Genomic DNA, 115,343 nt, shown 5'->3' with positions numbered 1-115,343 from the left:
TAATTTTGTGCATATAATTCCTCAGGAAAACCAGTGAAGTCATGAATGGTTCTTGGTTTATCCATGGCCGTTACGGCCAATGTTTTGCTAACCCAGTGGGCCGAAATACATAAAATAGCCTGTGGGCTAAGGTTGCTTAACCCCAAATGTTGCCAGGATGTTGTGTGAGAGGAGGGGGTAATAGCCAACATCGGGTTCCCATGACCTATAAAAAAGACGTTATTTTTCAATTTACTACCTCATAATAAGTGAATCAACTTGATTTATTTACAGTACTGTATAAAATAACAGTTACAGGAGGTTTTTATGAGCGCTCAACTCACCGCAAGACAAAAAGAAGTTTTTGATTGGATTTACCAATATCTAGAGACCTCAGGTGTGCCGCCCACACGAGCTGAATTATCTCATGCGATGGGATTTAAATCACCCAACGCCGCCGAGGACCACTTAAAGGCTCTTGCTAAAAAGGGAGTTATTGAGTTAATTCCTGGCTCCTCTAGAGGAATTAGAATTAAAGAGTTAAATCTAGGGATTCCCTTGGTGGGACGTGTGGCCGCGGGATACCCCATTTTGGCTGTAGAAAATATAGAACATCATTACCGCATAGACCCAAATATGTTTAAACCAAAAGCAGACTATTTATTACGTGTTAAGGGTATGAGTATGAAAAATATTGGCATTCTCGATCAAGACTTGTTAGCTGTGAGTCAAATTCAACAGGTCAGAAATGGTGATGTGGTGGTAGCAAGAGTTGACGATGAAGTAACCGTTAAACGATTTAGACAAAATAAAAATATAGTTGAACTCATACCAGAAAATACTGAATTTAATATCATTGAAGTGGACCTTAAAAAACAGTCTTTTAATATTGAAGGTTTAGCTGTAGGTGTTATTAGACAAGGACAACTTTAGAGGAATCAAACATGTATACCCTTACAACACTTATTTATTTCTTAGCCAACAGTGCAGTTAAACTGATGGATATTTTGTTTAATCCTAGCATTGAGTCCGATGATGAAGCCATTCGCTTTTTTAATGCACATCACAACCAGTATTTGATGGCTGGAAGTAGTCATGATTTTAATATTAACTTACTCTTTAAAGAAGTATGTGATTCGTTACTTAAGAAAAAACAATGGCTTATTTTTGTGGTGAAAGAACACCAACAAGCAGATGCCAGTAACCTAATTAATAGGTTGAAAACAACAAGACATCAAATTGTTTCTATTAAATCTAATGAGGCAAAGTGGTGGGCTACAGAACAAGCTTTGGCTAGTCAACATTGCGCTGCGGTGGTTATATTTGATAGTCAGTTTGACAGTCATAATGAAAAGTACCAACAACTCGCACAAGCATTCACAGCAAGTCGACTTATTGTTATTACTGATCCTATCCAAGAAAACCCTAAGATGATATTTAAAAAAGCGGCGTAGTGAGCTCGGTGCTTCTTTATAAAATGGTTATGACTCTTAAATAGTTGGTTTTCTAATGAGTGTTCGTTAACCCGAACGTCTGTACCAGATACTGTCCTTAAAAGTAGTATCTGGTTTTTCTTAATCTTTTTGTATAGTCGTTTCGATGGATCGTTCTGCTTCATCAGGCGATTTGACTGCGAACTCTCTGGTGGCTAACATGAGGTATTCTCGATCGCATAGATTGACCTCGATTATCCTATTAGCGTTATTTTCGTAGCCATAATCTATGCACAGAAATTAAGCCTGTGATTATTTTGTGCTCAGTGACTTCGAAGCAATGGACTAGGAACAGCAAGCTGTATTCCTCCATCCCACAATACCTTGATAGTCAATTTGCCCTCTGAATTCCTTACCTCTCTGACCAAGGATAGAATGGTTAAGTCTGGCAGTTTTAAACTATTTTGACAAAGTCACAACGGGTACGGTGTTAGCGTACCCGTTCTTGATACCGTCCTGAAGGACGGGGTGTTTGACACGCAATCGATTAAGATTGATCTTGTGTAGTTGATGGAGGGTGTCCTGGATTTTGTGTAAACGGAATTCATTAATGTTGCGGCATCCGGTCGTCAAACTGGATAGTAAACCGGTTTAGCGCCGCCTTCCAATCCCGAATGGGCATCGTCCATTTTTTGCTGATGTTTTGGATCGCCAGGTAGAACAGTTTCAGCAGCGCCTCATCAGTCGGAAACGAGCCACGATTCTTGGTGATTTTCCTCAGGCTCATGTTCAGCGATTCAATCGCATTAGTGGTGTAAATCACCCGGCGAATCTCCGGCGGATAGTCAAAGAACGGCGTGATGCGTATCCAGTTGCGCCGCCAGCTTTGGCCAATCGCCGGATAGTCTTTGTCCCACTTTTCCTCAAACGCCGTCAACTGCCGCTCCGCCTCATCCGCCGTGGCCGCGGTGTAAATGGCGCGCAGATCAGCGGCCACCTCTTTGCGCAGTTTCCAACCGACGTAATTCAGGCTGTAGCGCACCATATGTACGATACAAAGCTGAACGGCGGTCTTGGGAAACACGGTTTCAATGGCTTCCGGGAAGCCCTTCAGCCCATCCACGCAGGCGATGAAGATGTCTTGCACACCACGATTCTTCAATTCCGTGACCACCTGTAGCCAGAACTTGGCGCCTTCCGTTTGGGCGATCCAGATACCCAGTAATTCCTTCTCTCCATCGAGCTTGATGCCCAGCGCCAGATAGACTGCTTTAACGCGCACTGCGCCGTTATCCCGCACTTTTACATGAATACAATCCATATAAACAATTGGATACAGCGCATCCAGCGGCCGGGATTGCCACGCTTTGACTTCTTCGATGACGGCATCGGTCACCGCTGAAATCAGACTGGGCGACACCTCTGTGCCATACATTTCTTCCAGATGACCCTGAATCTCACGCACCGTCATGCCACGACCGTACAAGGACAAAATCTTGTCGTCAAAGTCTGTCCAGCGGGTTTGATGTTTGGGGATCAGTTGCGGCTCAAAGCTGCTTTGCCGGTCGCGCGGAATTTCGATAGGCAATTCGCCAAACTCACCTTTGAGCGTCTTGCGGCTGGTGCCATTACGGGCGTTGCCAGCGGTATTGGCGATGGGCTCATGCTTGTCATGCCCAAGGTGGGCTGCCATCTCGGCTTGCAGCGCACGTTCCACGACAGCCTTGGTGAGCTGTTTAAGCAAGCCATGCTCGCCCAGTATATCTTCGGGTTTCTGGTAGCCGGCCAGCAGTTGGTCAATCAAATCAGGCGAGGGGGATTTCTTTGTTACGGTCATGTTCACTTCCTTTTCAAAGTTAGGCAGATTTTCCTGCCAAATGACCGTTTACACAAAATTTCTTACACCCTCAGTTGATGGTTGTTTTATTGTTTCTACTTGTATTAAGGGCATTGATGTTGAATTACTGTGTGTTGCCTTAACCCTTCTCACAGGAGGTCGTTTTTCTACTGGAGCAACTACAGCATTCATCTCATCCCTAGGTTTAGTCTCTACAAAAATTAATCCAGCTTTCTCTGCGATATCAACTTGTAAGCGAATAGTGTCTTCTACTGAGATTCGAATACTGCTTGGTGCTGGAGGCTCGACTTCCGTAGGAGCTAATTGTTTCACTTCATTAGACTGAGTCGGTGACTCTATACTCTCTAACATCACTTCGTTGGTCATAGTGCTTTCAGCGTTATTAGACTGTGTCAGTAGCTCAGTACTCTCTGATACCACTTCGTTGATCACAGTACTTGGGGCGCTAAACAATGAGGTTTCTATCACAGGTTCAGCTATGTCATGGCTAGGTACCACATCAGCTACCTCAACTTCATGGGATGATGCCACGACAAGGTTAGGTTCATCACCACGCTCAAAGGTTGGGGTAATAGCCCCATTAAAGCGTCTACTATTACCTGATCGTTCTCTTCTGTTATTTCTTCTATTCCGTCTTGGCTTATTAGCTGCCTCTTTGACCTCGGCTGTTGTATTTTCTGTTTCAACAATAGGAGAAATGACTTCAGTGATTTCATTAAGCGGTGCTGTCACCACTTCATCTTCAGTTCGATGGGTGCGTCTTCTACTATTTTGATTTCTATTTTGACCTGCTAAGCCTTCAGTTGCTTGTGGTTGGCGACGTGTTTTTGGCGCTATATCTTTGTCTTGCGAATCATCCTTTAGCAGATTTTTTTCTTGAGAAGGTGCTTTATTATTTCGGTTGTTTCTTCTACGACGATCGTTTTGACGGTATTCGCCGTTGGATTCGCGTGTGCTCTTTTTAAGTAGTGGTTCTGGCTCTTCTACTTTCACTGGTTTAAACCAGCTAATAATAGTTGAGAAGAAGGATTGTTTTTTCTCAACGGATACATTTTGACGCACAGGTGTTGATTCAGCAGGAGCGGGTTGAGGGGGGGTGACTCCCTTTACCGCTGCTTCGATCTTAATTATTTTATTACCCGCTTGCGCTACATTTTTTTGATCTTGATCCGCTTCGGGTTCTTCCGCCAGTTGGTAACTGGGCTCCGATAAATCCATGTGATTGGCTTCATCATGCCTAATGCGAACGATATTATAGTTAGGTGTTTCTAAATGGGTATTAGGAATCAATACCACATGTACTTTAAGTCTTGATTCAATAGAAAAGACATCCGCCCGTTTTTCATTGAGTAAGAAGGTGGCCACATCCACTGGAACTTGAGCACGAATAATAGCCGTATTGTCCTTCATGGCCTCTTCTTGCAGTATGCGTAAAATATGAAGAGCTGAGGACTCGGTGTCTCTGATGAATCCTGTACCATGACATCTTGGACAGGTGGTATGACTACTCTCTCCAAGTGAAGGTTGTAAACGTTGACGGGAGAGTTCTAATAGACCAAACCTTGAAATTTTACCGGTTTGCACGCGGGCACGGTCATAATGCAACGCTTCCCTTAGTCGGTTTTCCACTTCACGTTGATTTCGCGGATTTTCCATATCGATGAAGTCAATGACTACTAGCCCACCTAAGTCTCTTAGACGTAGCTGTCTAGCAATTTCGTCTGCGGCTTCTAGGTTGGTGTTAAAAGCAGTGGTTTCAATATCACCACCACGTGTGGATCTAGCTGAGTTGACATCTATTGATACCAAAGCTTCTGTGTGATCAATAACAATAGCCCCACCGGAGGGTAAGTTAACCTCACGACGGTAAGCGGTTTCTATCTGATGCTCAATCTGGAAGCGAGAGAATAAGGGAACATCATCTTTGTAGAGTTTAACTTTATTGACGTTAGAGGGCATCACATGGCTCATGAACTGCCTTGCTTGCTCGTAGATACTTTCGGTATCAATCAGTATTTCACCAATATCAGGTTGAAATAAATCACGTATTGCCCTGATGACAAGGCTACCTTCTTGATAAATCAAAAAAGCACCTTTTTGAGACGTTGAAGCTGACTCTATGGCTTGCCACAAATGAGAGAGATAGTTTAAGTCCCACTGCAGCTCTTCTACGGATCTTCCTATCCCGGCGGTTCTAGCAATAAGTGACATCCCGGTAGGAATGTTTAGTTGATTTAATACATCCTTTAATTCTGCGCGCTCATCCCCCTCCACGCGTCTTGATACTCCGCCACCTTTTGGGTTATTAGGCATTAATACTAGGTAGCGTCCTGCAAGACTGATATAGGAGGTGAGAGCGGCCCCTTTATTACCACGCTCATCTTTATCTACCTGTACGATTAACTCTTGACCTTCCTTAAGTAAGGAGGCAATTTTACTACGTGAAAAATCACCCTCATCGTTTTGTAGGTAATTGCGGGCGATTTCCTTGAAAGGAAGAAAACCATGACGCTCTGCGCCATAATCCACGAACACAGCTTCTAGGGAGGGTTCAACGCGGGTGATAACTGCCTTATAAATATTGCTTTTTCGCTGTTCTCTACCAGCGTGTTCAATATCCAGATCAATTAGTTTTTGACCATCAACAATAGCTACTCTCAACTCTTCTGAGTGGGTAGCGTTAAATAACATTCTTTTCATACTAACTCCCGCGCGCAAGGCCAGGGAGGACAAAACCTAATCAACCAATATAGAGTAGTGTGGTTAGCTCGTAAATCCCTTCATCATGTAATAGTAAGGTGATGTCATAAGTTGTTGTCTTTTTTGCCGATCCTTCGAACAACCGAAGGACTATAAATTCTCTGTATTACTTGCACGCTAAACAAATCAATCACTACTTATGGGTGAGTGAGATTAACCTTAAAAAATAAATTATTTGATATCAAATGACTTAGCAATGATAATGTCATACATACATCATTGTTTATTTATATTTTCCATCTTTTTTATTTAGTTATCAAACTATCTTCATAAGACTGTTTGATAACAATAAGTTGTATTATAAGTTAAATGCACGCCTTAAGCAAAAATTCAGTTGAACTTTTTACCGCCGACGAAACGGTGGCCAATCAAAGAATTGATAATTTTTTGATCAGTCACCTAAAAGGTGTTCCTAAGAGTCATATCTATCGAATTATTCGTAGTGGAGAGGTACGGGTAAATTCAGGACGAATCGATCAAACTTATCGCTTACAAATAAACGATAAAATCCGTATCCCTCCTGTAAAAATTATAAAAAATATTGTTACAAATCATCATATTAAAAAGGATAGTTTGTCTAAATTATCAGTAATATATGAGGATGACTATGCTTTGGTTATTAATAAACCTTCCGGCTTGGCCGTTCATGGTGGCAGTGGAATTAGCCTGGGATTAATAGAGCAATTAAGATTACAGCGCCCTGATCAAAAGTTTTTAGAATTAGTTCATCGTCTTGATCGTGATACTTCAGGGGTCATCATTTTAGCTAAAAAAAGATCATTTTTAACAGGTGCTCATGAGTTAATCCGTCACGGAATGATGACAAAACACTATTTGACCTTTGTTAAGGGAGTTACTCAACCCCAACAAACCATCCGTTTATCTCTTTTGAAGTCTGAAAATACCCATGGTGAGAGGCAAGTGAGAGTTAACCCTGAGGGGCAAGAGGCGGTAACTAAGATACAAACCTTAGAGCACTTTAGTGAAGGTAGTTTTTTAAAGGTGAACTTGATCACTGGAAGAACTCATCAAATCAGGGTACATTTATCCCACATTGGCCATCCCTTGGCGGGTGATGATAAATACGGGGAGTTTAAATGGAACAGAGAATTACAGCAGAAATGGCAGTTAAAACGTTTATTTTTACACGCCACCTCCCTGTCTTTTATTCATCCAATTACTCATGAAAAAGTATTTTTTGAGGCGCCCTTGGCTGAGGATTTACAACGTTTTATTAATCAACTTAATGTAGCAAGATGATGACAACAATTAAATTAGTAGTTTTTGATTGGGATGGAACGCTACTAGATTCTACATTACATATTGCCAACTGTATCCAGAGAACCTGTCACTCCCTTCAATTACCCATCCCGGACAGCGAGAGAGCTAAATTTGTTATTGGTTTAGGCTTAATAGAATCCATCCGATATGTGGTTCCTACCCTAAAATCTTCACAGGTTCCTGAATTTATTGAGGTATTTCGATCATACTATCTCCCCAGTGAACCCCAATTATCATTGTTTTCTGGTGCCAGAGAATTGCTAGATCTGTTAAATCAACGTCATAAGATTTTAGCTGTTGCAACAGGTAAACCCCGACAAGGACTAGATCGATCTCTACTAAACAATCAACTTGAAGGGGTTTTTTCTTTCACCCGCTGTGCCGATGAGTCAAGGGCTAAGCCCCATCCTGAAATGTTGGAATATTTAATGGACAGGGCAGGAGTCTACCCCCATGAAACTCTAATGGTGGGTGATACCACCCATGATTTACAAATGGCTCACTATGCAAAAGCCCATGCTATCGCCGTATCCTATGGCGCCCATTCAGTAAACTTATTAAAGAAAGAACCTCATATTTTTATGGCTCAATCCTTGATTGAGCTCAATCATTGGTTTAGTGCGAGCCTTTAGCCACTACCGGCACCACCAAAGCCCCTTCATAAATGGAATCAGAAGGATTCAATACCACAAGATCCCCCCGATTTAAACCAGAAGTAATTTCAAGTTCGGTACCAAAGTCATCGCCAACGGTCACTTTTACTAAATGAACATGATGCGTTTGATCCACAATAGCCAATTGTTGACCCGCGGCATTGGCAATGAGTGAGCTGGAACTCACTATTAAGGCAGGGTAATTAATATGGACTGGTATATGGGCTTCTGCATAGCCACCAGTTGGTAGTTGGTGATTAATATTAGGTACTTGTATTTCGGTTAATAGTGTTTTGGATGATTCATCAAGGGCCCCTGCATTGCGTACAATATTACCCATAACATGTTTACCCATAGCCTCAGGCAAAGTAATGCTCACTTGGGCGCCATCATGAATGAAAGCGGCTTGTTTTTGCGCTACCGTAACAAATAAACGTAAAGTATCTGTGGCTGAAATTTTAAATAGCTCGCCGTTATTGCCAGTCATACTAGGGGAGACCAATTGTCCTTTTTCTACATTTCTAAAGGTAATCAAACCACTGAAGGGGGCACGTATTTGTTCAAAGGCTTGAAGTTTTTGTAGGCGATTAACGTCCGCTTGATCTGCACTCACCTCAGCTTCCCGAGCAAGTTTAGTGGCTAACTGTTCATCCACTAATTGTTTTGAGACATATTGTTTGTCTAATAATTGAGCGTAACGAGTATAAGTTGTGTTAGCAATCTGGTAATTGGCTTTAGCTTGCGCTAGGATAGCTTTAGCATGAGCCAATTGCTGGTCTACATCAGGACTGTCCACCACAGCTAGTAAATCACCTTCTTTTACCTTGGCACCAATATCGACTAACCAATTGGTTACATAGCCTGTGGCCTGTGCATAAATATTGGTTTCTCTGAAGGGTTGCAGTGTGCCAGGCAAAACAATTTCTTGGTCAGGTTTTTCATCCTTAGCAGGAGCCACTAACACAGAGGCTGCAGCCATCACTTTGGCTCGGGGTTTACTGTGAAAAAGGCCAAAACGATTAATAAGCGCTATCACTATTAATAGCAAAAACACCATCGCAACTACTAAAATCGGTTGACTTGCTTTAAATAAACGTTTGAATAAGCGAGCGATGAAATGATTAATCATAAAAACCTATATCCTTAAATAACTTCATGATGCATCGTGGCATTATTAAACTGATAACCACGTTTGATCATGGTAGATTTAATCCAAGTGAAAACCACTGGAACAAACACCAATGTAGAGAGAGTCGCGATCAGTAAGCCGCCAATCACCGCCCTACCAAGTGGGGCGTTTTGTTCTCCTCCTTCGCCAAGCCCTAACGCCATGGGTATCATGCCAATTAACATGGCCGAGGCGGTCATTAAAACAGGGCGCAGACGAGTAAAGCCAGCTTCAATGGCGGCTTCTAGAGGAGTAATTCCAGTACGTAACCGATCGTTAGCAAAAGTCACCACTAAAATACTATTAGCAGTGGCCACTCCTAAACTCATAATGGCTCCCATTAATGCTGGAACACTAAAAGAAGTATTAGTAGTGAAGAGTATCCAAATAACCCCACAAATAGCCCCTGGCAGAGCAGTGATAATGATGAATGGGTCCATCCATGACTGAAAATTCACGACCATTAAAAAGTACACCACCATGGCTGCGACGATAATACCAATACCCAACCTGATATAGGCTTGGTTCATGCTATCAACCTGTCCTCTCATAACAAGTCTCGTTCCAGGAGGGAGGGTGGGAATCGTTTGATTGATAATAGCAGTGATTTTTGTGGACACCGACCCCAGATCCTGATCTTCTACATTAGCGTAAATATCAAATACGGGTTGAATATCATAATGACTAATGACCAGTGGTGATTCGCTTCGGTTAAAGCTGGCTACATTGGAGAGTGGCTCATAACTGCTGTTACCCACTCCCGGTAAATTAATACTCATTAACTGATTAAGATTGGCAATCTTGGCTTGCGGTGTTTGTACAGCAATGGGATAGCCCACCCCAGATTTAGGGTCAGGCCAGAGATTATAAGTAATGGTGGAGCTTGAGCTCAAGCCAATTAATACATTGTTGGCCACATCACGCTCTGTCAAGCCTAAATCTGCTGCTCTGTTTCGGTCAACCACCACATTAATTTGTGGGGCATTGCGAACTTGGAAACGATGAACATCGGCAGCACCCGGGATCTTGGCAATTTTTTGTTGTAATTGGTCAGCGATGGCAGGGATGCTGGGGTTGAATCCTGCTATTTGTAAGTCAATTGGGGCGGGTACACCAAAGTTGAGAATTTGGCTTACGATATCAGCAGGCTGAAAGAAAAAGGTAACACCGGGGAACGCGGCCGGTAAAATTCGCCTTAATTCCCTCACGTAATCAGGCGTCGTTGTTTGATGATCTGGTTTTAAGGAAATTAAAATCTCGCCATCATTTGAACTGATGGTCGGGGTATCGGTAAAGGCCAGATTAACAGACTGAGGTATCCCTATATTATCTAAGATGAGGTTTAAATCTGCTGCAGAGATGGACTCTTTGATTGTTTTCTCCACGTTAGCATAGACTCGTTCGGTTTCCTCAAGTCGAAGACCCGCAGGGGCATTAACATGGATACGTATTTGCCCAGCATCGACCACAGGAAAAAAATCGCGACCGATAAAAGGTAATACAATGAGGGTGGCGACAACGATAAAGGCGCTGGTTACTAAGACGTTTTTCTTGTGGTGCAAACATAACTTTAGAAATTGAATATAATGATTTCTTAGTTTTTCAAAATACCGTTCAAAAGCTTGATGAATAGGGGAGTCATGGGGGCCACCCAACTCGTTGGGTAGTAAATATTTGACCATCACCGGTACCAGTGTTCTGGATAATACCCAAGAGGCTAACATGGCATACACCACAGCCAGTGCCAATGGAGTAAAAAGGTATTTGGCTGGGCCATTTAAGAATACCACTGAGACAAACACCACACAAATAGACAGTGTTGATACCAGTGTGGGAACAAATATCTGAGAGGCGCCGAGTAAAATGGTGTCCTCAACGGATAAGCCTAATTCCGCGTTACGATGAATGTTTTCTATTTCTACAGTGGCATCATCCACTAAAATCCCCACTGCCAAAGCCAAGCCGCCAAGGGTCATAATATTTAACGTTTCACCAGTTAAATAAAGAATAATCAGAGACGTAAAAATCGATAAAGGAATGGAGACCACTACAATAAAAGTACTACGTAAACTCCCTAAGAACAGTAGGATCATGCCAGCGGTTAATAAGGCGGCGGTTAGACCTTCCACTAAAACACTTTTAATAGCCGCTTTGACAAATATCGATTGATCAAATAATTCTTCAATATGAATATCGGGGTATTGTTTTTTTAGACCAGGAATGAGCTCCTTAATACCGTTGACCACATCGAGGGTTGAGGCTTGTCCAGTTTTAAGAATGGTTAACAATGCTCCTCGTTCTCCGTTAGAGCGAACAATGTTGGTTTGCACCCCAAAGCCATCTCTAACATGAGCTACATCACGAATGTAGATCCAGTTGCCATTCACCTTCTTAATAGGCAAGTTATTCATGGACTCAATATTGGTGGGATTCATGTTCATGGCCACCACATAATCGGTAGCGCCAATTTTAGCATCACCGGTAGGCAGACTTAAGTTCTGATTGTTAAGAGTATTGTTAACATCATTGGCTGTAATACCCTTAGCCATCATTGCTGCAGGGTCAAGATCAACTTGGATTTGTCTAGGTTTTCCCCCATAGGGCAAGGGTAAGCGTGTACCCTTCACCGGAGCGATAGCGGTACGTACTCTATAAATACCAAAATCATAGAGTTGCGATTCATTTAACTTGTTACTGGAGAGAGCAAGTTGCAACACGGGGACACTTGAGGCTTCATAACGCAAAATCAAGGGAGGGACCGTGCCTTGGGGCATGCGTCTGATGATGGTTTGCGAAATTGAGACCACCTGAGCCACAGCCTCTGCAATTTTGACATTTGGCTGAAAGAAAATTTTAATAGAATTCACTCCATTTAAGGTTTGTGATTCTATTGAACGCACATCATTGACCCCAGCTGATAATGAGTATTCGCTGAAGGTGGTAATGTATTTTTCCATTTGCTTGGGTGGCAAACCACTGTAAGTCCAAATAACACTGACCACTGGGATATCGATATTCGGGAAAATATCCGTTGGGGTTTTTTTAATGGCAGTGGTACCTAGAATCACAATAAGGATTGCTAGAACAACAAAGGTATAAGGGCGTTTTAATGCTAATCTAACTATCCACATAATATTTATCTAATTAGTAACCTTACTATCTTATCATTGTGCTAGAAATAGATAAATAGCTGGTGATTTTTCTAATACCATTGGTGTTAAGCGCCACTGCCTGATGGTTTTAGTTTGAGTAGTTTGTCCCTTCGCCGTTACATTAAAAGAAACCGTTAATAAAGTCTCAACATGTAGAACTGATAGTAGGGTGTTAAACATAACTTGATTGCGGTAAGGAGTTTCAATAAATATTTGCGTTTCTGAATGCTGTTTTGAGCGTTTTTCCATTAATTGTAGCTGTTGTCTTTTCTCATCTTCTTTGACTGGTAAATAACCACTGAAACAGAAGCGTTGACCATTTAGTCCGCTTGCCATCAATGAGAGGATGATAGAGGAGGGCCCAACGAGAGGCACCACGGTTATGTTTTTTTTCTGAGCGAGGGCCACGAGTTTAGCTCCTGGATCCGCCACAGCAGGGCAACCGGCATCAGACATTAGTCCAATTGAGTGTGATTGACTCAGGGGTGAGAGCATTAACTCTAATTCTTTTTCATCAGTATCCTGACTTAGTTCTGAGATCAATAGTGACGATATGGGTTTCTCAAGATTTAACCCCTTCAGATGTTTTCTGGCTACTTTTGCATTTTCCACAACAAAATAATTGAGCTCTTTCATGACTAAAAGCGTCGCCTGAGGCAAGGTGGTCAATTGTGGATCCTCAGAGACAGGGACTGGGATCAGATATAAAGTCGGCATATTATTCATAAAATTCAATAGGTTAATAAATATTATTGGGTGTGAACAAAAGCTATTGTGTTAGTCATAATAGGGGATTATCTTTAATATAAGAAATACTTTTAATTTATATAACTTTTTCTTTTACATTAGGGTGTGAACTGTGAAACAATGAATCAAACAATAAAAAAATCATGCATCTATTTTTGGAGGATAATCATTATGTTAGAAACACTCACAGCCATTGTTTTCATTAGCGCTATTGTCTTTGTTGCCATGACCGGTAAACGTAGTGAAGATGAAAAAACTGATACAAATACGAGCACGAACACTACTGATGTTAAAAAATAAGTCAAAGTAGCTCAACACCACATTGAATCAAAAACTCTACAGTTTTAATTAGGGGAAGTCCGATAAGAGCACTCGGGTCATCGCTTTTGACCCACTCAACTAAAGCGATACCGAGTGACTCTATTTTTCCGCTTCCTGCGCAATCAAAGGGTTTATCTTTTTCTAGATAGGTATGAATCATTTTGTCCGTAAGGTGTTTATATTTGACGCGGGTTTCCACTACCGAACTAAATTCTATCGATTGACTTAGACAGACTACCGCCAAACCACTGTAAAAAACCATCTCCTTGCCACTGGCGTTCGTTAACTGATTTACAGCATTACTATAATTGCCAGGTTTATTAATAAGCTGGCCAGCCAAATCAGCACATTGATCGGATCCAATGATCACTGACTGTGGGAATTGCTGAGCTACAGCCCTGGCTTTTTCAATGGACAATCGATGGGCAAGATCTCTGGCTGACTCACCACTACTAGGTGTCTCATCAATAAAAGGTGAAACACACTCAAAAGAAAGGTGTAAACGTTCGAGCAATTGTTTTCTGTACGGAGAAGATGAGGCTAAAATTAATGACATAGTCACCTGTTTTGTTTAGTTTGTAGTGGCATAAGTCTTTGACAATATAAGGTTCTTTGGTTAAAATGGAAGGCTTATGTTTATTGATTATACCTTTGACCCAACACGCTACGCTCTTCTTCAAGAAGAGCATGAGGGGCAATGTGTGCCGGAGGATTTACCTAGTCTTAAGGGTTATCTTAACAGCTATCACGGCAGTGTTGATTATAAAGTAAAAGGTCTGATGAATGACAACAATGTTCCTGTTTTAGAGGTGGAGGTGAAGGGTTTTTTGGACCTCATTTGCCAGCGATGTTTAGGGGGCTTACCCACTGAACTCAACGCTAAAACGAGACTTGAATTGGTTAAAGATGAGCAATATCTTCCTGAGGTGGAAAATGAGATTGCAGGGGTTGATGTTATTGTGGCACCACAATCTCTATCTTTGCTGCAGTTAGTGGAAGAAGAGTTATTGTTGGCTTTACCTGTTACGACGCTTCATGATTCTGAAAAATGTCACCACCTAGAGTCAGGGGCTGAGAAGACTAACAAAACCAACCCGTTTCAGGTGTTAAATCAGCTGAAAAAGTAAAAATTATTTTTTAGGAGCATACAACATGGCAGTTCAGCAAAACAAAAAATCTCCCTCTAAACGAGGCATGCATCGCTCGCATGATTTTTTAACAGGTCCCGCTTTGGCCACTGAGCCTACCACAGGTGAAGTGCATCTTCGCCATCATATTAGCCCCAATGGCTTTTATCGCGGTAAAAAAGTTGTTAAGACGAAAAACCAGTAATTCCTCTGACCAGCACTGATTGATCTATGACCGTTACGGTTGCCGTGGATGTAATGGGTGGTGATATAGGGATTGATGTCACCATTCCTGCCGCACTTGATCTTCTCGCGTTAGATTCTGAGGTCAACCTAATACTGGTTGGCTCTCAGGATTTAATCGAACAAAAACTAAAACGCTTACGTTTTCAGTTTTCTCCAAGACTCTTAATTCAGCATGCATCTGAAGTTGTCAGTATGGATGAGGCGCCGGCTCTCGTCTTAAAGAAGAAAAAAGATTCTTCTATGAGAGTGGCTATTAATTTAGTGAAAGAAGGAAGAGCCCACGCTTGTGTTAGTGCTGGCAATACGGGAGCGCTAATGGCTACGGCTCGCTTCGTTCTGAAAATGATGCCTGGTATAGAGCGTCCCGCCATTGCTACTAAAATGCCTTCCATTAAAGGGCATGTCTACGTTTTAGACTTAGGGGCTAATGTTGATTGTGATGCTGAGCATTTACAACAGTTTGGCATAATGGGTTCTACCCTATGTTCTGCTATTGAGGGAATAGAGCGTCCCACGGTAGGTTTACTTAACATTGGTCATGAAGCTATTAAGGGCGGTGAAGTAATTAAACATGCAGCGCAGTTGCTTGCTATATCGCCCATTAATTTCTACGGTAATATCGAAGGTGATGATATTTTTCGTGGTACCGTTAATGTGGTGGTATGCGACGGTTTTGTTGGCAATGTTGTATTAAAAACCTCTGAAGGGTTAGCTTGGATGCTAAGTCAGATGATTAAAAATGAATTTAAGAAAAATATCTTTACCCGATTAGCAGCCATTATTGCCATGCCGGTATTAAATAGTTTTAGAAAAAAAGTAGATCATCGACGCTATAATGGTGCCAGTTTGTTGGGTTTAAGAGGTCTTGTTGTAAAAAGCCATGGCGGTGCAGACGCTTATGCGTTTAGAAATGCACTCCAGTATGCCGTTTCAGAGTATAGAAACAATATTATTGAACGCATTGAAGCTACTATTAATTCAATTCAATTACCCAAACATCCTTAATGACAATATTTTCAAAAATTGTGGGAGTAGGAAGCTACTTACCCGAAACTATTTTATCAAATGCTGAACTCGAACATCGAGTTGAAACCAGTGATGAATGGATAAGAACAAGAACAGGCATTGAAAGTCGGCACGTTCATGGACCTAAGGAAACTACCAGTGATATGGCTTTTCATGCGGCGCAAAAAGCCTTAGCTGTAGCGCGTTTGTCTGCCCAGGATATCGATTTAATTATTGTCGCTACCACCACGCCAGATATGGTTTTTCCCAGTACAGCCTGTCTTTTACAACAAAAGCTTGGGGGCACTCATGGGGCTGCTTTTGATATTCAAGCCGTATGTACTGGTTTTGTTTACGCATTGTCAGTGGCTGATCAATTCATTAAATCGGGTCAAGCCACTAACGTCTTAGTGGTAGGTGCTGAGACGTTTACTAATTTACTTGATTGGCAAGATCGTAATACTTGTGTGTTGTTTGGTGATGGGGCTGGAGCGGTGGTGCTAACAGGGAGTGATACGGCAGGAATTTTATCAACGCATTTACATGCGGATGGTCGACATGCTGCCATGCTCTGTGTGCCAGGTCATGTTATGAATGGGGAAACCAGTGGCAATCCTACCGTCAAAATGGACGGTGGTGCTGTCTTTAAATTCGCCGTGAAAGTGTTAGCGCAAGTATCGCAAGAAGCCCTTAATGCGCACAACATGAGTATCGAACAAATTGATTGGCTCATTCCGCACCAAGCTAATATTCGCATTATTGAGGCCACGGCTGAGAAGCTGAAGTTACCCATGTCTAAGGTAATTGTCACCGTCCAACGCCATGGAAATACTTCGGCAGCATCTATTCCATTGGCCCTTGATGAAGGGATTCGTGAGGGTAAAATCAAACCAGGAGATACCTGTCTATTGGTTGGCGTGGGTGGAGGATTCACATGGGGATCTGCCCTGTTTAAACTTTAGGAGAAGTTAAGTAATGGCTTATGCGTTTATTTTTCCAGGACAAGGTTCTCAATCCGTGGGCATGATGAATGGCTTCGCTGAGTTAAGTATCGCTAAGGACACTTTCCTTGAAGCAAGTGACGTGCTAGGAAAAGATTTTTGGTCAATGGTTACAACGGGTACAGAGGAAACGCTTGCGCAAACTGTGAATACCCAACCTTTAATGTTAACGGCTGGCATAGCCGCCTACCGAACTTGGTTACACTTGGGTGGTACGCATCCCACAGCTTTGGCAGGGCATAGCTTAGGTGAATTGACTGCCTTGGTAGCGGGGGGCGCACTCAGTTTTAATGATGCATTAATAGTGACCGAGACACGCGCTAAGGCAATGCAAGAAGCTGTACCAGTTGGCGTAGGTGCGATGGCGGCTATTCTTGGCGTTGATGACACTGTGGTGGAGGAGATTTGCACTCTAGCTAAGGAGCAAGATGTGCTGGAACCGGCTAACTTTAATTCTCCCGGTCAGGTGGTTATTGCTGGGCACCGCTCTGCTATCGAGCGTGCTGTGAAGATGGCCAAAGAAAAAGGGGCGAAGAGAGCGGTGATCCTAGCCATGAGTGTTCCGTCTCATTGTTCGTTGCTGACTGAGGCCTCTGAAAAACTCTCTCATATCTTGGATACCATTACTGTTAGCGTTCCAACAATTCCTCTCTATCATAATGTTCATGCAGGACCCAGTCACTCACCCCAAGAAATCAAAACAGCACTGATAACGCAAATGTATTCTCCTGTACGATGGGTATCTTGCATCCAAGCTATGGCGAACCTCGGTATCACTACATTTTATGAATGTGGACCAGGTAAGGTTTTAGCGCCTCTTGTAAAACGTATCGATAGTCAGTTAACGGGGATAGCTTTAAATGACTGCAATGTAATGAAAAATGCTATTGAGGGGAATTAATCATGACACAAGTACAGCATATTGCCTTAGTAACGGGTGCTAGTCGAGGAATTGGCCGAGCCATTATGTTGCAGTTAGCAAAAAATGGGATCACTGTGGTGGGTACTTCTACAACAGATGCAGGAGCTAACCAAATTTCCGAGCTATTAAAAGAACACTCTCTATCAGGTTGCGGAATGGTACTTGATGTCAGAGAAGCTCCTGCTATTTTAGAATTAATTGAGACCATCAAACATCGCTTTGGTGCCGTATCTATCTTGGTGAATAACGCCGGGATCACCAAGGATATGCTCTCTATGCGGATGCGTGATGAGGATTGGCAAGATGTCATTGATACGAATCTTAGCGCAACATTTAGACTCGCACGGGCGGTGATGAGGGATATGATGAAGGCTCGCTTTGGCCGTATTATTAATATTGGCTCCGTCGTGGGTGCCACAGGTAACCCAGGGCAGGCGAATTATGCTGCCGCTAAAGCGGGTTTAATTGGGATGAGTAAATCTCTAGCCAGAGAATTGGGTAGTCGTGGTATTACGGTGAACTGTGTGGCACCGGGGTTTATCGAAACCGATATGACCCATGTTCTAGATGACTCACAACAAAAGGCTCTGTTGTCTGCTATCCCCTTGGGTAAGCTTGGTAAACCGGAGGATGTGGCCCATGCCGTGGCTTTTTTAGCTTCTCCAGAAGCCAATTACATCACGGGTGCCACCATTCATGTGAACGGTGGGATGGCAATGGATTAAATTGGTTATGCTAGATTGAAGATGTTCTGATAAAATAACGTTGTTTTTGTTACACCCTAGAAAAAAAGGATTAAACCCATGTCAAATATTGAACAGCGAGTCAAAAAAATTGTTTCTGAGCAACTTGGAGTGAAGGAGGAAGATGTTCAAAACAATTCTTCTTTTGTTGATGATTTAGGCGCTGACTCGCTTGATACAGTGGAATTAGTAATGGCTCTTGAAGAAGAGTTTGAGTGCGAGATTCCTGATGAAGAAGCAGAGAAAATCACCACAGTTCAACAAGCAATTGATTACGTTAATAGCCATCTAAAAGCGTAATAGGCAGTTAGATTTCTGGAGCAAAACTATTGTTTTGCTCCATTATCTTAAGGAATAACTCAATATGACGCATCGTCGAGTCGTTGTAACAGGACTTGGAATTGTCTCTCCAGTGGGTAATACAGTCACTGAATCATGGGAAAATCTGACAGCAGGACGTTCAGGTATCCAAACCATTAGTAAATTTGATGCATCACAAATGCCCTGTCAAATTGCCGGCGAAGTGCGTGGTTTAGATGTAAATCACTATTTAAATCCTAAGGAAGTAAGACGGATGGATACCTTTATCCATTTCGGTCTCATTGCGGCAATGCAAGCCATTGAAGATGCTGGGTTGTCTGCTCATCCTGTGGATGCAGAAAGACAGGGGGTTTGTATTGGTTCGGGCATCGGTGGATTACCTATGATTACCGATACCCACACCGCTTACCTTGAGGGAGGAGTAAGAAGAATTTCACCCTTTTTTATTCCTGGCAGTATTATCAACATGATTTCTGGCAATCTGTCCATTATGTATGGTTTAAAGGGACCTAATTTGTCTTTAGTAACGGCCTGCACCACGGGTAACCATAGTATTGGCGATGCGGCTCGCTTGATTGAGTATGGCGATGCCGATGTAATGATTGCAGGAGGGGCCGAGGCGGCTATCAATGAGCTGGGTATTGGGGGGTTTTGTGCTGCCCGAGCGTTGAGCACCAGAAACGATTCTCCCACCACAGCCTCGCGTCCTTGGGATATGGAACGTGATGGCTTTGTCATGGGTGAGGGGGCCGGTGTACTGGTGTTAGAGGAACTCGAACATGCTAAGGCGCGCGGTGCTAAAATTTACTGTGAGTTAATCGGTTATGGAATGAGTGCAGACGCACACCATATCACAGCACCGCCAGAGGATGGTGATGGTGCCAGACGAAGCATGGTGAATGCCATGAAAAATGCCAAAATTAACCCCGATCAAGTGGATTATATTAATGCCCATGGTACCTCAACACCCTTAGGTGATTTAGGTGAAACCACCGCCGTAAAGCGGGCTTTTGGTGAGCATGCAAAACAAATAGCTGTCAGTTCCACCAAAAGTATGACTGGGCACCTCTTAGGTGCTGCAGGGGGGATTGAAGCCGTTTTTGCTGTACTCTCCATTTATTATAATACGGTTCCACCCACTATCAATCTAGATCACCCAAGTCCTGAGTGTGATCTGGATTATGTACCACATACTGCAAGGCAGATGACAGTTAACACAGTCTTGTCAAACTCCTTTGGTTTTGGCGGTACAAACGGTACCTTAATATTTCAGAGATTTAAATAGACACCATAAAAAACGATCATGAAACGCTTCTTTAGCTGGGTCGTTTTTTTGGTTTTATTTCTATTTATTGGGCTCTCATACTCTCTTTTTATTCCTCTTCAACTCACCGTAGAAAACAGTATTTATGAGCTAAAATCGGGTTATAGTTTAAGAACTATTGCCAAAGACCTAGCACAAAAAAAAATTATTAGAGAACCCTACTCCTTTATTTTAATGGGGAAGTTACTGGGCATTCAAAGTCATATCAAAGCGGGCAGTTATGAATTTAGAAATGGCATGTCTGCCTATGAATTATTAACTAAAATCGCTCATGGGGATGCTATCGACTATGAAGTGAAAATTATTGATGGTATGAATTTTTCTCAGCTAAAGAAAGAGTTAGCTCAGAACCCAAATCTTAGTCATCAAATGGATCACTTAACAACAGAAGTGGTCCTCCAACAATTGGCAGGGAATAACTCTTCTCTCGAAGGGGTATTTTATCCGGATACCTATTTTTTTAATCGTGGTGATTCGGATATACAAGTTCTTAAACGCGCAAAAAACAATATGGATTCTCATTTGCGTCAACTCTGGCAAAATAGGGAGCAAGATCCGCTCATCCATACTCCCTATGAGGCATTAATATTGGCGTCTTTAGTTGAGAAAGAAAGTGCTGTGGTCTCTGAGCAACCCCTCATAGCCGCAGTATTTTTAAATCGCCTTAAAATTGGCATGCGTTTACAAACCGACCCCACAGTAATTTTTGGTTTAGGAAGTCGCTATAGCGGTAAGCTTCATCATCAAGATTTAAAAATTGATAACGTTTATAATACCTATACTCGACATGGGTTACCTCCCACGCCAATAGCCTATCCCAGTAAAACAGCGTTGCAGGCGGTGCTTCATCCGGCTCATACAGATGACTTATATTTTGTGGCCAAAGGAGATGGCGCCCATTATTTTTCTAAAACTCTTGCACAACATAATCAAGCCGTCTTAAAGTATCAACACCATCCATCACAGTAGTTTACAGAGAATGACACAACAAGCACGATTTATTACCCTTGAGGGCATTGATGGCGCCGGCAAAAGTAGCCATATTAATAGCATCAAACATTGGATTACACAGCGGGGCGTTGATCTCGTGACCACCCGTGAGCCTGGTGGGACACCCTTTGGTGAATACTTACGAAGCTTGGTGTTACATGAAAAAATGGATGTGATGAGTGAGACATTGATCATGTTTGCAGCGCGCAATGAGCATATCAAACAGGTTATTGAGCCGGCACTAAAAGCTGGTAAATGGGTGCTGAGTGATCGTTTTACTGATGCAAGCTTTGCTTATCAAGGGGGAGGGCGACAAATACCCTGGGACGTATTAAACACATTGACTCAATGGGTGGAAGCCAGGGTCCCGGATTTAACCCTTTTATTTGACCTAGATCCTGCTATCGCAAGACAAAGAGTGAGTCAGGTAAGTCCGCAGCCCGACCGATTCGAGCAGGAGCAAGCCCACTTTTTTAATCGTGTGCGGGAGGCTTATCTACAAAGAGCCCGTGACTACCCCGAGAGAATTGTTGTGGTGAATTCTGCTATTGAGTTAAGTCAATTAAATGCCTGCGTCATGGCTATACTCAACGAGAGATTATGGTGACCTTAGCCTGGCACGTCAAACCTTTAACAGAATTATTAAGCCACCGAGGACATTTTCCTCACTCCTTACTGATCCATGGACCACAGGGTATTGGTAAGGTGGAATTCTCTTATTCACTGGTTCAATCGTTGCTCTGCCTCGCACCGGTTAATCACCTAAGTTGCCAACAGTGCGTCGCTTGCCATTGGGTAGCACAAAGACAGCATCCGGATCTCATGATACTGAACATTGAGGGTAATGTTACCCTGGAGGAGGACGCTGCTGAGGACAAAGCAAAGGACAAAAAAAGTACGACTATCAATGTCGATGCTGTCAGAGATCTCGGTCCTTTTTTAACGGTGGGGGCCCAACGCAATGGTTACAAGATTGTGTTGATTGAGCAAGCTGATGCCCTAAATATAAATGCTGCCAATGCTCTATTAAAAGCGCTTGAAGAACCGCCGCCTAATGTACTGTTCGTTTTGGTGGCGGATCAGTTAAAAAGACTCTTACCCACTATACTGAGTCGTTGCCAAAAACTTGCATTAAGGGCGCCTAATGCAAAGGAATCCTGTGAGTATTTAAAGATTCCAGAGTTGGAAGCACTATCTTTATTGGCAGTCTATGGGACACCACTTAATAGCAAAAGAGCCTTAGAGCAAGGAGTAGAAAAACTCAGACACTCTTATCTTACGCTGTTAACGACTCCTCAGGTTCAATTAACGGAGTTATCTGTATTGGCACAAAAAATCCCCTTAGAGTATTGGCTTGATTGGACTCATAAGTGGTGTAATGACTTAATCAGTCAGTATTTTTTACAAAAAAGATTTTTTCATATTGATGTTGCTGTTAATCTACCCACTGTTGAGAAAGTGATAATTTTTGATTTATTGGCTTGGGAAAAACAGTTAAAACAGGCTAAGCGATCTCTGCGCCATCCCTTGGTACCTAAATTATTGATTGAGTCATTGCTAATTCCTTGGTTGTCCCTGAATCGATCACTGTATTTAAACCCTTGAGTTGTTATTATGTATATTGATTCTCATTGTCATCTTAATTTTCCTGAACTCAACAATCGTATTGATCACATTAAAGAGGCCATGCTTCTTGCCAAGGTGAGCAAAGCGCTGTGTATTTCTGTCAATCTTGAGACCTTTCAGGAGGTCATTGCAGTGGCTATGCTTCATGATGACTGGTATGCCACAGTTGGCGTCCACCCTGATTACCAAGAGGTGGAAGAACCTACGGTGGCAGGTTTAGTGACATTGGCGCAACATAAAAAAGTCATTGGTATTGGCGAAACGGGCTTGGATTATTTTCGCTTAGAGGGTGACCTTGAATGGCAGCGAGAGCGCTTTCGGGTGCATATTCGTGCAGCGCGTGAGTGTCAAAAACCCTTAATTATTCATACTCGACATGCCCCAGAGGATACTCTTAAAATTATGAAGCAAGAGTACGCCGCTCAAGTAGGGGGTATTTTGCATTGCTTTACAGAGTCTTTAGAAGTCGCTGAGCAAGCCATAGAGATGGGTTTTTATATTTCCATTTCAGGCATTGTGACCTTTAAAAATGCGCAAAATCTTAAAGATACGGTCATCGCCCTACCCATGGAGCGCTTGCTCATTGAAACCGATTCCCCTTATTTGGCGCCTGCTCCTTACCGTGGGAAAACCAATGAACCGGCCTATGTGGTGGAGGTGGCCAAGGAGATTGCAAGATTAAAAGGGATCAGCCTAGAGTCTGTGGCCGAGCAAACTAGCCAAAATTTTTTGACTTTATTTAATCTTAAATAGTTGCTACAATTTAGTTCGTACACGAACTAATTACTCTGGGAGTTGTTATGATAGAAAAATATACCAAGACGGCGGTAATTTTGCACTGGCTGATAGCCGTATTCATTGTCGTTGCCTTTCCTTTAGGTCTTTACATGTCTGATTTATCCTTGTCTCCTTTAAAGTTAAAGCTTTATGCCTACCACAAATGGATTGGCATCACCGTATTAGGTTTATTTTTTCTGCGCATTCTATGGCGGTTGACTCATCGGCCCCCAGCGCTACCTGATCGATTACAGGTCTGGGAAAAAAGACTCTCGCACAGCGTTCATGGAATAATTTATTTGCTGTTGTTGTTGGTGCCGCTAACGGGTTGGCTCCATAGCTCTGCCGCTGGGGTCAGTGTCGTGTATTTAAACCTGATTCATTTACCTAATCTCGTGGCAAAAAATAAAGAACTCTCAAATACGTTGAAAGAGATTCATGAAACCCTAAATTGGGTGTTAGTGAGTTTCGTGGCTTTACATATCTTGGGGGCCATTAAGCATCAATGGCGGGACAAAGTAAACCTTCTTTCCAGAATGACATTTTAAGGAATTCCACCATGAAAAAATCGCTGATCAAATCATTATTATGTTGTTTGCTCTGGTGCCTAGGAGCTTCGATAGTGAATGCTGAAGTCATCTCAACACAGAGTAAATTGTTATTCACCATTCAACAGGAAGGCTCTCCTGTACAAGGAGCCTTTAAAAAACTGCAGGGACAAATACACTTTGATGACAGTCAACCTCAGAATAGTCATGCCCACATCATAGTGGATCTTTCAAGTATTGATTTTGCTTCCACTGAAACGGAGGATGAAGCCAAAGGAAAAAACTGGTTTAATGTGGCTTTGTTTCCCGTGGCTGAGTTTAATTCTTCTAATATTACTAAAACCCAAGATCAACATTATTCGGTTGAAGGGGTTTTAACTATCAAAAACATTCAAAAAACCATTAAAATACCTATAGCATTGTCCCATCAGGGATCACTCTTGGTGGCCGATGGTCAATTTGTGTTGTCCCGTGGATCATTCCTGATTGGGCAGGGTGTTTGGGCGGATCCCGATACGGTGGCAGATGCCGTTATTGTCCAATTTCATGTGGTATTTACCAACTAACAGGATGCATTGATTATGAGTACAGTATCTTTTATTGGCCTTGGCGTAATGGGCTATCCCATGGCTGGACATTTACATCAAAAAGGTCATCAAGTGACCGTTTATAATCGCTCAAGCCAAAAGGCACAGGACTGGTTAAAACAGTTTCCTCAAGGAAAAATAGCCTATACTCCTCAAGAGGCTGCTGCACAATCGGACTTTGTTTTAATGTGCGTGGGTAATGACCAAGATATAAGAAGTGTGGTGTATGGTGAGGAGGGGATTTTGGCAGGCTTAAGGGCGGGCAGTCTTTTGATTGACCACACCACCGCCTCCGCTGACATTGCCCACGAAATCAGTGCAGCGTGCGCTCTCCAACAGGCTGCATTTATTGATGCCCCCGTATCAGGCGGCCAAGTGGGTGCGGAAAAAGGTCAGTTAACAGTGATGTGTGGAGGGGATGAGCATCAGTTTAAGCTGGCTCAGCCCATCTTGCAGTGCTTTGCCAAGGCTGTCACCCTGATGGGTGGTCATGGCATGGGTCAATTAACAAAAATGGTGAATCAAATTTGTATCGCAGGAATAGTTCAAGGTTTATCCGAAGCCCTGCATTTTTCACAGCAGGCGGGTCTTGATGGTCATTTAGTATTAGAGGTTATCTCAAAGGGGGCCGCCCAGTCTTGGCAAATGGAAAACCGCGGTAAAACCATGCTTGAAGACAAATTTGATTTTGGTTTTGCCGTGGACTGGATGCGTAAGGATTTAAATTTGGTTCTCGATGAGGCACGAAAAAATGGTTCCACTTTACCCTTAACAGCATTGATTGACCAATTTTATGCTGATGTACAACAACTAGGTGGTGGACGATGGGATACATCCAGTTTGATTCGTCGTTTATCAAAGAGTTAGTCATTATTTTAAGGCGATAAATCATGGCGTTATCAATATCAAGACGAGATTTCTTCAAGCTAGTGGCAGTGGCCGGGGGTGGTTTTGCTATCGGATTAAACCATGATGCCTTAGCCGATACTCAGCACAACACTTTTACCCCCAGCCCGTGGGTAAAAATCGAACCCACTGGTTTAATCACGATTTTAGTGGATAAATCGGAGATGGGGCAGGGAGTGAATACTGCTCTCCCCATGTTGCTGGCGGAGGAGATGGATGCTGATTGGCAAAAAATTAGAGTTGTGTTTGCGCCCTCAGACCCTATTTACGCTCACCCATGGTTTCATACCCAAGCTACCGGTGGTTCAACGTCAGTAAGAGCCATGTGGATGCCACTTCGTCAAGCCGGCGCTGCGGCTCGTGAAATACTGCGTCAGGCGGCGGCTAAAAAATGGCAAGTGTCGGTGGATTCCGTACACATTAAAAATGGTATTGCACATTCCGGTTTTCATCGCGCTACCTTTGGTGATCTCGCTAACATTGCGAGTACTTTGCCCGCTCCATCCGAGGTTAAACTTAAAACGCCGGAACAATTTAATTTTATTGGCCAATCTATCCCACGGGTGGATAATCTTGCCAAATCCACCGGTAGAGCGCGTTTTGGTATGGATATACAATTGCCTGGTATGTTAATTGCTGGGGTTATCAGAGCTCCTCATCCAGGTGCTAAGGTAGTGTCTTTTGATGCTGATAAAGCGCTTAAAATCAAAGGGGTTCATTATGTATTGAAAGTAAGTTCTCCGGTCAGTGAAGGGGTGGCGGTGTTAGCGAATAACACCTGGATCGCCTTTGAAGCCAGAAAGGCGGTCACGGTTCAATGGGATAAAGCCGTTGATAGCGGGTTCAATAGTGATGCATTACTGGAGAAAATGAAACGCCTGGTGGCTGGTGGCGAGCAGACTCTCACTGCAGTTGATCGGCAACAGTCAACGGATAATTTAACGGCGAGCAATAAGATTACTTCAACCTATTATGCTCCCTTTCTCGCCCACGCACCTATGGAGCCTCTTAACTGTACCGCTTGGGTTCAACATGATCAAGTGGAAGTCTGGGTCGGTACGCAAGCCCAAGGACCTAATCAACAAATGATCAGTCAGTTAACAGGTATGCCCACCCAACAGGTGCATGTTTATACGCAGTATTTGGGTGGTGGATTTGGTCGACGTTTTGCTCCTGATTTTGTGATGGAAGCCGTGGTATTATCTAAGCAGATTTTGACACCAGTTAAAGTGGTCTATGATCGCACCGATGATCTGACCCAATACTATTATCGCCCCGCAGCCCTATGTCAGTTGGAGGGAGCCATTGATCACAATGGACAGATCACTCACCTTCGGGCGATCACGGCCACTGATTCCATTGCCCAAGGCACGGGGTTTGAAAAAGCCTTGATTAAAGGGGGGGTAGACCAAACCTCCGTGGAAGGATTACATGATATCCCCTATACTATTCCAAACTTTAAAGTGGAGTGGGCTAACTTAAATTCTGGGGTCAGAACTTGGTTCTGGCGTTCGGTGGGGCACTCACAAAACTCATTTTTTAGTGAGTGCTTCATGGATGAATTAGCCCATCTTGCACAAGTCGATCCGTTGGAGTTTAGGCTTAAGCATTTGGCTAACCATTCTAGGCACTACGCCGTTTTACAATTACTACAAGATAAATCTAACTGGCATAGTACTCTTGAGAGCGGTCACGCTCGGGGAGTGGCTATCGTGGAATCCTTCGGCAGTGTCGTCGCGCAAATGGTGGAGATCTCTTTAGTGGATAATACCCCCAAGCTCCACCGGGTGGTTATTGCCGCTGATGTGGGTACGGTGGTTAATCCTGATACCGTTAAAGCCCAATTAGAAGGGGCTATGGTGTTTGGTTTATCTGCAGCACTCTATGGTGAGGTGAAGTTTAAGGATGGCCATCCACAGGTCAATAACTTTAGCGATTACCCTGTTGTGCGACTCATTGAAGTGCCGCCGGTTGAGGTTTATTTGATTAGCACCCATGACCATCCAGGAGGAGTGGGGGAGCCTGGTACGCCGCCTATTGCTCCTGCTTTATGTAATGCGTTATTTGTGTTGACCCAAAAACGTCATTATCAATTGCCCATTGTTGTTAACGCTTGAAATGCCCATGAGAAAAACTATTCTTGACTTGCAAGAGATGGCCCAGAAGGGTGAAAAAATTGCTATGCTCACTTGTTATGACTCAAGTTTTGCTCGTCTGTTAGAAGAGCAAGGCGTTGATGCGTTATTGATTGGTGACTCCTTAGGTATGGTGGTGCAAGGCCATGATTCACCAATTCCAGTGGCTTTAGAGGATATTGTCTACCATACTGAGTGTGTGTACCGCGGGTCACGCAGTGCCTTTATTCTTGCAGATATGCCCTTTGGCACTACAGGAGTCAACCCTGAGGACACCTTTAAGAATGCGGTGCAACTCATTCAAGCTGGGGCTCAGATGGTTAAAATTGAGGGTGGCGCCATGATGTGTGAAACCATTGAGTTTTTAGTGGCTCGCGGTATCCCGGTCTGCGCTCATATCGGGTTAACTCCGCAATCGGTCAATCAGTTAGGGGGCTTTAAAGTTCAAGGCCGTGCTGTGGGCCAGGCTCAGCAATTATTGCGCTCTGCCAAAATGCTAGAGCAAGCTGGGGCCTCGTTATTATTGATAGAGGCGGTACCACAACTTCTTGCCGATCAGCTTTGTGAGCAAGTGAGTATTCCTACCATTGGAATCGGAGCTAGCGCTAAATGCAGTGGTCAAGTGTTAGTTATTTATGACATGTTGGGCTTGGGGGGATATATTCCCCCACGCTTTGTTAAGGCCTTTATCAAGGAAACAGGTTCTATTGCTGAGGCAGTAAAACTCTATGTTAAAGAGGTAAAGTCCTCTCTTTTTCCAGCCGATGAGCATTGCTATAAATAATATGTCCTATAAAAAAGTTATCTTTTTTTTGCTGCTGATATTATGGAACCATACGGTTCATGCACAGAACAGTCTTAGCTTAACTCTTGAGGAAGCCATGGCTATGGCCGTGGCCAATCACACACAAAGCCAAATGGCTCGTTCCCTGATTGACGAGTCTATGGCTAATCAGCGGTTACAACAGGCACAATTATTACCTAACTTGTCTTTGTCTGCTTATCAACTACGAGAGAGTGTCAACTTAAGAGCTCAAGGTTTTAATCTACAGGGATTTCCCGTACTAATCGGCCCTTTTAATAGCTTTGCGAGCAGTGTCAATTTATCACAAAAGGTATTTGACTTAAGTCTATGGAATAATTTAAAAGCCTCGCAATGGATCACTCAAGAAACAGAACTCAAGGCACAATCCACCTTTCAGCAGGTAGCAGCTAATGCCGCCTATGCCTATATTAACTTGCTGCGCGCACGCGCGGAATTAAAAACCGCCGAAGCTAATTATCATTTGGCTGAGGAGTTAGAGACCTTGAGCACTGATCAAAAAAAGCAAGGGATTAGTACAGGTGTTGACGTGGTGCGTGCACAAACACAAACCACACAATATCAATATGATTTAAGAGCAATGGAATCCTTGGTGGATGACAGTCAGACTAAATTAAAGCGAGCGCTGGGCATAGATCTTGATACGCCCATTATTCAAACAGAAACATTAACGACACTAAACACCCCCATCCCAGACTTGGCAGAATCGATCCTTGATGCTAAACAATCAAGGCCTGAACTATTGGCAAGTAAGGCCTTAATGAGTGCCAGAGAGAGTGTTTTGCAGGCGAAAAAGGACGCATTTCTGCCCTCCGTTGAAGTACGTGGAGCGGTAGGTCCCTCGGGGGTCACCCCAGTGATTAATGACTATCATGTATACAGTGTGGGGGTTTTTCTGTCCATGCCCTTGTGGAATGGAGGCGCTACCCAGGCTGAGGAAAACATTGCTTTTAGTGAGTTACATCAAGCAAAACTACAACTCGCAGACATCGAAGCACAGGTGGATGAAGATGTGAGAATTGCTTACAACGCCCTGAGAACCACCCATGATGAAGTGATTCACGCTCAAAAAAATCTGCAACTGGCCACCACTTTAATGAACCAGTCTGGTGACCGTTATCGAAACGGTGTCGCCGATAACCTGGAAGTAGTAAACGCACAAACCACAATCGCCCAAGCCCGCTCACAATTGGATAATGCCTTGGCGAGTGAGCATATTGCATGGATTAACTTTGATCTTGCGCGCGGAAAAATTCGTTATTCTGAGCATGACACAGGACAGTCAAATCATGAGTGAAGTAGACAATACTGCAACCCCACCCCTACCTTTATATAAACAAAAACAGTTTAAAAAGTTAGTCTTTTGGCTCACTGCTATTATTTTTATTACTTTATTGATTGCGTGGCTGTATACCCACAATCGTGAGTCCACTGACGATGCTTTTATTGATGCCAATATTGTGCAAATCTCACCTCATGTGAGTGGATATGTGTCACAGGTGAACGTTAATGACAATCAATGGGTAAAACAGGGAGAGGTTCTGGCACTCATTGATCCGCGTGATTATCAAATACAGGTTGATTTAGCTCAAGCCGCATTAGATGCCGCTGTGGCTCGCCATGGGGCATCAGTGCATGATGTCTCACTCACCCAAGAGACCACCCACGCTGTGGTAAGCCAAGCTGTTAGTAATTTATATGCCGCCCAAGCGCAAGCCCAACAAGCACAGTCCTTGGTGGCGGCAGCCCTAGCACAAGCGAGACTTGCGCAAACAGATTTACAGCGCTACCAGACTCTCTTTGGCAAGGATGAAGTTTCAAAGCAAAAGCTTGATCAAGTGGCGGCGAGTGAAGTCTCTGCCAGGGCTAATTTGGAGGCGCAAAAGAAAGCGTCTCTCGCTGCACAAGCTCAAGTGGCAGTGGCCCAAGCAAAATTAAAAGAGGCCCAGAGTGCACCCAAACAAATTGCAGTCAAGGTAGATCAGGCTAAGGGGGGAGCCGCCAGTGTGGAGGAAGCCTTAGCCAATTTAAAAGCTGCCCAGCTCAATCTCTCTTATACGAGACTGGTGTCCCCGGTGACAGGACATATTGTGCGAAAGAATTTATCCTTGGGACAGTTGTTAGCCCCTGGCTCTGCCGTGTTGGGAATTGTTTATGGTTCTCCTTGGGTGGTGGCGAATTTTAAGGAAACCCAGCTCACTTCCATGCACAGGGGACAGCGGGTTGAAGTGAAAGTGGATGCCTTTCCTCATCTTGTGTTGCATGCTCATGTGGACAGTATTCAAAATGGGACGGGTTCACGCTTTAGTTTACTGCCACCAGAAAATGCCACAGGTAACTATGTGAAGATTGTGCAACGTGTTCCCGTTAAAATTGTTTTTGATGAATCATCAGATATATTGAATCGCCTGTTGCCTGGTATGTCCGTCACCCCGGTTGTGTATTTGAATGACCAGTAACACGGTACCAGGTAATTCCCCCGGTTCCTCCATAAACCCTTGGTTGGTGGCAGTTACTGTGGCATTGACGACGTTTATGGAAGTGCTGGATATCTCCATTGCTAATGTCTCCTTGCGTCATATTGCCGGAGACCTGGCGGCTGGGCAAGATGAGTCCACTTGGATACTCACCTCTTATTTGGTGGCTAATGCCATTATTCTTCCGATGAGTGGTTGGATCTCTAATTTAATGGGAAGACGGCGCTTTTACCTCATTTGTGTGGCCTTGTTTACAGTGAGCTCCCTCCTGTGTGGACTCGCACCCAATTTATTTGCCTTAATCTTTTTTAGAACGCTACAGGGTATTGGTGGGGGAGGGTTGCAACCTTCTTCACAAGCAATTTTATCAGACACCTTTCCTCCTCATCAACGAGGTATGGCCTTTGCCGTCTATGGTATTACCACGGTAATGGCTCCAGCCATTGGCCCCACGGTGGGCGGCTGGATTACTGATACGTTTACCTGGCGTTGGATATTCTTAATTAATGTACCCATTGGCATTATTTCCTTTTATTTAACGCGTTTGTGGGTGTATGATCCCCCCCATTTTACTGAACGGCGTAAAGCCCTGCTCGCCAGTACTTTCAAAATAGATGGCTTAGGTTTTGTTTTAATGGCATTGGGTTTTGGCTGTCTACAAATTGTTCTTGATAAGGGGGAACAAGAGGATTGGTTTGGTTCTCACTTTATTGTTCTGCTCACGGTGATTTCCGTGGTGTCACTGATCATATTACCCTTTTGGGAATTACGTCATAAAAATCCCATGATGGATTTCACTTTGCTGAAGGAAAGAAATTTTTTTATTAGTAATATATTGATCTTTATGTTGGGTTTTGTGCTGTTCTCTAGCACATTACTCTTACCCCTGTTTGTTCAAATCTTAATGGGCTATTCAGCCACCGACGCGGGATTGTTACTCTCTCCGGGTGGGGTCGCAGTGTTATTATTTATGCCGCTTATCGGTTACTTAATAAATAAAACCGATGTCAGAAAGCTTATTATGGTGGGATTGATATTAAATATTTTCTCGTTATGGATGTTTTCTCTCTTAACGATGCAAACCGATTATACGACCATGGCTATGCTGCGAATTGTTCAAGGGATTGGTTTGGGCTTTTTATTTGTCCCCATTAATACGGCAGCCTTTGCTGATATCCCACTGGTCAAAAGTAGTAGTGCTTCAGCGATGATTAATTTGTCAAGAAATTTAGGTGGCAGTTTTGGTATTGCCTTAGTGCAAACTTGGCTCAGTGAAGGCAGTCAGCGCCATTTAAATTATTTAGTGGGTCATCTGGATCCTTACCGCACACTCTATCAAGACCAAGTGAAACAATTAGAGTTGCTGATTCACCATTATGGACTAATGCCCTTTGATTTAAATCAAACGGCTAATGCCATAGTGTATAATTTTACTTACCAACAGGCACAGTTATTAGCCTTTATGGATAATTTTAAATTGCTTGGCATATTATTTCTGATAATGATTCCAGCGGTAATTTTTCTAAAAAAACGCGATCACTCTAAACAATAGCACTAATGCCTGGCAGGGTTAATTGTTTAGTGACTGGATGAATAACCGATATCAAGGATGCTTTGGGGTATCCTTTTCTATGGGCAATCGCGCTCTTGGGCATGATCCTAGACCGGTATGTACTTTAACGTAGCTCAAGGGTGCGCCTTGGGTACAATGGCCATAGAGCTTTCTTGATAAAGAGACAGAGTATTAATGCCGAGTTTCTCAAAGGGTAAACCCACAATATAAAGAAGGGGGATCCCTTCGAAGCCTTCGACGCTGATAACTTGTTGAATTTTATTAGCCCCAGTACCAAGACACCAGAACAAGTGGCCATATTGACCCGCGAGGGTTGCCCCCATAGCGTGCAAACCAAGGCCATCTTAACCCACAAGAGGGTTATCAGACCGTGGAACCCCCTTACCGCAGGACCATTCGCTTTACAACTTTCGGTGCCATCACTCAGCGTGGCAGGGTTCCATCGGTGTTTATTAATGGAGTACATTGCGGTGGCGCTGAGGACTTGGCGAATTTGTAAAACACCAAGGTCACTTAAAACTGTTGAAGAGATTCTCCAATTACCTTTCTATTACCCAGTGGCGGAGGAAGGTCTACGAACTGCCTTGCATGATGCACAAGGGAAAATAGAGGACGCTATTATCGAGTTAGCGGCAGCTTAAGCCGTTTATTAATACCTGAATCTTTTTCTAATGCTTAGGTCAGCAGGATAGGGCAGTTTTTTGACTAAAGTGGCGAGAGCTCCTTAAGTTCTTCCTCAGTATAGAGTCTCGAGCGAGTAATAAAACGCTTACCCGTAGGGCGCTCAAGGGAAAACATTCCGCCATTGCCGGATATGGCATCAATAATTAAATGGGTATGCTGCCAATACAGAAACTGACTGCGATGCATGTAAAAAGGGATGCCACCTATGTCCCCTAACTTAATGTCAGAGTCCCCCACCAAAAATTCCTTGGTTGGAAAAATCATCGGTGCACTGCCATCACAGCAGCCTCCGGATTGATGAAACAAGAGATCTGGACCATGTACTTTCTTTAAGTCTTCAATCACTGCTAAAGCTGCCTCAGTGACTGAGACGCGAGTAACAGTCATCATTTTCCCTCCTCTTACAAAATGTCAGGAGGGCTTGAGCCCTTCCTGACGGAGTATTAGTCTTAGAAAAACCCTAAGGCGTTCGGTGAGTAGGACACTAAGAGATTTTTAGTTTGTTGATAGTGATCCAGCATCATTTTATGATTTTCTCGTCCAATACCTGATTGTTTATAGCCACCAAAGGCCGCATGGGCAGGGTAGAGATGGTAGCAGTTGGTCCACACGCGACCTGCTTTGATGGCGCGACCCATTCTAAAGGCGGTACTCCCATTGCGGCTCCATACCCCAGCGCCCAACCCGTAAAGCGTATCGTTGGCAATGTGTAGGGCTTCAGCCTCATCTTTAAAGGTGGTCACGGATAATACAGGACCAAATATTTCCTCTTGGAATAGACGCATTTTATTGTGTCCCTTAAAGACCGTAGGCTGCACATAAAAACCCTGCGCTAAATCCCCGGTATGGCGTTGTTGTTCGCCACCGATTAAACACTGCGCGCCCTCAGTTTTACCCAGCTCAATATAGGATAGGATTTTCTCAAGTTGTTCACTGGAGGCTTGGGCACCGATCATGGTGGAAGGATCCAAAGGGTTACCCATTTTAATGGCTCCAACACGAGCAACGGCCCGTTCCATAAATTTATCATAAATAGACTCTTGAATTAAAGCTCGGGAGGGACAGGTACAGACTTCGCCTTGATTCAAGGCGAACATGGCGAATCCCTCTAAACATTTATCAAAAAAGGCATCGTCCTGATCCATCACATCAGCAAAGAAAACATTGGGGCTTTTGCCGCCTAATTCCAAGGTCACGGGAATCAGATTTTGTGAAGCATATTGCATGATCAATCGCCCCGTGGTGGTTTCTCCAGTGAAAGCGATTTTAGCAATCCGAGGGCTGGAGGCCAGGGGTTTACCGGCTTCCAAACCAAAGCCGTTGATCACATTAAGTACCCCGGGTGGTAATAGATCGGCTATCAATTCCATCACCACCAACAATGAGGCAGGAGTTTGTTCTGCAGGTTTTAGCACTACGCAGTTCCCGGCTGCAAGAGCTGGAGCTAGCTTCCAGGCGGCCATTAGAATCGGAAAATTCCAAGGGATAATTTGTCCCACCACGCCGAGGGGTTCTTTGTAATGATAGGCATACGTTTCATGATCAATTTCTGAAATACCGCCTTCTTCACTTCTGATACAGCTGGCAAAATAACGAAAATGGTCAATGGTTAAGGGAATATCTGCCGCCATGGTTTCACGAATTGGTTTCCCGTTGTCTAAGGTCTCGGCGGTGGCAATGGTTTTAAGATTGGCTTCAATGCGATCGGCTATTTTTAAGAGGATATTAGCGCGATCCGTAGTGGAGGTCTTCCCCCAAGCATCCTTGGCCGCATGAGCTGCATCCAGAGCTAAATCCACGTCCTTCTGGTTAGATCTTGGAATGTCACACAAATGTTGATTGGTAATGGGCGTGATATTTGAAAAATACTGACCCTCTACTGGTGGAACCCATTTCCCACCAATAAAGTTTTCATAACGAGTTTTAAAAGGATTCTCTACCGTAATACCATTGATTGAAATATGCGACATACTTACTCTCCTGGTTGATAAATAACAGTATTTATAATGACTTATAATTATTTGATTATTCTTTTTTTTACTTATTTTGTATCATACATTGAGTTAAACTTAGAAATTATAAAAAATTATTACATAATGCTATGACACAACATAAAATCGCCGTAATTGCTGGAGATGGTATTGGCCAAGAGGTCATGCCTGAGGGACTTAAGGCGGTCACTAAAGCTGCCCAATTACATCAGATAGATATTCAATTTATTCCTTTTGATTGGGCGTGCCAAGAGTATTGGGTGCGCCATGGAAAAATGATGCCGGATAATTGGAAAGAGCAACTAGAAGGAATTGACGCCATTTATTTTGGCGCCGTGGGATGGCCCAGTGTGGTGCCAGATCATGTTTCTTTGTGGGGTTCGCTGATACAATTTAGGCGAGAGTTTGATCAATATATTAACTTAAGACCAGTGCGTCTCATGCCAGGCATTACCCCCCCACTCTCTGGGAAAAAGCCCGGCGACATTGACTTTTGGGTGGTACGAGAAAATACCGAAGGTGAATACTCCGCCGTTGGGGGCGTGATGTTTCCGAATACTGAGCGCGAGGTGGTGGTGCAAGAGTCTGTTTTTTCTCGACATGGCGTGGACCGTGTGCTGAAATTCGCCTTTGAGTTGGCGCAAAAAACTCCCAAAAAACATTTAACCTCTGCGACCAAATCCAATGGCATTGCAATTAGCATGCCCTATTGGGATCAACGCTGTGAGGTCATGGCACAAAACTATCCAGACATCTGTTGGGATAAATATCATATTGATATTTTGGCGGCGCGCTTTGTGTTAAGTCCTGAGCGTTTTAATGTGGTGGTGGCATCTAATTTGTTTGGCGACATTCTCTCAGATTTAGGTCCTGCCTGTACTGGTACCATTGGCATAGCCCCCTCCGCGAGCTTAAACCCTGAACGACGATTTCCTTCTTTATTTGAGCCTGTACATGGTTCGGCTCCTGATATCTTTGGTCAGGGTATTGCCAACCCGGTGGCAATGATCTGGTCAGGGGCTCTGATGTTGGACTTTTTGGGAACCGAGCCACGCTATCGAAGAGCACACGATGCCATAATCAAAGCTATGGAAAAGGTGCTGTTAAACGGACCAAAAACTCCTGATCTTAAGGGAGAGGCTTCCACCCAGCAGATGGGAGAGGCCATTGCTGAGGTTATCCGGTAATCAACTGATTTTAATAAAGAGTAATTCAAATGAATTTAGTTATCCGAAAAATCGCGGTGCTTGGCGCTGGCGTCATGGGGGCACAAATTGCGGCCCATTGTAGTAACTTAAATATCGAAGTTCTATTATTTGATCTCACCAGTGACGCTGCCTCAAATAAAAGCGAGATCACACAGAAGGCGATTCAACATTTACAGACGATAAAACCCTCTCCCTTGGGCGATAAGGGGGTGGGGCAAAGTATTGCGGCCCTTAACTATGATGAGCATCTGCATCGTCTAAGGGAGTGCGACCTCATTATTGAGGCCATTGGTGAGAAACTAGAGTGGAAAAAAAGCCTTTATCACAGAATCGCCCCTCATCTTGCACCACACGCTATTTTAGCTTCCAATACCTCAGGATTGTCGATCACGTTATTATCGCAGCAGTTACCGCCAGAGTGTGCCCTACGTTTTTGTGGTATTCACTTTTTTAACCCACCCCGTTACATGGATCTGGTGGAGCTGATTCCCACGAATCTAACAGATCCAGTTCTAATGGATGCCCTAGAGTGCTTCATTACCAGCACCTTGGGTAAATCTGTGATTCGTGCGAAGGATACCCCCAATTTTATTGCTAACCGCATTGGTGTGGCTAATGTCTTATTTACACTCATTGAAGCAGAGCGTTATCAATTGCCCATTGATGTGGTGGATGATATCACTGGGAAAAAACTGGGACGTGCGAGCTCAGCTACCTACCGAACTGCCGATGTAGTGGGTTTGGACACCTTAATGCATGTGGTAAAAACACTTCAGGATTATCTTCCAAATGACCCCTTTTACCCGCATTTTGCTACCCCTAAAGTCATAGAACAGCTGATTCAAAAAGGCTCACTTGGTTCTAAAACAGGGGCAGGGTTTTATAAAAAAGAAGGGAAAGCAATTTTTAAACTCGACAGCAAGTGTATGAATTATGTGAATAGTGGTGAACAAGCAAACGAGGCCACGCAACGTTTACTTAAACAGCCCTGGGCCCAGCGCTTAATTCTTGCGCGATACAGTGATGACCCACAAGGTCAATTTATTTGGGCTATTTATCGAGATTTGTTTCATTATTGTGCTCTTCATTTAGAGGACATTGCAGAGTCCGCGAGAGACATTGATTTTGCTCTACGCTGGGGTTTTGGTTGGCAAGAGGGACCCTTTGAGATTTGGCAACAGGCTGGTTGGCAAACCATAGCAAAGTGGATTCAAGAGGACATTGAGCAAGGAAATGCTTTGTCTCAGGCGCCATTACCCTCCTGGGTCTTTGATGGCAGAGAGGGAGTTCATCACGCCAAGGAGTCCTGGAGTGCCAGTTTACAACGCAATCTACCCTACAGCCAATTAGCCGTTTATCAACGGCAGTATTTTCGTGAGAGGGTGTTAGCCAATAAAAATGAGGTAAAAGAGGCTGGCGATACGGTATTTGAAACTGATCAATTGCGTGCCTGGACTCTTGACTCAAGTATTCTGATTGCCAGTTTAAAAACCAAGATGCATACCTTTAACACTATGGCTCTAGAGTCTCTTTACCGTGCCGTCACCGTGGCAGAAAAGCATTACAAGGGACTTGTTATCTGGTCAGCAGAGGCACCTTTTTCTGCGGGGGGAGACCTGAAGGGTTTTCTTGAAGTCTATGCCAATTTAGGGGCAGAGGGCTTAATGCGAGAGGAGGATATCTTTCAAAAAACCATGCTCTCCTTGCGCTATAGTGCTATTCCAACCGTAGCGGCTGTTCGGGGTTATGCTCTTGGGGGGGGCTGTGAAACTTTCCTTCATGTGGATAGACGTGTACTTCATTTTGAGACTAACGTTGGCTTGGTTGAGGTGAAAGTGGGGTTGTTGCCAGGGGCAGGGGGCTTGACGTGTTTAGCGAGATTATGTGGCCAGCGCGCTATGGAACTTGATAACCCACGCGAAGCGCTCCCTCTATTACAGCGTTTTTATCAACAGGTGATGTTCTCGCACATCACCAATAGTGCGCGAGAGGCTTTTCAATTAGGTTACTGCCAGACGGGAGATGTGGTGGTACCAAACGCCAATGAACTCCTTTTTGTGGCCATAGAAAATGCTAAAACCATGGCAGATAGTTGCTATCGTCCACCAATGAAGAAAAGCTTTCCGGCTATGGGTCAGGACGGTTTAGCTACCTTAAGACAGAGTCTTATTAAGTGGCAACAAGGAGCTCTTATTTCAGAGCATGATATGCTCATCGGTGAAGCGATCGCTCAAGTATTATGTGGTGGGAACGTGGATACGGGCACTCTCATTAATGAGGATTGGTGTCTAAAGTTAGAAAGGGAGCATTTTGTGACATTGATGGGCTATGAAAAAACCCGTGAACGAGTCCAAGGGATGCTGGATACTGGGAAGCCATTAAAAAACTAATATGAAAAACGACGTTTTTATTGTTGCAGCAAAACGCTCCCCCGTGGGGCGGGCACCAACAGGACAATTAAGTCATGTGCGCGCCGATGAGTTGGTTAGTCAAGTGACCAAAGGGTTACTGCAAAGCATAAAACCCATGGATTATTCCGCCATTAATGATTTCATATTGGGCTGCGCTATGCCCGAGGGAGAACAGGGGCTTAATCTTGCCAGGGTTGTGGCACTGATGAGTGGATTACCCACTACTGTCGCAGGCATGACAGTAAACCGTTTTTGCGCTTCGGGCTTGAGTGCCATTGAGTTTGCTTATCAAAGAATTGCCCTAGGTGAAGCGGATCTCATGTTAGCAGGCGGCGTGGAGAGTATGAGCCGTATTCCTATGGGTGGGTTTCGCTCAACACTTAATGCCAGTTTTTTACTTGATTCAGTGGGTCAATCCTTGGCCCTTGGTATGGGTCAAACGGCAGAAAACTTAGCACAGCAATGGCACATTAGCCGTGAGGAACAAGATGCCTATGCGCTGCTTTCCCATCAAAGAGCCTTGGCCGCTCAAAGGGCTAACTACTTTACCGAGGAAACTATCCCCATCTCTGTTCACTATGGTGAGGCGGATCTGTTACACCTAGTCCACAAAAGCCGTGAATCTGTGATGATGCAGGATGAATGTCCTCGCCCAGAGACGAGTCAGGCCTCTTTGTCTAAGTTAAAACCAGTTTTTTCAGTGAAGGGCAGTGTCACCGCGGGCAACAGTAGCCCCTTATCCGATGGAGCAGCGATGCTATTACTGGCTAGCGAAAAGGCCATTAAAGAGCAGCAATTAACGCCTATGGCAAGAGTTGTTGGTTTTCACACCACAGGGGTTCCGCCACATATCATGGGGATTGGTCCTGTGGAAGCGGTACCACCCCTTTTGCGACGCCACGGGATTAACAGCCAGGAATTGGACTGGATTGAGTTAAATGAAGCCTTTGCAGCCCAAGTGCTGGCGGTTCAAAAAACCTGCGCCTTCAATCCTGATCGGCTGAATCCGCTAGGCAGTGCCATCGCCTTGGGGCACCCCTTAGGCGCTACAGGTGCCATCAGAACCACTACCTTAGTTCATGGTCTACAACGAACAGGTGGACGTTATGGTATGGTAACCCTGTGTGTGGGGATGGGACAGGGCATCGCAGCTGTGTTTGAAAAAGTATAGGTTTGTGGATTTTAGAGAGAGTGAGTTATTTATGAAAATTTTAGTACCTGTGAAGCGTGTTTTGGATTACAACATTAAACCCAGGACCAAATCTGATGGTTCCGGTGTTGAGTTAACGGGTTTGAAAATGTCCATGAATCCCTTTGATGAAATTGCCCTTGAGGAAGCGATTCGACTAAAGGAAAAGGGGCTCGCCAGTGAAGTGGTGGCGGTGAGTTGTGGACAATCAAGCGCGCAAGACACCTTGAGAACCGCTCTGGCTCTTGGTGCAGATCGCGCCATTTTAGTGGAGCATGATACCGATCTTGAACCCCTTACTGTGGCCAAGTGTTTAATGAAGTTGATGGACAAGGAACAACCGCGTTTAGTAATTTGTGGCAAGCAAGCCATTGATGATGATTCTAATCAAACGGGGCAAATGCTGGCGGCGTTGTTAAACTGGCCACAGGCAACTTTTGCGTCGCAGGTGGTGATAGATCATGACCGTCTTGAGGTGACCCGAGAAATTGATGGTGGTTTAGAGACTCTGTCTTTGAATCTGCCTGCCGTGGTGACTGCGGACTTACGTCTTAACGATCCGCGTTTTGCAACGCTTCCCAATATCATGAAAGCCAAAAAAAAGCCGCTTGAGATCATCAGTGCCATCAGTTTAGGCGTTGATTTAAGGGTGCAGGGGATTTTGTTGAGAGTTAGAGAGCCTGATTCACGCATTGCAGGGGTTCGAGTTGACAATGTTGATAGCTTAATTGAAAAGTTAAGAAATGAAGCAAAAGTGATTGCTTAAGGATAAACATGACCACGTTAATTATTGCAGAATTAGAAAAACAGCATCTGAAAGAGTCTGTGAGACAACTCATTAGTGCCGCCAACAAGATAGAGGGAGATAAACATCTTTTGATTATGGGTAATGGGCTGAGTCTCGCCTCAGAGGAAGCGCAACGCTTACCCCACATCAGTAAAATTATTCTCGCAGAGAGTGAAGCTTTATCCACGGACAGTGCGGAGAATTTAGCGGAAGTGGTTATCTCTATTGCAGAGCGCTACAGCCATATTCTCGCTCCAGCTTCGGTCTTTGGTAAGAACTTTTTACCTCGGGTAGCGGCTCGTTTAGATACCATTCAACTCTCCGATGTGATGGCTATTACTGACAATCATCATTTTAGTCGCCCCATTTATGCTGGGAGTTTGATCGCCGACATGAGGGTAGATCAAAAAATTATTCCTATGACCCTGCGCATTAGTGCTTTTGAAGCGGTGGAGGGCAATAATCATGATCCCGTGGAAGTTGAGCAACTCACTCTACCTACTTTGCCTAATTTGAGTCAGCGGGTCAATATTACCCTTCATGAATCCACTCGCCCGCAATTAGATAGCGCTAAAACGGTAATATCTGGGGGCAGGGGGTTGGGGAGTCAAGAGAACTTTCATTCACTGTTAGAACCCTTAGCCGATAAACTCAATGCGGCCGTGGGGGCTTCCCGGGCGGCTGTGGATCTGGGCTACGCCCCTAATGATTACCAAGTGGGGCAAACGGGGAAGATTATTGCGCCTAATCTTTATATTGCAGTAGGTATATCTGGGGCCATCCAGCATTTAGCTGGCATGAAAAACGCAAAATGTATCGTGGCTATTAATAAAGATCCTGATGCACCTATCCACTTGGTGTCAGACTATAGCTTAGTGGGAGATTTAAATGAATTGATTCCGGAGTTAACCAGTAAGCTTTAGTCAAAAACGCCCTAGAATGGGCGTTTTTTTGGTTCTTTAGACTGACTGAAGGGGGATTTTGACGCCTGTACGTTTCACGGCATTCTTTTCATCCACATAAACCAATTGAGGTTCATGGCTATCGATCTCAGTTTCATCAAACTGAGCATAGGTGGCAATAATGAGAATATCCCCCACCTGTGCTTTTCTTGCTGCAGCACCATTGACGGAAATCATGCCAGTGCCACGTTCCCCTCGGATGGCGTAGGTGGTGAAACGATCACCATTATTCACATTATAAATATCGATTTGTTGGTATTCGCGAATATCCGCGGCATCCAATAAATCCTCATCAATCGCGCAAGATCCCTCATAGCCTAATTCAGATTGGGTCACGGTGACTCGATGTAATTTGGCTTTTAGCATTGTGCGTTGCATGCATTCTCTCCAAGAATTGATGACTATACTCTTATTATACTACCAAACTTATTTTGCAATGCAACAAGTCTTTTTAAAGCATTATAATTTTAGCTTATACTAAATCTAAAGTGGTAAACAGGCTTGTTTGGCTGGAGTGATGCACCGCAAATCTGCTAAAATCATCTTTTTATTAACGACCTTAATTGGGCTCAACTGATGAAATCCTCTATTTTATACCCTGCTGAGCAGGAAGAGTTAATTCGTCATGTGGAACTTTCTCTTAAAGAGGATCTCGGAGAGGGAGACTTGACGGTTCAATTAATCGAGCCTCGACAAACAGCCCAGGCATCAATTATTACTCGTGAAGAAGCCATTATTTGCGGTCAAGAGTGGGTCAATCAAGTATTTTATCGCTGCGTTCCTGAGGTCGAACTTAACTGGCATGTTCATGAGGGGGAGAGGGTTTTACCTAATCAACTTATTTTGTCTGTTGCGGGCAATGCCAGAGGGTTACTCAGCGCTGAAAGAACAGCCCTCAACTATTTACAAACTTTATCTGCCGTAGCCAGTAAAACTGGGTATTACGTGAAGGCGGTTAAGGACTATTCCTGCGCCATTGTGGATACCAGAAAAACCATTCCAGGCTTACGTTTAGCGCAAAAGTATGCGGTGCGTGTGGGGGGTGGAGTGAATCATCGGATGGGGCTATATGATGCTTTTTTAATTAAAGAAAACCATATTCTTGCCGCTGGATCCATTAAAGAGGCCTATTCGAGAGCGACACATTTAGCTCATGCTCCGCAGTGGATTGAGGTAGAGGTGGAAAGTTTAGCAGAGTTAGAGGAAGCTCTCCAAGCAGGCGTTGAGATGGTCTTATTGGATAATATGGATATTAACTCCATTTCCCAAGCAGTGACGATGGCGAAGGGCTTGGCTTCCCTTGAGATTTCAGGTGGGGTAAATGAGGAAAATGTTCGAACCTATGCTGCTACCGGTGTTCAAAGAATTTCCGTTGGTACTTTAACTAAGGATATTAAGGCAATCGATTTTTCTATGAGATTCAAGTAAATGGATAAACAATTTAAAGTTGATTATTACAATCCTGTACAAGTGAGTACTGATCATGCCTGGGCAAAAGTCCTTGATGAACCCAATCAAGCGCGACGTCAATGGTTGATTGAGCACATTAAAAAAATCCTTAAAGAGGAAAACATTCTTCTTGTGGCCCATTACTATGTTCATCCGGACTTACAGGATTTAGCCATTGAGTCTGGCGGAATTGTCGCGGACTCTCTTGAGATGGCTCGCTTTGGTAAAAATAGTACAGCCCAGACATTAGTTGTGGCGGGCGTTAAATTTATGGGAGAAACAGCGAAGATCCTCTCCCCTGAAAAAACCATTCTGATGCCAGATTTAGAGGCCAACTGCTCATTGGATTTGGGTTGTTCCGTGGACAGTTTTAGGGAGGCAGCAAGTCAGTATCCTGATCATGTAAAGGTGGTTTATGCCAATACCAGTGCTGCGGTGAAAGCCTACTCTGATTGGGTGGTTACCTCGAGTTGTGCGGTGGATATTGTTAAACATTTACGTGATCTGGGAAAATCCATTTTTTGGGCACCGGATAAACATCTTGGTCACTTTATTCAAAAGGAGACAGGAGCCGATATGGTTCTCTGGCAAGGCTCTTGTATTGTGCATGATGAATTTAAGGGCTATGAACTCGCTGAGCTTAAAAAAGAGCGCCCCCGGGCCAAGGTATTGGTTCACCCAGAATCCCCTAGCTCTGTGATCGCCTTAGCGGATGTGGTGGGTTCTACCTCAGCTATTCTAAAAGCAGCTCGAGAGTTAGTTGCAGACGAATTTATTGTGGCTACCGACAACGGTATGATGCATCAATTGCGATTACAAAACCCCACTAAGGTGTTTATTGAAGCCCCCACCTCGGGCCAAAGCGCCACCTGTAAAAGCTGCGCCCACTGTCCTTGGATGGCTATGAATGGTCTTGAAAATCTCTACCAGTGTTTACTTGATAAACTGGGTGAAATTAGTGTTGATCAAGCCTATTTGGAAAGGGCAAAAGTTCCTATTCAACGAATGCTAGATTTCACTAGTCGTGCGCCAAGCCCTGTCACACACTTGGTTCCTGGTATTGGCGCAGCTTAAGATTTATTGTGGCGTTAAGATGGTAGGCGTAGCTTTAGGTAAGAGTCCTGGATAGTCACGACTGAAATGCAATCCACGACTCTCACGACGCAGTTGTGCCGACTGTACTATCAGACTTGATACTTGCACTAAATTTCTGAGCTCTAACAAATCACGGCTAACGTGAAAGTTTACATAAAACTCTTTGATTTCCTCATTGAGTAAATGCAATCGGTGTTGTGCCCGCTCCAGTCTTTTATCGGTTCTTACAATGCCTACATAGTCCCACATAAAACGGCGTAGCTCATCCCAGTTGTGTGAAATCACCACTTCCTCATCAGCATCGGTTACTTGACTCGCATCCCAAGTTGGCAGATCCTCTGGCACCTTGCCAGGGTTGGATTGAATATATTGACTGGCGGCATTGGCAATCACTAAACATTCAAGCAAAGAGTTGCTGGCCAGACGATTTGCTCCATGTAAACCAGTGTAAGCGGTTTCACCCACGGCATAGAGGTTTTGTAGATCAGTACGCCCAGAAAGATCGGTCATGAGGCCACCACAAGTGTAGTGGGCAGCTGGTACCACCGGCAGCGCTTCCTCTGCCATATCAATTCCAAAGGATAAACAACGCTCATAAATGGTAGGGAAGTGATTAACAATGAAATCCTTACCCTTATGTCTGATATCTAAATAAACGCAGTCAAGGCCATGTTTTTTCATTTCATAGTCAATGGCTCTCGCCACAATATCCCGCGGAGCAAGTTCAGCTCTTGGATCATGATGGGGCATAAAACGCTCACCATTGGGCAGAAGCAACAAACCTCCTTCTCCTCGAACCGCCTCACTAATTAAAAAAGATTTTGCATGGGGATGATATAAACAGGTGGGATGAAATTGAATAAACTCCATATTGGCCACTCGACATCCTGCTCGCCAGCCCGCCGCAATGCCGTCACCGGTGGAGGTGTCTGGATTGGTGGTATAGAGATATACTTTGCCTGCCCCACCGGTGGCTAATATGGTGTGGGCCGCGGAAAATGTTTCTACTTCTCCTGTTAATTCATTAAAAGCATAAATACCCAAGCATCGTTGACCGTCTAGTTTTAGTTTACGGCTAGTGATTAAATCTACCAACATATGATGATCAAATAGCGTTATATTTGAATGATCTTTAAGTTGTGGGTAAAGACGGTTTTGAACTGCAGCACCAGTTGCATCGGCTGCATGAACAATACGCCGATGGCTATGACCTCCCTCACGGGTTAAATGAAGATGACCTTGTTCCTCAGTAAAAGGTACCCCTAACCGAGAGAGCCAATTAATGGCATTGGGCGCATGTTCAACGATAAATTTTGTGGCTTCAAGATCACATAACCCAGCACCAGCTTCTAGGGTATCTTGTACGTGGGATTCAAAACTATCTCCTTCACCCATAACAGCGGCAATGCCACCTTGTGCCCAATGACTAGCACCATCCTCCAAATCACGTTTGGTAATAACCGCCACGCGGTGGTTGTCAGCTAACTTAAGGGCTGCGGTGGCTCCAGCGAGGCCACTGCCTACAATTACCACATCAAAACTTTTCAACATTTTATGGTCTATCTCTGTACTCATCAATAAGTTTCCTAGTTTAGGGAGATTGTTCACTTATCACAAGCGCTTTAAAGTCATAATGCGATCAACTATTCCCCAAAATACATATAGATGATATCGAAGGCTTGTGATAACTTAAAGCAACCAAATTATTCCATTAATGATATGGCAAATCTCTCACCTCACCTTCTTCTGGTTGAAGACGATAATATTTGGCAAGAAGCCGTTAGGCTAACTATGGTTAATCAAGGTTGGAATGTTATCTGTTGTTCTGACTCTGTTACCAGTAAAAATATCCTCAATAATCAAAAAATTGATTTATGTTTAATTGATCTTGATTTGGGAAAATGTATCGATGGTTTTACTATTGTGGATACAATTAAACAGTCATCGCCCCATTCGCAAGTCATTATTCTCTCTGGTATTGATAATGATCAGAATAAAATTAAAGGCTTGGAGCTGGGCGTCCAGGATTATTTAACCAAACCCATTAGCTTGAAAGAGCTGGTCCTTAGACTTAACCGCTGGTTACGACAATCTAACTTAACCGTAAAAATAAAAGAGTGCCACAACAGTATTTGTTTTAATGAGTTCAGCTTTTACAAAGATAATTTCGTCTTATTTTATCAACAGCAATTAATTCATCTGACTACTAACGAACGATTATTGCTCTTTCATTTCTTAACCAAACCAGAGGGTAAGTTGAAGAGAGAAATTATCAGTATAGAAATTCTTAAAAAAGCGTGGTCCCCCACTGACCGAGCAGTGGATATGCTGATTAGTAGTCTTCGGCAAAAACTCAATAGTTATTCAAATCAAATAGTAATTAAATCTATTAGGGGGGTAGGGTATCAATTGATCATTGCGTGAGAGGTTTACTTAACTAAAGACTGTTTCTTTTAATACTCTTTGCAGATATTGACCATAACCATTCTTACTCATGCTATACGCAATTTTTTCGAGTTCTTCTGCACTAATTAATCCTCGACGAAAGGCGATCTCCTCCGGACAGGCAATTTTTAAACCCTGGCGTTTTTCAATGGTTTCTATATACTGCGAGGCTTCAAGTAAGGACTCATGAGTACCGGTGTCAAGCCAGGCAAAGCCACGGCCCATCAATTCCACATGGAGCTCCTGTTGGGTGAGATAAAGTGAGTTTAAATCTGTGATTTCAAGTTCTCCACGGGGGGAAGGTTGTAATTGCGCCGCCATATCACATACTTGATGATCATAAAAATAGAGTCCCGTCACCGCGTAGGAAGATTTGGGCTGTTTTGGTTTCTCCTCTAAACCAATCACTTTCCCCTCCTTATTAAAGTCTGCTACCCCATAGCGCTCAGGGTCTGATACGGGGTAAGCAAAAACCGTGGCTCCAGTCACTCGTTGATTAGCGTTTTCTAGTATTTTAGAAAAATCATGGCCATAAAAAATATTGTCGCCCAAGACGAGAGCACTGGGATCATTATTTAAAAAATGTTTACCAATGATAAAAGCTTGAGCTAGGCCGTCGGGAGAGGGTTGAATGGCATAGGAGAGTTGAATGCCCCACTGTCGGCCATCACCTAATAACTCTTTAAAACGGGGAGTATCATGCGGTGTACTGATAATTAGAATATCAGTAATTCCAGCCAACATGAGGGTTGATAAGGGATAATAAATCATTGGCTTATCATAAACAGGCAATAATTGCTTGGAGATTGCTCGGGTCACGGGGTACAAACGGGTACCAGAGCCACCCGCTAAAACGATGCCTTTTCTCATACAGATACCCTGCTTTGATAGTTGGTTTCCAGCCATTGACGGTATTGGCCGTTTAAAATATTGTTCACCCATGCTTCATGGTCTAAATACCAAAGAATGGTTTTTTTAATACCACTCTCAAAGCTTTCACGCGGACGCCACAGCAATTCATTCATGATTTTTTGTGCATTAATAGCATAACGACGGTCATGGCCAGGTCGGTCTTTCACAAAGGTAATGAGAGAAGAGTAGGGGGTTGAAGCGGGTTTTAGTTGATTTAATTGTGTGCAAATGACTTCTACCAGTTCAAGATTGGTTTTTTCATTTAATCCCCCAATATTATAGGTTTCTCCAATACGTCCTTTATCCAGTACACTCATGATGGCAAGACAATGATCTTCTACGTATAGCCAATCACGCACATTCATGCCGTCGCCATAAATAGGTAAAGGTTTTCCCTTTAGAGCATGGGAGATCATTAAAGGAATAAGCTTTTCTGGAAATTGATAGGGACCGTAATTATTCGAGCAATTAGTAGTTAGAACAGGTAAGCCATAGGTATGGTGCCATGCTCTCACTAAGTGATCAGAAGCAGCTTTACTTGCAGAATAAGGACTATTAGGTTGGTAAGCGGTGGTTTCTGAAAAAGGCGGATCAGTAGGAGACAATGAGCCAAACACTTCATCGGTTGAAACATGCAAAAAGCGAAAAAGATTCTTTCGATCTTGATCTAATGTCTCAAAATAAGCACGGGTTTCCTCTAATAAATGAAAGGTTGCCACAATATTAGTTTGTATAAACTCAGAGGGGCCATGTATTGAGCGATCCACATGGGACTCTGCAGCAAAGTTAATAATGGCACGAGGTTGATGCTGTTGGAGTAAGTGACGTACCAGATTTCTGTCACCCATATCGCCATGGATGAAGGAGTAATTGGGGTGAGCGTTAATGGACAGTAGATTATTTAAATTACCAGCGTAGGTTAATTTATCTAAATTCAGAATAGGTTCATTTTTTTCTTTAAGCCATGAGAGAATAAAATTGGAACCAATAAAACCTGCGCCACCTGTAACAATAATCATAAAGTTAAACTCGTTGTTCAATTAGCTATAAAAGTAATATGAAAGTATATCTCGAAGACCTGTTTTTTAGGTGAGTAATTTCTTTATTCTAGAGTTTGGGTTTAATATAAACATGCGTATAATTTATATTATGTAAAGTTAAATAGACATATATTTTGCAAAATAAAATTGGTTGTTTATTCACAATAATGTGGACACACTTTTACATGGACTGTTACGCATTGAAACCATATGGGACACATACTTTTACATAATCAGAAGAAATTTTTGTATCTATAGCTAATCAAAAAAAAGTAATATTAAGGAAAAATAAAAGGCAAAAATCATGCAAAGGAAAATAAAAAACTCAACGTGGTTGTTGACTCTCTCATCACTTGTGTTAGTGAATTGTGGCGGTGGTTCTGGAAATGTGACATTCTGCGGGTACGATGCTTTTGGTAATCCTTACTATTGTTCTGTTCCCAATACCACTAACAATAATCCTACTCCTGTTGCCTCGACGCTAACTTTTCAATTAACACCGGCATTTACCCAAATAGCAACCACACCTTTTAGTTATACTGTAAATGCCACAGATGGTAATGGTAATAATTTTAGTTACACCTACAGTAGTGTTCCTCAAGCCGGCACCACACAGTTTAACAACCAATCAGCCATCTCCGCCGTTGTGACCACCACCCTGACAGAAAATGGCAGCAGCTTAAACCTCTTTAATAATCAAGCCACAAATACTTTGACTCGTTATTTTAATCCAACCACTTATAGTTTACTTGGGACTGCTGGCCTTTATCCTGGAAGCTTCTCTACGGTCACAAGTACCACATCTCTGCCAGCCACAGGTTTGGTTGGCTTTACCAGTAATTACATTACGGCTAATTTATTTAACAATTCGCAACAAACTATCTCTGATGGTACCTTAGCAGAGACTTTCAGTATTAATGCTAATACTGTCAGTACTGCCCTACTCTGTTATAACGACACTCCTACTCTCACCACGCAAGGCACTACCGATGGTTTAACCAACTATAATCAAAACATTTGCTTCAACATTAATTCTTCTGGACAGTTACAAGGAATGCAAGTCACTATTCCTATTAATGGCGTTCCTTTAACTTTTTATTAACAAGAGAGCGTGTCTTTCCTATGAAATACACGCTCTAATAGTTTAATTATATTAAAAAATTTTTTTTCAAAGTTTTTAAGTCATCAATTTGCAGCAATATAAGGCAGAGAAATAAGGTTCTCTGCTAGGCAGGAGACTTTGTAATTCAAAGATCCTGCCTCAGGCCGAGGACATTTACTTAACTACTTTCATCCATGGCGACTTGCAGGATTGTACCGTTGGGTAGTATTGGTTATTGTCTGGACAATAATATTGATATTGTTGTTGGGGCGCCGTATTTCTAACGGGGGCTGGCGGAGGTGGCATATTAGTATTACTAGCAGGAGCAGCGATGGGTGTCAAAGGAGCATTCAGTCCTGAATTACCAGCGAGTCTTGTGACTCGGGTGGCTCCGCCACCACCTAATATCTGTACTCGTTCACCTACTTTAAATGCTTCATCAGCCCCTTGGGTCACAGCAATCACGTACCCACTGTCTAAGCGCACGGTAACTTCAACACCGTCTTTAGTTTCAACGTTGTTTTCAACGCTATTACCGGCTACTGCACCGGCTAATGCCCCTAATACAGTTGCGGCGGCGTTACCATTCCCACCGCCTACAGTACTACCAAGTGCAGCTCCTGCTACCCCGCCACCTAAGACACCAACGATACCAGGCTGATCGGATTGGATACGAACGTTTCTAACGCTCTCCACCGTTCCTAACCGTACTGATTGCTCACCTCTCACCTGCGAGGTGGTATAGTCGCCACCGCCTACTCCAGGGCCAGCACATCCGGCTAACAGGAAGGCTACTGGAGCAACGATTACAAGAGACCGTGTAAATAAATTCATATAACCTCCAACGATGTTCTATTATTCAAGTATTATTTCATATCTTTAGAGATATGCCAGCGAAACTGGTTCCAGATTAACAGTGTTTTACATATTTATACATGATTCTTAAGGATAGCAGTTATGGCTCAGTACGTATTTACCATGAATCGAGTTGGCAAAATTGTGCCACCCAAAAGACAAATTTTAAAGGATGTTTCTTTAAGCTTTTTTCCGGGTGCTAAAATTGGCGTCTTAGGTCTTAATGGCTCTGGTAAGTCCACTTTGCTGAAAATTATGGCCGGGTTAGATAAGGAAATAGAGGGTGAAGCCACTCCTATGCCTGATATTTCTATTGGTTATCTCTCTCAAGAGCCACAAATTGACCCAGAACTCACCGTAAGACAAGCCGTTGAAGAGGGTTTAGGCGAAGTGATTACCGCTAAAGCCCTACTTGAAAAAGTCTATGCAGCCTATGCCGAGCCAGATGCGGATTTTGATCACCTAGCGCAAGAGCAAGCAAGGCTGGAGGCCATATTAAGTGCTTCGGACGGTCATAGTGCAGAACTTCAAATGGAAGTGGCCGCTGACGCTCTACGACTTCCTCCTTGGGAGGCTAAAATCGGCCACTTATCAGGAGGTGAAAAACGTCGCGTTGCCCTGTGTCGCTTGCTTATTTCAAGACCTGATATGTTATTGTTAGATGAACCCACCAACCATTTGGATGCCGAGAGCGTAGACTGGCTTGAACAGTTTTTACACCGCTTTTCAGGTACCGTGGTGGCCGTCACCCACGATCGTTATTTTCTAGACAATGCGGCTGAATGGATTTTAGAACTCGACCGCGGTCAGGGTATTCCTTGGAAAGGTAATTACAGCAGTTGGTTAGAACAAAAAGAAGACCGCCTCAAGCAAGAGGATGCTCAGGAATCTGCTCGCCAAAAAGCCATTCAAAAAGAATTAGCCTGGGTAAGACAAAACCCCAAAGGTCGACAAGCTAAATCTAAAGCCCGGATCGCTCGCTTTGATGAATTGAGTTCACAGGAATACCAAAAACGCAATGAAACTCAAGAAATCTTTATTCCAGTAGGCGAAAGGTTAGGCGATCAAGTTATTGAATTTAAAAACGTCAGCAAATCCTTCGATAAGAAATTGCTTATTGATAATGTCAGTTTCTCGATCCCCGCCGGAGCCATTGTGGGGGTCATCGGTCCCAATGGAGCTGGTAAATCCACTCTCTTTAAGATGATCACGGGTCTTGAGAAACCGGATAGTGGCGAGATTGTTTTAGGGGCCACGGTGAATCTTGCCTATGTGGATCAATCACGCGATATTTTGGATAACAAAAAAACCGTCTGGGAAGAGGTCTCTGGAGGAGCGGATATTCTCACCGTAGGACGCTATGAAACACCCTCCCGAGCTTATATAGGACGCTTTAATTTCAAAGGTGGCGACCAGCAAAAAATGGTAGGTAATCTCTCAGGTGGCGAGCGCGGGCGTTTACATATGGCCAAGACCTTAATTCAAGGGGGTAATGTTTTACTGCTGGATGAACCCTCTAATGACCTTGACATAGAAACCCTACGTGCATTAGAGGATGCTTTGTTAGAGTTTGCTGGCTCAGTGATTGTCATCTCTCACGATCGCTGGTTTTTAGATCGTATTGCTACTCATATTTTGGCTTTTGAAGGGGATTCGCAGGTGGTATTTTTTGCGGGTAACTATCATGAATATGAGGAAGACAAGAGAAGACGTTTAGGTGAGGAAGGGGCGAAACCTAAACGTATCCGCTACAAACCTTTAATGGGTTAGTCAACAGGATAAGCCCCCTTGAATATCACTTGAGGGGCTCTTCTTGTAAAAGTCGAATAAGTTCTTCCGTGGAAATGCTACTCACTTCTCCAGCCCCCTCTAACAGACTATCTGCTAGGTTTCTTTTGCGCTCATGCAAGGCCACAATTTTTTCTTCAATGGTATCCTTGGTCACCAAACGATAAATGGTAACAGGCCTAGTTTGTCCCATGCGATGTGCACGGTCCGAGGCTTGATCCTCTACGGCCGGATTCCACCAAGGGTCCATGTGAATTACATAGTCAGCGGCGGTTAAATTAAGGCCTACCCCACCTGCTTTTAAACTAATAAGAAACACGTCTCCCTCCCCTTCCTGAAAAGCTTTTACGCGCTTAACACGGTCTTGAACGGAGGTACTGCCATCTAAATACAGGTAACTAACCCCCTTCTCTTCCATGGCTTGTTTTATAAGACTTAAGAAATCCACAAACTGGCTAAAAATGAGGGCACGGTGACCACTGTCTTTTAATTCTTCAATAATTTCCACCAAGGCATTGATTTTGACTGATTGCCAGGATAATTGAGGAAGAATTAAAGCACCATGACAACAGGCCCTTCTTAACTTCATAATGCCAGCCAGTACCCGAATACGGTTAGGATGGTCATCATTGGTGGGGGTTGCTTTTTCAAGAGCTTCTTGTCTCACTGCCTCATACATTGAGCGCTCTTCCGGTGATAGATCAAGGGTAATAGTCACCTCAGTACGTGGGGGTAGTTCTGAGAGAACCTGAGATTTGGTTCTTCTTAAAATAAAGGGTTGAATCAAGCGTCGCAAGCGCTCACGGGCTTCTGAATCGTTATTTTTTTCAATAGGAATGGCAAAGCGATCATTAAAGGAGTCGTGAGATCCCAATAAACCAGGGTTAATAAATCGAAATAAATTCCACAGCTCGCCCAAATGATTCTCTATGGGGGTTCCCGTGGTAATTAAACGAAAATGAGCGTTTAACTTCATCGCTGCCTGGGAGCGTTTAGTCCCCGAGTTTTTAATGGCTTGCGCTTCATCTAATACCACCGTAGACCATCTTTTTTGCGCTAAACTCTCTCCCTCTTGCTGAAATAAGGTATAGCTCATGATAATAAGATCTCCTGGCCCTGCCTCAAGATAAAATTTATCTTTAGAGCTTGTGCCAAGCCATCGAATATTCAGTGATGGAGCAAATCTCTGGGCTTCACTGAGCCAGTTGCCACATACTGAGGTGGGGGCAATAACTAGAGCCGGTCCATCACTGGCTCGATGTAACAGTAGTGTCAGAGTTTGCAGTGTTTTACCTAACCCCATGTCATCAGCCAAGCAGGCCCCAGAACCTGCCTTGGCATGGCGAGCTAGCCACTCAAAGCCAACCAACTGATAATCTCTTAATTCGGCTTGGAGGGAGTCTGGCAAAACAGGATACCATTGTGTCAGGCTATCCCTTTGCTCTAATAGGTGACGCCAACCGGTATCGGTTTGTGTGCTTTCAGTTAGATTAACCACCTTGGATAACTCAGTGGCCGCTAGCGCATGAATACGAATTTCATGGGTATCTTTTTCCGATAAACCATCTAAATCCTTGACGCGCTTTAATAACTGTTCGCTGAGTGCAATATACTGTCCGTTTTTAAGTGGTACAAAGCGGCTCTCTTGCACCGCAGAGGCTTGAAGTAAGTCTTTGAGTTCAATCACATTATCTTGATCGATGACTAATTGGCCATTTACCCCAAGCCAATCTCCTTGAGAGGTCACACTTAAAGAAAGCTGGGAGGCGTCCGCTTCCCCTGAAATTTTAATTGTTTCACCCTCAGGCCAGCGCAATTGTACGCGCTCTCCAAATTCCTTCAAGGTAATCAGCAGTTCACAGGCGGCTGACACGTGAGGCGTGGTTCCGGTGAAGAGTGTTTCATCCACCTCTTTTAGCCAAGGACGACACTGTTTAAACACCTCTTCGGCAGCATCCACTTCTTGCGATAAATTACGCTTAATCTGAAATTTATCACCCTCTGTACTGTGGTGACTGTCTATATACTCAAGACCTAACCCTGGTGTGAATATAGTTCCTTTTTCACCATCAGGCATCACTATTAATTCAACATTAAGACCAGTTGCTGCTGGTGATAAAAGAATATAAAGTTGAAAGTGATCAGCTTGAATGCTGATATTCCCTTTACCAATTTGAGAGCGGACAACCAACTTATTAGACAGTGAGTCAAGAATGAGTTTAACTCGCTCCTCCATACTTAAAGGAACAACTAAACCATTTTGATCAATTATATTTAATAGCTTTTCATGATCAGGATGCGCTTCAATAATTCGTAAACGATTTTTGGTTTCACGGATTAATTTAAAGCGCTCACCTTCACTAAAAGTCGGAGTAATTTGAATGCAAATGTGTTGGTTATCAAGAGACACATTTATTTCAGGATAACTTTTAACTAATGTAACTTGTTCATTACTCTTATTACTCCAAAAAAGCAGAGGATGACCCACCAGTAAAGATAAGGCCGGCAGAAAATCTAGCTTTTTATTTGTACTTTTTGCATTATTTTCTGCCACACGAATCATCGCAATCACTGCGCGATCTTGTTCTGATAGACCATCAATCTCCTGTTGTACAGTGAGTAATCGATTAATGGATACAGCACGACTAGTGCCCCACGCACCACTCCCCACCCTCTTTTGTTCTCGAGCTTCAAGGAGGCAGCGTGCACCATTATCTTGATAAGTTAAGTGCCAAATAAAACGGCTGGATTTGATTTGGCTTGAGATATTGGTAAAGTCAGAACCAAATTTTTCTAAGGCACTTAACGCCCTCTCCCACATGGGTTGACGACGTACTGCATTCAACAAGCTTTTGGTTCCTAATTCATAATGAAGTTTATGTCCTTTATCATTATGAATTTCAGAATCCATATTCCCTAGCAGCGTATTGGCCTCCGCAGCCACCCATCGGTAACCGTTCTTTTCTGCTTTTAGGGCTAATTCTCTTATCCTGTCTCTATCAATGACATCAGTGGAGCCGTCTATCCACCAAAGCTCCAAGGAATGAAATAACAATCCCAAAGAATCACGCTCAGAGATATCAACTCGTTCATCCACTTTCCTGGCGACTAGGGTAGAGCTGGCCCGAGCTGTACGACCTAAGGCCGCATAGACGGAGAGCATAGAAGAACCCGTCTTCATAACTGAGCCGATATGGGCGGTAGCTTTTTCAACTTTTTTTGGGTCTGAGGAGGTAATCAGGGAGATGACGTAAGATGCACCAGAGAGTCCTGCCATGCCAAGTTTTCTGAGATCAATCCCTTTTTTGGCCTCTTTTAAATAACTGTCAAAAATGAGCTGCGCATGAGTGAAGTCACCCTTTAAAACCCCTGCTAGTCCCTCAATGGGAGTGGGTAATTCAGGAGATTTTTTTGATTTAGAGAGCGCCACCGCCTCATCAATATGACCTCTAAGAACCATGGGCTCGCAGAGCACCGCGGCAAACCAAGCCCGCTGCTCCTCTTTTGCCAATTTTGCCCTGTCTCTCAGCCAGGCGAGTGGTGCCACGCAGTTTTCTAGTCGATTGACACGAATCGCCAGAATAGTCGCTGCAATAGTTAATGAAATATCATTGGGTAGGGAATCGAAAAGATCTGCGTCAAAGGGATTATCGAAAATATTCAGATAAGGGTTGCGATTACGCCATTCATTTGAAAAATAACTTTGTATGGTTTGTGCTAATTTAGAGAAATCTTCATACTTTTCAGCGTATAAAGCCAACCTCAGGTCTCTGACCCCCTCACTAAAGTGTCGAACAAAATAACCATATTTATAGTCTGCTATCTTAAATACCATCTTGATGGTGGTAAAGTAAGTGGCTTTATCGGGATATTTTTTTAAATAACGGAGAACTTTTTCAGCGCAGACCATCTCACAATAGAGCTTACTTGACTGGACTTGAATGTATCCAACCTTAATCAAGGTATCAATATCCTGCTGAAAAGTCTCGTTGTCGATAACAACAGGTGCTTGTTCAAGGATGTGAAATTGATTAAGGCATTGTAATAGCTGAGATTTGCTGATCTGCAAGTAAGCTAAGGAGAGTAATTGTAAGATAACCAACTGCTGAGCTGAGATAGCCAAATCTTTGGCAAGGTCTTGATGTATAGGTTTTGTTTGTAATGAATTAGTCATTATTTAAAATAAGTCTTTAATTATAATAGTTTTATTTATTTATAATAATAATAATCAATTATTTTACGATTGATTGGTCATAAAAGCAAAGTAAAAAAATAAAATATTTTCTTATTTTTACATTATAAATAAAGGAGTTAGCTAGAAATCTTCCTCTATCATCGGTATGATGAGCCTATTGTTTGCCACCAAACTATTTTTTATGGATAAATGAATTGTCTACAGCAATAGAAATAGAAGATCTGCATTTTCATTACGGTCAGCGCAAAGTTCTGCAAGGAATCAGCTTAGTGATTCCTGAGGGCAAAGTTAGTGCCATATTGGGTAATAGCGGTTGCGGTAAAACCACCCTATTAAAAATCATTGGTGGGCAATTAAAGCCTCTTAAAGGGGCGGTGAGATTTAATGGGCGCGTGGTCCATGAAATGAGTGACAGCGAACTCTACGCCATGCGTAGAGAAATGGGTATGATGTTTCAACAAGGTGGTTTGTTCAGTGATTTAACGGTTTTTGAAAATATTGCCTTTGCCTTAAGAGAACATACCCGTTTGCCTGAGAAAATGATTCGTGATTTAGTGTACATGAAGCTTGAAGCTGTGGGACTTAGAGGCGCTAAGGATCTTTTCCCGGCGGAGCTGTCAGGTGGAATGAACCGCCGCGTGTGTCTTGCTAGGGCCATAGCCATGGACCCTACTGTGGCCATTTATGATGAACCCTTTGCCGGGCTCGACCCCATCTCTTTGAATGCTGTGGCCAAACTAGTTCGTCATCTTAATGATAGTACTGGAATTACCTCAATTGTAGTGACCTATGATGTGAGCGAAACCCTTAAAGTTGTAGATTATATTTATCTCATTAGCGAAGGGAGACTGGTGGCGATGGGAGACCCGCAGAGCATGGTCAACTCCTCTAATCCTTACGCACATCAATTCATCAATGCCGAAGCTGATGGTCCGGTTCCTTTTCAGGTAACCAAAACCACCTTAGAAGACGACTTTCGCTTGCAGACAATTAATCATTAAGGCTTGATATGAAACTTATTCAATACGTTAGATCGTTATCTATCCAAAAGAAAATTATCCTGTTTTGTCTTGGTGGTGTCGCCCTTTGGGGGTATTTTCACCATAAAAGTCATTTGGCTAAAGAGGCGGCACAGCAGCACACCCGCCCTATTCCACCCGTGGTGATCGCTAAAACCAAACAAGCGGACTTTCCTGTTTGGGTAACAGGGCTTGGCACAGTCACTCCCGTTTACAATGTGACTGTTCGCTCCCGTGTGGATGGGGCGATCGTTAAAATATACTTTAAGGAAGGTGAATTAGTTAAAGAAGGTGACCCCATCGTAGATATTGATCCCCGCCCCTACCAAGTACAGTTAGAGCAGGCTCAAGGACAATTGGAGCATGATGAGGCACTTCTTAATAATGCGAAATTAGACTTTAAACGCTACACCGTACTCTCTGCAAAAGGAGCGATCCCCCGCCAACAACTGGATACGCAAAAATATCTCGTGGTTCAATACGAGGGCACTGTTCTAACCGATAAATCACAGGTGGATAACGCTAAACTTCAGTTAATCTACAGCCATATCACAGCCCCTGTCTCCGGACGTCTGGGTTTACGTTTGGTGGACTTGGGGAACATTGTTCATGCAGCAGACACTAACGGTATAGTAGCTTTGACGCAATTGGATCCCATTACAGTGATTTTTCCATTGCCTCAAGATATTATTCCTAAGTTAATGTTACGACTCAAATCGCAACAAAAAATACCCGTACAAATATGGAACAGAAACAATACCCAATTCATTACTGAAGGGTCTCTCATTACCGTAGATAACCTCGTTGATACCACCACAGGTATGGTAAAACTGCGCGCCAACTTTGATAACCAAGAGTTTAAACTCTTTCCTAATCAATTCGTTAACGCCAGAATATTAATAGAAACTATTACCAATGCCTTAATTATCCCTGCAGCCGCCATTCAACAGGGTAGCAGTGGTCCTTATGTTTATATTTATCATCCAGATAAGCATACGGTCTCAGTTCAACAGGTAATTGTTGGCCCCTCCAATGATAGAGAAACGGTGGTAGATTCTGGCTTAAAACAAGGTGATATTGTTATCAAAGACGGTATAGATAACTTAAGAGATGGTGCCCAGGTGAAGGTTGCAAACTCTCTTTAACCATTAAGATTAACCATCTAGGATCAAGAGAGCATGAATTTCTCTAAGGTTTTTATTGAACGACCCGTGGCCACTAGCTTATTGATGCTAGCCATCTTGATCACCGGCATCACAGCGTGGCGATTTTTACCTTTGTCAGCTCTGCCTGAAGTGGATTACCCAACCATTCAGGTGGTCACTTTATATCCTGGCGCAGGACCCGAGGTAACTACGTCCACGATTACGGCCCCCCTGGAGAGACAACTAGGGCAAATGTCAGGGCTCACACAAATGCGCTCAACCAGCAGCGGTGGCGCCTCGGTTATTACCCTACAGTTTTCCTTAAACACCAATATTGACGTGGATGAACAGCAAGTCCAAGAGGCCATCAATGCTGCTACTACATTTCTACCCACCGACTTACCCATGCCCCCTATTTATAACAAGGTAAATCCCGCAGACGCTCCTATTTTAACGCTGGCGGTTACGGCCAAAGACATGCGTCTTAGGGAATTACAGGATTGGGTGGAAACTCGGGTTGCGCAAAAAATATCCCAAATTTCTGGCGTTGGCATGGTGAGTATTGCAGGGGGACAGAGGCCAGCTGTGAGGGTGCAAGTAAATCCTGTGTCGCTGGCCAATATGAAATTAAATCTTGAGGATATTCGCACGGCCATTATTACAAATAATATGAGAATCGCTAAGGGAGGTTTTGATGGCCCAGAACGCTCCATTAGCATTGATGCGAATGACCAACTGCACAGTGCAAGCGACTATGCAAAATTAATCGTTGGTTATCAAAATGCTAATCCCATTCGTTTAGAGGATGTAGCTACTATCATTGATGGCACGGAAAATGATCAACTGGCAGGATGGATGAATAAAACTCCCGCCATCATACTAAATATCCAAAAGCAACCCGGCGCTAATGTGATTAATGTGGTCAATGACATTAAGGAAATCTTGCCCGGCATTAAAGAATCTATGCCCAGTTCCATGGACATGAGGGTGATTACCGATCGCACCACTACCATTCGCGCCTCAGTGGAGGATATTCAATTTGAATTATTACTGGCCATCTGCTTAGTGGTGATGGTCATCTTTTTATTTTTACGTAGTATATCTGGCACGCTGATTCCGAGTATTGCAGTTCCTCTGTCTTTAATTGGGACTATTGGTGTTATGTATTTGATTCACTTTAGCATCAATAACTTAACTCTGATGGCTTTTACCATTGCCACCGGTTTTGTGGTCGATGATGCCATCGTGATGATTGAAAACATTACACGGTTTATTGAGCAAGGAGAGCCACCCTATCAAGCGGCTATCAAAGGTGCCAAGCAAATTGGCTTCACCATTATTTCATTAACCGTATCTTTAGTGGCGGTATTAATTCCTTTGTTATTCATGCACGATGTGATCGGTCGCTTGTTTAAGGAGTTTGCCATTACTCTCGCTATCGCCATTGTTATTTCTGCTTTCGTATCGCTCACTCTCACACCCATGATGAGTGCCCGGCTACTGGGTAAGAAAAATGATAATTTGGAATATTGGCCGCTTATTCAACAATTTCATCGTTGGCAAGACTTTATGGTGAAAAAATATGATCAAGCGCTGAAGTATGTTTTTCAGCACCAGAAAGAGACTTTATGGTTAGCTTTAGCTACTTTAGCGCTCACAGTGGTGTTGTATTTATTAATTCCTAAAGGATTTTTCCCAACACAAGACACAGGCATTATCCAGGGCATTACCGAAGCGCCGCAAAATGTATCTTTTACGAATATGCAGTCGCGGCAACGTATGGCCATTGACACCCTACTCAAGGATCCTGATGTGGAAGATTTGAGTTCATTTATTGGCGTTGATGGTATTAATACCACCCTTAATACGGGACGATTGCTGATTAATCTCAAACCTTTAAATAAACGACAACATCACGAATCCGCGTCTGTGATCATCAATCGTTTGAATAAAGAACTATTAAATGTCCCTGATATCAAGGTCTATTTTCAGCCCATTCAAGACATCACTATTGAAGACAATGTTAGTCGCACTCAATATCAATTTACTTTAAGTAGTCCCAAACAATCTGACATTGATGAATGGACACCAAAGTTAACCGATCAGCTACAACAGCTCCCCGAATTACAGGACGTGGCTTCCGACATTCAGAATCAGGGTTTACAAAATTTCGTAGAAATTAACCGTGATACGGCTTCGCGCTTAGGGGTGAGTGTGGCTAACATTGACAACTCCTTGTACGATGCTTATGGCCAGAGAATGGTATCCACTATATTCACTGAATCAAATTTATACAGAGTTATACTAGAAACCGATCCTGCCTTCAGAAAAAATCCTGATCAATTAAGCGATCTCTATATATCAGGACTCAATAACGTACAGGTACCTTTGATTTCCTTGGTGAAAACCACTGTGAAACCCAGTCATTTATCCGTCAATCATTTAGGGCAGTTTCCTGCTACTACTATTTCTTTTAACGTGAAGACAGGGTATTCACTTGGTGAAGCAGTGAATGCCATACAAGATGCTGAAACTAAAATTCATATACCAGGCAGCATTGAAACCCATTTTCAAGGGGCTGCAAAAGCCTTTAAATCTTCGCTGTCAAGTACCCTGTGGTTAATTTTTGCGGCCATCGTTACCATGTACATAGTCTTAGGTGTTTTATATGAAAGCTATATCCATCCCATCACTATTTTATCGACACTACCCTCCGCTGGCGTGGGCGCCTTACTCGCTCTCTACATCTCTGGCAATGATTTAGGTATTCTTGGCATTATTGGCATTATTTTATTAATCGGTATCGTTAAGAAAAACGCCATCATGATGATTGACTTTGCTTTGGATGCCGAGCGCCATCAAGGAAAAACTGCGCAGGAAGCTATTCATCAAGCCTGTTTACTTCGTTTTCGTCCGATTTTAATGACCACCTTAAGTGCCTTATTCGCTGCTATTCCCTTAATGCTTGGCACGGGAGTAGGCTCCGAGTTAAGGCAACCCCTGGGTTTGGCTATGGTGGGGGGCTTGTTAGTGAGTCAACTTTTAACGCTTTTCACTACCCCTGTGATTTATTTAACGCTTGATCGGTTGTTTGTTAAAAAACAAGCATCATGAATATCACTAAATTATTTATATTGCGGCCCGTCGCCACCACCCTGCTCACTGCCGCCATCGCTTTAGCAGGTATTGTGGCCTTTGTATTATTGCCTGTCGCTCCTTTGCCGCAAGTGGATTTCCCAGCAATCTTTGTTCAAGTGGCATTGCCTGGTGCCAATCCAGACACCATGGCCTCTACCATAGCTACTCCTCTTGAAAAAACCTTGAGTCAAATATCAGGGGTTGCAGAAGTGACCTCAAGCAGTACCTCAGGCTCCACTAATATCTCCCTGTTGTTTGACTTAGATCGAGATATTAATGGTGCCGCAAGAGATGTGATGGCAGCGATTAATGCCGCGCGTACTAATCTGCCGACGGGTTTACCCAATAATCCTATTTATAAAAAATTTAATGCAGCCGATGCGCCGATACTGATTCTTTCTATGACTTCAGAAACCTTAACCGCCGGAGCTGTTTACGATGCGGCATCCACTATTGTGGCCCAGAAATTATCACAGGTAGATGGCGTTGGCCAAGTGACGATTGGTGGGAGTTCACTGCCTGCTGTGCGAATAGAATTAAATCCGCCGTCTCTTAATCGTTACGGAATCAGTATTGAATCGGTTCGGTCAGCTATTAATGCCAATAATGTGTTTCGACCTAAGGGTTTTTTTGCTAATAATCGTTATCATTGGCAAATTAGAGATAACGATCAAGTTATGAGTGCCGCACAATACCGTGATTTAATCATCACGTATAAAAATGGCAATCCAGTTCGTTTATCCGATGTGGCTACGGTTATTGACGATGTGGAAGACAGTCGACATTTGGGTATTGCTGATGGTCACAGAGCTATTATTGTGATTGTCAGCCGACAACCTAATGCTAATATCATTGATACGGTTCAACATATCAAGGATGCCATGCCGCAAATACAAGCATCCATTCCGCCCGCCGTTAACCTTAAAATCGTGATGGACAGAACTCCTACCATTAAAGGATCACTCTTTGATGTGGAGATAACGCTATTGATTTCCACATTATTGGTGGTCCTCGTGGTTTATGTTTTTTTGCGCGAAGGCAATGCCACCTTTATTCCGAGTATTGTTGTTCCAGTGTCTATTTTAGGTACCTTTGGCGTGATGTTCTTATTGGGTTACAGTTTAAATAATTTATCTTTAATGGCATTAACCATTTCAACGGGTTTTGTGGTGGATGATGCTATCGTCATTCTTGAGAATATCTCACGCTATATAGAGCAAGGCTTAAAGCCTATTGACGCAGCCACTCGGGGCGCTAAAGAGGTGACCTTTACTGTCATCTCAATCAGTATTTCTCTCGTTGCTGTATTTGTTCCTTTATTATTAATGGGTGGACTTGTGGGACGTATCTTTCGTGAGTTTTCCGTGGTGCTGTCAGTAGCCATTTTGGTGTCACTGGTCATATCCCTCACTACAACGCCCATGTTGTGTGCCAGAATTTTAAAAAAACCAGTCAATACCCCTCTTAAAGAGGTCAGTAAACTCAAACAATGGTTAGAGAAAATCGATCATTTAGGTCTTTATTATTCACGCTCTCTCAGCTGGGCCTTAAAAAGAAAAAGATGGGTGTTGTTATCCTTATTTCTGGTGATTGGTTTGAATTTTTATCTCTTCACGGTGGTACCTAAAGGGTTTTTTCCGCAGCAGGACACAGGAAGAATTATTGGCCGAGTTCAGGCTGATCAAGATATTTCCTTTCAGGCCATGCGCGATAAGATGATTCAATTAATTAATATTTGCAAAGCAGATCCTGAAACCCAAAACGTCATTGGTTTTACCGGGGGAGAAGCGCGCAATGCGGCCAATGTATTTATTATTTTGAAACCTAAGTCAGAAAGACATTTGAGTGCCGATGAAGTGATTGCCCGTCTCAGAAAAAAATTAGTTGCCGTATCAGGGGCAACACTTTATTTACAAGCTATTCAGGATTTTCGTTTTGGTGGTAGAACGGGTAATGCTCAATACCAATATACTCTTGAGGGCAGCACCCTAACGGAACTCAGATTTTGGGCGCCTAAAATTAAAAATGCCTTATCAAAATTGCCCACCTTAGCAGATGTGAACACAGACCAAGAGGATAAAGGGATAGAGCAATGGTTGGATATTGATCGAGATACTGCTTCCAAATTGGGGGTTAACACCTTTGCCATCGATCAAACCTTAAACGATCTATACGGACAAAGGATTATTAGTACTATTTACCATCCCCTCAACCAGTATCGAGTGGTTATGGAAGCTGCTCCAGAATATCTAAATGGTCCCTCTATTCTTCAAGAAACCTACGTGACTGGACGAAACGGCGCTATTATTCCTTTGTCGGCTTTTGTTAGCTTTAGAAGAACCAATACTCCTTTGACTGTTTCCCACCAAGGAGACCTTCCTGCCACCACCATTACTTTTAACTTACCCAAGGGTGTTTCCCTAGGTCAGGCAACTCAAGCAATTAACGATACGTTCATTAAGCTTGGTGTGCCCTCCACAGTGCGTGGAGGGTTTCAGGGAACAGCTAAGGTATTTATTGGTTCCTTATCTAATGAGCCAATCCTAATCCTTGTGGCTTTAATTACGGTCTATATCGTGTTAGGAATTTTGTATGAAAGCTTAGTACACCCTTTTACCATTTTATCCACCCTCCCCTCAGCGGGTGTGGGAGCCTTGCTGGGGCTTGAAATCACTGGTCTGCAATTTGATTTAATTGGTCTGATCGGTGTTATTCTGCTCATCGGTATTGTGAAAAAGAACGCCATTATTATGATTGACTTTGCTCTTCAGGCCGAGAGGCTTGGGAAAAGCGCGGAGGAGGCAGTGATAGAGGCTTGTAACATGCGTTTTAGACCCATCATTATGACCACCCTAGCAGCCATGTTAGGGGCGATTCCCTTGGCCATAGGTTTTGGCGATGGCGGAGAGTTGCGTCGCCCTCTGGGCGTAGCTATTGTAGGAGGATTAACTGTCAGTCAAATATTAACTCTGTATACGACCCCAGTTGTTTATATTTATTTAGATAGATTAAGACAATATGGATTTTTTGGACTTTTAAAAAGTAAGAGAGTGGCCTCATGATGAAGCAAAGCATTGGTTTGATTACACTGATGAGCATGGTGACTGCCTTAACAGGTTGCGCGGTGGGTCCTGATTATGTGAAACCAGATGCCTCTAATCCATCGAGTTTCACTATACCAAAGGGATGGAAAGTGGCAGAGCCCAACGACAATAATATTCCCAGTAATTGGTGGCAACTCTTCCACGATAAAACCCTTGATGAATTAGAAACTCAGGTGGAGCACAGTAATCAGTCACTGCTTCAACAGTTTGCCGCTTTACGGCAAGCACGTGCCTTGGTGACCGCTGACACCGCTCCGCTTTTTCCGAGTTTCACCTTGAATGAGACCACTAACCGTAATCGTTTTTCGAGTGGAGCCTTTAGCTTTGGTCCAGGAAGGATTTTTGATAGCCATTCCTTAAATATGCAATCGAGCTGGGAGCTTGATATATGGGGGGGTATTAGACGACAAATTGAAGCGGATGTAGCCTCCATGCAATCCTCCGCAAGCCAAGTGGCAGCAACCCGATTAAGCTTACAAAGTCAGTTAGCCGCTGACTACTTTCAACTGCGTGCTGATGATACAGAGGAATCGTTGTTACAGGACACTATTACCGTTTATGAACAATATATAGAGCTCACTAAAAATCGTTTTGATGAGGGGGTGGCGGCCCAAACTGATTTGATTCAAGCTCAGACGCAGCTTAAAACTGCGCAAACACAAATGATTGACCTAGGAGTTCAGCGCTCACAATTAGAGCATGCCATAGCTGTATTAGTGGGTCGAGCCCCCTCAGAGCTGAAAATAAACAAAGTGAATCTCACAGACTTTAACTTAACCATTCCCGTTACAGTTCCGTCCGTGCTCCTTGAAAGACGTCCTGATGTATCTGTGGCAGAGAGAAGTGCTGCAGCAGCTAGCGCTAAAATAGGGGTGGCTAAGGCGGCGTTTTTCCCGACTTTTAATCTGACAAGTAACATTGGTTACCAAAGTAATATTTATAACAATTTAATTGGTCCTGCTAATTATGGTTGGGGAATTAGTCCTAGTGTCAGCTTACCTATTTTCGATGGCGGACAACGATTGGGTGGGTATCGTGAAGCCGTGGCCCAATATGATCAGGCGGTGGCTAACTATCGGCAAGTGGTACTCACAGCTTTTCAAAACGTAGAAGATAATTTGAGTGCTACAGCCATTCTCACCCGAGAGATATCTGTTCAGAACGAGGCGGTGGAGTTGTCTAAGAAGAATTTAGAGTTAACCCGTAGCCAGTATATTGCCGGAACAGTCAACTATTTAAATGTGATCACCGCACAAGCCACTCTCTTAACCAGTCAGATTAACGCCATTCAAATTAAAAGTAGACAATTTGTGGCTGGAGTACAATTAGTGGTCGCCCTAGGTGGCGGTTGGGATAAGTCTCAAGAACCCGAGTTATCAAAAAAATAATCTATGCAAGATATGAAAACACTGCCCTACTTTAATCTCTACCATCATGGTTTTTTTAGAACCTCAGTGGCCACCCCTCGGGTTTTTTTAGCGGACCCGGCTGCTAATGCAAAAGAGATTATTCGTCTCATTCAAGAGGCCTGTACTCAGCAGGTGGGATTAATCGTTTTTCCCGAATTAGGTATTACAGGTTACAGCTGTGATGATTTATTTCATCAACACACACTAATTAGCTCAGCACTGCAACAGTTGCAGTATGTTATTCGAGAAACATCCCACTTACCCATCATGTCTATTGTGGGTTTACCCTTCCAACACCATAATAAATTATTTAATTGTGCGGCGTTAATAGGCCAAGGTAAATTGATGGGACTCGTCCCTAAAACCTATATTCCTAATAACCGCGAGTTTTATGAAGCCCGATATTTTTCTGCGGCCGATCCTGATGTGGTGGAATATATATCAGTGCTAGGAGAAGAAGTCCCCTTCGGTAGTAAAATCATTTTTTCTGCTATCAATTGTCCAGAACTAAAAATTGCCATAGAGATTTGTGAGGATCTTTGGGTTCCTATTCCCCCCTCCTCCTATGCAGCTCTCGCAGGAGCCACAGTGATTGCTAATTTGTCTGCCTCCAATGCTTCTATTGGAAAGGCGGACTACCGACGACAATTGGTCTCTAATCTTGCGGCCAGAACCCTTAGTGCTTATTTATACAGCTCCGCTGGGATCGGGGAGTCGACCACTGATCTTGCCTGGGATGGTCATGGCATCATTTGTGATTATGGGCAAATTATTAAAGAATCTACTCGTTACTATTTAGAGTCACAATTAATCGTTGCTGATATTGATTTACAACGCTTAACGCAAGAGAGAATTCGGCAGAATACCTTTGCTCAGTGCCAAGAGTTAAATGCGATTGAGTTGGACAAGTTTAATGAAGTTAGTTTCTCTCTTGCGCTTCATGAGGACAGTGTGATTGCTCTTGATCATCCGCCCCTGCGCTTTCCCTATGTTCCACATACTGCGAAGGATAGAGCTCAGCGTTGCCAGGAAGTTTTTGAAATACAAGTGCAAGGATTGATTTCACGAATCCGCTTTACCGGACTCACTCATCTTGTGATTGGGGTTTCAGGGGGACTGGATTCAACCCATGCGCTTCTGGTGGCTGTGACCGCCATGGATCGACTAACGCTGTCCCGAAGCTCTATTTATGCTTATGGCTTAACGGGATTTGCTACCAGTGATCGTTCAATAGAGTTTTTTAATACGCTGACAGAGCATTTGGGTGTCACGAGAGAAATCGTTGATATTAGACCAAGCTGTATGCAAATGCTCAAAGATTTGGGGCACCCCTTTGCAGAGGGACAGCCTGTTTTTGACATTACCTTTGAAAATGTCCAAGCGGGTGAGCGCTCTAATCATTTGTTTCGAATTGCTAACATGAAGCAGGCAATGGTGGTGGGTACCAGTGATTTGAGTGAGCTAGCTCTTGGCTGGGCCACCTATGGTGTGGGAGATCACATGGCTCACTATCATGTCAACGCCAGCGTACCCAAATCACTGATGCAACATCTTGTAGTATGGTGGGCCGAAAACTACGCTCATACTGAAGAGTTAAGCAATACATTAAACCATATTGTGCACAGCGAGATTTCACCAGAACTTATTCCAGCTCAGCACAGTGGTCAAGTACAATCCACTGAACAGGTGATCGGTCCTTATGAAATACAGGATTTTCATTTATATTATTTAACGCGCTTTGGGTTTTCTCCGGAACGGGTAGCTTTCATGGCTTGGTGTGCATGGCATGATGTGGATCAGGGTTTATGGCCAGAAATTACGTTATTTCACAAGAACGTTTATGATATTGCCACCATTAAGCACTGGCTTACCATTTTTGTAAAACGCTTCTTTGAACAGAGCCAGTATAAACGAAGTTGTATTGCTAATGCACCCAAGGTAGGCTCTGGTGGGTCACTCTCACCCAGAGGCGATTGGCGGGCTCCCAGTGACAGTAAAGCTACCCTATGGTTAGAAAAAATTAATCTTATTCCCGATCATTGATAAACATGGCTAATCAACTTTTTTTTGTTTTTCAGGGTCATCAACTGTTGGTGACAGAGAGTGAAACGGATCCGTCCTTACCTGACAGTCAACTCCTCGCGGAGTGTAAGCCCTTTATGCTACGTCAACATAGGGTACTGGACTCTCAGCACCTTAGCTGTTATGCCTTGGAAGTGAATGAGTCCTATATACCAGCCATGGGTTACCGTTTCATAGGACTCAGAAGTTTATTCGGGCTCCTTAATGAGGAGCTGATTGCTCTCATTGGTAAGGGATTACAAATCATTGATTGGGACAGAACTCATCGCTACTGCCCCACCTGTGCTACTGAAAACACCCATCATGAGCATGAATTAGCAAAAGTATGCCCCAACTGTCACTATCGCTCCTATCCGCGTATCTCCCCTGTGGTGATGGGATTAATTGTGCGTGATCAGGAGATTTTATTGGCACGCAGCCCTCATTTTGCGCCAGGCATGTATAGTGCCATTGCGGGCTTTTGTGAGGTGGGAGAGAGTCTTGAAATGGCTCTTCATCGAGAGATAAAAGAGGAAGTCAATGTGGTGGTGGACCAAGTGGAATACTTTACCAGCCAATCCTGGCCTTTCCCTCATTCACTCATGGTGGCTTTTACCTGTCGTTATGTGTCAGGAACAATTGTGCCCCAACCTCAGGAAATTGAGGACGCAAAGTGGTTTAGTATAGACGCGCTCCCTCTGTTACCCCACCCGGTGAGTATTGCCCGTAAATTAATTAATCAGACAGTGAACACTATTAAAGCCCGTCATCATGCCCTTTATTGAGGATCTTTGTGCCATGTTTTCTGCTCATCAAGTAATCTTAGATGAGAGTGCTAAACAATCCTATGAGACAGACTGGCGAGGCCGCTATAGTGGATCCGCTCTCGCCGTGGTATTGCCAAATAGCCTTGAGGAAGTCTCTACACTGGTTAAACTCTGTCATCAATATCAACTAAGTATAGTTCCTCAATCGGGCAACACGAGCCTTTGCGGTGCCTCGGTGCCCATTAGTACAATCCCCTCAATTATTGTGAATCTTTCAAGGTTAAACCGTATTAGAGAAATTGATTTAGAGAACAATACAATCACCGTGGAAAGTGGAGTGATCTTAGAAAATCTCGCCTTGCTTGCCCAACAACACCAGCGCTTCTTTCCTTTGTCCATGGCTTCCGAGGGGAGTGCTCAGGTGGGTGGCATCATTTCCACTAATGCGGGAGGCAGCGCGGTGATTCGCTATGGCAATATGCGCTCCCTGGTCATGGGGCTGGAGGTGGTATTGGCGAGCGGGGACGTATGGACCGCTTTAAATGGTCTGAGAAAAGACAATTCAGGTTACGATTTAAAACAACTTTTTATAGGTGCCGAGGGGACGCTGGGGCTTATTACGGCGGCCACTTTAAAGCTAATGCCCTTGCCTCACACACGTGAGGTCTATTGGCTCACAGCCGATAGTTTATCTTCAGCAGTGAGCACCTTGTCTTTTTTAAAAAATCATGTAGGCGAGAATATTAGCGCCTTTGAAATCATGTCTAGTGAATGCTTACATTTGGTGGGTAAACACTTTCCAACACTGCCTATTCCAGCATACCAAGAAAACCAATGGGCGATTTTAGTGGAACTGGAATTCTTTCATCACACCACAGCCCATGAAAACATTTTTATGCATTGTATAGACAACAACTTAATTAGTAATGTGGTGGTAGCGCTCAATCAACAACAAATCATGCAATGTTGGGCGGTACGTGAACATATTCCCTTAGCAGAAAAGACTGAGGGCTTTAGCATCAAACATGACATCAGTTTACCCATTAGCGCCATATCTGAGTTTGTGGACAGAGCCATCGCACAAGTCAGAGCGTTAATCCCAGGGGTGATCACCGTATGTTTTGGTCATCTTGGCGATGGTAATTTGCATTTTAATTTCACCAATCCCAGCACCATGAAAAAAGAGACTTTTCTCTCCTTAAGCTCAGCCATAAATGATTTAGTCTACGACCTCGTTTATGAATACCGTGGTAGTTTGAGTGCTGAGCATGGCATTGGACAACTTAAAATCAAGGATTTAATCAAGTACAAGAGTCCCCTTGAGATGAAATTAATGCGCACCATTAAAACTGCCTTAGACCCTCTCAATCTCATGAACCCAGGAAAACTTCTTAGCCAACAGTAATGTTCACAACAACATAAAGTCTTTAATGGCTTTAATTTCGTCACGACACTTTGCTGCCTTCTCAAATTCTAAGTTTTTGGCGGCATTTAACATTTGTTTTTCAAGGTCTTTTAAACGCTGGTTAAGTTCTTTATCATTTAGGGAATCCAAGTGTTGTTTTTGTTTGATCTCTTCATAGAGGGAGCTTGCCACCTCAGGATCATAAATACCCTCAATAATATCCTTAATTTTTTTGGTAACGCCTTTGGGTGTAATACCGTGTTTCGTATTAAAGGCAATTTGCAATTCTCGACGGCGATGAGTTTCATCCATGGCTTTTTTCATGGAATCCGTGATTCGGTCGGCATATAAAATTGCTGTACCGTTTAGGTGGCGCGCCGCGCGTCCGATGGTTTGAATTAAGGACCGCTCAGACCTTAAAAACCCCTCTTTGTCAGCATCTAAAATAGCCACTAAGGATACTTCGGGAATATCCAAACCCTCACGCAGTAGGTTAATTCCCACCAACACATCAAACAAACCTTTTCTTAAATCACGGATAATTTCTACCCTTTCAACGGTATCCACATCTGAGTGAAGGTACCTAACTTTAATGGTGTTCTCCTCAAGATATTCTGTTAAATCCTCCGCCATTCTTTTGGTTAAGGTGGTGACTAATACTCTCTCCCCAATCATAATGCGCTCTTTAATTTCCGAGAGTAAATCATCCACTTGATGGGTGGCGGGTTTTACCACAATCTGTGGATCCACTAAGCCGGTTGGCCGTACCAGTTGCTCTATCACCTGCCCAGTGTGCTCCGCTTCATAACGCGCTGGGGTTGCGGAGATGAATACTGTTTGCGGCATCAGTTTCTCAAATTCATCAAAACGCAGGGGACGGTTATCAAGGGCTGAGGGCAGTCTAAAACCATAATTAACCAGGTTCTCTTTTCTAGATCGGTCTCCCTTATACATGGCCCCCACTTGAGGAACAGTGACATGGGATTCATCTAAAAACATCAAGGTGTCTTTAGGAAGATACTCAATTAATGTGGGCGGGGCATCCCCTGGGGGTCGTCTGGAGAAATGACGGGAGTAGTTCTCAATTCCCTTACAAAAACCAATTTCATTCAGGAGTTCCAAATCATAGCGAGTGCGTTGCTCGATGCGTTGCAATTCCACCAATTTATGATCTCGTGCAAATTCCTCCATGCGACTGGATAACTCCACTTTGATAGATTCAATGGCTTTGAGTACCGTATCCCTTGGTGTGACATAGTGACTTGATGGGTAAATGGTAAAGCGTCCCAAACGCTGAACTGTTTTACCTGTTAAGGGATCAAAGAGCATCAAAGATTCCACTTCGTCATCAAATAATGTGACCCTCAAGGCCAACTCACTGCTCTCTGCAGGAAAAATATCTAGTACATCTCCCCTCACCCTAAAGATACCGCGCTTAAACTCCAGCTCATTACGGGTATATTGCATGATGGTGAGTTGTTGAATAATAGTTCGTTGATCAAGTCTTTCATGTTCTTTAATGTGCAGGATCATCTGATGATAATCCCCTAAGTCTCCAATACCGTAGATAGCGGACACTGTAGCGACTATAATGCAATCACGTCGTTCCAATAAGGACTTGGTAGCAGATAAACGCATCTGCTCAATGTGTTCATTAATACTGGAGTCCTTCTCAATATACAAGTCGCGAGCAGGAACATAGGCCTCTGGCTGATAGTAATCATAGTAGGAAACAAAATATTCCACAGCGTTATCTGGAAAAAACTCCCTTAATTCGGAGTAAAGTTGGGCCGCTAGGGTTTTATTGGGAGCCATGACAAAGGCTGGGCGACCGGTTCTTGCAATCACGTTGGCCATGGTAAAAGTTTTCCCCGAGCCTGTGACACCTAACAGGGTTTGAAACTGTAACCCGTCCTGGATCCCTTCTATGATTTTATCGATGGCCTTAGGTTGATCCCCCGCAGGCTCAAAGGGGGAATGGAGATGATAGGGACTATTGGGGAAAGTATGAATCACTGCTAAAATATCCGATTAAATAACGTTTAATCATATCATTAAGGATCATGATGTCGAATAACTTACTTGCAAACATAGAAATGGCCCCTAAGGACCCTATTTTGGGGATTACTGAAGCGTTTAATGCGGACAAAAACCCCCATAAAGTGAATCTTGGCGTGGGAGTTTATACCGATGAAAACGGTAAAGTCCCTCTTTTAGAATGTGTGAAGCAGGCGGAAACGCTGATTCATAGTCAACAACTCCCTCGGGGTTACCAACCTATCGAGGGAATGGCTCTTTACAACAAGGAAGTTCAAGCACTGGTTTTCGGCAGTGATTCTGAGGCCATACAAGAAGAAAGGATTGTGAGCGCGCAAGCCTTAGGGGGTACTGGAGGCTTGAAACTCGGCGCTGATTTTCTGCAACGATTCCATAGCCAAGCTGAAGTATTAATTTCAGACCCCAGCTGGGAAAATCACCGTGCTTTATTTGAGTCAGCAGGCTTTAAGGTAAATACTTATCCCTACTACGATGCTAAAAGTCATGGCGTTAACTTTAGCGGCATGATTGAAAAACTGAATGCCTGCGCACAGGGTACCATTATTGTTCTTCATGCCTGTTGTCATAACCCAAGTGGCGTGGATCTAACCGATGATCAGTGGCACACCATTATTGATATAGTCAAAGCTAAAAATCTAGTCCCTTTTCTTGATTTAGCCTATCAAGGTTTTTCTAAATCTATTGATGAAGATGGTCTGGTAATTAAAAAATTTGTAGCAGCTGGCCTAGTGACTTTTGTATCCAATTCATTTTCGAAATCCTTTTCCCTTTACGGAGAAAGAATCGGGGCATTCCATATTGCCTGTCAGTCTAAAGAAGAGGCTGGTAGAGTGTTATCGCAACTAAAGAGAGTGATTAGAACCAACTACTCTAATCCTCCAGCCCATGGTGCTCAAATCGTTGCCACAGTTCTTGGTAACGCAGAGCTCCGAGCGCTCTGGGAGAAGGAATTAGGCGCAATGCGTAACCGTATTAAGGAAATGCGCGTGCTCTTTGTGAATCAACTCAAAGAGAGTTTGCCGCAACATGACTTTAGTTTTGTGGCTCAACAAAATGGTATGTTTTCCTTTTCAGGTCTCACTAAAGAACAGGTACACCAACTAAGGGATAATTACTCCGTTTATGCAGTGGACAGTGGCCGCATTTGTGTTGCAGCGCTAAATAAAAATAATATGAATGCAGTGATTGCTGCCATTACTGGCATTTTAAAATAATATATTCCTATACTCTCCTCACCAAGAAATAACTCTCATCTTGGTGAGATTGTTTTCTAACATTACTGTAGATAAGGTTTTATTTAACAAAATAGTATTCAAATACCTTAAAAATATTGACCAAACACTCTCCTGTGTTTAGAATAACGAATTCTTATCCCTGATAGCTCAGTCGGTAGAGCGACGGACTGTTAATCCGCAGGTCCCTGGTTCGAGTCCAGGTCGGGGAGCCAGAACACACGTATTAGAGAATCTAGGCTCTTTCGGCTCTTGGCCTATCTCCCATTTAAGAGGGCAGTTTTAATCATGCTCAAACAACCTTAACACGTTCTTTACCAAGTCACTGATGAAGATAATAGCCTTTTAAATCCCCTTCACTACGACCACGAACCACATCACAGATCCGATGCTTTCTCAGATCGCAAAGCGTGGTGGCAAAGCCTTCTTTCTTACTAAAGAAATGTTCATCAATACCCAGTACTCATGGACAGACTTTGGATAGTAGTTCTCTATGCTGTAGTAGGTAGTGACTTTGATACCAACCCTCTATAACGTGCTAAGCGTTTGTATTTCACATCTAATAATACGGACTAATAACCACTAACTTTTACTATAGAAAAACCAAGGCAATTTAGCATAAGATTGTTCTTGGGCACTTTAATCTCCTTTTTTATCGCAAAATCAAGGATTTAGTTTAGGCTGATTCAATTAAAGTGCCCCTTTGTTTGGTATAGAGCCTAAATTCTTCACTTTTATAGTTTGTGAACTATTCGGCCCTTAGGCCGGAGTAGTTTATTGACTGGTTGTTACCACGGCGGCAGTGGCAGCTGTGCTATTTGATTGCAAAAGCGTTGACGGAGTTGCGGTACTTGTAGTGGTGCTACCGCTTCCTCCACCACACCCAATCAAGCCTAAAATTAGTGATACTGCAATTAGATAAGCTTTCATTTCTACCCCCTTATTGCATTTGACATACACCACTAAATGGATCGGAAGTTCCTTGAATTAAAATGGTGTTGCCACTGTTCACGGGTAATATGTTAAAAATCAAAGTATGGTTACCAGATCCAGATGTAAAAGACATAGTGTAGGAACCCGTAATATTGGAGTTCGATGTGACTGTAATAGCTTTTGTACCATAAGATTGAGTAGGTGTAGCAACTCCACTACTGAAGGAAAGATCCATTGAACTATAAGTAATCGTATTTGTAGAGAAATTAATAAGTGCTAGAACATTATAAGTTGAGCTACTAGCACCAGGTGCAATGGGTGGCGTTGCTATCATGCCGCAGGTACCTGATAAAGCTGCTGAGGCATTAAAGGAAAGAACAAGAGTAATTAGGGCTAAGGTAACGTAACCAGTAAGAAAAGTGTAAAGTTTGTTCATATGTCCCCCTATTAGTAAGAGCTACAATATAAATCAGGAAATTACAACTACTTTTTCATAGTGATACTTTAATTCTTGAAAAGCAATAGCTTTCTTACAAAACATTACAGAAAGCCATATATTTGTATTAAATAAAGTATAATTAAGTTATTAATTGATAAAAAAGTCTAATCTCCCTTAAATTCCAAACAATCCATGATTATCCTCAACGATGTAACGCTTCACCGCGGTCATAAAACTCTTTTAGACCGAGCTAGTGTGACCCTTAATCCTGGCGAAAAGGTAGGACTTGTGGGTCGCAATGGAACGGGTAAATCCACCCTCTTTGCCTTGTTGAATGGAAGTTTGCATGAGGATGGGGGAACGTATCAGATTCCGCAACATTGGCGTCGCGCTGAGGTGGCTCAGAATATGCCTGAGACTGACGTGGGGGCCACACAATTTGTGATTGAGGGTGATACCACACTCATGGCCGCAAGAGAGGAGGTTCTTCAAGCGGAGATAAGTGGTGATGGTGAGCGTATGGGGAACGCCTATGCTGCTTTGTATGAGTTAGGAGAGAGTGATGCAAAGGCACGCGCCCAAACATTGATTTTAGGATTAGGTTTTCAATTGGCTGAGTTAGATAATCCTGTTAACAGTTTCTCAGGAGGTTGGCGTATGCGCTTACAACTTGCGCGAGCGCTGATGTGTCCCTCTGATTTATTGTTACTGGATGAACCCACCAACCATTTGGATCTCGATGCGCTAGTTTGGTTAGAATCCTGGCTAACTCGTTACGCCGGCACCATGCTGGTTATCAGCCACGATCGCGACTTCCTGGAGGCTGTCACCAAGGTCACCGTTCATCTTGAACATTGCAAACTCACTCGCTACGGTGGCAGCTATGGTTTCTTTGAAAAACAACGGGCTGAGCGAATGCTGTTGGAGCAGAATGCTTATGAAAAACAACAGGATAAAGTGGCTCACTTGCAAAAGTTTATTGCCCGTTTTAAGGCTAAAGCTAGCAAGGCCAAACAAGCGCAAAGTCGGGTCAAGGCATTAGCCCGTATGGAAATGTTAGCTCCCCTTCTCTCTGACGCAGAATTTATCTTTGAGTTTGAGGAACCCAAACATTTACCTAACCCTATGCTAACCCTATCTAATGGATCCTTAGGCTATCCAAACAGCAGGCAAATTATTCTTAATAAGGTTGATTTTTCTGTACTTGCGGGCCAGAGAATCGGCATACTGGGGGCTAACGGCCAGGGTAAATCCACCTTAGTGAAGACCATTGCAGGGGCTATCCCTCCTCTCTCAGGAGAATTACAACAAGGAAGAGGTTTGCGAATTGGTTATTTTGCCCAACAGGAAATGGATTTACTGGACGCAAAGGCCAATCCCCTTGAGCATTTTAACCGGATGCTAAAGGAAATTAAGGCTAATGGAACACTGGATGGACAAAACACCCGAGAACAGGATTTAAAAAACTATTTAGGCCAGTTTCATTTTGGTGGGGATCGATTGATGCAACCTGTTGGTACCATGAGCGGCGGGGAGAAAGCACGTCTCGTGTTAAGTATGATTGTTTGGCAACGCCCCAACTTATTACTTCTTGATGAGCCCACTAACCACTTGGATTTAGTGACCCGTGAAGCCTTATCCATGGCCCTCAATAAATTTGAGGGAACCGTGATGCTGGTGAGTCATGATCGAGCCCTGTTGCGTGAAGTCTGCGACGAATTTTGGTTAGTTCATGACGGCTCTCTTGCACCTTTTGATGGCGACTTAGAGGATTATCAACGCTATCTCATGGATCTTTCTCGACGTGTTCGGGCACAAGCGTCCACTCGAACCTCCATCGCTGTAACGGACACTAAGCAAACCAACACCCTAAGTCAAGCTGTCATTGAGAAATTAAATCAACAAATCGCATCACTGGAGCAACAAAGAGATCAATTACTCCATGAGATGGCACAATGCTCTGAGCATGAACAGCTAGCTCTGCAACAGGAACAACTGAGTAAGCTTCAACAAGAATTATCACAAGCGGAAAACGAGTGGCTGGTGTTGAGCGCGTAAAGAAACATTTGTTTAAACACTGCTGTCGATCTTGTAGCAGAGGGACACAAATCAACCCGTCATCACTTGAATTGTAGATCAGTTAATCGCAGATCTATAATAAATTTGTGTCAATAAATCCCACTGAACGTGGGATTTATTTTCACTAGACAAAGATTACTTCGCCATCGAGTCTTTATTCATCTCATCTTTTTTCATATGGTCTTTTTTCATATGGTCTTTTTTCATATGGCCTTTTTTCATATGTTCTTTTTTCATATGGTCTTTTTTCATCCCATCTTTGGACATAGAATCTTTTTTCATGTTGTCCTTAGACATATCCTCAGAAAAAACTGGCATAGCTACAGCAAACGCTAACAATGTTACTAATACAGCAGATAATTTCTTCATGTAAAACTCCTTATGGATAGTTAAATGCACTTCAGTGCTCTTATTGAGGAAATAGGTATTAACTTCCTCCAAACCAGTTGTAACCTTGGTCTTCCCAATAACCGCCGGGGTTAACGTTAGTAACAAATATTTCTTTAATATATTTAGGATTCTTATAGCCAAGCTTGGTGGGTATTCTAAGTTTTAGGGGGTAGCCATATTTAGCTGGTAGGACCTGATCGGCAAAGGTCAGTGTGAGCAAGGTTTGGGGATGCATAGCTGTAGGCATATCAATGCTAGTGTAGTAATCGTCATGACAACGAAAACCAACAAAGCTTGCCTGAGTGTCAGCACCAATACGTTGCAAAAAGTCACTGAATCGCACCCCACCCCATTTACCGATAGCACTCCAACCTTCCACACAGATATGGCGTGTGATTTGGGTGGTTTGAGGCATGGCGTTAAGTTCTACCAATGACCAGTCTTTTTTATCCTTTATCAAGCCTGATACCTTGAGCTTAAAATTATCGGGATCAGGTCGAATTTCATCCTCATCATAATAAGCATTAAAAGGGAAAGGTTTAGTAATCATTTCTTCGCTGTAGGTGGGTGCCAGCTTATTGGGGTCAAATAACCAGCCTTGTACTCGGTCGTTAAAGCGAGACATGACTTCAAGTGCTTGTTCAATGTTGTCTTCGTTAGTTAGTGTACAGCCAGTTAGCAGGGTAATAGCGCCAAGACTTAACAGGTTTTTTCCAAACAACCGTCTAGTGGGAAGATCCAATCCTTTGTATACATCCTTAATGATGTCCTGATGATTGGGGAGCATTATCTTTTTCTTATCAACCATGCTATCTCCCCCGAATCATAATTATTAAAGTCTTCGGCACCAAAGCCACCATCACTAAATGCACCACAATAAAAAACGTGGCAAAGGCCATTGCACAAAAGTGAACAATTCGGGCGTTATCAAAACCACCCATGAGTTCTCTTAAAAGGGGAAACTGTACTGATTTCCAAATGGTTAAGCCAGATAGGACTAACACTAAGATATCTAATATAATAAATAAATAAGCTAAGCGTTGAATAGTGTTGTACTGACTCAAGTCTTCATGAGATAAATGGCCTTTTAAGGTTGCCAGCAAATCTTGCACTAACTTCTGGAAACTTAAGGGGAAGAATTTGTCCCTCATTCTGCCCGTCAGGAAATTAAAACCCAGATATCCCAAGCCATTGATAACCAACAGCCACATGAAAGCAAAGTGCCATAACAGCGCCCCACCCAGCCAATTACCTAGAGTTAACGCCGCGGGAATGGTGAACTCAAATATGGGTGAAGCATTATAAATTTTAAGTCCAGTCATGACCATAATGACCACGGCTATTGCATTTAGCCAATGCGTCACACGGACGAACAAAGGAGTGATAATAGTTTGTCTTTGTTTTTTCATTTTGTTACTATAGAGTACGGTGGAATACTAATAATCCCAATAAATATACAATTCATCCCAATGGATCAACTTTCTATCCTGCTGAAGCACTTTGATATTAAAACCAGGGTATTTGCTCACGGTACCCTGTGCAGCGAGGCCAATTTTGACATGGTGCAAGGCATGGGTCATATTCATATCTTTAAAAAAGCCCAGTTAGAAATTGTGATTAAAGATAGAGAACCGCTACTCATCACTGAGCCCTCTGTTATTTTTTTCCCTAAACCCACTTCCCATTCGTTAAAACCATTTAATAATGAGAAGGTAAAGTTGATTTGTGCGACCTTTTCATCGGGTAGTCCTATTCATAATCCCTTAATTATGGGGCTTCCTGAGGTCTTGATCACTCCTATTTCACAATTGTGTGACTTTGAGACAATCTTTGATTTGCTGTACCAAGAGAGATTGCATGAGGAAAGTGGTAAAGACCAGGCTATCGCTCATTTAATGGACTACTTGATGGTCAGAATATACCGCTTTGCTATCCAAGAAAAGCTGATTAGTTCAACTGCCGTGATGGGTTTAGCAGACCCTAAAATCTACAAAGCCATCATGGCTATTCATCAATATCCCGGACGCGAGTGGTGTCTTGAGACGCTAGCCAGTGAAGCGGGTATGTCTCGTACCCGATTTGCTGAATTTTTTAAACAAAAAGTGGGGATGGCCCCGATTAACTATTTAACCGAACTGCGCATCCATCTTGCCATGAAGCGTCTTGTACAAGGTAAGTCAATTAAATCACTCTATGATGAACTGGGGTATTCTTCCACCTCTTCCTTCTCAAGAGCCTTTCTACTAAAAACGGGTATGAGCCCAAAAAAGTGGTTGGATAATCACCGCCATGTAACAACGGATTAATTGTCAACGTTCAATAAAAAATCCTAAGCTCGCTCAATAACTCATTCACTCCATCACTGATAATTGAACCACTTGGTGTTTTACCGATATCTCAACATGGCCACTCATGAGCTTGGTAAAACTTTGCATAAATGCCTAATCACCGTCAACTAAAACAGTAAGTTTTATATTCTGTATAGAGTTATGCCAATTAATCATCTTACCTCGATCGGCATAAGCTGAGAAATCATTAATCATATGAATACTAGCTCTAACTGGGATATCCCCATTAAAATCATTGGGATATCAACTAAAAATTTCCGTATTTGTGATGGCCATAGGTGAATCTTAATATAATTACACAGTGGACGGCAGTCTGATTTAATAGTAATGAACTGCTTGAGTTCTTTTTAAAGCAAAAGTTGGAATAATGACATTACCACCGTGCTGTAACGTTTTAAATCATCAATCCCAATAAAGTGATTAGGGTTGGTACAAGAGCAGACTTGAATAGTTCCTTTGCAAGAATTCTGTGATGGACAAAATAAGGCTTTAAGAATTTACCTGCAATAGGGTTAGGAGCATTAGCAATGAGAGTTAGGCCACCACCGGCGATTGCTCCCTTAACCAAAGCTAGTTTAAAGTTTTCTGGGGGATTAGGGAGCAGTGTCCCAAGGTAGGTGAGCGCGGCATTATCTGTAACCGCGGTAATGAGAGCTGAGCCCACATACACTTGATAGTATTTCATTGACGAGATGATTGGGCTAAGCCATCCGCTCTGTTTAGATTCAATCACGATTAAACTCGCTAAAAACAATCCTACTAAGGCGGATTCTTTAAGAAGTAATGGTGTTTGATGAATGGAAAAAAATTGTGTGAAAGCAATAAAGAGAACTAATAATCCTAAAAAGATTAACGGTGAATGACTAAACACCATAATTACTACTATAAAGAGAATATGAGTCAGTACAATGAATGGGTTCACCGCACGAGCTGTTAAGGAAAATGAATACTTAATCTGATCGATTTCCTTAAAAAATAATCCTAACCCCACTAAGGTATTAAGACAAACAATAAATAGAATATTGAGAGCAAAATGAGAGAACATAAAAGACAAATTCCATTGCCAAGCTTCAGCCACCATTAAAATAGGTGGTGCGGCAAAGGGAGTGAGGGCCCCACCTATTGAAATATTAACCAATAATATTGCTAAGATGGCGTATTTGAGTTTTTCTGAGTGAATTTTTGAAAAAATCGTTTGTTTTAATAATAGTACAGCCACCGTCATGGCAGCGGGCTCGGTGATAAAGGAGCCCAGTAGTGGCAGTACCGTTAAGGTTATACAAAAAATCGTGATAGCAGGCTTAAAAGGAAGTTTTTTTACAGCGCCAATGAGGAAATTCTCAATAACAATTAAAATGGGCTGTGTGCCAGCCACTGTCATAATAGCAATGATGAAAAGTGCCTCAGTAAAATGTAGTGATTCAATATAGTCAATTAAGCTCGAAGTACCTTCTTTAAAAAAAATAATACAACACAATATGACGGCCCATAGAGGGAAAATTATTTCAATTTCTGTGAGAGCGTGGAGTAGTCTTTTTTGTCGAGGAAAGAACTTCTCTAAGAGAAGAAAATAAGAAGCCAATAGGCTATGTAAGAGGGTGAGTACTAAAACCGTCAGGTAAAGCCAATTAGATGAATTCATATTTCTAAAATTGTTAATGATATGAGAAATCAGCATGTAATGAAATTCTGGGTCATTGGATTAAAAAACTCTTGGGTGGAGAAATAGATTAGAATAAATGCATCATCTCAATTAGTTATAAAAAATAGGTACTCGTTTAAACTTGACCTGACCGAACACTGGTAAAAGGTGGGATGACTCGGTTTGATACCATTATCGAACCTTTATTGAATGCAGCGCCTGAGCGAAAAGGGGCTAGGCTATGAATAGTGTTCAACAAAACCATTAAAAAAACAAGCTTAGCTTGTTGAATGTACCTGCTGAACGGGGTAATGGATTACGTGACAACAAAAGTAACAGGCTTCTTAAGATGATGGAGTATTGAGGCCTTGATTAATGCCAATTGTAAAAAAGCCTCATTTAAGGAATCGCGTTGAGAAAGCTGAGGCCTCTGAAATGACTTTTGCTTTCTCGCTTCTCGCTGTTAGCGTATGGTATGCCTCCCGTGAACTGTGTCAAGGAGAAGTCTTTATTTCTTCATCAGTGGTCAGGTCAGTATGGTGACGACATGATAGGGGCCACTCTATAACAAACAGCTAAGCCCATTAGAACAACATGCGGCGCAAATTGATGAGATATTCATACCAGCCACAGTTCAAACTCTGAAGGAAAAGCCAGATGAGGAGGTACCCATAGTACAGAACCAGCTTGGGGAAGTATTTGTTTACTAATAGCTCTAGGTACGGAATCTTGCGCTACAGTTGAACCCCGTGATTGATGTGGGGATTATCAAACCCCCTCTCACCAAAGTTTTTCAAAGTCCGCTGCAGACAAAATGATAAACGCACTGAAGCGATTTCAGCTGATGTAAATTATTGGCTGAGTTATAACCGTCACGTTAGAATAAAAGTGCCTTAAATAACGCGATTTAAACTGACAGTAAACGCTTTAAATCAGGTAACGGTTAGGTCTATTGGCGAGTTTAGTATAATTAAGTACTCACTAAGCAGGATACACACCCGTTGAGAGATAACGATCTCCTCTGTCACAAACAATATGGACAATGGTAGCTCCCTCCACTTGTTTGGAAATCTGGAGAGCGGCCCAGCAACCGCCACCGGAAGAAACCCCAGCAAAAATACCCTCCTTCTCGGCTAAATCACGCATAGTACTCTCAGCATCTTGCTGACTCACTTCAAGAATCTGATCCACTCTAGTTTCATCAAAGATTTTAGGTAAATAGGCTTGCGGCCATTTTCTGATACCCGGTACATTAGCTCCCTCTGCGGGATGAACGCCAATAATTTGTATGTGAGGATTTTTTTCTTTTAAATAGCGCGATACTCCCATGATAGTGCCAGTGGTGCCCATGGTCGCCACGAAGTGCGTGACTCTGCCCGCTGTGGCCTGCCAAATTTCAGGACCTGTGGTGTGATAGTGAGCCAGAGGATTATCGGGGTTGTTGAATTGATCTAGAATACGCCCCTCCCCTCTTTCAGCCATGGTATTAGCCAAATCCCGCGCTCCTTCCATCCCACTTTCCTTGGACACTAAAATAATTTCGGCGCCATAGGCCTTCATGCTCTGTCGACGTTCGATACTCAAATGCTCGGGCATGATCAAAATCATTCGATAACCCCGTATGGAGGCTGCCAGAGCAAGCGCGATTCCAGTATTGCCACTGGTGGCCTCAATTAAAGTGTCTCCAGGCTTTATCTCGCCCCGCAATTCTGCGCCTAATATCATAGACAAGGCCGGACGATCCTTAACAGAACCTGCGGGGTTATTGCCCTCAAGTTTTGCTAACAGTTGATTAGTGGTGTGACCTTGTAAATGTTTTAAGGGCACTAAGGGGGTATCACCAATACATTGCTCAATGGTTTTGATCATTGTTTTAGTCTTTAATTAAAGCGCCACGACGGGTGGCTACATAATGGGCTGCTCCCTCGTTTACATCTAAAAACTCTTGGTGATAGCCCGCGGCTCTCAGGCTTGTAATATTCGCTTCAGTAAAGCTTTGATATTTGCCCTTTAGTGCCTCGGGAAACGGTATATATTGGATGAAGTTTCTGTCACACATTTCAGTTAAGGTGATTTCATCTTCCCCTTCAGTAGCACGAATAGCGTTTAAGGTAGCCACTGCCATATCATTAAACGTACGGCTGACGCCAGTACCAACATTAAAAATACCTGATACCTCAGGATGCTCAAGGAACCAGAGGTTCACTTTTACCACATCTTCAATGGAGATAAAATCACGACGTTGTTCGCCATTCGCGTATCCATCACAACCTTCAAAGAGCTTAATAAATCCCTGTTCCACATACTGGTTATAAAAATGATAAGCAACAGAAGCCATGCGCCCCTTGTGCTGTTCACGCGGTCCATAAACATTAAAATATCGTAACCCTACACAAGGCGCTGTTAAGCCGGTTTGTTGGACGTGACTTCTAAAATATTGATCAAAGGCGAGTTTTGAATAACCGTACACATTTAAGGGTGCTTCACAGGAGGGGTCTTCTTTAAAGGTGGTGTTACCACCGTAAACAGCAGCGGAGGAGGCATAAATCAAGGGGATTTCACGTTCTTGACAATACTGAAAAAGCTTGGTGGTATATCTAAAATTATTATCCATCATATAGCGACCGTTGTGCTCCATGGTGTCAGAACAAGCGCCTTGATGAAGTACTGCTCGCACATTGCGCTGCAGTGAATCTGACTCAATGAGCTGAATAAATTCACGCTTATCTAAATAGTCAGCAATGACGCAATCCGTTAAATTAAAAAACTTATCAGCTCGCTCAAGATTATCCACCGCCAAAATATGGGTGATGCCATGTTCATTTAAGGTCTTGATAATATTTGAACCGATTAATCCTGCAGCCCCTGTCACAATAATCACAATAAAATGTCCTTACAATGTTTGAGAAACAACCTGACATAACTCATCGGCACTGACCACAGCCGTACCCAGTTTACCCACCACCACACCTGCTGCAAGATTAGCTAATTTTACGGCATCTTGCATATCATAGCCCGCAGCCATGGCTACTCCCAATGTGGCAATTACAGTATCTCCTGCGCCAGAGACATCATAGACCTCTTTAGCCTGGGTGGGCTCATGAAAAATTTGCTCATCTTGATAAAGCGTCATGCCTTCCTCTGAGCGTGTTACGAGTAACGCTGTTAAGGCAAGTTTATTTTTTAATTGTTGTGCTTTTTGAGTGAGTTCAGCCTCATTCGCCCAGGATCCTGACACTTCTTTAAACTCAGAACGATTAGGAGTGAGCAGACTCGCTCCGCGATAGCCCGCATAATCATCGCCCTTTGGATCCACTAAAACAGGCATGCCTCGCTGATTGCATAGGGCAATCATGCTCTCAATGTGTTTCAGCCCCCCCTTACCATAATCCGACAGAATCACCAGATCCATCTGATCTAATAAATTCGTAAAGTCGGTTAATTTAGCTAACAGTGTTTCATCTCTGGGGGGCGTCTCAAAATCAATACGCAGCAATTGTTGCTGACGACCAATCACCCGCAGTTTCACTGTGGTGTCAATGTTCCCATCACGATGAAGTTTGGTATTCACTCCCTCAAGGCGTAAGAGTTCTTGTAAACGCGTTCCAGCTTCATCGTCTCCTGTCACCGATAACAAAGTGCAATGAGCCCCTAAGGCCTTAACTCCCCTCGCCACATTGGCAGCGCCACCCGGGCGCTCTTCACTCTTACTCACCAATACCACGGGAACTGGTGCCTCAGGGGAGATACGACTCACTTCACCAAACCAATAGCGGTCTAGCATCACATCACCCACCACTAAAATTCTTGGGCGTGAAAAACGGTTTTTCAGATGATTTATATCAATCATTATAAGCGTCCAATGCCTGAGTAATGAAGCCCTGCTGCCCTCACCTGTTGCGGATCATAAATATTACGACCATCAAAAATATAAGGCTGCTTGAGTAGGCGTTTTATTTCAATAAAATCAGGACTTCTGAACTCTTTCCACTCCGTGAGAATCAGTAAGGCATCCGCATTATTTAAGGCCTCCTCTGGCGAGTGACTAAAGGCGACGCGAGGTTCGTGGGAGTAAAGATGGGTCGCCTCACTAATAGCTACAGGGTCATAGGCCGCCACGCTCGCCCCCAATTCAATGAGACCATCAATCACCACCCTGGAAGGAGCTTCACGCATGTCATCGGTGTTTGGTTTAAAGGCTAAACCCCATAGTGCAAAATGTCTACCGGTGAGATCTGTGCCAAAAACAGTGGTGATTTTTTCCAATAACACTGTTTTTTGTCGAGCATTCACTGCTTCAACGGCGTTGAGGATTTTTAAATCTAAGGTACTTTCACTGGCGGTTTTCATGAGGGCTTTCACATCCTTCGGAAAACATGACCCGCCGTAGCCAATGCCTGGATATAAAAATTGATAACCAATTCTGGGATCAGATCCGATGCCTTGACGCACCCGTTCAATATCTGCCCCCAAGCGCTCGGCAAGAAGTGCCAACTCATTCATAAAGGAAATTCGTGTGGCCAGCATGGCGTTGGCCGCGTACTTGGTGAGCTCTGCTGATTTTACATCCATCAGTATCAAACGTTCATGGTTGCGCTGAAAAGGAGCGTACAGGTTCCGCATGACTTCAATGGCATGGGCATCCTCAGCGCCCACCACAATCCTATCAGGGCGCATAAAATCCTCAATGGCGGCTCCCTCCTTTAAAAACTCAGGGTTAGACACCACACTAAAGGGGATATTGACCCCACGCCTCGTTAACTCCTCTATTATGGCCCGCTTTACTTTATCAGCCGTACCTACCGGTACCGTGGATTTATCTACGATCACTTTGGAATGATGCATATACTGGCCAATATTATGCGCGGCGGCTAATACATGTTTTAAATCAGCAGATCCATCTTCATCGGGGGGAGTTCCCACGGCAATGAATTGTACTTCACCATAATCCACGCTCTCATTCACATTAGTAGTGAAATTCAGTCGGCCCGCTGCCACATTGCGTTTGACCATCTCCTCTAAGCCAGGCTCATAAATTGGAATACCACCATTTTTAAGAGTCGTAATTTTTTCAGGGTTTAAATCGAGACACAATACATGGTTGCCCACGTCAGCCAAGCAAGCTCCGCTGACTAAGCCCACATAACCTGTTCCAATGATTGAGATGCGCATAATTTTAAAGTGTGTTTAAGGTTGAGTAAATGGATTGTAATGTCAGAATAGGATCTTTACTCTGGGTAATGGGCCGACCAATTACCAAATAGTTAGAACCCAATTGAATGGCGTCCTTGGGTGTGACAACTCGTACTTGATCGTCTTGGGCACTGGCATCTAAGCGGATACCTGGCGTTACCAATAAAAACTCCCGACCCAATTGAGCTCTTAACAGTGAAGCCTCCCGAGCTGAACACACCACCCCGTCTAGCCCTGACCTTTGTGTTAAGGTCGCTAAGCGTAATACCTGCTGCTCCAAGGATTCTTTCATGCCAAGTTGCAGTAAATCCTCCTGCGACAGACTGGTTAACACTGTCACAGCAATGAGTTTTGGTCGTGAAGTTGAATAGCTTTCGAGACTATTGAGGGCTTTTTCCATCATGGTAACACCACCCGAGGCGTGTACATTGATCATCCACACCCCTAAATCCGCCGCTGCCCGGCAGGCAGCTGCCACGGTATTGGGGATATCATGAAATTTTAAATCCAAAAAGACATCAAAACCTAAGTTCACTATTTTTTTAACAAACCCAGGACCTGCGAGGGTAAAGAGCTCCTTCCCCACTTTTAAGCGGCATAGGGTGGGGTCGCACTGGGCCACAAAATTGAGCGCGTCACTCTCTTTGGCGTAATCCAAAGCAACTATGATCGATTTTTGGTGATTAGAATTACTGGTCATTACATGCTCAATTTGGTGTGTGATTGATTGTCACTGTCACTGTCACTGTTTCGCTTAGGAGGATAAGTATCCCATCCAGCGCAGGCAGGACAATGCCAGAAATAAGTTTTTGCCTTAAAGCCACAGGTGTGACATTGATAGTAAGAGGTTTTAACATTGTGCTGATGCACTAAGTCTCTGATTAACTGCAAATCTGATCTCAACTCTGGGGCCACTGTCACTAACTGGGCTTCCAGGTATTTGTCTAGGGAACCCAAGGAGGGATTACGAGTAAACTCTTCCTTAATACTCTGATAGGCCACTTCTCCACCACGGCTCTCAAGTAAGCTTTTAAATAAGGTAGACAGTAAATCCAGAGTCGGAAAACGCTCCACCCAACCGCGCAGTAACAGAATAGCTTCATCTAATCGATTTAACTGCTTCATGGTTTCCATGAAGGAATCCGCAATAAGGAATAAGTAATCAGGGGATTGCTGTTCAATGTACAACCAGTATTCCACTGCTTTCTCAAACTCTCCATTTTGCTTAGCCCATTGACCTTGAATAATATAGGCACGCACGCATTTTTTATTCCAAAGAAGAGCTTCTTCTAATTGCTTTTTAGCAGCCTCGAAATTAGAGCGGCTATATTCTATTAAAGCTAATTCACAATAAAAGTGGGCAATCTCTTTACTGCCCATATCACTGTTGTTCCCACCCAGTTCTTGTGCGGTATCAATGGCCTTTAACCATTCTTTTTCTGTGACATATATATCTAACAAGGAGCGAATAGCGACATCGCTTAAGGCAGTTTTTTTGAGTTCAATAAACAAAGCTTCCGCCCGATCATAGAAGCCTGCTTTTAAATAGTCCTCAGCGAGTTCATGCAATGCTTGTGTTGTTTGTTGTGGCGTCAAGTCAGAGCGATCCAGCAGACTTTGATGCATTTTAGTGGCTCGATCTACCTCGCCCCGACGGCGAAACAAGCCCCCTAGAGCAAACTGCAATTCCACACTTTGTTGATCCGTTTGCGCCACCTCGATAAAGGACTCAATGGCCTTATCGGTTTGCTCGTTTAACAGAAAATTTAAACCCTTAAAATAAGAGGCTGGTAGCGCCCTCGACTCTGACAGTAAATGTCTAATATCTACTCTAGCGGCTAGCCATCCTAAACCAAAAAAAACAGGAATAACCAATAGCCAATATGCTTGAAAATCCATCATAATTAATTTAATGCCATTAAAGTTCAAACCACATCAATATGCGCTGCGGTGGATACATCACGAAGGGGTTTGGGTTGACTGGCTAATTCCATGGATTTTTCTAATTGATTAAACTCACGGCGTAAATGTTGCAACTCGCGGCGTTGTTTGAATAAACTTCCTGTGGCAACTAATAATCCCACACTTACCCCCACAATAAAGAAAATCAGCAGAAAGACAATAAGGGGTTCATGCCACTGATAATTAAGGAAGTATTTCAGCGTTACCGGTTCCACATTTTTAACCGCAAAACCCAATAGTAAAATGAAGACTACAATGCGGACAATCCACTTAATATAGAACATGATGTTTTCCCTATTTTTCTCTATTTTAAAATAAAAACGGGTGTTTAACACCCGTTTTTATTTTGCTTTAGAGACTTTTCCCATCACTCTTAGAGAAGTCCACTCGGTCACGGAGCTCCTTGCCAGGTTTAAAGTGAGGCACGTGCTTTTCTGGCACCAACACTTTTTCTCCTGTTTTAGGATTTCTGCCCTGTCTGGGTGGTCGATGGTTCAATCCAAAACTACCAAAACCACGAATTTCAATCCGCTCCCCTGCAACCAAAGATTGACTCATGGCATCTAGGATCGTCTTAACGGCCAATTCAGTATCCTTTGTCACCAATTGGCTGTATTTCAAAGACAACAGATCTATTAACTCAGATTTAGTCATGTTAAGGATTAACCCTCTGAGGATTGGTTTTCAAGTTTGGCTTTCAACAAAGCTCCCAAACTGGTGGTTCCGGCATTAGCAGGATTATCAGCGGTCACACGTTGCATAGCGGCACTCTCATCCACAGCATCCTTAGCTTTGATCGACAAATTAATGTTTCTATTTTTGCGATCTACATTAAGAATGACGGCTTCAACAGCATCCCCTTCACTGAAATGTGCTTTAGCATCTTCCACTCGCTCACGGGAAATTTCAGAGGCACGCAAATATCCTTCGATATCATCACCTAAATCAATCACCACACCCTTAGCATCCACTGACTTTACAGTTCCTTTAACAATCGCACCCTTATCATTGACGGCAGTGAAATTAGAGAAAGGATCGCCTGAGAGCTGTTTAACGCCGAGAGAGATTCTTTCTCTCTCTACGTCGATAGCGAGAATAATAGCTTCTACTTCATCACCCTTCTTGTAGTTGTGCACAGCCTCTTCGCCTGTTTGACTCCAGGATAAATCAGATAAGTGAACTAAACCATCAATACCACCGGGCAAGCCAATGAACACGCCAAAGTCTGTAATGGACTTAATTTGACCTTTAACATGGTCATTCTTGTTGTGGGTGGCAGCAAACTCTTCCCAAGGATTGGTACGGCATTGTTTCATACCAAGTGAAATGCGACGACGTTCTTCATCAATTTCAAGAATCATCACTTCCACTTCATCACCTAATTGAACCACTTTTGAGGGATGAACATTTTTGTTGGTCCAGTCCATTTCAGATACGTGAACTAAACCTTCAATACCTGGTTCGATTTCAACAAAGGCACCGTAGTCAGTGAGATTGGTGACTTTACCAAATAAGCGGGTTTTCTCAGGATAACGACGTGCTAAGCCGACCCATGGATCATCACCTAATTGTTTGAGGCCCAAGGATACGCGGTTTTTATCTTGATCATATTTTAAGACTTTGGCTTCCACCTCATCGCCTACATTAAGTACTTCTGAGGGATGTTTAACACGACGCCAGGCTAAGTCGGTAATGTGTAGCAAACCATCAATTCCACCTAAATCAACGAATGCACCGTAATCGGTGATGTTTTTAACTACACCTTTCACTACAGAACCCTCTTTTAGATTCTCAAGAAGATTCTCACGATCAGCACCTTGGGAAGCTTCCATTACCGCGCGACGGGAAACTACCACGTTATTGCGTTTGCGATCGAGTTTGATCACTTTGAATTCCATCTCCTTGCCTTCAAAGGGAGAGGTATCTTTAATTGGGCGCACATCCACTAAGGAGCCCGGTAAAAAGGCTCTGATGCCATTAACCATCACGGTGAGACCACCCTTCACCTTGCCGCTGACCATACCGGTCACTAAGGTGCCCTTGGTCATGGCGTCGTCCAAATCAAGCCAAGCGGCTAGACGTTTGGCCTTTTCACGGGAGAGTTTAGTGGAACCATAGCCGTCTTCTAGTGTGTCAATGGCTACTTTAACGAAGTCACCTACAACAACTTCCAAAGCACCACGATCATCTTTGAATTCTTCTATGGGAATTAAACTTTCTGATTTCAAACCTGCATTAACAATAACAAAATTGCCGTCAATGCCGACCACTTCAGCGGTGATCACTTCACCGATGCGCATTTCCTGATGGGAGAGACTTTCCTCAAACAAGCTTGCGAAACTTTCAGTTGTAGAGGTTTGTAGATGGGTTGTATTCATGAAAAACAATTACCTATTTTATATCACCCGCCGCGTAACGGGGTCAGTTAAATAAAACAGTTGATAGATATATATTACAACAACTCACCACGCGCTGAGTTGTTCCAGCTCATCAACTGCTTCCAAAAAAATCACTGAATACTGTCATGGAACCAGTGCAATACCTGACTCACCGATTCTTCAATACTTAGTGCAGTGGTATCAAGATAGTGGGCATCTGCCAATTGAATGAGAGGTGACTCTGTCCTCGTCTGATCGCGCCGATCACGCTCAATAATATCCTGCAAAAGGTTCATTATGTTAGCAGATATTCCCTTATTGATCAACTGGTTATATCGTCTCTGGGCTCTAACCTCCGGGCTCGCCGTCAAATAAACCTTGAGTATGGCCTCTGGAAACACCACAGAACCCATATCGCGGCCATCGGCTACGAGTCCAGGCGGTCGACAAAACCCCCGCTGTAGAGACAGTAATGCTTCACGTACCAATTTTAAGGAAGCTACTTTTGAAGCCAATTGTCCACACTCTTCACTGCGAATAGCTTCGGAGACCAAGTGGTTATCAACATATACCTCATGGTGTTTAAATTCAATAAACAGGGATTGAAGCATGGCGTTTAGGCGAGATTCCTCTAACTCACTAATACCCCGTTGTTTAGCGCAATAGGCTGTAATGCGGTAGAGCGCGCCGCTATCAAGATAATAAAAGCCAAGCTGTTCTGCTACAGCTTTAGCCACAGTCCCCTTGCCGGAGGCTGAAGGTCCGTCGATCGCTATAACCGCAATCATGTGAGACGAATATTAAGGCCTGCGGCTTTGGCTAATTCATCAAAGCCGGGAAAGGAAGTCGCCACATTTTGACAATCTACAATGGTGATCTCTCCTTGCGCCCGCAAAGCTGCCATAGCGAAGCTCATAGCAATTCTGTGGTCTCCATGACTCTGAATGACGCCACCATGATACATCCCCCCCTCAATAACCATGCCGTCCATGGTTGGCATAGCGTTGACGCCTAGTGCCAGTAATCCATCGGCCATCACCTGAATACGGTCGCTCTCCTTCACTCTTAACTCCTTGGCGCCGGACAATAGGGTGGTGCCGGTGGCATTGGCTGCTGCAATAAAAATTGCGGGGAACTCATCAATAGCTAAACTCACCAATCTCTCTGGAATATAAATCCCCTTTAATGGCGCGTATTTCACCCGAATATCCGCCACTCTCTCCCCACCCACGCTGGATTCATTCTCAAAAGTTAAATCAGCACCCATTAAGCGCAATATTTCAATGACGCCAGATCGAGTTGGATTAATGCCCACGTGCCTAAGAAGGAGATTAGAGCCAGGTGCGATACTAGCCCCCACCATAAAAAAGGTGGCTGAGGAAATATCTCCGGGAACATGGATGGTGGTAGCTTTTAATTGGGCGCTACCCTCCACAGAAATACTTTTTCCATTAACCACAGGAGGACAGCCAAAGGCTTCTAACATTTTTTCTGTATGATCACGGGTGATCTCAGGCTCAATCACCGTGGTCACTCCCCTGGCATAAAGACCTGCTAAAAGTATAGCGGACTTCACCTGGGCACTCGCCATGGGCAGTGTGTAGTCAATAGCCTGTAACGATGAGCTGGCATGGATCCTCAAAGGAGGCCGGCCCTCACTCTCGGTGTCAATATTGGCGCCCATCAGGCTTAAGGGATTAGCCACCCTTGCCATGGGTCTTTTTAATAGAGTTTCATCACCCGTTAAGGTGACGGCGAAGTCTTGCCCCGCTAAAAGCCCAGCGAGGAGTCTCATGGTGGTACCGGAGTTACCGCAATCAATCACCTCTTTGGGAGGTTTTAAACCATATTTCCCTACTCCATGAATGACCACTTTGCCATCTATAGGACCCTCTATAGGAACGCCCATGGCCCTAAAAGCATTCATGGTGGACAGAGCATCCTCGCCCTCTAAAAAACCATTAACATAGGTGGTGCCCTCGGCGATGGCTCCGAACATGATGCTGCGATGGGAGATGGATTTATCCCCAGGAACCTCTATCTCGCCCGTTAATACACCACCTGGTAATACATGATAAGTAATACTCATAACACTCTCATAATACGGTTAATCAGACCAGTCGCGCCGTGCATCTCGGGCGATTTTAAAAAAATTTTCAATGGCTTCACCATCTTGAGATTCAAGTGAATCTTGAAAATAGCGCAGTAAATCTTGATAGCGCAATAATTCCAACAATAATGTCTCTCTGTTAGCGAGCGCAATATCCTTCCACATCTCTGGACTGCTCCCCGCGATTCGGGTGAAATCTCGAAAGCCACTTGCGGCAAAATGAAAAAAAGTTTCCGCATCAATGCGCGTAGCAATATCATAAACCAAGGTGTAACTCAGAATATGTGGCAAGTGGCTCACCACCCCAAACACACTGTCATGGCGATTGACCGTCATCAATTCGATACGGGCTCCACAGGCCTGCCAGCAACGACGAATAATCTCGAAGGGCAGTGGATCCGTAAAGTCTGTCTCCACCATAACCACGGATTTTTGATTAAATAAATCTTTGCGTGCCGCTCTCACCCCACTGTTCTCGGCTCCAGCAATGGGGTGCACTGGCACAAAACGATTAACAGCTGCACCTAAGATTTTTTTAGCCACCTCAATGACATTCCCCTTGGTGCTACCCACATCAGTAATAATGGCGGTGGCACTAATCACTTTGGCTATTTCACTTAATACCGTTTCCATTTGCCCCACGGGAACAGCCAGTTGAATCACATCAGCTTCTTTTACCGCCGCAGCAAGGGAGTGCACTGCACTATCAATGACCCCAAGCTGCTTTGCAGCCGCCAGATTCACCTCGTCTTTATCGTAACCCACAATGGTGATATCTCGGGAGGCTTCACGCATTGCAAGAGCAAAGGATCCACCAATTAAGCCAACACCAATAATGGCGATTCGGCGCGGATGAGTTTGATAGGGATCGGCCATAAACTAGGGCTTAATAATGGTGCTTAGTTGATCAATAAAAAATTGGTTTTCAGAGGCCAAGCCTACGGATACTCTTAAGAAAGTTGGCAATTGGTAGTTAGCAACGGGTCTCACAATCACACCACGGTTGAGTAATTGCTGATATATCTCAAGAGCCCCATGGCCCACCTCAATGGCTAAAAAATTACCCCTTGAGGGTAAATACCTTAAGCCTAATTCCGTACAGGCACTCTCTAATTGCCGTAAACCTGCTGTATTTAATTCTTTAGTTTTATGTAAAAACTCTTGATCATGTAAAGCTGCTTCCGCCGCCACCAAAGCCAATTGGTTCACATTAAAGGGTTGGCGTACACGGTTCATCAAGGCGATCACATCAGAGTGAGCAAAGCCACAGCCCACCCGCAACCCTGCGAGCCCATAGGCCTTAGAAAACGATCGAGTAATGATCAAGTTATCAAATTCTCTTAACCAAGATATCGCATCATAGGTTAAATCATTATCTAAATACTCCGTGTACGCTTCATCCAATACCACGAGTATTTGGCTTGGCACTGCCTTGAGAAATGCCTTGATCTGCTCACCATGAATAAAATGCCCCGTGGGATTATTGGGGTTGGCCACAAATATCACCCGCGTTTTAGCCGTTATGGCAGAGAGCATGGCTGCTAAATCATGACCATATTCCTTAGCTGGTACAACGATACCCTTAGCGCCTGTCGCTTGGGTCACTAGAGGATAGACAGCAAAGGCGTATTGTGAATAGATAGCCTCAGTGTCGTGCGACAAAAACGCTCGGGCAACCAGCTCTAACACATCATTAGAGCCGTTACCGAGCACAATATTGTTTAACTCTACTGCGTTCAGTTGGGCCAAAGCACTCTTTAATTCAAAGCCATTGCCATCAGGATAGAGTGCTAAATCCTTTAGCGCTGTTTGAATAGCTGCTAGCGCTAAAGGACTCGGGCCCAAGGGGTTTTCATTGGAAGCGAGCTTAATAATGGTTGATAAACCCAATTCTCGTTGTAATTCGCTCATGGGTTTACCAGGCTGATAAGGAGCAATGGTTTTAATGTATTGAGCTGAAAGTTCACATAAATCAATCATATGGGGGCCACCGGATAAGAACCTAACACACGGCAAACTAATGCCTTCTCTTTTATTTCCTCTAAGGCAAGCTTAACAAGAGGGTCTTCACAATGCCCCATGAGATCTATAAAAAATACATATTCCCACAGCTTTGTTTGGGCAGGTCGAGACTCTAGGCGAGTCATACTGACACCATGTTGAGCTAAGGGGGTTAACAACTCATGAATGGCCCCAGGGCGGTTTTTTGCCACCAACAGGAGGGAAGTTTTGTCATGCCCTGAGGGCGTTGATTGATGGTTACCCATTACAAAAAAACGTGTGGTGTTATTGCCACTGTCCTCAATGTTGTGGGCGAGTATATCTAAATCATAGAGCGTTGCGGCAATATCCCCTGCAATGGCCGCAGCATGAGTTTTCTCTCTCACCATCTTAGCCGCCTCAGCGTTGCTCGCCACTGGAATGAGGGATACCTTGGGCAAATGAGCGGCAAGCCATGCTCGGCACTGAGCTTGAGATTGGGGATGGGAGTATACTTCTTGAATATCAGTTAAAGGTACTCCCCTTGGCGCCATCAATTGATGGTGAATTCTGAGTGCCACTTCTCCACATACATGAACAGGCATTTCCACCAGTAAATCCAGGGTTCGGCCCACGGCGCCTTCTATAGAATTCTCAATGGGTACAATCGCAAAATCTGTTCTTTGGGTCACCACACTCTGGAACACATCATCTAAAGATAAATTCTCTTCACGCAAGGCAGCGTGACCAAAATGTTTTAATAGAGCAGCCTCTGAATAAGTACCCTGGGGTCCTAAATAGGCTACCCTCACTGGACGCTCATGGGCGAGACAGGCCGACATTAATTCCCGAAATATAAACAATATGGCATCGTCGGAGAGAGGACCAGGGTTTAGCTCTTTTAGTCGTCGAAGTACCTGTGCTTCTCTTTCAGGACGATAGAGCACCCCTTCCTTTAATTGACCAATTTGGCCAGCCAACTGTGCCCGCTCACTGATGAGATTGAGAATATGAGTGTCAATGGCATCAATGTGTTGCCGTAATGCTGCTAAACTTTGTTGTGTCAAATTAACCATAACGCCGCTCAAAATCCGTCATAAAGTTAACCAGTGCTTGTACCCCCTCTAGGGGCATAGCGTTATAAATAGAAGCCCGCATGCCACCCACTACACGGTGACCTCTGAGTTGCTTGAGTCCGGCTCGATCAGCTTCTTTTAGGAACACCTCGTCGAGGGAGGGCTCACGCAGATGAAAAGGAATATTCATTAAAGAGCGATCTTGTGCTTTCACCGAATTTCGGTAGAGTTCACTCTGATCCAAAAAATCATACAGCAAATGAGCTTTTTGAGCATTTCTTAGTGCCATTTGCTGGAGTCCACCATTTTTTTTAATCCATTTAAACACGAGCCCCGCCACCCAAATAGTAAAAGTTGGCGGTGTGTTCAGCATAGAGTGAGCGTGAAACTGACTATGATAATCCATTAAAAAAGGGGTGCCTGGGGCGGCCGGTTTTAATAAATCGTCGCGGATTAACACAAGACTTAACCCCGCTGGACCAATGTTTTTTTGAGCTCCTGCATAAACCATCCCAAACTTGCTGATATCCATGGGGCGAGACAAGAAATGGGAGGACATATCCACCACCAAAGGGACGTTACCCACCTCAGGCGTCCAAAAAAACTCTACGCCATCAATGGTTTCGTTGGAGCAGTAATGCACATAGGCCGCCTTAGGGTTTAATCGCCACTCCCCCATCTCTGGCAAGGCACTAAAATGATCAGAGCGATTGGAGGCGGCAATATTCACGTTGCAATAGCGTCGTCCCTCCTCAATGGCCCGGTAGGACCAATAACCTGTTTCTATGTAATCAGCATAGGGGTTGCCTTGCAGTAGATTTAAGGGAATCATGTCCCAGTGGGCGCTTGCTCCCTCTTGGCAAAAAATAATGCGATAGTGGTCCGGCAGCGCTAACAGCTCCCTTAAGTCCAGTTCCGTTTCGTTTAGAATGTGAGCGAACTCAGGGCTTCGGTGACTTAACTCCATGACCCCCATGCCCGTACCCTGCCAATCTAATAATTGCTCTTGTACTGTCTCCATTACTGTTGTGGGAAGCGTTGCCGGGCCTGCAGAAAAATTAAAAGCACGCATTACCTTTACTCCTGCGTGGTTGATTCGTCTGTGTTCGCTTGACCGGCCTCTTCAGGACCCTCTAGCGTCCCCCCCTCCAACTCATCCGTATCTAACAGGCTGCCGTCAATGGGGCTCAAGGACACCAGAGTCTCACCCTTATCCAAAGCAATCAAGGTCACCCCTTGAGTGGCTCGACTCATCTCACGAATTTCCTCCACCCGCGTTCTGATTAATACGCCACCACTTGTGATCAACATTAACTCGTCACTGGTATTAACGAGGGCGGCACTGACCACTGAGCCATTGCGCTCTGAGGTGTGGATACTGATCATGCCCTGTCCACCGCGTCCATGGCGCGTAAATTCAGCGATAGGGGTTCGTTTACCAAAGCCGTTTGCCGTAGCGGTCAATACGGTTTGTTCTTCATTCTTCGCCACCAGCATAGAGATTACTCTCTGATTGGGGCTCAAGCGCATGCCACGTACACCGCGAGCGGTTCTGCCCATGGCACGGACATCATTTTCATTAAAACGAATGGCTTTACCATCGTCAGAGAAGAGCATTACATCATGCTCGCCATTAGTGATGGCAGCGCCCACCAAATAATCATTCTCATCTAAATCTACAGCGATAATACCCGCTGAACGAGGACGCGAGAAATCGGTAAGCGGAGTTTTTTTCACGGTGCCAAAGGCGGTGGCCATTAATACAAAGTGCTCTTCATCAAATACTTTGACGGGCAGGAGTGCATTGATTTTTTCACCGGCTTCAATGTGTAGGAGGTTATTAACAGGTTTGCCACGACTCGTGCGACTACCTACAGGCACATTAAATACTCGCAGCCAATGAACTCGACCTAAACTCGTGAAACACAGAACATGGTCATGGGTATTGGCTACAAAGAGTCGATCAATAAAGTCGTCTTCCTTGGTGGCCGCAGCCTGCTTGCCTCGCCCCCCTCTTTTTTGCGCCTTGTAGTCATTAATGGGCTGCGCTTTGATGTAGCCATCATGAGAGAGGGTGACCACCATTTCCTCTGGAGTGATCAAGTCTTCCATGTCAATGTCTTCAGTATTCACCACAATTTCACTGCGTCTTGTATCGCCAAAGCTCTCTTTAATTTTAATGAGCTCATCACTAATGATTTGAGTAATGCGCTGTGAGTTAGCCAAAATATCCAATAGGTCAATGATTTTATCCATTACCTCACGATACTCATCAATAATTTTTTCTTGCTCTAAGCCTGTTAAACGTTGCAGTTGCATCTCTAAAATAGCCACCGCCTGGGTGTCAGATAAACGGTATTTATCCTTCACAAGCCCCACCTCACTGGACAGCCCAAGAGGGCGGGAAGCGTTTTCTGGCGCCCGCTCGATCATCTCTTTGACAAGTTGCGAGGGCCACAGCTTCTCCATCAAAGCTTCTTTGGCAATTTGCCGGTTGGCAGAAGCCTTGATGAGTGCAATGATTTCATCTACATTAGATAGGGCTACCGCAAGGCCTTCAAGAATATGAGCTCGCTCACGGGCTTTACCGAGTTCAAAAACCGTACGCCTCGTAATGACCTCGCGACGGTGTCTTAAGAAAGCATCTAAAAATTCTTTTAAATTTAGAAGCTTTGGCTGATTATCCACCAAGGCTACCATGTTCATACCAAAGGATTCTTGCAGCTGCGTAAGTTTATAGAGGTTATTTAAAATTACCTCTGGCATTTCTCCACGCTTGAGTTCTATCACAACCCTCATGCCAGACTTATCTGACTCATCACGCAGGTCAGAGATACCCTCAATGCGCTTTTCACGAACGAGTTCGGCAATTTTAATAATGAGATTGGCTTTGTTTACCTGGTAGGGTAACTCATCCACAATAATAGCTTGGCGCCCTACTCCTTTATCCATCTCCTCAATATGGGTGCGTGAGCGCATGAGGACCCGGCCGCGACCCGTCAAATACCCCTGCCGCACTGATGCGGTACCATAGATAATGCCTCTTGTAGGAAAATCCGGCGCTGGCATAATATCAATTAATGACTCGATGGCAATTTCAGGATCTTTCAATAGGGCAAGACAGGCCTCAATCACTTCATTGAGATTGTGCGGCGGAATGTTAGTGGCCATGCCCACGGCAATACCTGAGGAACCATTTACTAAGAGATTAGGAAAGCGCGCCGGTAGTATAAGAGGTTCTTTTTCAGAGCCATCATAGTTGGGCCCAAAATCTACCGTATTTTTATCAATATCCGCTAACAGTTCATGGGTGATTTTAGCCATTCGAATTTCGGTGTAACGCATGGCCGCAGGGTTATCCCCATCCACAGAACCAAAGTTACCCTGACCGTCAACCAATGGATAACGCAGTGAAAAGTCCTGTGCCATTCGCACAATGGCATCATAGACAGCGGTATCACCATGAGGGTGATACTTACCGATGACATCCCCCACAATACGCGCAGATTTTTTATAGGGTTTATTAAAGTCGTTGGATAATTCATGCATGGCAAACAAGACCCGTCGATGAACAGGTTTCAAACCATCTCTCACATCAGGCAATGCACGCCCCACGATCACGCTCATGGCGTATTCCAAATAGGAACGACGCATCTCGTCTTCTAGACTAACCGGCAATGTTTCTTTCGCAAATGAGGACATAAGACTTACACTACTTTTTTATAATTGAGATAACCTCTTATTTTATCACAAATCGAACCGCTAAGACTCTTCCATGCGTGCGCAAAATTCACTCTATACGCCACAATTAATCTATAATAGAGAGGTTACTTAACAGGAGTTTATTATGAAAAACGTAAAACACATTCTCGCCTTTTCTACTTTAATTAGCATAATTACTGTGTTGATGACCACCATCAGTGCCAATGCGAGCGATGATCTGGCCTTTCCAGCACATCTAGAATCAACCTATGGCTCCGTAGTAACTGACAACTTTCATCACTGCGTGGGTCTTGGTGCCGGTGAAATGGCATCACAGAACAAGTGTTCTTCCGCCATTACCCCTCCAGTAGCCATGGAAACACCAAAACCCATGGCCGAACCTAAGCCTCAATATCATGCACCGATGGCCAAAGCACAGCCTGATATTACCTTGTCAGCCGATGCCCTCTTTGATTTTGACAAGTCGGTATTAAAGCCACAAGGTAAAGCAGCCATTGATCGTGAGTTAACTAAGATTAAAGATCACCATCACTCTTTGGACACCATCAAAACAATTAAAATAGTAGGCTATACAGATAGCGTTGGCAGCAAACAATACAACCTAAAACTGTCCTTAAGACGCGCTGAGGCAGTTAAATCTTACTTGGTAAAAAATGGCCTAGCTGCTGAGATGATTCAGGTCAGTGGTTTAGGAATGGCAGACCCTGTGGATACAAACTCCACCAAAGCAGGCCGTGCTAAAAACCGTCGTGCTGAAATTTACATTACATACAGGTAAATCAACACCATGTCAGTGAATATCGATCCTACTGAATTACAAAAATTCAGTGCTCTCGCCCACCGTTGGTGGGATCCCATGAGTGAATTCAAACCGCTGCATGCCATTAATCCATTGCGTCTTAAATGGATTAATGCTCTTGCTCCTTTAGCTCACCAAGAAGTGTGTGATGTAGGCTGTGGAGGTGGGATATTGGCTGAATCTATGGCCAGTTTAGGAGCTCAGGTCACGGGTATCGATTTAGCTGAAAAGTCTCTGTCTGTGGCCACTCTCCATGGTTTGGAAAGTGGCATTCACGTTAATTATCAGTTGCTTGATGCCGAGGCGCTCGTTAAAACTCATGCCGAACAATTTGATGTGGTGACTTGCATGGAAATGTTAGAACACGTTCCCCATCCACGTAGCACGGTTGAAGCTTGTGCTAATCTCGTCAAACGGGGCGGTCATGTTTTCTTCTCCACCCTTAACCGCAATCCCAAGTCTTACCTTTTTGCTATTTTAGGGGCTGAGTATATTTTAAAACTCTTGCCCAAGGGCACTCATGACTACGCTAAATTCATCAAACCCTCAGAGTTAGCGCAATTTGCCAGAGCAGCAGGTCTTGAGGTAAGAGAATATATAGGCCTCACCTATAATCCTTTGACACAGATTTACTCAAACACTCCAAATATCAGTGTCAATTATGCCGTGCACTGCGTTAAACCGTGATCAAAGGAGTCTTGTTTGATTTAGACGGCACACTGGCCGATACCGCGCCAGATTTGGCACATGCTTTAAACGTATTACTGGAGCAGTATGGTAATGCACCATTACCCTTAGATCAGTTAAGACCTAGAGCTTCACAAGGGGCAAGGGGATTAATTGAAGAAGGCTTTAAGATCAGTATCAATGATCCATTTTTTGAGGAATTGAAAGAGCAGTTTTATACTCTTTATCAAAATAATCTCTGTTCGCAGACCAGGCTCTTTATTGGTGTGCCTGAGTTATTGGATTACTTGGACCTTCACCACATTCCTTGGGGCATTGTCACCAATAAATTTAAACGTTTTACAGATCCGTTGGTTTCTCTGTTGGGCCTCACACATAGATCAGGATGCATTGTGAGTGGAGATAGCTATGCCCGAGCTAAACCCTTTCCTGACCCGCTCCTTGGTGCATCAGAAGAGTTACAACTCATTCCGGAAGAGTTGGTGTATGTGGGTGATGATGAACGTGATATGATCGCAGCCCAAGCTGCGGGCATGGCAGGAATTATTGCACGCTACGGCTACTTGGGCTCAGACAAAGCACCTGAATTATGGCCGCACCAAGCCATCATCGAACATCCCGAAGAACTCATTCGGTTTATACATTATTTACAGTAGAGAATTATGATAAAAACCCCTGAATTATTAGCTCCCGTGGGCTCCCTTGATATGCTTGAAACGGCCTTTAGATATGGCGCTGACGCCATCTACGCCGGACAGCCTCGTTACAGCCTAAGAGTACGTAATAACAGCTTCGGTAAGTTAGAGAATTTGGCAAAAGGTATTCAAAGAGCTCATGAACTCAATAAGAAGTTTTATTTAGTGAGCAACATTCTGCCTCACAATGCTAAGATCAAAACCTATATTGAAGACATCACCCCAGTCATTGAGATGAAGCCCGATGCGCTCATTATGGCTGATCCTGGCATGATTATGATGATTCGTGAAACCTGGCCTGATATGCCCGTTCACCTCTCCGTACAGGCTAATACCTTAAATTATGCGGCGGTTAAATTTTGGCATACTATGGGTATTAGTCGCATTATTCTCTCGCGCGAGTTATCGATTGATGAGATTGAAGAGATTCGGCAAGAGTGCCCTGAAATGGAATTGGAGGTATTTATTCATGGCGCACTATGCATTGCCTACTCGGGGCGCTGTTTACTATCCGGTTACTTTAACCATCGTGATCCCAATCAGGGAACCTGTACCAACTCTTGCCGTTGGGATTATAAGGTGCATAACGCCAAGGAGGGTGATGAGGGCGATGTGTTCCTCTTAGAAGAAGCCAATCGACCTGGACAACTAATGCCCATCGAAGAGGATGAACACGGCACGTACATTCTTAACTCCAAGGACTTACGAGCTATTGAACACGTGGAACGATTAGCTAAAATCGGTGTGGACTCTCTTAAAATAGAAGGCAGAACCAAGTCTCCTTACTACGTGGCGCGTACCTGTCAGTCCTATCGTCAAGCAATTGATGATGCCGTGGCTGGACGAGAGTTAGATCCTACTCTATTAAGCTCTCTCGAGGGGCTCGCTAACCGAGGCTATACCAATGGTTTTTATGAGCGCCACCCTGATCAAGAAACACAAAACTACCTACGTGGTCACTCAGAATCTAATCGCAACTTATATGTTGGTGATATTGTGGGTTATGATGAAAAGGGCTGGGCTAAGGTAATGGTCAAAAACCGCTTTTCAGTGGGCGATAAAATAGAGATAGTGGATCCCAAAGGTAACCAGAGTTATACCATTTCTTCCATGCGCAACTTATCAGGAGAAGAGACTGTGGTGGCTCCTGGTAGTGGCCACACGGTGTTCATCCCTTTGCCCTCTGGCTTAGAGAATTGCTTCGTGGCAAGGTTCGTTTAGTTACTTTTTAAGCGCGCAGGTTTTAATGCCGAGTAGCTGATAAAGTCCGCACCAGCCTAGTAAACCCGTTAGCATAGTCGGTAGTCCCAGCCACCCCCAAATACCAATTTTACCGGTGGCTGAGGCAGCCAATAAAACGGCGCCAATAATGACTCGAACGACCCGATCTAGCCCACCCACATTTCCTGATAGCATAACCACTCACCCCTTTATCTTCAATTGAAAAAATAAAACTAGTTAAACCAACTCAGTTTATTTTGTAACTCTACTACAGAGCCGATAATGATTAAAGTGGGAGATTTCAGGGCATGATCAATGCTCTCTTGGTAAAGCTTGTCTAGTACCGTAATGACTACCCTTTGTGCCTCCCTCGTACCCTGTTCTATTAAGGCCACAGGCATGTCAGGTGCCATCCCTGCCTGTAAAAGTTCTGTCGCCAGTCGATCCAGCCCATGAAGCCCCATATAGATGACCACCGTTTGTCGTGGTCGGACTAAGGCTGACCAATCCAAATCAAAGGAGCCCTCTTTTAAGTGAGCAGTAACGAATAAACAAGATTGGGCATAATCCCTATGGGTGAGAGGAATGCCGGCAAAGGCAGCAACGCCATTGGCGGCCGTAACACCTGGCACCACCTCAAAGGGGATACCCTGCTCCTTTAAGCTGTCAATCTCCTCTCCTCCACGACCAAAAATAAAGGGATCCCCACCCTTCAGCCGTAAAACATTGTTGCCCTGCAGGGCCAAATCAATCAATCTTTGATTGATTTGCACCTGGGGTACAGGGTGAAAACTTCGTTGTTTTCCCACGTTTTCAAGGGTCACATGGCGAGGAATGAGATGCAAAATATCCTCAGACACCAGTTGATCATAGAGAACAATATCGCAGGTTTGTAGTAGTCTTAAGGCCTTTAAGGTTAATAAATCCACATTACCGGGGCCTGCCCCAACCAAGTAAACTTTACCTGTCTTGCTGCTCATTGAAAGCTAAATAAATAAGCAAACGTTTGATTCACCGGCGAAATCTAAATAAGTGGCAGCGCCACCGTATTCAATGCCTTCAATAAGATCCTCACGTTTAAAGTCAAACAAGTCTAAGGTCATCTGGCAGGCAATCAAGGTCACTTCCGCCTCAAGACACATATCACGCATTTCCTCTAAACTCGCTACGCCTTTTTTCTTGAGCTTATCCTTCATCATCATGGTAGCCATGGACTCCATACCAGGCATTACCTGTACTAAGGATGGCATGGGGAGTGGCATAGGCATAGCAGGGTTACCGAGAGGGCTGAGCTTCACATCCGATAAATCTTTTTTAAGAAGTTGCAAGCCATAGAAGGTAAAAAACACCTTCACTTCAAAGCCTAAGGCCGCTGCGGTGGAAGCCAAGATAAAAGGTGGATAAGCCATATCAAGGGTGCCCTTACTGGCAATAATCGCCATCTTTTTCATTGGTTTTGTCCTTATTTCTTTTTAAAGATAAAAATAAATTCACCATTGGTTTCAAGGGAATCCACCAATTGATGACCAGTTTGATTGGCAAAGGCTTGCATGTCTTTAGGAGCACCGTTGTCGGTAGCAATCACTTTTAATAATTGACCAGAACTCATATCGGACAGTGTTTTCTTGGTTCTTAAAATAGGTAATGGGCAGCTCAAGCCTCTCGCGTCTAACTCTTTATCAATATCCATTATCACACCTTTAAAATCGTTGAACCGGTAGTTTTTCTTGCCTCTAAGTCACGATGCGCTTGCGCTGCATCCTTCAGAGCATAACGCTGGTGAATATTTATTTTAACAATGCCTTGACTCACCACCTCAAAGAGTTCCTGAGCCCCCTTGAGAAGATCCTCTCTTTTGGCTGTATAAGTCGCTAGCGTGGGACGCGTAATAAATAAGGACCCCTTCACTGACAAAGCACCTAAATCGAAGGGTGGCACATTGCCAGAGGACTGACCAAAGAGCACCAGTAAACCTAAGGGAGATAGGCAGTCTAAGGATTTCATAAAGGTATCCTTACCTACAGAATCGTAGACTACAGGGACTTTTTGGCCATGGGTAATTTCGAGCACTCGTTCCTGAAAATCTTCCTGAGTATAAATAATGGGATGGTCACAGCCATACTCTTTTGCAAGCTCCGCTTTATCTGCACTACCCACGGTACCAATCACTGTTGCGCCAAGATGCTTCGCCCATTGGCACAAGATTAAGCCTACCCCTCCGGCGGCAGCGTGGACTAAAAGGGTATCCCCTTTTTTTACTGCATAAGTGCGGCGCAATAAATACTGTGCTGTTAAACCCTGTAGCATCATGGCAGCACCTACCTCATCGCTAATGTTATCCGGTAATTTCACTACTCTATCCGCTGCCATAACTCGCTCTTCAGAGTAAGCTCCCAAGGGGCCGGAGGCGTAAGCTACCCGATCACCCACCGTCAAATCCGTAACTCCCTTGCCAACTGCTATCACCACTCCCGCAGCTTCTAAACCAGGGACGGCAGGCAGTGGCGCAGGATACAAACCGCTTCGGTGATAGACGTCGATATAGTTGAGTCCCACTGCTGTGTGTTGCAGGCGTATCTCTCCCGGACCAGGTTCGTCTACCGTCACTTCCTGCCATTCAAACACTTCCGGTCCACCGGTTCGATGGAATTTTATTGCATAGGGCATAACATACCTCAATCAATTGAATACAAAATCAATTATACTATTTTGGGGGGCAACGTACAGGGACAGCATCAACCAATTGTACCCCTTCATCACTTAAATTAGCCCTCAGCGCATAGAGCTCAACGCCAGATTGCTCTGCCTCTATCAAGGCTTGAGTGTAGTGGGGGTCAATGATCTGAGCAGGCTCCACCACCTCTACATCGCTACGCTGGACACAAAAGATAATGGCGGCACGCTGCCCTTCATTCACAATGCGTATCAACTCTCGACAATGCTTAGTGGCCCTCTCGCTGGGTGCATCAGGGAAAACCCCCCACTCTTCCCGCCACCGCTGCACTCACGTTTTTGACTTCCACATAACAAGAGTGGCCCATTTCGTCCTTTAACAGCCAATCAATACGGCTTTTTTCTTGACCATATTTAACCTCAGCTCGGCGACTGGTGAATGCCCTTAAGGATGGAATTAATCCCGCCTCAAGAGCTTCACCCACTAGCTGATTGGCATGATGAGTATTCACTCCCACTCGACTTTGTTCGAGCACCACCTGCTCTAGAGTAAAACGATATTTTCTATCCCGGTTATGGGAGTCAGAGAGTCTCACCTCTAAACCTGGTTCTACACAACCCATCAGTGAACCCGTGTTAGGCACATGAACGGTTAAACTTGATCCATCGCTGAGAATCACATCGGCTAAAAAGCGTTTATAACGTTTCACCAAGGTGGCCGCAATTAAATTTTGCTGGTAATGCATGGCTATTGTTAGTGGGGTAAATCAAACAAAATACACTCAGCCTCATGCTGAGCCACGAGTGATAACTCGTTTTCACCGCTAACCTTGAGTGCATCGCCTGCTGATAATTGATAATGATCATTGACCATTAATGCACCATCAATGATATGTAAGTAAGCTTTTCTTGAGGGACTAAGAGTATGCTTTAAGGTGGAGTGTTGACTAATTTTTGCTCGATAAAGCTTCACGTCTTGATGAATAGTCACCGAACCATGATCTCCATGCCGTGAGGCTAACAGAGCAAACTGATTGAGGTAGCTCTCCCCCGAAAAACTCTTTTGTTCATAACCCGGGGTGAGTCCTCGCGCCTCGGGCAACAGCCAAATTTGTAGCAAATGAACGCCGGTCGTGGAGGAGGGATTGATTTCGCTGTGGGTCACGCCAGTACCCGCACTCATTCTTTGTACATCGCCAGGACGTATGATGGAGCCATTACCCATGCTGTCTTGATGTTCTAATTCACCAGATAAAATGATGGTAACAATCTCCATATCACGATGAGGGTGAGTACCAAAACCGGTGCCTGCTGCCACACGATCTTCATTAATTACTCTGAGTACACTAAAGCCCATATGTTGCGGGTCGTAGTATTCGGCAAAGGAAAAACTGTGATAGGAGTCGAGCCAACCATGATTAAAATGGCCACGCTCATGACTTTTTCGAATTTCAAACATGGCGAGAATATCCTAAAAAAAAATAAACATGTATTGATTATACTAGATTACTCTCTGACCCTAAAGCGCTGCATTGAATGAGACGCAACAGTATGATGTTGTGACTAGCTAGGGCAATTTTTCCTTAATCTTTTCTGGGGTTTACTCATCAAAGGCATGACACGATTAGATGAGTTAAAATGATTCCTCTTCTTTTAACGGATCCTTGTTTCTTAAGAGGGAATTTGCTGACACCCCATAGCTTTGCCATATAAATAAAAGCAATTTATAGTCAACCACACATGAACATGAATAAAAAAATTCTCACCAGTTTTTTGGTTCCTGCCGTTTTCGTCTTTCTTTGGGCGACAGGTTTTATCGGGGCCCGTTATGGTTTACCTTATATGGAGCCCATGACTTTTCTTGCCATTCGAATGGCCTTAGCTGCAGTCATACTTCTTATAGTGGCACTTATTTCAAAAGCACCTTGGCCCCCTACTCCCATGGCCGCCCTCCATGTCACGATTTCAGGCTTACTGGTTCATGGAGGCTATTTAGGTGGGGTGTGGGCGGCCATTGCCATCGGTATGCCAGCTGGCATGGTATCCCTCATTGTGGGGATGCAACCAATCCTCACCTCTGTGGCGGCTTTTTTTGTATTAAAGGAAAGACTCAATGTCAGACAGTGGCTGGGATTACTCATTGGTTTAATCGGTTTGTTTCTAGTTCTGGCTCATCGTGTCTCTGCCAATGACTTGACACCTTTATCAGCACTCTTCTCGTGTATTGGCTTACTCAGTATTAGTGCTGGCACTGTTTATCAAAAGAAATTCTTTGCCAGTGTAGATATTAGAACAGGAGGAGTTTTACAATACTGCACCTCAGGACTTCTTTTTTGGTCGCTGGCCTTAGCCTTTGAACAACGTACTGTTGTATGGAATCCCCCCTTGGTTTTTGCCATGGCATGGTCAGTCTTAGCACTCTCCGTTGGGGCTGTGGCGTTACTCTATAAATTAATTAGAGATGGAGAGGCATCGAGAGTTTCAAGCCTCCTCTACCTTGTGCCACCCGTCACAGCCCTTATCGCTTTTCTGTGTTTTGATGAGCGATTGACGTTCTTCGCTATGATCGGTATGGCATTGGTAGCCTTGGGTGTGGCCTTGGTGATTTTAAAGTTCCAATTTCGCCGCTAACCATTCTATCCAATGAATCACAGGCACTGAACTCACCGCCTTCAAATGGGTTTGACATCCGATATTGGCAGTTAAAATCACATCGGGTCTACCGCTCTCCAGAGCTTTAATTTTATTAGCTTGCAGTTTTTTTGAAATCTCAGGCTGTAAAATAGAATAAGTTCCCGCTGATCCACAGCATAGATGAGCATCAGGCACTGTTGTTAATCGAGCTCCCCAACCTGTCAATAATCCCTCAACAAAGCCCTTTAGCTTTTGCCCATGTTGCAAGGAACAGGGAGCATGAAAAGCAATTTTCTCATCCGTGCTTTGCGCCTTAAGTAGACTTTCCACTGGTAACATGGCCATCACCTCGGAAATATCACGAGCCAAATGAGAGATTTGCTGAGCACGGTCAGAATATAATGGATCATGTTGCAAATGATAGCCATATTGTTTCACTTCCGTGCCGCAACCGCTGGCGGTGACTACAATGGCCTCAACACCACCTTTTTCTACCTGAGGCCACCAGAAGTCAATATTGCGCCTCATGTCCATCAAGGCTGCTGCTTCATCATTTAAATGATGCTTTAGGGCGCCACAGCAACCACTGCCTGCAACACGAATTAATGAGATGCCTAGTTGATCCAGTACTTTCGCTGCCGCAAGATTGGTTTCTGGGGTTAGCTTCGGTTGTACACAACCCTCTAGCACAATCATTTTTCTGGCGTGCATCCTGGTTGGCCACAATCCTAGAAACGTTTTATCCGGCAATGCTTGTGTCATAGTTTTAGGTAGCAGTGGCTTGAAAGCCTGACCCACATCTACCAAGGGATTAAAGAGTTTAGGGTTAGGTAAAACCTTTTTTAACACATATCTTTTAAATTGAGCAACGGCGCTCCTAGGAACAGATTTCTCCACCACCTTGCGGCCAATATCCACCAACTTACCGTATTGCACTCCCGAGGGGCAAGTACTCTCACAGGCGCGACAGGTGAGACAGCGATCTAAGTGAAGCTGAGTATTCTTGGTAACAGGCTCGCCTTCAAGAACATTTTTAATTAAATAAATTCTGCCCCGCGGGCTATCTAATTCATTACCCAATAATTGATAGGTGGGACACGTGGCCAAACAAAAACCACAGTGCACACAGGTTCGCAGGATTTTTTCAGCTTCCTCACCAAAGTCAGCCGCTTTAAATTCAGGTGTTAAATTCACATACATACTAAAAGTTTCCTGGTAATCCGGGATTAAAAATCCCCTTGGGGTCAAAGTTATGTTTGAGCCGCTGATGAATGGGGATCAAAGTGGGTGACAGGGGGGAACTGATGGGATGCTGTGGATCTCCACCTCGGAAAAGCTGGGCATGGCCCTGGGCTTCTACAGCCACTTTAAAGATCTGCGCGGGAGTGTGTTCGCTATTAATCCAGCGCAATGCCCCACCCCACTCAATTAAAGATTGTCCTGAGAGTCCTAACGGTTTGGCAGTGTTTTTGACTGACAAACGCCAGAGAGGCTTTTGGGAATGAAACCCTTGATAAGTTTGGTTACGCAGAGAATGCCACCATAGATCAGCTTTCTCAACCACCTCCCCACCAAGTTCCCTGTATGCGGCTTTCACGGCCACCTCAGCCCCCGAAAAACGAATCTTCAATTCTCCAAGAGAAAAACTCGTGGCAGAAATGGGATAGGGGCGACTCGCAAGCTCATTCATTTTTTGTAAAGCTTGGGTTTCACTCAAAGAGTAACTTAAGGTCAATTCATATTGAGGTTTTGGCATGACTTTTAAGGATACTTCGGCTATTACACCAAGGGAGCCCAAGGCGCCCACCATCAGGCGTGACACATCAAAGCCGGCCACATTTTTAATTACCCGCCCACCAAAATGTAAGTCTTGGGCAAGACCATCAATAACTCTTACTCCCAGCACGTAGTCCCGTACTGATCCGGTATAGGCACGCCGCGGTCCTGATAGACCACTTGCCACCATGCCGCCCACGCTCCCCCCTTCACTAAAAAGCGGCGGTTCAAAGGCTAACATTTGCCCTTCCTTATCTAAAGTATGAATGACTTCATCTAAGGGGGTCCCAGCTTTAACACTCATAACAAGTTCGCTTGGTTCATACTCAATGATCCCCTGATAATGGGTCATATCAAGGATCAGATCAGCTTGTGCGTTGACCCAAAAGGCTTTGGAACCCGAGCCGGCTATGTTGATGGTGCGCTCAGTTTGTGAAGCGTTCTTCACAAACTCTATTATCTCTGTAATGGAATTAGGCATATTAAAAACGTGGTAAATGAGCGTGGGGCAGTTGATTATGGTGCACATGCATTGCCCCCATTTCTGCACAGCGCTGTAAGGTGGGAATCAGTTTTCCTGGATTCAATAAACCCTGTTGATCAAAGGCAGCCTTAACCCCATGAAAGGATGTTAAAGTGGGACTATCAAACTGAGTACACATTTGGTTAATTTTTTCCACTCCAACACCATGCTCTCCTGTGATGGTGCCACCTACTTCCACACATAGCTCAAGAATCTTACCAGCATAAGCCTCAGTTCTTTCAAACTCACCTTCAATGGCGGCATCAAATAAAATCAAAGGATGCAAATTACCATCTCCCGCATGAAAAACATTAGCCACTTCCAAGTTGTACTCTCGTCCGAGCTCATAGATTTTCTTTAACACATACCCTAAAGTTTTCCGGGGAATCGTCCCATCAATGCAATAATAATCAGGTGAGAGCCTACCCACTGCAGGAAAGGCAGCCTTTCTTCCCGCCCAGAATTTGAGTCGCTGCGCCTCATCCTGTGAGTAACGTAACTCCAAGGCACCGGACGCCTCTAAAATAGCCTTCATTCGCGCTATTTCATCGGCCACTTCCTCAGGGGTACCGTCCGATTCACAAATTAATACCGCTTCGGCATCCACTGGATAGTTGGCATGAACGAAGGCTTCTGCAGCACGGGTAGCGGGACCATCCATCATCTCAAGACCGGCTGGGATAATGCCTGCTGCAATAATATTGGCAACAGCTGTACTGGCCTTTTCTACATCATCAAAGGCCGCCAGAATGGCTTGGGCGAGTTGCGGTTTGGGTAGCAATTTAACTGTAACCTCGGTCACCACTCCCAGCAACCCTTCACTGCCGGTGATCAAAGCTAACAGATCATACCCTGCAGAATCTAAAGCATCACTGCCTAACTCTAAAATCTCCCCTTCCATACTCACGACCCTCACTTTGAGAAGGTTATGCACAGTCAAACCGTATTTGAGGCAATGGACGCCACCGGAGTTTTCAGCCACATTACCACCAATACTGCAGGCAATTTGAGAGGATGGGTCTGGAGCGTAATACAGACCTAAGGAAGCTGCCGCCTCTGACACCGCCAAGTTTCTCACCCCTGGTTGAACCACGGCAGTGCGAGAAAGTGCGTCAATGGAAAGGATTTTAGTGAACTTGGAGAGGGATAATACCACTCCCTCTTTAACGGGTAATGCCCCACCGGAGAGACCCGTGCCAGAACCCCTAGCCACCACCGGCACTTGGTGTTGATGACACACTTTTAGAATAGCTTGAACTTCATTCTCTTGGGTAGGTAACACCACAATCCAAGGTAATTCTTTATAGGCTGATAAGCCATCTGTCTCAAAGGGTTTCACATCCTCTGGATCCGTAAGAATCGATTCACGAGGTAAGCATTGGCTAAGAAGATTCACTAAATGATTTCTGTCCATAGAGAATTTGATCACCAGATTAAAATAATCTTTCATTTTACTTAATTTGGAAATTTTTGCTGAAATTTTATAAAAAAGAGTAAAAAAAAGCCCGGGGGAACCGGGCTATCAACACATCAAGGGAGGTAACTATCAATAAATCAATAGTTAAACTCATTCTAAAGTAGAAAGGTAATGCTGGCCAATTGATTAAACTTATTCTTTGGATAATAAAAGTTGATGAACCTTTGGTGAACTTTTCATTAATTGCACTCTTTTTATCCGGCTATGATGACCTGAGACAATTTCTATATCACGTTTAGGAATATCAAGGAACTCCGCCAAGAAAGCAATTAGCGCAACGTTAGCCTGATTATCGATCGCCTGAGCTCGCAGGCGAACTTTTGCCATTGTTCCATAAAATCCAGATAATTCAGTATTGGCAGCACCAGGCTGTACATACAGCACAATGAAACAGGGTAAAGCCACAGCCATTAACCCTCAAGGTTGAAGTTTTTTAACAGCGCGGGGATTTCACGGGGCTTTTTATCAATGGAAGCTGTTAAGTACGAGCTCTTTTGCGAGAGGTTTCTTGATGGGGTTTCTATGACTTCTTGGGAGGGCTTGTGAAGTATAGCCTCACCCGATTTGAGCTCATAATGGTTAGTGGTAAGTTTTTCAATGGCGCTAACTAAACGCCGGTCACTCTCCGTAACAAAGGAAATGGCTTGCCCCAAGCTCCCTGCTCGTCCGGTTCTGCCAATGCGGTGAATATAATCCTCTGCAACACTGGGGAGATCATAATTAAAAACGAGTGGTAGTGCTTCAATATCTAAGCCCCGAGCAGCCACATCGGTAGCAATTAATAAATCGATTTGGCCAGTTTTAAATTTATCCAAAATATCAATGCGCTCTCTCTGACTTCGGTCACCGTGGAGTGCATCACATTTAATACCCTCTCGTAATATGCTTTGCGAGATTTTTGAAGCATCAATTTTTGTATTAGTAAAAACAATAGCTTGTGTGCCTTTCGATTGTAAAAAGAGCTCTACTAGCAACTCCTTTTTTCTGTGCTCATTAATGAGATAGAAGGATTCCACCACTGAGGCCGCTGTGGTATTGCGCTGAGCTGATTGCAGTTGTACGGCATGGTTCAAAATGCCTTTAGCTAAGCGATTGATCTCATCGGAAAAGGTCGCTGAAAACATTAAATTTTGACGCTGGAGAGGTAACAGCGCCACAATTTTTTTAATATCGGGAATGAACCCCATATCTAGCATCCTATCTGCCTCATCTAAAATAAAATGGGAGACTTGTGAGAGCTGGATAGTTTTTTGGCTCACATGATCCATGAGTCGTCCAGGCGTTGCAATCACGATTTCAACACCTGATTGGAGTAACTTGATTTGCTCTTGAATATTTACCCCGCCATAAATGGCGCAGGATTTAAGAGATAGGTGTTTACTGTAATTTTTAACGCTCTCCTCCACTTGAATAGCAAGTTCTCTTGTAGGGGCTAATACTAAGGCTCTTACTGGATGCTTAGCAGGAGACATGCTTGTGTTAGCAAAAGGAGCTAGCTGCTGGAGTAAAGGGAGCGTGAAACCAGCAGTTTTACCAGTTCCTGTTTGGGCCATAGCCTGCACATCTTGGCCTGATAAAATAGCAGGTATGGCCATATTTTGGATAGCGGTGGGCTCAAGGTAGCCCATCTCTTCCACTGCCTTTAGTAATGGTTCAATTAATCCTAAGTCATGAAATGTCGTCATATTCCCTTAATATAACATTAAACCGTGACATTTAACCTAAAAGACTGGATAATTAAAATAATATTGGGGGCGACCTGGCTTCGACGGGGGTTGCAAAACAGTTCAGTGCATATCGAGGACCAGTAAACCTCGTAAATCCATCTGGTAAACTTATAGTTGCCAACGACGACAACTACGCCCTAGCCGCTTAAGGCTAGGCTCCGCACCAATTGTTCTTCTGGGTTGGAGCTTGGGAAACCAAGTAGCGGAGTCATATACAGAGAATCGTTCTTGAGGGGGTCACCTCCTCCTGAATTAAAATTATGGTGAATCGTCACTAAGCCGCTTGTCCGTTGACGTATTAGTGGTTAAATTCAACAACGAGGCTAAATATGTAGAGCTGACTGCAGAGGACTTTCGGACGCGGGTTCGATTCCCGCCGCCTCCACCAATAACGAAGCCCCAACCGTTCTCGGTTGGGGCTTTTTCTCGTCTGACAGCGACAGTTCCCGCGTGTTTGCGCGGGTTCCTGCGGAAACCTGCGGACTTGGCCGGTCGGCCATCTGGCCCGTTCTCGGCAACCTTTCGCTCTCTCCTGGCCATTCTTCTCTCCGGCCTCGCTCTCCGCGAATGCGCCGAAGTCCGCAAAGACCCGGTCCGGCACCCCTTGAAATCAACGGGTTACGCGCGGACCGTTCAATCGGTTGGATTGCAGCATTGGCTGCCGGAGGGAACACGAGCATCTCCCTGTGAGTCATCACACTTGCTGTTTGTCAGAAACTCACGTATATTTTCATACATGAACACGACGACCAAGACCGCCGAGCTGATTCGCCAGCGCATCGAGACGATGCCGATTGGGGAGCCCTTCACCCCAACGGCATTCCTGGAGTGCGGCACGCGCGCGTCCGTCGATCAGACCCTCTCCCGCCTCGTCAAAGCAGGATCGATTGAGCGTGTGACGCGCGGCGTCTTCGTGCGCCCCGAGGTTAGCCGTTTCGTCGGCA

Annotated in this window: 105 protein-coding genes, 1 tRNA gene, 1 other RNA gene and 2 pseudogenes (2 of these 109 only partly in view); 56 read left to right on the top strand and 53 right to left on the bottom strand. The window is 43.9% G+C overall.

All coding sequences use genetic code 11. The annotated features are described in order from the left end of the window. A protein-coding gene (gene ygiD / locus FERRO_RS08350) for a 4,5-DOPA-extradiol-dioxygenase (protein WP_152975733.1) crosses the window boundary here: on the bottom strand, positions 1–230 show its 5' end (the start). 547 nt of this gene lie to the left of the window's left edge; only the first 230 of its 777 coding nucleotides appear in the window; its start codon is at positions 228–230; its stop codon lies off the left edge, out of view. Positions 231–306: 76 nt separating this feature from the next. Here ygiD and lexA point away from each other — a divergent pair, with 76 nt between their 5' ends. Beyond that, on the top strand, positions 307–912 hold the full coding sequence (gene lexA / locus FERRO_RS08345; RefSeq protein ID WP_056930399.1) for a transcriptional repressor LexA: 606 nt from the start codon (positions 307–309) through the stop codon (positions 910–912). Between the two features lie 11 nt (positions 913–923). Then, positions 924–1,433, top strand: coding sequence for a hypothetical protein (locus FERRO_RS08340; protein WP_056930398.1), 510 nt, complete (start codon positions 924–926; stop codon positions 1,431–1,433). A gap of 586 nt (positions 1,434–2,019) precedes the next feature. Here FERRO_RS08340 and FERRO_RS08335 read toward each other — a convergent pair. Beyond that, positions 2,020–3,249, bottom strand: coding sequence for an IS256 family transposase (locus tag FERRO_RS08335; protein WP_056930055.1), 1,230 nt, complete (start codon positions 3,247–3,249; stop codon positions 2,020–2,022). A 48-nt stretch (positions 3,250–3,297) separates the two neighbouring features. After that, positions 3,298–5,970 (bottom strand): Rne/Rng family ribonuclease, encoded by a 2,673-nt coding sequence (locus FERRO_RS08330; protein WP_056930397.1) that lies wholly within the window; start codon positions 5,968–5,970, stop codon positions 3,298–3,300. A gap of 369 nt (positions 5,971–6,339) precedes the next feature. On the opposite strand from FERRO_RS08330, the gene FERRO_RS08325 reads away from it, so the two are divergent. Together FERRO_RS08325 and FERRO_RS08320 are read left to right on the top strand one after the other, a co-directional pair. Further along, positions 6,340–7,290 (top strand): RluA family pseudouridine synthase, encoded by a 951-nt coding sequence (locus FERRO_RS08325; protein WP_056930396.1) that lies wholly within the window; start codon positions 6,340–6,342, stop codon positions 7,288–7,290. Then, a complete protein-coding gene (locus FERRO_RS08320) occupies positions 7,287–7,943 on the top strand; it encodes an HAD-IA family hydrolase (RefSeq protein ID WP_056930395.1) in 657 nt (218 codons plus the stop codon). Before FERRO_RS08325 ends, FERRO_RS08320 begins: the two co-directional genes overlap by 4 nt. Here the strand turns inward: FERRO_RS08320 and FERRO_RS08315 are convergent. The 3 genes from FERRO_RS08315 to FERRO_RS08305 are packed head-to-tail and all read right to left on the bottom strand — an operon-like array spanning position 7,927 to position 13,001. Next, positions 7,927–9,093 (bottom strand): efflux RND transporter periplasmic adaptor subunit, encoded by a 1,167-nt coding sequence (locus tag FERRO_RS08315; protein ID WP_056930394.1) that lies wholly within the window; start codon positions 9,091–9,093, stop codon positions 7,927–7,929. The genes FERRO_RS08320 and FERRO_RS08315 overlap by 17 nt on opposite strands. 14 nt (positions 9,094–9,107) lie before the next feature. Then, complete coding sequence (locus tag FERRO_RS08310) at positions 9,108–12,263, bottom strand: efflux RND transporter permease subunit (RefSeq protein ID WP_056930393.1); 3,156 nt, start codon at positions 12,261–12,263, stop codon at positions 9,108–9,110. Positions 12,264–12,296: 33 nt separating this feature from the next. Further along, positions 12,297–13,001, bottom strand: coding sequence for an SAM-dependent methyltransferase (locus FERRO_RS08305; RefSeq protein WP_056930392.1), 705 nt, complete (start codon positions 12,999–13,001; stop codon positions 12,297–12,299). Positions 13,002–13,202: 201 nt separating this feature from the next. On the opposite strand from FERRO_RS08305, the gene FERRO_RS10535 reads away from it, so the two are divergent. Next, positions 13,203–13,331, top strand: coding sequence for a hypothetical protein (locus FERRO_RS10535; protein ID WP_275044308.1), 129 nt, complete (start codon positions 13,203–13,205; stop codon positions 13,329–13,331). Position 13,332: 1 nt separating this feature from the next. On the opposite strand, the gene FERRO_RS08300 is transcribed toward FERRO_RS10535, so the two are convergent. Further along, the gene (locus tag FERRO_RS08300; RefSeq protein ID WP_056930391.1) at positions 13,333–13,908 is read right to left on the bottom strand and encodes a Maf family protein; all 576 of its coding nucleotides are present in this window, start codon (positions 13,906–13,908) and stop codon (positions 13,333–13,335) included. Positions 13,909–13,984: 76 nt separating this feature from the next. On the opposite strand from FERRO_RS08300, the gene FERRO_RS08295 reads away from it, so the two are divergent. From FERRO_RS08295 to FERRO_RS08200, 20 genes are all read left to right on the top strand, one after another. Further along, positions 13,985–14,479 (top strand): YceD family protein, encoded by a 495-nt coding sequence (locus FERRO_RS08295; protein WP_056930390.1) that lies wholly within the window; start codon positions 13,985–13,987, stop codon positions 14,477–14,479. A gap of 25 nt (positions 14,480–14,504) precedes the next feature. Further along, on the top strand, positions 14,505–14,684 hold the full coding sequence (gene rpmF, locus FERRO_RS08290) for a 50S ribosomal protein L32 (protein WP_056930389.1): 180 nt from the start codon (positions 14,505–14,507) through the stop codon (positions 14,682–14,684). A gap of 26 nt (positions 14,685–14,710) precedes the next feature. Then, positions 14,711–15,730, top strand: a complete 1,020-nt coding sequence (gene plsX, locus FERRO_RS08285; RefSeq protein WP_056930388.1) for a phosphate acyltransferase PlsX — start codon at positions 14,711–14,713, stop codon at positions 15,728–15,730. Continuing rightward, entirely contained in the window at positions 15,730–16,692 is a 963-nt protein-coding gene (locus tag FERRO_RS08280; protein WP_056930387.1) for a beta-ketoacyl-ACP synthase III, read from the top strand. The genes plsX and FERRO_RS08280 overlap by 1 nt, the downstream gene beginning before the upstream one ends. Positions 16,693–16,705: 13 nt before the next feature. Continuing rightward, a complete protein-coding gene (fabD, locus tag FERRO_RS08275; protein ID WP_056930386.1) occupies positions 16,706–17,632 on the top strand; it encodes an ACP S-malonyltransferase in 927 nt (308 codons plus the stop codon). Positions 17,633–17,634: 2 nt separating this feature from the next. After that, positions 17,635–18,378, top strand: coding sequence for a 3-oxoacyl-ACP reductase FabG (gene fabG / locus FERRO_RS08270; protein WP_056930385.1), 744 nt, complete (start codon positions 17,635–17,637; stop codon positions 18,376–18,378). A 78-nt stretch (positions 18,379–18,456) separates the two neighbouring features. Continuing rightward, on the top strand, positions 18,457–18,696 hold the full coding sequence (acpP, locus tag FERRO_RS08265; protein WP_056930384.1) for an acyl carrier protein: 240 nt from the start codon (positions 18,457–18,459) through the stop codon (positions 18,694–18,696). 64 nt (positions 18,697–18,760) lie between these two features. After that, positions 18,761–20,002 carry a beta-ketoacyl-ACP synthase II gene (gene fabF / locus FERRO_RS08260; RefSeq protein ID WP_056930383.1) on the top strand — a complete coding sequence of 414 codons (1,242 nt, stop codon included), beginning with the start codon at positions 18,761–18,763 and terminating at the stop codon, positions 20,000–20,002. 48 nt (positions 20,003–20,050) lie between these two features. Beyond that, positions 20,051–21,010 carry an endolytic transglycosylase MltG gene (mltG, locus tag FERRO_RS08255; protein WP_160318128.1) on the top strand — a complete coding sequence of 320 codons (960 nt, stop codon included), beginning with the start codon at positions 20,051–20,053 and terminating at the stop codon, positions 21,008–21,010. Positions 21,011–21,020: 10 nt separating this feature from the next. Beyond that, the gene (gene tmk, locus FERRO_RS08250) at positions 21,021–21,638 is read left to right on the top strand and encodes a dTMP kinase (protein ID WP_056930381.1); all 618 of its coding nucleotides are present in this window, start codon (positions 21,021–21,023) and stop codon (positions 21,636–21,638) included. Then, entirely contained in the window at positions 21,632–22,636 is a 1,005-nt protein-coding gene (locus FERRO_RS08245; protein WP_056930380.1) for a hypothetical protein, read from the top strand. Before tmk ends, FERRO_RS08245 begins: the two co-directional genes overlap by 7 nt. A 9-nt stretch (positions 22,637–22,645) precedes the next feature. Continuing rightward, positions 22,646–23,410, top strand: a complete 765-nt coding sequence (locus tag FERRO_RS08240; protein ID WP_056930379.1) for a TatD family hydrolase — start codon at positions 22,646–22,648, stop codon at positions 23,408–23,410. 47 nt (positions 23,411–23,457) lie between these two features. Beyond that, complete coding sequence (locus tag FERRO_RS08235) at positions 23,458–23,982, top strand: cytochrome b (protein ID WP_056930378.1); 525 nt, start codon at positions 23,458–23,460, stop codon at positions 23,980–23,982. Positions 23,983–23,993: 11 nt separating this feature from the next. Beyond that, on the top strand, positions 23,994–24,548 hold the full coding sequence (locus tag FERRO_RS08230; RefSeq protein WP_160318127.1) for a YceI family protein: 555 nt from the start codon (positions 23,994–23,996) through the stop codon (positions 24,546–24,548). A 15-nt stretch (positions 24,549–24,563) separates the two neighbouring features. Beyond that, complete coding sequence (locus tag FERRO_RS08225; protein WP_056930376.1) at positions 24,564–25,436, top strand: NAD(P)-dependent oxidoreductase; 873 nt, start codon at positions 24,564–24,566, stop codon at positions 25,434–25,436. 23 nt (positions 25,437–25,459) lie between these two features. Further along, positions 25,460–27,592, top strand: a complete 2,133-nt coding sequence (locus FERRO_RS08220; protein WP_056930375.1) for a xanthine dehydrogenase family protein molybdopterin-binding subunit — start codon at positions 25,460–25,462, stop codon at positions 27,590–27,592. A gap of 7 nt (positions 27,593–27,599) precedes the next feature. Next, entirely contained in the window at positions 27,600–28,394 is a 795-nt protein-coding gene (gene panB / locus FERRO_RS08215) for a 3-methyl-2-oxobutanoate hydroxymethyltransferase (RefSeq protein ID WP_056930653.1), read from the top strand. Position 28,395: 1 nt separating this feature from the next. Further along, positions 28,396–29,730 (top strand): TolC family protein, encoded by a 1,335-nt coding sequence (locus tag FERRO_RS08210; protein ID WP_160318126.1) that lies wholly within the window; start codon positions 28,396–28,398, stop codon positions 29,728–29,730. After that, a complete protein-coding gene (locus FERRO_RS08205; RefSeq protein WP_056930373.1) occupies positions 29,723–30,892 on the top strand; it encodes an HlyD family secretion protein in 1,170 nt (389 codons plus the stop codon). The genes FERRO_RS08210 and FERRO_RS08205 overlap by 8 nt, the downstream gene beginning before the upstream one ends. Continuing rightward, positions 30,882–32,462, top strand: coding sequence for a DHA2 family efflux MFS transporter permease subunit (locus tag FERRO_RS08200; protein WP_082601252.1), 1,581 nt, complete (start codon positions 30,882–30,884; stop codon positions 32,460–32,462). Before FERRO_RS08205 ends, FERRO_RS08200 begins: the two co-directional genes overlap by 11 nt. A gap of 134 nt (positions 32,463–32,596) precedes the next feature. Here the strand turns inward: FERRO_RS08200 and FERRO_RS08195 are convergent, their stop codons facing one another. Then, positions 32,597–32,806 (bottom strand): hypothetical protein, encoded by a 210-nt coding sequence (locus FERRO_RS08195; protein ID WP_056930372.1) that lies wholly within the window; start codon positions 32,804–32,806, stop codon positions 32,597–32,599. Positions 32,807–32,938: 132 nt separating this feature from the next. Here FERRO_RS08195 and FERRO_RS08190 point away from each other — a divergent pair, with 132 nt between their 5' ends. Continuing rightward, entirely contained in the window at positions 32,939–33,124 is a 186-nt protein-coding gene (locus tag FERRO_RS08190) for a hypothetical protein (RefSeq protein ID WP_056930371.1), read from the top strand. Between the two features lie 64 nt (positions 33,125–33,188). Here the strand turns inward: FERRO_RS08190 and FERRO_RS08185 are convergent, their stop codons facing one another. Beyond that, positions 33,189–33,557, bottom strand: a complete 369-nt coding sequence (locus tag FERRO_RS08185) for a DUF779 domain-containing protein (RefSeq protein ID WP_204374809.1) — start codon at positions 33,555–33,557, stop codon at positions 33,189–33,191. Between the two features lie 59 nt (positions 33,558–33,616). Continuing rightward, on the bottom strand, positions 33,617–35,137 hold the full coding sequence (gene adh / locus FERRO_RS08180) for an aldehyde dehydrogenase (protein WP_056930370.1): 1,521 nt from the start codon (positions 35,135–35,137) through the stop codon (positions 33,617–33,619). 131 nt (positions 35,138–35,268) lie between these two features. Here adh and FERRO_RS08175 point away from each other — a divergent pair, with 131 nt between their 5' ends. From FERRO_RS08175 to FERRO_RS08155, 5 genes are read left to right on the top strand one after another with little or no spacing between them, the layout of a single operon-like run. Beyond that, positions 35,269–36,345, top strand: a complete 1,077-nt coding sequence (locus FERRO_RS08175) for a tartrate dehydrogenase (protein WP_056930369.1) — start codon at positions 35,269–35,271, stop codon at positions 36,343–36,345. A gap of 29 nt (positions 36,346–36,374) precedes the next feature. Then, the gene (locus FERRO_RS08170; protein ID WP_056930368.1) at positions 36,375–38,756 is read left to right on the top strand and encodes a 3-hydroxyacyl-CoA dehydrogenase/enoyl-CoA hydratase family protein; all 2,382 of its coding nucleotides are present in this window, start codon (positions 36,375–36,377) and stop codon (positions 38,754–38,756) included. Position 38,757: 1 nt separating this feature from the next. Continuing rightward, on the top strand, positions 38,758–39,948 hold the full coding sequence (locus FERRO_RS08165) for an acetyl-CoA C-acyltransferase (protein WP_056930367.1): 1,191 nt from the start codon (positions 38,758–38,760) through the stop codon (positions 39,946–39,948). A gap of 31 nt (positions 39,949–39,979) precedes the next feature. Continuing rightward, the gene (locus tag FERRO_RS08160) at positions 39,980–40,732 is read left to right on the top strand and encodes an electron transfer flavoprotein subunit beta/FixA family protein (protein WP_056930366.1); all 753 of its coding nucleotides are present in this window, start codon (positions 39,980–39,982) and stop codon (positions 40,730–40,732) included. Between the two features lie 8 nt (positions 40,733–40,740). Continuing rightward, positions 40,741–41,676 carry an electron transfer flavoprotein subunit alpha/FixB family protein gene (locus FERRO_RS08155; RefSeq protein WP_056930365.1) on the top strand — a complete coding sequence of 312 codons (936 nt, stop codon included), beginning with the start codon at positions 40,741–40,743 and terminating at the stop codon, positions 41,674–41,676. 36 nt (positions 41,677–41,712) lie between these two features. Here the strand turns inward: FERRO_RS08155 and panD are convergent, their stop codons facing one another. Continuing rightward, positions 41,713–42,093, bottom strand: a complete 381-nt coding sequence (gene panD, locus FERRO_RS08150; RefSeq protein ID WP_056930364.1) for an aspartate 1-decarboxylase — start codon at positions 42,091–42,093, stop codon at positions 41,713–41,715. Positions 42,094–42,291: 198 nt separating this feature from the next. Here panD and nadC point away from each other — a divergent pair, with 198 nt between their 5' ends. After that, a complete protein-coding gene (gene nadC, locus FERRO_RS08145; RefSeq protein ID WP_056930363.1) occupies positions 42,292–43,143 on the top strand; it encodes a carboxylating nicotinate-nucleotide diphosphorylase in 852 nt (283 codons plus the stop codon). Beyond that, positions 43,144–44,238 (top strand): quinolinate synthase NadA, encoded by a 1,095-nt coding sequence (gene nadA / locus FERRO_RS08140; RefSeq protein ID WP_056930362.1) that lies wholly within the window; start codon positions 43,144–43,146, stop codon positions 44,236–44,238. Between the two features lie 3 nt (positions 44,239–44,241). Here the strand turns inward: nadA and nadB are convergent, their stop codons facing one another. Further along, positions 44,242–45,834 carry an L-aspartate oxidase gene (gene nadB, locus FERRO_RS08135; protein WP_082601251.1) on the bottom strand — a complete coding sequence of 531 codons (1,593 nt, stop codon included), beginning with the start codon at positions 45,832–45,834 and terminating at the stop codon, positions 44,242–44,244. Between the two features lie 144 nt (positions 45,835–45,978). On the opposite strand from nadB, the gene FERRO_RS08130 reads away from it, so the two are divergent. Then, positions 45,979–46,683 carry a response regulator transcription factor gene (locus FERRO_RS08130; protein WP_160318125.1) on the top strand — a complete coding sequence of 235 codons (705 nt, stop codon included), beginning with the start codon at positions 45,979–45,981 and terminating at the stop codon, positions 46,681–46,683. Positions 46,684–46,692: 9 nt separating this feature from the next. Here FERRO_RS08130 and rfbA read toward each other — a convergent pair whose 3' ends face one another. Next, complete coding sequence (gene rfbA, locus FERRO_RS08125; RefSeq protein ID WP_056930360.1) at positions 46,693–47,574, bottom strand: glucose-1-phosphate thymidylyltransferase RfbA; 882 nt, start codon at positions 47,572–47,574, stop codon at positions 46,693–46,695. Next, positions 47,571–48,635, bottom strand: a complete 1,065-nt coding sequence (gene rfbB / locus FERRO_RS08120; RefSeq protein ID WP_056930359.1) for a dTDP-glucose 4,6-dehydratase — start codon at positions 48,633–48,635, stop codon at positions 47,571–47,573. Before rfbB ends, rfbA begins: the two co-directional genes overlap by 4 nt. A gap of 325 nt (positions 48,636–48,960) precedes the next feature. Between rfbB and FERRO_RS08115 the strand changes: the two genes are divergently transcribed. Beyond that, on the top strand, positions 48,961–49,758 hold the full coding sequence (locus tag FERRO_RS08115; RefSeq protein WP_056930358.1) for a hypothetical protein: 798 nt from the start codon (positions 48,961–48,963) through the stop codon (positions 49,756–49,758). A gap of 174 nt (positions 49,759–49,932) precedes the next feature. Here the strand turns inward: FERRO_RS08115 and FERRO_RS08110 are convergent, their stop codons facing one another. Next, complete coding sequence (locus tag FERRO_RS08110; RefSeq protein ID WP_082601250.1) at positions 49,933–50,592, bottom strand: glycine zipper 2TM domain-containing protein; 660 nt, start codon at positions 50,590–50,592, stop codon at positions 49,933–49,935. Positions 50,593–50,715: 123 nt separating this feature from the next. Here FERRO_RS08110 and ettA point away from each other — a divergent pair, with 123 nt between their 5' ends. Continuing rightward, positions 50,716–52,383: an energy-dependent translational throttle protein EttA gene (gene ettA, locus FERRO_RS08105; protein WP_056930357.1), complete on the top strand. Its 1,668-nt coding sequence runs from the start codon at positions 50,716–50,718 to the stop codon at positions 52,381–52,383. A gap of 25 nt (positions 52,384–52,408) precedes the next feature. Here ettA and FERRO_RS08100 read toward each other — a convergent pair whose 3' ends face one another. Next, complete coding sequence (locus tag FERRO_RS08100; protein WP_056930356.1) at positions 52,409–56,575, bottom strand: DEAD/DEAH box helicase; 4,167 nt, start codon at positions 56,573–56,575, stop codon at positions 52,409–52,411. Between the two features lie 215 nt (positions 56,576–56,790). On the opposite strand from FERRO_RS08100, the gene FERRO_RS08095 reads away from it, so the two are divergent. From FERRO_RS08095 to FERRO_RS08060, 8 genes are read left to right on the top strand one after another with little or no spacing between them, the layout of a single operon-like run. Beyond that, entirely contained in the window at positions 56,791–57,597 is an 807-nt protein-coding gene (locus tag FERRO_RS08095; protein ID WP_204374808.1) for an ABC transporter ATP-binding protein, read from the top strand. An 8-nt stretch (positions 57,598–57,605) separates the two neighbouring features. Beyond that, the gene (locus FERRO_RS08090) at positions 57,606–58,760 is read left to right on the top strand and encodes an MdtA/MuxA family multidrug efflux RND transporter periplasmic adaptor subunit (RefSeq protein ID WP_056930355.1); all 1,155 of its coding nucleotides are present in this window, start codon (positions 57,606–57,608) and stop codon (positions 58,758–58,760) included. Positions 58,761–58,793: 33 nt separating this feature from the next. After that, on the top strand, positions 58,794–61,874 hold the full coding sequence (locus tag FERRO_RS08085; RefSeq protein ID WP_056930354.1) for a multidrug efflux RND transporter permease subunit: 3,081 nt from the start codon (positions 58,794–58,796) through the stop codon (positions 61,872–61,874). Continuing rightward, complete coding sequence (locus FERRO_RS08080) at positions 61,871–64,960, top strand: efflux RND transporter permease subunit (protein WP_056930353.1); 3,090 nt, start codon at positions 61,871–61,873, stop codon at positions 64,958–64,960. Before FERRO_RS08085 ends, FERRO_RS08080 begins: the two co-directional genes overlap by 4 nt. Then, positions 64,957–66,390, top strand: coding sequence for an efflux transporter outer membrane subunit (locus FERRO_RS08075; RefSeq protein ID WP_056930352.1), 1,434 nt, complete (start codon positions 64,957–64,959; stop codon positions 66,388–66,390). The genes FERRO_RS08080 and FERRO_RS08075 overlap by 4 nt, the downstream gene beginning before the upstream one ends. A gap of 3 nt (positions 66,391–66,393) precedes the next feature. Then, on the top strand, positions 66,394–68,454 hold the full coding sequence (locus tag FERRO_RS08070) for an NAD(+) synthase (RefSeq protein ID WP_082601249.1): 2,061 nt from the start codon (positions 66,394–66,396) through the stop codon (positions 68,452–68,454). A gap of 5 nt (positions 68,455–68,459) precedes the next feature. Continuing rightward, on the top strand, positions 68,460–69,257 hold the full coding sequence (nudC, locus tag FERRO_RS08065; protein WP_056930351.1) for an NAD(+) diphosphatase: 798 nt from the start codon (positions 68,460–68,462) through the stop codon (positions 69,255–69,257). Between the two features lie 13 nt (positions 69,258–69,270). Then, positions 69,271–70,644: an FAD-binding oxidoreductase gene (locus FERRO_RS08060; RefSeq protein ID WP_056930350.1), complete on the top strand. Its 1,374-nt coding sequence runs from the start codon at positions 69,271–69,273 to the stop codon at positions 70,642–70,644. A 3-nt stretch (positions 70,645–70,647) separates the two neighbouring features. Here FERRO_RS08060 and uvrB read toward each other — a convergent pair whose 3' ends face one another. Next, positions 70,648–72,660 (bottom strand): excinuclease ABC subunit UvrB, encoded by a 2,013-nt coding sequence (gene uvrB, locus FERRO_RS08055; protein ID WP_056930349.1) that lies wholly within the window; start codon positions 72,658–72,660, stop codon positions 70,648–70,650. A gap of 47 nt (positions 72,661–72,707) precedes the next feature. Between uvrB and FERRO_RS08050 the strand changes: the two genes are divergently transcribed. Further along, positions 72,708–73,916, top strand: coding sequence for an amino acid aminotransferase (locus FERRO_RS08050; protein WP_239683501.1), 1,209 nt, complete (start codon positions 72,708–72,710; stop codon positions 73,914–73,916). 157 nt (positions 73,917–74,073) lie between these two features. Then, positions 74,074–74,149 (top strand) — tRNA-Asn (locus FERRO_RS08045). A 110-nt stretch (positions 74,150–74,259) separates the two neighbouring features. Here the strand turns inward: FERRO_RS08045 and FERRO_RS10730 are convergent. The 3 genes and pseudogenes from FERRO_RS10730 to FERRO_RS08040 all read right to left on the bottom strand — a co-directional run. After that, positions 74,260–74,466 (bottom strand): annotated as a pseudogene (locus tag FERRO_RS10730) (transposase); the annotation flags it as partial. 242 nt (positions 74,467–74,708) lie between these two features. Continuing rightward, positions 74,709–74,864 (bottom strand): hypothetical protein, encoded by a 156-nt coding sequence (locus FERRO_RS10220; protein ID WP_160318124.1) that lies wholly within the window; start codon positions 74,862–74,864, stop codon positions 74,709–74,711. Positions 74,865–74,874: 10 nt separating this feature from the next. After that, on the bottom strand, positions 74,875–75,303 hold the full coding sequence (locus tag FERRO_RS08040) for a hypothetical protein (protein WP_056930347.1): 429 nt from the start codon (positions 75,301–75,303) through the stop codon (positions 74,875–74,877). Between the two features lie 195 nt (positions 75,304–75,498). Here FERRO_RS08040 and FERRO_RS08035 point away from each other — a divergent pair, with 195 nt between their 5' ends. Further along, positions 75,499–77,364 carry an ABC-F family ATP-binding cassette domain-containing protein gene (locus FERRO_RS08035; protein ID WP_056930346.1) on the top strand — a complete coding sequence of 622 codons (1,866 nt, stop codon included), beginning with the start codon at positions 75,499–75,501 and terminating at the stop codon, positions 77,362–77,364. A 156-nt stretch (positions 77,365–77,520) separates the two neighbouring features. On the opposite strand, the gene FERRO_RS08030 is transcribed toward FERRO_RS08035, so the two are convergent. Genes FERRO_RS08030 through FERRO_RS08020 form a run of 3 tightly spaced genes read right to left on the bottom strand, consistent with a single transcriptional unit; the run spans position 77,521 to position 79,184 of the window. Next, positions 77,521–77,754, bottom strand: coding sequence for a pentapeptide MXKDX repeat protein (locus tag FERRO_RS08030; protein WP_056930345.1), 234 nt, complete (start codon positions 77,752–77,754; stop codon positions 77,521–77,523). A 58-nt stretch (positions 77,755–77,812) separates the two neighbouring features. After that, the gene (locus FERRO_RS08025) at positions 77,813–78,583 is read right to left on the bottom strand and encodes a molybdopterin-dependent oxidoreductase (protein WP_056930344.1); all 771 of its coding nucleotides are present in this window, start codon (positions 78,581–78,583) and stop codon (positions 77,813–77,815) included. A gap of 1 nt (position 78,584) precedes the next feature. Next, positions 78,585–79,184, bottom strand: coding sequence for a cytochrome b/b6 domain-containing protein (locus tag FERRO_RS08020; RefSeq protein WP_056930343.1), 600 nt, complete (start codon positions 79,182–79,184; stop codon positions 78,585–78,587). Positions 79,185–79,244: 60 nt separating this feature from the next. Here FERRO_RS08020 and FERRO_RS08015 point away from each other — a divergent pair, with 60 nt between their 5' ends. Beyond that, the gene (locus FERRO_RS08015; RefSeq protein WP_056930342.1) at positions 79,245–80,081 is read left to right on the top strand and encodes an AraC family transcriptional regulator; all 837 of its coding nucleotides are present in this window, start codon (positions 79,245–79,247) and stop codon (positions 80,079–80,081) included. A 135-nt stretch (positions 80,082–80,216) separates the two neighbouring features. Here the strand turns inward: FERRO_RS08015 and FERRO_RS10725 are convergent, their stop codons facing one another. After that, positions 80,217–80,342, bottom strand: a complete 126-nt coding sequence (locus FERRO_RS10725; RefSeq protein ID WP_446718623.1) for an MBL fold metallo-hydrolase RNA specificity domain-containing protein — start codon at positions 80,340–80,342, stop codon at positions 80,217–80,219. A 175-nt stretch (positions 80,343–80,517) separates the two neighbouring features. After that, on the bottom strand, positions 80,518–81,765 hold the full coding sequence (locus tag FERRO_RS08010) for a putative Na+/H+ antiporter (protein ID WP_160318123.1): 1,248 nt from the start codon (positions 81,763–81,765) through the stop codon (positions 80,518–80,520). 375 nt (positions 81,766–82,140) lie between these two features. On the opposite strand from FERRO_RS08010, the gene FERRO_RS10215 reads away from it, so the two are divergent. Continuing rightward, a complete protein-coding gene (locus FERRO_RS10215; RefSeq protein ID WP_160318122.1) occupies positions 82,141–82,308 on the top strand; it encodes a hypothetical protein in 168 nt (55 codons plus the stop codon). 438 nt (positions 82,309–82,746) lie between these two features. On the opposite strand, the gene cysM is transcribed toward FERRO_RS10215, so the two are convergent. From cysM to gyrA, 16 genes are all read right to left on the bottom strand, one after another. Beyond that, complete coding sequence (cysM, locus tag FERRO_RS08005) at positions 82,747–83,634, bottom strand: cysteine synthase CysM (protein ID WP_056930340.1); 888 nt, start codon at positions 83,632–83,634, stop codon at positions 82,747–82,749. A gap of 4 nt (positions 83,635–83,638) precedes the next feature. Continuing rightward, positions 83,639–84,649: an ADP-glyceromanno-heptose 6-epimerase gene (rfaD, locus tag FERRO_RS08000; RefSeq protein ID WP_056930339.1), complete on the bottom strand. Its 1,011-nt coding sequence runs from the start codon at positions 84,647–84,649 to the stop codon at positions 83,639–83,641. 9 nt (positions 84,650–84,658) lie between these two features. Beyond that, entirely contained in the window at positions 84,659–85,615 is a 957-nt protein-coding gene (rfaE1, locus tag FERRO_RS07995; protein ID WP_056930338.1) for a D-glycero-beta-D-manno-heptose-7-phosphate kinase, read from the bottom strand. Continuing rightward, complete coding sequence (locus tag FERRO_RS07990; RefSeq protein WP_056930337.1) at positions 85,615–86,937, bottom strand: UDP-glucose dehydrogenase family protein; 1,323 nt, start codon at positions 86,935–86,937, stop codon at positions 85,615–85,617. Before FERRO_RS07990 ends, rfaE1 begins: the two co-directional genes overlap by 1 nt. 4 nt (positions 86,938–86,941) lie before the next feature. Beyond that, positions 86,942–87,658 carry an orotidine-5'-phosphate decarboxylase gene (pyrF, locus tag FERRO_RS07985; protein ID WP_056930336.1) on the bottom strand — a complete coding sequence of 239 codons (717 nt, stop codon included), beginning with the start codon at positions 87,656–87,658 and terminating at the stop codon, positions 86,942–86,944. Continuing rightward, positions 87,658–88,860: a lipopolysaccharide assembly protein LapB gene (lapB, locus tag FERRO_RS07980; RefSeq protein WP_204374806.1), complete on the bottom strand. Its 1,203-nt coding sequence runs from the start codon at positions 88,858–88,860 to the stop codon at positions 87,658–87,660. The genes pyrF and lapB overlap by 1 nt, the downstream gene beginning before the upstream one ends. Before the next feature lie 23 nt (positions 88,861–88,883). After that, positions 88,884–89,204 carry a LapA family protein gene (locus tag FERRO_RS07975; protein ID WP_082601246.1) on the bottom strand — a complete coding sequence of 107 codons (321 nt, stop codon included), beginning with the start codon at positions 89,202–89,204 and terminating at the stop codon, positions 88,884–88,886. Between the two features lie 67 nt (positions 89,205–89,271). Continuing rightward, positions 89,272–89,574, bottom strand: a complete 303-nt coding sequence (locus tag FERRO_RS07970; protein ID WP_056930335.1) for an integration host factor subunit beta — start codon at positions 89,572–89,574, stop codon at positions 89,272–89,274. An 8-nt stretch (positions 89,575–89,582) separates the two neighbouring features. Further along, on the bottom strand, positions 89,583–91,298 hold the full coding sequence (gene rpsA, locus FERRO_RS07965; protein ID WP_056930334.1) for a 30S ribosomal protein S1: 1,716 nt from the start codon (positions 91,296–91,298) through the stop codon (positions 89,583–89,585). Between the two features lie 131 nt (positions 91,299–91,429). After that, positions 91,430–92,086 (bottom strand): (d)CMP kinase, encoded by a 657-nt coding sequence (cmk, locus tag FERRO_RS07960; RefSeq protein ID WP_056930333.1) that lies wholly within the window; start codon positions 92,084–92,086, stop codon positions 91,430–91,432. Beyond that, positions 92,083–93,387: a 3-phosphoshikimate 1-carboxyvinyltransferase gene (gene aroA, locus FERRO_RS07955; RefSeq protein ID WP_056930332.1), complete on the bottom strand. Its 1,305-nt coding sequence runs from the start codon at positions 93,385–93,387 to the stop codon at positions 92,083–92,085. The genes cmk and aroA overlap by 4 nt, the downstream gene beginning before the upstream one ends. Positions 93,388–93,405: 18 nt before the next feature. After that, a complete protein-coding gene (locus FERRO_RS07950; RefSeq protein ID WP_056930331.1) occupies positions 93,406–94,284 on the bottom strand; it encodes a prephenate dehydrogenase in 879 nt (292 codons plus the stop codon). A 3-nt stretch (positions 94,285–94,287) separates the two neighbouring features. Further along, positions 94,288–95,388, bottom strand: coding sequence for a histidinol-phosphate transaminase (gene hisC, locus FERRO_RS07945; RefSeq protein WP_056930330.1), 1,101 nt, complete (start codon positions 95,386–95,388; stop codon positions 94,288–94,290). After that, positions 95,385–96,464 carry a prephenate dehydratase gene (pheA, locus tag FERRO_RS07940; RefSeq protein WP_056930329.1) on the bottom strand — a complete coding sequence of 360 codons (1,080 nt, stop codon included), beginning with the start codon at positions 96,462–96,464 and terminating at the stop codon, positions 95,385–95,387. The genes hisC and pheA overlap by 4 nt, the downstream gene beginning before the upstream one ends. Further along, positions 96,457–97,536, bottom strand: coding sequence for a 3-phosphoserine/phosphohydroxythreonine transaminase (gene serC / locus FERRO_RS07935; protein WP_056930328.1), 1,080 nt, complete (start codon positions 97,534–97,536; stop codon positions 96,457–96,459). The genes pheA and serC overlap by 8 nt, the downstream gene beginning before the upstream one ends. A 5-nt stretch (positions 97,537–97,541) precedes the next feature. Next, a complete protein-coding gene (gyrA, locus tag FERRO_RS07930) occupies positions 97,542–100,166 on the bottom strand; it encodes a DNA gyrase subunit A (RefSeq protein WP_056930327.1) in 2,625 nt (874 codons plus the stop codon). Positions 100,167–100,311: 145 nt separating this feature from the next. On the opposite strand from gyrA, the gene FERRO_RS07925 reads away from it, so the two are divergent. The 4 genes from FERRO_RS07925 to FERRO_RS07910 are packed head-to-tail and all read left to right on the top strand — an operon-like array spanning position 100,312 to position 103,589. After that, positions 100,312–100,965, top strand: a complete 654-nt coding sequence (locus FERRO_RS07925) for an OmpA family protein (protein ID WP_056930326.1) — start codon at positions 100,312–100,314, stop codon at positions 100,963–100,965. Positions 100,966–100,974: 9 nt separating this feature from the next. After that, positions 100,975–101,673, top strand: coding sequence for a bifunctional 2-polyprenyl-6-hydroxyphenol methylase/3-demethylubiquinol 3-O-methyltransferase UbiG (ubiG, locus tag FERRO_RS07920; RefSeq protein ID WP_056930325.1), 699 nt, complete (start codon positions 100,975–100,977; stop codon positions 101,671–101,673). An 11-nt stretch (positions 101,674–101,684) separates the two neighbouring features. Further along, positions 101,685–102,329, top strand: coding sequence for an HAD family hydrolase (locus FERRO_RS07915; RefSeq protein WP_204374805.1), 645 nt, complete (start codon positions 101,685–101,687; stop codon positions 102,327–102,329). Between the two features lie 6 nt (positions 102,330–102,335). After that, on the top strand, positions 102,336–103,589 hold the full coding sequence (locus FERRO_RS07910) for a peptidase U32 family protein (protein WP_056930323.1): 1,254 nt from the start codon (positions 102,336–102,338) through the stop codon (positions 103,587–103,589). On the opposite strand, the gene FERRO_RS07905 is transcribed toward FERRO_RS07910, so the two are convergent. The 7 genes and pseudogenes from FERRO_RS07905 to FERRO_RS07875 all read right to left on the bottom strand — a co-directional run bounded on the left by FERRO_RS07905 (position 103,590) and on the right by FERRO_RS07875 (position 107,721). After that, positions 103,590–103,784: a YgaP family membrane protein gene (locus FERRO_RS07905; protein WP_056930322.1), complete on the bottom strand. Its 195-nt coding sequence runs from the start codon at positions 103,782–103,784 to the stop codon at positions 103,590–103,592. It abuts the gene before it with no gap. A 38-nt stretch (positions 103,785–103,822) separates the two neighbouring features. Then, positions 103,823–104,569, bottom strand: a complete 747-nt coding sequence (gene cobA / locus FERRO_RS07900; RefSeq protein ID WP_056930321.1) for a uroporphyrinogen-III C-methyltransferase — start codon at positions 104,567–104,569, stop codon at positions 103,823–103,825. Positions 104,570–104,575: 6 nt separating this feature from the next. Then, the gene (gene dsrE2, locus FERRO_RS07895) at positions 104,576–105,040 is read right to left on the bottom strand and encodes a sulfur carrier protein DsrE2 (protein WP_056930320.1); all 465 of its coding nucleotides are present in this window, start codon (positions 105,038–105,040) and stop codon (positions 104,576–104,578) included. Between the two features lie 11 nt (positions 105,041–105,051). Then, the gene (locus tag FERRO_RS07890) at positions 105,052–105,279 is read right to left on the bottom strand and encodes a sulfurtransferase TusA family protein (protein WP_056930319.1); all 228 of its coding nucleotides are present in this window, start codon (positions 105,277–105,279) and stop codon (positions 105,052–105,054) included. 2 nt (positions 105,280–105,281) lie between these two features. Further along, positions 105,282–106,256 (bottom strand): quinone oxidoreductase family protein, encoded by a 975-nt coding sequence (locus FERRO_RS07885; RefSeq protein WP_056930318.1) that lies wholly within the window; start codon positions 106,254–106,256, stop codon positions 105,282–105,284. A gap of 37 nt (positions 106,257–106,293) precedes the next feature. Further along, a pseudogene (gene sfsA, locus FERRO_RS10720) lies at positions 106,294–107,008 on the bottom strand (DNA/RNA nuclease SfsA). A gap of 8 nt (positions 107,009–107,016) precedes the next feature. Further along, on the bottom strand, positions 107,017–107,721 hold the full coding sequence (locus FERRO_RS07875) for a pirin family protein (RefSeq protein WP_056930317.1): 705 nt from the start codon (positions 107,719–107,721) through the stop codon (positions 107,017–107,019). 287 nt (positions 107,722–108,008) lie between these two features. Here FERRO_RS07875 and FERRO_RS07870 point away from each other — a divergent pair, with 287 nt between their 5' ends. Next, positions 108,009–108,893, top strand: coding sequence for a DMT family transporter (locus FERRO_RS07870; protein WP_056930646.1), 885 nt, complete (start codon positions 108,009–108,011; stop codon positions 108,891–108,893). On the opposite strand, the gene glcF is transcribed toward FERRO_RS07870, so the two are convergent. From glcF to FERRO_RS07845, 5 genes are all read right to left on the bottom strand, one after another. Then, positions 108,870–110,096 (bottom strand): glycolate oxidase subunit GlcF, encoded by a 1,227-nt coding sequence (gene glcF, locus FERRO_RS07865; protein ID WP_056930316.1) that lies wholly within the window; start codon positions 110,094–110,096, stop codon positions 108,870–108,872. The two genes, FERRO_RS07870 and glcF, sit on opposite strands and share 24 nt — an antisense overlap. A 1-nt stretch (position 110,097) precedes the next feature. Further along, the gene (gene glcE / locus FERRO_RS07860) at positions 110,098–111,153 is read right to left on the bottom strand and encodes a glycolate oxidase subunit GlcE (protein WP_056930315.1); all 1,056 of its coding nucleotides are present in this window, start codon (positions 111,151–111,153) and stop codon (positions 110,098–110,100) included. A gap of 1 nt (position 111,154) precedes the next feature. After that, a complete protein-coding gene (locus FERRO_RS07855) occupies positions 111,155–112,645 on the bottom strand; it encodes an FAD-linked oxidase C-terminal domain-containing protein (protein ID WP_056930314.1) in 1,491 nt (496 codons plus the stop codon). 159 nt (positions 112,646–112,804) lie between these two features. After that, a complete protein-coding gene (locus tag FERRO_RS07850) occupies positions 112,805–113,083 on the bottom strand; it encodes a DUF167 domain-containing protein (protein WP_056930313.1) in 279 nt (92 codons plus the stop codon). Further along, positions 113,083–114,357, bottom strand: a complete 1,275-nt coding sequence (locus FERRO_RS07845; RefSeq protein ID WP_056930312.1) for a DEAD/DEAH box helicase — start codon at positions 114,355–114,357, stop codon at positions 113,083–113,085. Before FERRO_RS07845 ends, FERRO_RS07850 begins: the two co-directional genes overlap by 1 nt. 65 nt (positions 114,358–114,422) lie before the next feature. Between FERRO_RS07845 and ssrA the strand changes: the two genes are divergently transcribed. After that, positions 114,423–114,787, top strand: a transfer-messenger RNA (tmRNA) gene (gene ssrA, locus FERRO_RS10020). Between the two features lie 348 nt (positions 114,788–115,135). Continuing rightward, positions 115,136–115,343, top strand: partial view of a DUF6088 family protein gene (locus tag FERRO_RS07835; protein WP_056930310.1) — the 5' portion only. It continues 413 nt past the right edge of the window; the window shows 208 of its 621 coding nt (coding positions 1–208); its start codon is at positions 115,136–115,138; its stop codon lies beyond the right edge, outside the window.

The organism is Ferrovum sp. JA12 (genome assembly GCF_001431705.1).
Lineage (GTDB): Bacteria > Pseudomonadota > Gammaproteobacteria > Burkholderiales > Ferrovaceae > PN-J185.
Note: the sequence above shows the minus strand (reverse complement) of the source record. Positions and strands in the feature narration are given on the sequence as shown.

What these genes read in the sequence shown, in the direction of transcription:
- fabG (WP_056930385.1), top strand. Translation starts at nt 17,635, where the DNA reads ATGACACAAGTACAGCATATTGCCTTAGTAACGGGTGCTAGTCGAGGA.
- FERRO_RS08030 (WP_056930345.1), bottom strand. Translation starts at nt 77,754, where the DNA reads ATGAAGAAATTATCTGCTGTATTAGTAACATTGTTAGCGTTTGCTGTA.
- FERRO_RS08200 (WP_082601252.1), top strand. Translation starts at nt 30,882, where the DNA reads ATGACCAGTAACACGGTACCAGGTAATTCCCCCGGTTCCTCCATAAAC.
- FERRO_RS08100 (WP_056930356.1), bottom strand. Translation starts at nt 56,575, where the DNA reads ATGACTAATTCATTACAAACAAAACCTATACATCAAGACCTTGCCAAA.
- gyrA (WP_056930327.1), bottom strand. Translation starts at nt 100,166, where the DNA reads ATGTCCTCATTTGCGAAAGAAACATTGCCGGTTAGTCTAGAAGACGAG.
- nadB (WP_082601251.1), bottom strand. Translation starts at nt 45,834, where the DNA reads ATGAGTACAGAGATAGACCATAAAATGTTGAAAAGTTTTGATGTGGTA.
- hisC (WP_056930330.1), bottom strand. Translation starts at nt 95,388, where the DNA reads ATGATTGATTTATGTGAACTTTCAGCTCAATACATTAAAACCATTGCT.
- glcF (WP_056930316.1), bottom strand. Translation starts at nt 110,096, where the DNA reads ATGTATGTGAATTTAACACCTGAATTTAAAGCGGCTGACTTTGGTGAG.
- FERRO_RS08305 (WP_056930392.1), bottom strand. Translation starts at nt 13,001, where the DNA reads ATGCCGACTTTATATCTGATCCCAGTCCCTGTCTCTGAGGATCCACAA.
- serC (WP_056930328.1), bottom strand. Translation starts at nt 97,536, where the DNA reads ATGCGTGCTTTTAATTTTTCTGCAGGCCCGGCAACGCTTCCCACAACA.
- FERRO_RS07970 (WP_056930335.1), bottom strand. Translation starts at nt 89,574, where the DNA reads ATGACTAAATCTGAGTTAATAGATCTGTTGTCTTTGAAATACAGCCAA.
- FERRO_RS08090 (WP_056930355.1), top strand. Translation starts at nt 57,606, where the DNA reads ATGAAACTTATTCAATACGTTAGATCGTTATCTATCCAAAAGAAAATT.
- FERRO_RS08210 (WP_160318126.1), top strand. Translation starts at nt 28,396, where the DNA reads ATGTCCTATAAAAAAGTTATCTTTTTTTTGCTGCTGATATTATGGAAC.
- FERRO_RS07990 (WP_056930337.1), bottom strand. Translation starts at nt 86,937, where the DNA reads ATGCGCATCTCAATCATTGGAACAGGTTATGTGGGCTTAGTCAGCGGA.
- FERRO_RS08110 (WP_082601250.1), bottom strand. Translation starts at nt 50,592, where the DNA reads ATGAATTTATTTACACGGTCTCTTGTAATCGTTGCTCCAGTAGCCTTC.
- FERRO_RS08050 (WP_239683501.1), top strand. Translation starts at nt 72,708, where the DNA reads ATGATGTCGAATAACTTACTTGCAAACATAGAAATGGCCCCTAAGGAC.
- FERRO_RS08205 (WP_056930373.1), top strand. Translation starts at nt 29,723, where the DNA reads ATGAGTGAAGTAGACAATACTGCAACCCCACCCCTACCTTTATATAAA.
- FERRO_RS07855 (WP_056930314.1), bottom strand. Translation starts at nt 112,645, where the DNA reads ATGAAAGATTATTTTAATCTGGTGATCAAATTCTCTATGGACAGAAAT.
- FERRO_RS08075 (WP_056930352.1), top strand. Translation starts at nt 64,957, where the DNA reads ATGATGAAGCAAAGCATTGGTTTGATTACACTGATGAGCATGGTGACT.
- ubiG (WP_056930325.1), top strand. Translation starts at nt 100,975, where the DNA reads ATGTCAGTGAATATCGATCCTACTGAATTACAAAAATTCAGTGCTCTC.
- FERRO_RS08225 (WP_056930376.1), top strand. Translation starts at nt 24,564, where the DNA reads ATGAGTACAGTATCTTTTATTGGCCTTGGCGTAATGGGCTATCCCATG.
- FERRO_RS08195 (WP_056930372.1), bottom strand. Translation starts at nt 32,806, where the DNA reads ATGGGGGCAACCCTCGCGGGTCAATATGGCCACTTGTTCTGGTGTCTT.
- cmk (WP_056930333.1), bottom strand. Translation starts at nt 92,086, where the DNA reads ATGATTGCGGTTATAGCGATCGACGGACCTTCAGCCTCCGGCAAGGGG.
- FERRO_RS08015 (WP_056930342.1), top strand. Translation starts at nt 79,245, where the DNA reads ATGGATCAACTTTCTATCCTGCTGAAGCACTTTGATATTAAAACCAGG.
- dsrE2 (WP_056930320.1), bottom strand. Translation starts at nt 105,040, where the DNA reads ATGAAAAAGATGGCGATTATTGCCAGTAAGGGCACCCTTGATATGGCT.
- FERRO_RS08155 (WP_056930365.1), top strand. Translation starts at nt 40,741, where the DNA reads ATGACCACGTTAATTATTGCAGAATTAGAAAAACAGCATCTGAAAGAG.
- FERRO_RS08320 (WP_056930395.1), top strand. Translation starts at nt 7,287, where the DNA reads ATGATGACAACAATTAAATTAGTAGTTTTTGATTGGGATGGAACGCTA.
- FERRO_RS08080 (WP_056930353.1), top strand. Translation starts at nt 61,871, where the DNA reads ATGAATATCACTAAATTATTTATATTGCGGCCCGTCGCCACCACCCTG.
- FERRO_RS07875 (WP_056930317.1), bottom strand. Translation starts at nt 107,721, where the DNA reads ATGTTTGAAATTCGAAAAAGTCATGAGCGTGGCCATTTTAATCATGGT.
- acpP (WP_056930384.1), top strand. Translation starts at nt 18,457, where the DNA reads ATGTCAAATATTGAACAGCGAGTCAAAAAAATTGTTTCTGAGCAACTT.
- nudC (WP_056930351.1), top strand. Translation starts at nt 68,460, where the DNA reads ATGGCTAATCAACTTTTTTTTGTTTTTCAGGGTCATCAACTGTTGGTG.
- FERRO_RS08295 (WP_056930390.1), top strand. Translation starts at nt 13,985, where the DNA reads ATGTTTATTGATTATACCTTTGACCCAACACGCTACGCTCTTCTTCAA.
- FERRO_RS08245 (WP_056930380.1), top strand. Translation starts at nt 21,632, where the DNA reads ATGGTGACCTTAGCCTGGCACGTCAAACCTTTAACAGAATTATTAAGC.
- lapB (WP_204374806.1), bottom strand. Translation starts at nt 88,860, where the DNA reads ATGATGGATTTTCAAGCATATTGGCTATTGGTTATTCCTGTTTTTTTT.
- nadC (WP_056930363.1), top strand. Translation starts at nt 42,292, where the DNA reads ATGAAATCCTCTATTTTATACCCTGCTGAGCAGGAAGAGTTAATTCGT.
- FERRO_RS08115 (WP_056930358.1), top strand. Translation starts at nt 48,961, where the DNA reads ATGCAAAGGAAAATAAAAAACTCAACGTGGTTGTTGACTCTCTCATCA.
- nadA (WP_056930362.1), top strand. Translation starts at nt 43,144, where the DNA reads ATGGATAAACAATTTAAAGTTGATTATTACAATCCTGTACAAGTGAGT.
- FERRO_RS08315 (WP_056930394.1), bottom strand. Translation starts at nt 9,093, where the DNA reads ATGATTAATCATTTCATCGCTCGCTTATTCAAACGTTTATTTAAAGCA.
- FERRO_RS08010 (WP_160318123.1), bottom strand. Translation starts at nt 81,765, where the DNA reads ATGAATTCATCTAATTGGCTTTACCTGACGGTTTTAGTACTCACCCTC.
- FERRO_RS10535 (WP_275044308.1), top strand. Translation starts at nt 13,203, where the DNA reads ATGTTAGAAACACTCACAGCCATTGTTTTCATTAGCGCTATTGTCTTT.
- FERRO_RS07890 (WP_056930319.1), bottom strand. Translation starts at nt 105,279, where the DNA reads ATGGATATTGATAAAGAGTTAGACGCGAGAGGCTTGAGCTGCCCATTA.
- FERRO_RS08230 (WP_160318127.1), top strand. Translation starts at nt 23,994, where the DNA reads ATGAAAAAATCGCTGATCAAATCATTATTATGTTGTTTGCTCTGGTGC.
- FERRO_RS08310 (WP_056930393.1), bottom strand. Translation starts at nt 12,263, where the DNA reads ATGTGGATAGTTAGATTAGCATTAAAACGCCCTTATACCTTTGTTGTT.
- plsX (WP_056930388.1), top strand. Translation starts at nt 14,711, where the DNA reads ATGACCGTTACGGTTGCCGTGGATGTAATGGGTGGTGATATAGGGATT.
- fabD (WP_056930386.1), top strand. Translation starts at nt 16,706, where the DNA reads ATGGCTTATGCGTTTATTTTTCCAGGACAAGGTTCTCAATCCGTGGGC.
- FERRO_RS07950 (WP_056930331.1), bottom strand. Translation starts at nt 94,284, where the DNA reads ATGGCCGATCCCTATCAAACTCATCCGCGCCGAATCGCCATTATTGGT.
- FERRO_RS07845 (WP_056930312.1), bottom strand. Translation starts at nt 114,357, where the DNA reads ATGACGACATTTCATGACTTAGGATTAATTGAACCATTACTAAAGGCA.
- FERRO_RS08085 (WP_056930354.1), top strand. Translation starts at nt 58,794, where the DNA reads ATGAATTTCTCTAAGGTTTTTATTGAACGACCCGTGGCCACTAGCTTA.
- FERRO_RS08025 (WP_056930344.1), bottom strand. Translation starts at nt 78,583, where the DNA reads ATGGTTGATAAGAAAAAGATAATGCTCCCCAATCATCAGGACATCATT.
- lexA (WP_056930399.1), top strand. Translation starts at nt 307, where the DNA reads ATGAGCGCTCAACTCACCGCAAGACAAAAAGAAGTTTTTGATTGGATT.
- FERRO_RS08330 (WP_056930397.1), bottom strand. Translation starts at nt 5,970, where the DNA reads ATGAAAAGAATGTTATTTAACGCTACCCACTCAGAAGAGTTGAGAGTA.
- FERRO_RS08335 (WP_056930055.1), bottom strand. Translation starts at nt 3,249, where the DNA reads ATGACCGTAACAAAGAAATCCCCCTCGCCTGATTTGATTGACCAACTG.
- panD (WP_056930364.1), bottom strand. Translation starts at nt 42,093, where the DNA reads ATGCAACGCACAATGCTAAAAGCCAAATTACATCGAGTCACCGTGACC.
- rfbB (WP_056930359.1), bottom strand. Translation starts at nt 48,635, where the DNA reads ATGATTATTGTTACAGGTGGCGCAGGTTTTATTGGTTCCAATTTTATT.
- FERRO_RS08160 (WP_056930366.1), top strand. Translation starts at nt 39,980, where the DNA reads ATGAAAATTTTAGTACCTGTGAAGCGTGTTTTGGATTACAACATTAAA.
- FERRO_RS08035 (WP_056930346.1), top strand. Translation starts at nt 75,499, where the DNA reads ATGATTATCCTCAACGATGTAACGCTTCACCGCGGTCATAAAACTCTT.
- cobA (WP_056930321.1), bottom strand. Translation starts at nt 104,569, where the DNA reads ATGAGCAGCAAGACAGGTAAAGTTTACTTGGTTGGGGCAGGCCCCGGT.
- FERRO_RS08020 (WP_056930343.1), bottom strand. Translation starts at nt 79,184, where the DNA reads ATGAAAAAACAAAGACAAACTATTATCACTCCTTTGTTCGTCCGTGTG.
- FERRO_RS07870 (WP_056930646.1), top strand. Translation starts at nt 108,009, where the DNA reads ATGAATAAAAAAATTCTCACCAGTTTTTTGGTTCCTGCCGTTTTCGTC.
- pheA (WP_056930329.1), bottom strand. Translation starts at nt 96,464, where the DNA reads ATGGTTAATTTGACACAACAAAGTTTAGCAGCATTACGGCAACACATT.
- aroA (WP_056930332.1), bottom strand. Translation starts at nt 93,387, where the DNA reads ATGAGTATTACTTATCATGTATTACCAGGTGGTGTATTAACGGGCGAG.
- FERRO_RS08240 (WP_056930379.1), top strand. Translation starts at nt 22,646, where the DNA reads ATGTATATTGATTCTCATTGTCATCTTAATTTTCCTGAACTCAACAAT.
- FERRO_RS08325 (WP_056930396.1), top strand. Translation starts at nt 6,340, where the DNA reads ATGCACGCCTTAAGCAAAAATTCAGTTGAACTTTTTACCGCCGACGAA.
- glcE (WP_056930315.1), bottom strand. Translation starts at nt 111,153, where the DNA reads ATGCCTAATTCCATTACAGAGATAATAGAGTTTGTGAAGAACGCTTCA.
- FERRO_RS07910 (WP_056930323.1), top strand. Translation starts at nt 102,336, where the DNA reads ATGATAAAAACCCCTGAATTATTAGCTCCCGTGGGCTCCCTTGATATG.
- FERRO_RS07850 (WP_056930313.1), bottom strand. Translation starts at nt 113,083, where the DNA reads ATGGCTGTGGCTTTACCCTGTTTCATTGTGCTGTATGTACAGCCTGGT.
- tmk (WP_056930381.1), top strand. Translation starts at nt 21,021, where the DNA reads ATGACACAACAAGCACGATTTATTACCCTTGAGGGCATTGATGGCGCC.
- FERRO_RS08175 (WP_056930369.1), top strand. Translation starts at nt 35,269, where the DNA reads ATGACACAACATAAAATCGCCGTAATTGCTGGAGATGGTATTGGCCAA.
- rfaE1 (WP_056930338.1), bottom strand. Translation starts at nt 85,615, where the DNA reads ATGATTGATATAAATCATCTGAAAAACCGTTTTTCACGCCCAAGAATT.
- FERRO_RS07885 (WP_056930318.1), bottom strand. Translation starts at nt 106,256, where the DNA reads ATGCCCTATGCAATAAAATTCCATCGAACCGGTGGACCGGAAGTGTTT.
- panB (WP_056930653.1), top strand. Translation starts at nt 27,600, where the DNA reads ATGAGAAAAACTATTCTTGACTTGCAAGAGATGGCCCAGAAGGGTGAA.
- FERRO_RS08070 (WP_082601249.1), top strand. Translation starts at nt 66,394, where the DNA reads ATGCAAGATATGAAAACACTGCCCTACTTTAATCTCTACCATCATGGT.
- rpsA (WP_056930334.1), bottom strand. Translation starts at nt 91,298, where the DNA reads ATGAATACAACCCATCTACAAACCTCTACAACTGAAAGTTTCGCAAGC.
- FERRO_RS08040 (WP_056930347.1), bottom strand. Translation starts at nt 75,303, where the DNA reads ATGAACAAACTTTACACTTTTCTTACTGGTTACGTTACCTTAGCCCTA.
- FERRO_RS08060 (WP_056930350.1), top strand. Translation starts at nt 69,271, where the DNA reads ATGTTTTCTGCTCATCAAGTAATCTTAGATGAGAGTGCTAAACAATCC.
- FERRO_RS07905 (WP_056930322.1), bottom strand. Translation starts at nt 103,784, where the DNA reads ATGCTATCAGGAAATGTGGGTGGGCTAGATCGGGTCGTTCGAGTCATT.
- cysM (WP_056930340.1), bottom strand. Translation starts at nt 83,634, where the DNA reads ATGATCAAAACCATTGAGCAATGTATTGGTGATACCCCCTTAGTGCCC.
- FERRO_RS08170 (WP_056930368.1), top strand. Translation starts at nt 36,375, where the DNA reads ATGAATTTAGTTATCCGAAAAATCGCGGTGCTTGGCGCTGGCGTCATG.
- FERRO_RS10215 (WP_160318122.1), top strand. Translation starts at nt 82,141, where the DNA reads ATGCCAATTGTAAAAAAGCCTCATTTAAGGAATCGCGTTGAGAAAGCT.
- FERRO_RS08130 (WP_160318125.1), top strand. Translation starts at nt 45,979, where the DNA reads ATGGCAAATCTCTCACCTCACCTTCTTCTGGTTGAAGACGATAATATT.
- fabF (WP_056930383.1), top strand. Translation starts at nt 18,761, where the DNA reads ATGACGCATCGTCGAGTCGTTGTAACAGGACTTGGAATTGTCTCTCCA.
- FERRO_RS08235 (WP_056930378.1), top strand. Translation starts at nt 23,458, where the DNA reads ATGATAGAAAAATATACCAAGACGGCGGTAATTTTGCACTGGCTGATA.
- adh (WP_056930370.1), bottom strand. Translation starts at nt 35,137, where the DNA reads ATGTCGCATATTTCAATCAATGGTATTACGGTAGAGAATCCTTTTAAA.
- FERRO_RS08190 (WP_056930371.1), top strand. Translation starts at nt 32,939, where the DNA reads ATGGAGTACATTGCGGTGGCGCTGAGGACTTGGCGAATTTGTAAAACA.
- FERRO_RS07975 (WP_082601246.1), bottom strand. Translation starts at nt 89,204, where the DNA reads ATGTTCTATATTAAGTGGATTGTCCGCATTGTAGTCTTCATTTTACTA.
- FERRO_RS08300 (WP_056930391.1), bottom strand. Translation starts at nt 13,908, where the DNA reads ATGTCATTAATTTTAGCCTCATCTTCTCCGTACAGAAAACAATTGCTC.
- FERRO_RS08185 (WP_204374809.1), bottom strand. Translation starts at nt 33,557, where the DNA reads ATGATGACTGTTACTCGCGTCTCAGTCACTGAGGCAGCTTTAGCAGTG.
- FERRO_RS10220 (WP_160318124.1), bottom strand. Translation starts at nt 74,864, where the DNA reads ATGAAAGCTTATCTAATTGCAGTATCACTAATTTTAGGCTTGATTGGG.
- rfbA (WP_056930360.1), bottom strand. Translation starts at nt 47,574, where the DNA reads ATGAGAAAAGGCATCGTTTTAGCGGGTGGCTCTGGTACCCGTTTGTAC.
- FERRO_RS08340 (WP_056930398.1), top strand. Translation starts at nt 924, where the DNA reads ATGTATACCCTTACAACACTTATTTATTTCTTAGCCAACAGTGCAGTT.
- rpmF (WP_056930389.1), top strand. Translation starts at nt 14,505, where the DNA reads ATGGCAGTTCAGCAAAACAAAAAATCTCCCTCTAAACGAGGCATGCAT.
- ettA (WP_056930357.1), top strand. Translation starts at nt 50,716, where the DNA reads ATGGCTCAGTACGTATTTACCATGAATCGAGTTGGCAAAATTGTGCCA.
- FERRO_RS07925 (WP_056930326.1), top strand. Translation starts at nt 100,312, where the DNA reads ATGAAAAACGTAAAACACATTCTCGCCTTTTCTACTTTAATTAGCATA.
- FERRO_RS08280 (WP_056930387.1), top strand. Translation starts at nt 15,730, where the DNA reads ATGACAATATTTTCAAAAATTGTGGGAGTAGGAAGCTACTTACCCGAA.
- FERRO_RS08165 (WP_056930367.1), top strand. Translation starts at nt 38,758, where the DNA reads ATGAAAAACGACGTTTTTATTGTTGCAGCAAAACGCTCCCCCGTGGGG.
- FERRO_RS08220 (WP_056930375.1), top strand. Translation starts at nt 25,460, where the DNA reads ATGGCGTTATCAATATCAAGACGAGATTTCTTCAAGCTAGTGGCAGTG.
- pyrF (WP_056930336.1), bottom strand. Translation starts at nt 87,658, where the DNA reads ATGACCAGTAATTCTAATCACCAAAAATCGATCATAGTTGCTTTGGAT.